This is a genomic window from Pseudomonas sp. S3_E10, assembly GCF_054667615.1.
This window is the reverse complement of sequence record NZ_CP162743.1, coordinates 4,855,334-4,970,384: the sequence shown is the minus strand read 5'-3', so window position 1 is coordinate 4,970,384 and position 115,051 is coordinate 4,855,334. Positions and strand designations below refer to the sequence as shown.

Genomic DNA, 115,051 nt, shown 5'->3' with positions numbered 1-115,051 from the left:
TCCTGAGGAAAACGGTCTGGCCGGTATTGTGCAACAGAACGTGGCCTTGGCGCGCGCATTCCTGTCGGTAAAACGTCACAGACCTACACGACGGCGCCTGCAGGAAAAAGCTGCGCGCACATATGATCGATAAACACGCGCAATTTGGCCGATGCATGGCGGCTGGATGGCCACAACATCCAGAAACTGCCCCGGTGTTCCAGGTAGTCGTCCAGCACACGCTGCAAACGCCCCTCCCGCACTGCCTGGTGGACCATATAGTCCGGCAGGCAGGCAATGCCCAAGCCTTCATGCACCACATGGTTAAGGGACTCGATGGTGGTGCTGACCAACGGCGTACGCAAGGTGGGCTCCACCTCGTCGAGTGCCCGCCGCAGCGGCCAGGGCTCCAGTTGACCGGTGGCGCAAAACTTGTGGCGCAGGCAGGCGTGACCGCTCAAATGCTGGGGCAGCAGCGGCGTGCCGTGCTGTTGAAAGTAGCCCGGCGTCGCCACCAGCACCAGTTGATAGTGCCCCAGATGACGGGCCATCAAGCGCGAATCTTCTGGCTTGCCGGTGCGAATCACCGCATCGAAACCTTCCTCGATCACGTCAACCATGCGGTCGGAAAAATCCACATCCAACTCAATGTCCGGGTAAGCGCGCATAAAGTCGCTGAGCACCGGCATCAACAAGCCACGCACTTGCGGCACACTGATGCGCAACTTGCCTCGAGGCGCCACGCGGGCGTCGGTCAATTCGCGCTCGGCGGCCTCGATCTCGAGCAGGATCCGCCGCGAACGCTCAAGGAACAGTGCGCCTTCGCCAGTCAGGGTGATGCTGCGCGTACTGCGATGAAACAACCGCACGCCCAGGCGCTCCTCCATGCGCGCAATGCTTTTGCCCACCGCCGATGACGATACGCCCAGCACACGCGCGGCAGCGGTGAAACTGCGGGTCTGCGCCACCTGCACGAATACCGCGAGGCTGCCCAAGCTATCCATGATTTTGCCTTTGCCGATTGCGGACACCCACGTCCGATAAGTTCGGAACCTTAGCCTGTTTTTCCGCAAGGCACAGCCCCCTACGCTGCGCCCTCGCCCCTTTTTTGCATGGACACACTATGAGCGCTAACCCCTTAGTGACTGAGATCGGCACCACCGCCCCACGGGAAACACTGCCCTTGGGTGGCCTTTTGGCCCTGGCCTGCGCTGGTTTTATCACCATTCTCACCGAAGCGATGCCCGCCGGGCTCTTGCCGCAAATGGGCCAAGGCCTGGGCGTGTCGCCGGCACTGGTCGGCCAGTTGGTCACCCTCTACGCCCTAGGGTCATTGCTGGCGGCCATCCCCCTCACGCTGCTGACCCGAGGCTGGCGCCGCCGACCGCTGCTGTTGATGGCCATCGGCGGCTTTGCCGTGGTCAACAGTGTGACGGCATTCTCCAGCCACTACGGGCTGACCCTGGTGGCACGCTTCTTTGCCGGCGTGTTCGCCGGGCTGCTTTGGGCATTGCTCGCCGGCTACGCCAGCCGCATGGTGGCACCGCACCTGCAAGGCCGGGCAATCGCGGTGGCGATGCTCGGCGCACCGTTGGCGTTGTGCCTGGGCCTGCCGGCCGGCACCTGGCTCGGCACCATCGTGGGCTGGCGCCTGAGTTTTGCGATCATGACCGGGCTCACACTGGTGTTGCTGATATGGGCACGCTGGCAGCTTCCGGACTTTGCCGGCCAAGCCGCTCAAAAGCGCCTGCGCCTGCACCAGGTATTGACCCTGCCCGGTATTCGCTCGGTGCTGTGGGTGACCTTTACCTACGTATTGGCCCACAACATCCTCTACACCTATGTGGCACCGCTGTTGGAGCCCGCCGGTATCGCTGCCGATATCGACCGAGTGCTGCTGGTGTTTGGTCTCGCCGCGCTGTTGAGCATCTGGCTGGCCGGCGTGCTGATTAATCGGTGGTTGCGCACACTGCTGCTTATCAGTTGCGCACTGTTCGGCATGATCGCCCTGGCGTTGGCGTTATGGATCGAGGTGCCGACCGTCATCTACCTCGCGGTGGTGTTTTGGGGCCTGGCGTTTGGCGGCCTGCCGGCTTTGTTGCAAACCGCCCTGGCCCAATCGGCGGGCGAATCGGCGGACGCCGCGCAATCGATGCTGGTGACCGTATGGAACCTGGGGATAGCCGGCGGCGGGTTGGCTGGCGGCGTGTTGCTTCAGGGCTGGGGCGTTGCGACGTTCCCCTGGGCGATCGTGTTATTGATGCTGTTGGCCCTGGCAGGTGCATCACAGGTCGGCGTCCAGCGCACATAAAAAAACCCCCGGTCTTTTCAGGCCGGGGGCTTCTTATTCAAACCGCCATCAATACTTCTTGATGTCAGCCTGGGTTTCCAACTGCTTGCGGTATGCCGCGAAGTCCTGCTGGCCAACACGGGAAGCGAGGAAGCGACGGTATTGCGCCTTTTCTTCTTCCGTTGGAGCGCTCGCTTCGTTCACGCCGTTCAAACGCACGATCACCAGGCTGCCGTCAGCGAGGGTCACGGTGGTGAAGGTCGGCTTGTCCTTGGCCGCAGGCTTGGGCATGCGGAACAGCGCTTGCAGCACGGCCGGGTCGACCGCGTCCGCGCTACGGGTAGCCGCTTCAGTGACTTTCCAGGCCTGGCCGTCGACCGGCTGGTTCAGCGGTGTCTTGCCATCACGCAGGCTGGCGATCAGCTCGTCGGCGTGAGTCTTGGCAGCGGCGCTGGCGCGCTCCTTGGCCATCTGGGTGCGGATCGCCGCGGCAACGCTTTCCAGCGGCAGTTGCGCAGGTTTGCGGTGCTCTTTGGCACGCAGCACGATGATGGTTTCCGGGTCCAGCTCGATGGCGGTGCTGTTGGCACCCTCATCCAGCACTTCCGGGCTGAACGCTGCGGTGACCACGGCACGGTTGGCCGCAACACCTTCACCACCTTCACGGCCGAATGGCGCGGAGGTGTGCACGGTCAGCTTCAGGTCAGATGCGGGTTGAGCCAGGTCGGACGCTTCGAATGCCGCATCTTCCAATTGCTTGGTGGCTTCGACAAAACGCTGCTCGACTTGCTGGGCCTTGAGCTCACGGGTCAGCTTGTCTTTCAGGCTGGCGAAGGTCGGCACCTGTGGTGCTTCAACGCCCAACAGCTTGATCAGATGCCAGCCGAAGGTACTGCGCACCGGCGCCGATACCTGGTCCTGTTTCAACGCGTACAAGGCGGTTTCAAAGTCCGGGTCGTAGACGCCAGGGCCGGCAAAGCCAAGGTCACCACCGTTATTGGCCGAGCCTGGGTCCTGGGAGAACTCCTTGGCCAGGGCTTCGAACTTCTCGCCTTTGGCCAGGCGCGCCTGGATCTCTTCGATCTTGGCCTTGGCTTGCGCCTCGGTGACCTTGTCGTTGACTTCAATCAGGATGTGCGCGGCACGACGCTGTTCGGCGAGGTTGGCGGTTTCTTTCTCGTAGGCCGCCTGCAGTTCATCATCCTTGACGCTGACCTGGTCGAAGAAGGACGACTTCTTCAATTCCAGATAGTCGATGACCACTTGGTCCGGCGTCATGAACTCTTTGGCGTGCTGGTCGTAGTAGGCCTTGACCTCGTCGTCGGTGAGCTTCACCGCTGCGGGGTTGGCCTTGATGTTGACCGTGGCGAAATCGCGAGTCTGTTTTTCCAGACGGGCGAAGGCCAGTACTTCGGCATCGGTGACGAAACCGCTGCCCGCGATACCTGCGCGAACCTGACCGATCAGCATTTCCTGGGTCAGCATCTGACGGAACTGCAGACGGCTGTAGCCCAGCTGACGGATCACCTGGTCAAAGCGTTCGGCGTTGAATTTGCCGTCCACCTGGAATTCCGGCGTTTGCAGGATCACCTGGTCCAGTGCCGCTTCAGAGAAGCCGAACTTGGAATCGGCGGCACCTTGCAGCAACAGCTTGCGGTCGATCAGGCCCTTGAGCGCCGCTTCGCGCAGCAGTTTTTCGTCCAGCAGCGAAGCATCGAAATCCTTGCCCAACTGTTGCATCAGTTGGCGACGTTGCATGTCGACAGCCTGGCTCAGTTCGGTCTGGGTGATGGCTTCACCGTTGACCTTGGCCACGTCCTGCTTGTTAGTACCCGAAGCCTGGAAAATGGCCTCGATACCGGTGAACGCCATCAATGCGACGATGATCCCGATAATGGTCTTGGCAATCCAGCCTTGTGAATTGTCCCTGATATTTTGCAGCATGCGTCCCCCAGAAACGGTTGAACTTCAAAAATAGGCAACCGTGGAGCGTGGGTAGAGTCCGGATAGAAGAAAGGCGCATCCGAGGATGCGCCTTCTCGTAACTGGCGGAGCGGACGGGGGTTTGACTTCTCACCCCCGGCGTGGCGACCCGATGGATACGTGGGTCGGCTACCGCTCCGCTGCCAGGCCGGACATGCGTCCGACCCGGGTAAGCAAGGCTTGATCGAAGCTTAGTTAACGGCTTCTTTCAGGGCTTTACCGGCTTTGAAACCTGGTTTCTTGGCAGCAGCGATTTGCAGTGCTTTGCCAGTCTGTGGGTTGCGGCCAGTGCGAGCTGGGCGGTCAGTCACAGAGAAAGTACCGAAGCCTACCAGTACCACGGAGTCGCCGGCCTTCAGAGCGCCAGTGACGGATTCGATTACTGCATCCAGCGCACGGCCAGCAGCAGCTTTCGGGATATCAGCGGATGCAGCGATAGCATCAATCAGTTCCGACTTGTTCACTCTAAGTCCCCTTATATATCTATTGAGTATGATTCTAAGTTTTTTTGGTAAACAGCAAAAACGAGTGCTGAATGGCCTACAGACACTTAAGAGCCGCTTTATAACAAGGGCTCTAAAATGCTGTCAAGGAAGCCCCCAGGCTTAATTGCATTAATGCGTGCTAATTCTTTCCTTGGAATCAGACTCTCGCTTTTCGTCCTTAGCGACTATCTCCGGAGCCACATCCGGCAAGGGCTCCGGCGCGTATTGCAGCGCAATTTGCAGGACCTCGTCAATCCATTTAACCGGTTTAATCTGAAGATCCTGCTTGATGTTGTCAGGAATTTCCTTCAAGTCGCGAACATTCTCTTCAGGAATGATCACGGTCTTGATACCCCCCCGGTGTGCGGCAAGCAATTTCTCTTTCAGACCACCGATGGCCAATACCTGACCCCGCAGGGTAATTTCCCCGGTCATGGCGACATCGGCGCGCACCGGGATGCCGGTCAATGCCGACACCAACGCAGTGCACATACCTACGCCAGCGCTGGGACCGTCTTTGGGCGTTGCCCCTTCCGGCATGTGGATATGGGTATCGTGCTTCTCGTGGAAGTCCAGAGGAATTCCCAGGCTACGGGCGCGACTGCGCACCACGGTCTGCGCTGCGGTGATGGATTCGACCATCACATCACCCAGGGAACCGGTCTTGATCAGTTGGCCCTTGCCCGGGATCACCGCGGCCTCGATGGTCAGCAACTCACCGCCCACCTGGGTCCATGCCAGGCCAGTCACCTGCCCTACCTGATCCTGCTGCTCAGCCAAGCCGTAGCGGAATTTCTTCACACCCAGGAAGTGCTCGAGAGAGTCGGCCGTGACCTTCACCGAGAAGCGTTTTTCCAGGGCATGTTCCTTGACCGCCTTGCGGCAGATCTTCGCGACCTGACGCTCAAGGCCACGCACACCGGCCTCGCGGGTGTAGTAACGCACGATGTCGCGGATTGCCTCGACGTCGAATTCAATCTCGCCCTTCTTCAGGCCATTGGCCGAAATCTGCTTGGGCGCGAGGTATTTGACGGCAATATTGATTTTCTCGTCTTCGGTATAACCCGGCAGACGAATCACCTCCATCCGGTCCAGCAAGGCTGGCGGAATATTCATGGAGTTGGAGGTGCACAGGAACATCACGTCGGACAGGTCGTAGTCGACTTCCAGGTAATGGTCGTTGAAGTTGTGGTTCTGCTCCGGATCGAGCACTTCAAGCAACGCCGACGCCGGATCGCCGCGCATGTCGCTGCCCATTTTGTCAATTTCATCAAGCAGGAACAGCGGGTTGCGCACGCCCACTTTGGTCATCTTTTGAATCAATCTTCCTGGCATGGAACCGATGTACGTACGGCGATGCCCACGGATTTCCGCTTCGTCACGCACGCCACCCAAGGCCATACGCACGAATTTACGGTTGGTGGCACTCGCAATCGACTCAGCCAGGGAGGTTTTACCTACACCCGGAGGACCGACCAGGCACAACACCGGACCACGGATTTTCTTCACGCGCTTTTGCACGGCGAGGTATTCGAGGATGCGTTCTTTGACTTCTTCGAGGCCATAGTGATCGGCATCAAGGATTTCTTCGGCGCGGGCCAGGTCCAGGCGCACCTTGGTCTGGGCCTTCCACGGCACTTGAACCAGCCAGTCAATGTACGAGCGCACCACGGTGGCTTCGGCCGACATCGGCGACATTTGCTTGAGCTTGTTCAGCTCGGCAGTGGCTTTGGTCAAAGCGTCTTTTGGCAGGCCGGCCGCATCAATACGCTTTTTCAGCTCCTCGAGCTCGTTGTGGCCTTCCTCGCTGTCACCAAGCTCTTTCTGAATGGCCTTCATCTGCTCATTCAGGTAGTACTCGCGCTGGCTGCGCTCCATTTGTTTCTTCACACGGCCCCGGATGCGCTTCTCGACCTGCAACAAGTCAATTTCGGCATCCAGCAGTGCCAACACGTGTTCGACACGGGTCGGCAGGTCGATGATTTCGAGGATGTCTTGCTTCTGCTCGATCTTCAGCGCCATGTGCGCGGCCATGGTGTCGACCAGGCGGCTTGGCTCATCGATGCTGTTGAGCGAAGACAGGACTTCAGCCGGGACTTTCTTGCCCAACTGCACATACTGCTCGAACTGCGAGAGCAGGCTGCGTACGAAAACTTCGGACTCGCGCTCAGGCGCTTCGACTTCGTCGATCAGCGCCACTTCGGCGCGCAGATGGCCGTCCACTTCCATGAAACGTTCGACCGCACCGCGCTGTTCGCCTTCCACCAGCACCTTGACGGTGCCATCCGGCAGCTTGAGCAATTGCAGCACGGTGGCAACGGTACCGACGCGATACAGGGCATCTTCGCCTGGATCATCATCGGCAGGATTTCTCTGGGCCAACAGCAGGATCTGCTTGTCGCCCGTCATCGCGGCCTCGAGGGCTTCGATAGACTTCTCGCGCCCCACGAACAGCGGGATAACCATGTGCGGATAGACGACGACATCACGCAACGGCAGGAGAGGCAATTCAATGGTTGTCTTCATGATTTCGCCTCTATGACAGTTGAAAAATATGCTTGAAGCCAAGATGGGGGCTGCATGCAAAAAAAACAAGCTTATTGCCCGCGGTTAAACGCAGTAAAACTCTTCGAAAAAACAAAGGGGCCCCTAGAGGCCCCTTGTTTGTACCGAAACTGCGAAACGCTTACGCGTCTGGCGCAGCCTTGGCAGCCGGCTCACTGTTTTCGTAGATATACAGTGGCTTGGACTTGCCTTCTATAACGCTTTCGTCGATCACCACTTTACTCACCTCGGACTGCGAGGGGATTTCGTACATGGTGTCGAGCAACACGCCTTCGAGGATGGAACGCAGGCCACGCGCACCGGTCTTGCGCTCCAGTGCCCGCTTGGCCACCGATTTGAGTGCATCGGTGCGGAACTCGAGGTCCACGCCTTCCATTTCGAACAGCTTGGCGTACTGCTTGGTCAGGGCGTTTTTCGGCTCGGTGAGGATCTGAATCAGAGCAGCCTCATCCAGTTCGTCCAGCGTAGCCAGAACCGGCAGACGGCCAACGAATTCCGGGATCAGACCGAACTTGACGAGATCGTCAGGCTCGACTTCACGCAGGGACTCGCCCACCTTCTTGCCTTCTTCCTTGCTGCGCACTTCCGCACTGAACCCAATGCCGCCACGGGTGGAGCGTTGCTGAATGACCTTTTCCAGACCCGAGAACGCACCACCACAGATAAACAGGATGTTACGCGTATCCACCTGAAGGAATTCCTGCTGCGGGTGCTTGCGGCCGCCTTGTGGCGGTACGGAAGCAACCGTGCCTTCGATCAGTTTCAACAGGGCCTGCTGCACGCCTTCACCGGAAACGTCCCGAGTGATCGACGGGTTGTCGGACTTGCGCGAAATCTTGTCGATTTCGTCGATGTAGACGATACCCATCTGGGCCTTCTCTACGTCGTAGTCGCACTTCTGCAGTAGCTTCTGAATGATGTTCTCGACGTCCTCGCCAACGTAGCCAGCCTCGGTGAGAGTGGTGGCGTCGGCGATGGTGAAGGGAACGTTGAGCAGACGAGCGAGGGTTTCTGCAAGCAGGGTCTTACCCGAGCCTGTAGGACCGATCAGCAAGATGTTGCTCTTGCCGAGTTCGACTTCGTCGCCTTTCTTGTCACGCTGGTTCAGACGCTTGTAGTGGTTGTACACCGCTACGGCCAGAACCTTCTTTGCACGCTCTTGACCGATGACGTATTGGTCAAGGATGCCGCTGATTTCTTTAGGCGAAGGCAATTTATGCGCGCTGCTTTCGGCCTGTGCTTCCTGCACCTCCTCGCGGATGATGTCATTGCACAAGTCGACGCACTCGTCGCAGATAAAGACCGAGGGGCCGGCAATCAATTTGCGTACTTCATGCTGGCTTTTGCCACAGAAGGAGCAATAGAGCAGCTTGCCGTTGTCCTCGCCGTTGCGGGTGTCAGTCATTCGTTCGATCCAAATCCGATAGGCTTGCAACACAAGATGAAGGCTTATGCGGGCTTTTTCAAGCCCGCCGATGATCGGAAAAGCCGACCAGCCTTATTTTGAGGTGCTTATATTAAGCGGGGCGCTTTTCGATCACTGCGTCGATCAACCCGTATTCACGTGCGGCTTCGGCGCTCATGAAGTTGTCGCGGTTGGTGTCGCGCTCGATTTCTTCCAGGGTGTGCCCGCTGTGCTTGGCCATCAGCGTGTTGAGGCGCTCGCGGATGAAAAGGATTTCCTTGGCGTGGATTTCTATGTCCGACGCCTGGCCCTGGAAACCGCCCAGTGGCTGGTGAATCATCACGCGTGAGTTCGGCAGGCAGTAACGCTTGCCCTCGGCACCGGCGGTCAGCAGGAAGGCGCCCATGCTGCAGGCCTGGCCAATACAGGTCGTCGATACGTTCGGCTTGATGAACTGCATGGTGTCGTAGATCGACATGCCCGCGGTCACCGAACCGCCCGGCGAGTTAATGTAGAGATGGATGTCCTTGTCCGGGTTTTCCGCTTCAAGGAACAGCAGTTGCGCACAGATCAGGTTGGCCATGTAGTCCTCTACCGGGCCCACCAGAAAGATCACTCGCTCCTTGAGCAGGCGCGAGTAGATGTCGTAGGCGCGTTCGCCACGAGCGGACTGCTCGACAACCATCGGGACCAGGCCGCCTGCGGCCTGGATATCAGAGTTCTGCTGAATATAGGAATTACGGAACATGCTCTGCAGTTACTCCCAAATAGTCATGTCTTGAAAACGCATAAGCCAGCGCGAGGCTGGCTTATGGTTGTATTTCCAACGAGTTGGACAATCAGTCGGCTTGTGCTGCTTCCGCCGGTTTGACTGCTTCTTCGTAAGAGACCGATTTATCGGTCACCTTAGCCTTCTGCAGAACAGTATCCACAACTTGTTCTTCCAGCACAACCGAACGTACTTCGTTCAGCTGTTGGTCGTTCTTGTAGTACCAAGCCACAACCTGCTCAGGCTCCTGGTAGGCCGAAGCCATTTCCTGGATCATTTCGCGAACGCGGTCTTCGTCAGGCTTGAGGTCGAACTGCTTGACCACTTCCGCCACGATCAGACCCAACACAACGCGACGCTTGGCTTGCTCTTCGAACAGCTCGGCCGGCAGTTGGTCAGGCTTGATGTTGCCACCGAACTGCTGAACCGCTTGAACGCGCAGGCGATCCACTTCATTGGACAGCAGAGCCTTAGGCACTTCGATCGGGTTGGTCGCCAGCAGACCGTCCATGACCTGGTTCTTGACCTTGGACTTGATGGCCTGACGCAGCTCGCGCTCCATGTTCTTGCGAACTTCGGTGCGGAAACCTTCGATACCGGTTTCCTTGATACCGAACTGGGCGAAGAACTCTTCGTTCAGCTCTGGCAGCTTAGGCTCGGAAACACTGTTGACAGTCACGGTGAACTCGGCGGCTTTGCCGGCCAGGTCCAGGTTCTGGTAGTCAGCAGGGAAAGTCAGGTTCAGAACGCGCTCTTCGCCAGCCTTGGCGCCAACCAGGCCGTCTTCGAAACCAGGGATCATGCGGTTGGAACCCAGCACCAGCTGAGTACCCTTGGCGGAGCCGCCAGCGAACACTTCGCCGTCAACCTTGCCCACGAAATCGATGTTCAACTGGTCTTCGCTCTGAGCGGCACGGTCGGCCACTTCGAAACGGGTGTTCTGCTTGCGCAGGATTTCCAGCATGTTGTCCAGGTCGGCATCAGCGACGTCGGCGCTCAGGCGCTCGACTTCGATACCGTCAAAGCCGGCAACCTCAAACTCTGGGAACACTTCGAATACGGCAACGTATTCCAGGTCCTTGCCAGCTTCCAGGGACTTCGGCTCAATCGAAGGCGAGCCAGCCGGGTTCAGCTTTTGCTCGACAACGGCTTCGTAGAAAGAAGCCTGGATGACGTCACCCACAGCTTCCTGGCGCGCATCGGCACCAAAACGGCGCTTGATTTCGCTCATCGGCACTTTGCCTGGACGGAAACCAGCGATCTTGGCCTTTTGGGCAGTCTGCTGCAGACGCTTGTTGACCGCAGTCTCAATACGTTCTGCCGGCACGGTGATGCTCAGGCGGCGCTCGAGAGCAGTAGTATTTTCAACAGAAACTTGCATGGATATTCCTCGTTGCACAGACGTTAGCCGGCCATTTCCGACCCCAATCAAGGGCATGCATTCTAGAGGGTCAAACTCAAGAAGTCACCCTACTGGAAATACGCCCGAAAACAGCCGGCAATTTATCGGTACGAAGGCACTGATGCACCTCGCCCCGGTGACAAATACAGCCCATCACGCCAGGGCTCTGCGCCGCCCCTTCTATATATAGAAGAAGTCGTCATCCACTTCCCTGACGGCCAACCCGCAAACGGGGCCGGCAGGCAGCGCGGCATCATCGAGCAACACAAATACGACGAAACGCCCTGCCGTTGCGACCCAGCACCTGCAGTCGCGAATATTTGAACCGCTAAAACCAAAAAAGGCGCCAGACTGTTAAATCTGGCGCCTTTCGAATATGGGGTGGACGAAGGGGATCGAACCCTCGACAACGGGAGTCACAATCCCGTGCTCTACCAACTGAGCTACGCCCACCATATTGCGTTAACAAAGAAACCAAACCACTTCTTTGTTGAGCCCTACCCTGCCTGTCGACTGGGCCAAGCTATATTGGTGCGGATGAAGAGACTCGAACTCTTACGCCTCGCGGCGCTGGAACCTAAATCCAGTGTGTCTACCAATTCCACCACATCCGCGCTTGCAGCTCTTAAAGCAAAGGCGCCAGACGATTAATCTGGCGCCTTTTCAAAATATGGGGTGGACGAAGGGGATCGAACCCTCGACAACGGGAGTCACAATCCCGTGCTCTACCAACTGAGCTACGCCCACCATATAGCGCTACTTGTGCCAAAGCTGCCTAATGGCGCACCCGGCAGGACTCGAACCTGCGACCATCCGCTTAGAAGGCGGATGCTCTATCCAGCTGAGCTACGGGCGCCTTATTAATCTGTACTCTTTGAGGATTACAAACTAAGTGCTTTCCAGCCTTGCAGAACAGCAATTCTGCTTGACCTTCTTAACCAGTGCTAGGCTGTGCCCGACAAGTGCGACGAATAGTATAGAGGGGCTGGAAACCCGTCAAATCTTTTTTAAAAAAATTCATTTTATTTAAGGGGTTAGGCCAATTTGCAGACCAAGCGCCTTTGCCCTCACGTCTTGGCGTGCGAGAATGCGCGCACTTTTCTTCCCCCTCTCGATGGTTAATCACGCGTAATGACTGCACAACTTATCGACGGCAAATCAATCGCCGCCAGCCTGCGCCAGCAGATCGCCAAACGAGTCACCGAGCGCAGCCAGCAAGGCCTGCGCACGCCGGGCCTCGCGGTGATCCTGGTCGGCAGCGATCCTGCCTCTCAGGTTTATGTCTCGCACAAGCGTAAAGACTGTGAAGAGGTCGGCTTTATTTCCAAGGCCTACGACTTGCCTTCCGAGACCACCCAGCAGGCCCTTACCGACCTGATCGACAGCCTCAATGACGACCCGGCGATGGACGGCATCCTGTTGCAACTGCCGCTGCCCGAGCACCTAGACGCATCCAAGCTGTTGGAGCGCATCCGCCCGGACAAAGACGTCGACGGTTTCCACCCCTATAACGTCGGCCGCCTGGCCCAGCGTATCCCGCTGCTGCGCCCGTGCACGCCCAAAGGCATCATGACCCTGCTGGAAAGCACCGGCATCGACCTGTACGGCCTTGATGCCGTGGTCGTCGGCGCGTCCAACATCGTCGGTCGCCCAATGGCCATGGAACTGCTGCTGGCCGGCTGCACCGTGACCGTCACGCACCGTTTCACCAAGGACCTCGCTGGCCACGTCGGTCGTGCCGACCTGGTAGTGGTTGCCGCCGGCAAGCCTGGCCTGGTCAAAGGGGAATGGATCAAGGAAGGCGCCATCGTCATCGACGTGGGCATCAACCGTCAGGAAGACGGCAAGTTGGTGGGCGACGTGGTGTACGAAACCGCACTGCCTCGCGCCGGCTGGATCACCCCTGTGCCGGGCGGCGTTGGCCCGATGACGCGTGCCTGCCTGCTGGAAAACACCCTGTACGCCGCAGAGACCCTGCACGCTTAATAACCAGGCGTACTGAAAAAGCCCTGCCTTATCGCAGGGCTTTTTATTGCCCGGAAGAAACCCTGTTTTTTCTTAGTTTTTAAGCACTTTCATCTGGATGTAGAAGAACATTCGACAGTTTCTGATCCATACTCCTAAAATGTAACGCCATTTTTCACAAAACCCGTTTTTTAACGGTATTTCTTACTTTTTAGCGAGTTCATCCGCGTGAAAATTCGTCTTTCTATCGTCAGCCTATTTTTTGCTTTCACAGGCACCTTTGCGCACGCCGCCGAATCCACCCTGGCGCCGCGCGATCCGTCCAAACTGCAGATTGCTTCCGGCAGCGCCATGCTGGTCGACCTGCAAACCAACAAAGTCATCTACGCCAGCAACCCGGACGTAGTCGTGCCCATCGCCTCGGTGAGCAAATTGATGACCGGCCTTATCGTGCTTGAAGCCAAGCAAAACATGGACGAATACATCGACATCAACATCACCGACACCCCGGAAATGAAAGGCGTGTTTTCGCGGGTGAAGATCGGCAGCCAAATGCCGCGCAAGGAAATGCTGCTGATCGCCCTGATGTCCTCCGAAAACCGCGCCGCAGCCAGCCTGGCCCACCACTACCCAGGCGGCTATGCAGCCTTTATTGCAGCGATGAACGCCAAAGCCAAGGCGCTGGGCATGACCAGCACTCATTATGTGGAACCCACCGGTCTGTCGATCCATAACGTGTCCACTGCCCGCGACCTGAGCAAACTGCTGGCCGCCGCCCGTCATTACCCTATGTTGAGCCAGTTGAGCACCACCAAGGAAAAGACCGTTTCGTTCCGCAAACCCAACTACACCCTCGGTTTCTCCAACACCGACCACCTGATCAACCGCGCCAATTGGGACATCAAGCTGACCAAGACCGGCTTCACCAACCAGGCCGGCCACTGCCTGGTGCTGGTGACCAGTATGGGTAATCGTCCGGTGTCGCTGGTGATTCTGGATGCGTTCGGCAAGTTCACTCACTTCGCTGATGCCAGCCGTATTCGCAGCTGGGTCGAGACCGGCAAGGGCGGTTCGGTGCCGGATGTGGCGCTGCGCTATAAAGCCGACAAGAACCTGAAGAGCCGCCCGAATGCCGCAGAAGTCCGTCGGTAACCGATAAATGAAAAAGGCGCCATGAGCGCCTTTTTTTATTTTCCTTGCGCCAGCACCTTGAGTGCCTGCGCGGCGGCCTGTTCCTGCCCGGCCTGAGCCGTCGCATGGGCGGCCTCGCGCCAGCGCTGCGCATCCACATTGGCCGGCAACTGGCTGGGGCGCTGAATGAGGATCGCCCAGTTCCCGGCACTTGCCCACTTCGATTCAAAGTCGCTGAAGCTCATCAACAAGCGCCGGTCCATGCCCGAGCGCAGCAGCACCGTGCTTTTCTGCTGGTTGAACCCCACCACGACCACATAGTGCGCGTCAGACCACAGCCCACCGCCCACCCGCGCCATCACCGGATAACCCGCCGCCACTTGCGCCAGCACCGCCGTCAGCCTGGCATCCAGTGGATACACCATCAGCCCGTATTCACGCGCCAACACCTGCATGTTGCGCTCAAGGTCCGCTTCGCCGCCCGGTAAACGCAGCGGCTTATCCAACAAGCCTGGTGTCATGACAATGCCTTGTTGCGACAGCATGCTGGCCAGAGCCGTAGGACCGCTCTGATACGCCTCGCTGCGAAAGGTCGGCACACCGTTGAGTTCAACGCGCTCAGGCAAGCCGGCGAGTTTCGACGGCTGCCCGGCACACGCCGCCAGCCCCAGGGCGCAGGCCAATAACAAGGAGGTTTTAACGTTCGACCGTAACCGCAATTTTTTACTCTCTTGATCAACTGCCGGTAAGGGCCCTGATCATAGGACGCTCTGCCACGCGGGTATAGCCCAAAGCCTGGGTTTACCGCTCGCATAGAGCAAACAAGTTGGACAGACACGACCATTGGTCAATAGCAGGCAACCGTCAGGTGGCTAGACTGTCCATTGAGAAGACTGTGTGTGCCCCCTGCGGGGCGAAAGGAGGCCCAAATGAGCCTTGCAACGACGATTATGCTGTTGATCTGCGGTTGGCTGGCGGTTGCCGGCGCCATGCTGTGGGGGGTATTGCGCATTACCCGTCGCCATCACCCCCACGTCAAAACCGCCAAGCCCCCTAAGGCTGCGGTACGCCACGCCTAGCCAGGCATACAGTTGAAGTCTTGCGTCGCCGCCACTTCCTTGCCGTGGTCATCCTTCAAGGATGCGCGCACGGTGGTGCCCAGGCTGGATTCCACCAGGATGTAGTGCTCACCCGCCTTGAAGTGCCTGTACTCGACGCGCCCCTGGCAGTCCTGCTGGTTGTCCTCGCCCGCCTCTTCCTCAAATAACGTCACATCCAGGCGATGATCGCCCTGTGTCACTTCAAAGAAGCGCCCGTCATCCACACGCTTGCCGTCCACGCGTTCGGCCATCAGGTCGTTCGGCGCTTCTTCTTGAAGACCAATCCAGGCCTCGCTCGGGTCTGCCTTGGGGATCGGGCCGGCGCACGCCGACAACAACAGGACGGCACCGAGTGCAGGGATCAACAACAAGGGTTTAAGTGACATGGCAGGGCTCCAATAAAGACAATGTGTCCGATGGGTTACAAGCTTGGCGAGCAGCCCTGTGTAGAACAAATGAATACCCATGAAACGATTTTCAGCCTCGACCTAAATGTTCCTTCACCTGGCTGAAAGGTGCGTGTTAGGTGGGTCGGGCAAGACTGCCGGGGTTTGCAACCCTGCTTTCTCCGGAGATCACGCATGCTCGGGCTGGTAAAGACCGCACTGCAAAAGCCTTACACGTTTATCGTGCTGGCCATATTCATCTGCATCATCGGGCCGATGGCGGCCCTGCGTACCCCCACTGACGTTTTCCCCGATATCGGCATCCCCGTGGTCGCCGTGGTGTGGCAGTACAACGGCCTGTCGCCGGACGCCATGGCCGGTCGGGTGATCTACACCTACGAACGCTCCCTGAGCACCACCGTCAACGACATCCAACACATCGAGTCGCAATCGCTGCCCGGCATGGGCATCGTCAAGATCTTCTTCCAGCCCGGCGTGGATATACGCACCGCCAACGCTCAAGTAACCGCCGTGTCACAAACCGTGCTCAAGCAGATGCCGCCGGGCATCACGCCGCCGCTGATCCTCAACTACAGCGCGTCCACGGTACCGATCCTGCAAATGGCGTTTTCCAGCCCCAGCCTGTCGGAAGCCAAAATCCGCGACCTGGTGCAGAACAACATCCGCCTGCCCCTGAGCGCCCTGCCCGGCCTGGCCATGCCCACCCCCATGGGCGGCAAGCAACGCCAGATCACCCTCGACCTCGACCCCCAGGCACTGGCTGCCAAAGGCCTGTCGGCACAGGACGTGGGCAACGCCCTGGCGCTGCAGAACCAGATCATCCCAGTGGGCACCGCCAAGCTCGGCCCCAACGAATACACGATCCTGCTCAATAACAGCCCCAAGGCCATCGATGAACTCAACGACCTGCCGATCAAGACCGTCGACGGCGCGTTGATCACCATCGGCCAGGTGGCCCATGTGCGCGACGGTTCGCCGCCACAAACCAACATCGTGCGCGTCGACGGCCACCGCGCGGTGCTGATGCCGGCGCTGAAAAACGGCAGCATCTCCACCCTGTCGATCATCGACGGCATCCGCCAGATGCTGCCGCGCATCAACGAAACCCTGCCGCCGTCGCTGAAGACCTCGCTGCTGGGCGACGCCTCGGTGTTCGTCAAGCAATCGGTGGGCAGCGTGGCTCAGGAAGGCATCATCGCCGCACTGTTGACCAGCGCGATGATCCTGCTGTTTCTGGGTAGCTGGCGCTCCACCCTGATCATCGCCGCGTCGATCCCGCTGGCGGTGCTGTCGGCCATTGCGCTGCTGGCGGCCACCGGGCAAACCCTCAACGTGATGACCCTCGGCGGGCTGGCGTTGGCCGTGGGGATCCTGGTGGATGACGCCACGGTGACCATCGAAAATATCAACTGGCACCTGGAACAAGGCAAGGCGGTGAAGACTGCGATCCTCGACGGCGCCGCGCAGATTGTCGGCCCGGCCTTTGTCTCGCTGCTGTGCATCTGCATCGTGTTTGTGCCGATGTTCCTGCTGCAAGGCATCGCCGGCTACCTGTTCCGGCCGATGGCGCTGGCGGTGATCTTTGCCATGGTCAGCTCGTTCGTCCTCTCGCGCACGCTGGTGCCGACACTGGCGATGTTCCTGCTCAAGCCGCATATACCCGAGCAGGGCGCAGGCCATCACCCGGAAGATGCATTCATCAACCACCATGAGGGTGAGCAGCACAACAAGCCGCGTAACCGCGCACTGCAAGCGGTGCTGAATTTTCAGCAGGGCTTCGAGCGCCATTTCTCGAATATCCGCGATACCTATCACGGCCTGCTCGCCCTTGCGCTGGGCCATCGCCGCCGCTTTATCATCGGTTTCCTGGCCTGCGTCCTCGCTTCCATGCTGTTGCTGCCCAGCCTGGGCCAGGACTTTTTCCCGGCCACCGACGCGGGAGCACTGGCCCTCCACGTTCGCCTGCCGCTGGGCACACGCATCGAAGAAAGCGCCGCCGCCTTCGACCGCATCGAAGCGCGGATTCGCGAGGTCATTCCCGCCGAGGAACTGGACACCATCGTCGACAACATCGGCATCCCGCTCAGCGGCATCGACATGGCCTACAGCAGCAGCGGCACCATCGGCCCGCAGGATGGCGACATCCAGGTCAGCCTGAAACCGCAGCATGCGCCCACCGCCGCTTACGTAAAAAAACTGCGCGAAGCCTTGCCGCAGAGTTTTCCCGGCAGCCACTTCGCGTTCCTGCCGGCGGATATCAGCAGCCAGATCCTCAACTTCGGCGCCCCGGCTCCGCTGGACGTAAAAATCTCCGGGCGCAACGACGCCGAAAACCGCGCCTACGCCATCGAACTTGAACGCCGCCTGCAACATGTACCGGGCATCGCCGACCTGCGGATCCAACAATCCACCGGCTACCCGTCACTGCAGGTCAATGTTGACCGCCTGCGCGCCAACGGCCTGGGCATTACTGAACGTGACGTGACCAACAGCATGGTCGCGTCGCTGGCCGGCAGTTCGCAAACCGCGCCGACCTTCTGGCTCAACCCGGCCAACGGCGTGTCGTATTCGATCGTCGCCGCCACCCCGCAATATCGCCTCGACAGCCTGCCGTCGCTGGAAGCCTTGCCGGTCACCGGTGCCGATGGCCAATCACAGATCCTCGGCGGCGTGGCCACGATCTCCCGGGTACAAAGCCCGGCGGTGGTCACCCACTACAACATCGAACCGACCCTGGACCTGTACGCCAACGTGCAGGGCCGCGACCTCGGTGGCGTGGCTCGCGACGTGCAAAAAGTGCTGGATGACACCGCGCACCTGCGCCCCAAAGGCGCGACGATCAGCCTGCATGGGCAAATCGATGCACTGCATGAAGCCTTCAGCGGCCTGAGCCTGGGCCTGCTCGGCGCGGTGGTGCTGATTTACCTGCTGATCGTGGTCAACTTCCAGTCCTGGGCCGACCCGTTCGTGATCATCACCGCGCTGCCGGCCGCGCTGGCCGGAATCGTGTGGATGCTGTTCCTCAGCAGCACCTCGCTGTCGGTGCCCGCCTTGACCGGGGCGATCCTGTGCATGGGCGTGGCCACCGCCAACTCGATCCTGGTGGTGAGCTTTTGCCGTGAACGCCTGGCCGAACATGGCGACGCGCTCAAGGCCGCGCTGGAAGCCGGCTATACGCGCTTTCGCCCGGTGTGCATGACCGCCCTGGCGATGATCATCGGCATGTTGCCGCTGGCCTTGTCCGAGGAGCAAAACGCGCCGCTGGGCCGCGCCGTCATCGGTGGCCTCATCTTTGCCACCGTCGCCACCCTATTGTTCGTTCCCGTGGTCTTCAGCCTGGTCCACGGGCGTCACCCCACTCGCGCAGCTGTTGGAGAAACCCCACATGTCGTCTGATCACACACCCTCGCGCAAGCGCCTGATGCTGCTGGGTATCGGTGGCCTGACCCTCGCCGCCCTGCTGGTCGCCAACGGCCTGCACGCGCGCACTTTGCACGCACAAACCGTCACTGCCTGGACCGAAACCGCCGCGGTCCCCCAAGTGATGGTGTTTCAACCCAAACAGAACGCCACCGGCGACACCCTGCGCTTGCCCGCGCACCTGGAAGCCTGGAGCAAGGCGCCGATTCACGCACGGGTCAGCGGTTACCTCAAGGACTGGAAAGTCGACATCGGCAGCCCGGTCAAAGCCGGGCAAATACTTGCACAAATCGACAGCCCGGACCTGGACCAACAGCTTGCACAAACCCAGGCAAGGCTGGTGCAGGAACAAGCCAATGCGCGGCTGGCGCAAACCACCGCCACGCGCTGGCAGAACCTGTTGGCCAGCCACTCGGTGTCGCGCCAGGAAGCCGATGAAAAAACCTCCAACGCCGCGGCCGCCAAAGCCAATGCCGAGGCGGCGGCTGCCGACGTCGCACGGCTGTCGGCGCTGGAAAGCTACAAGACCATTCGTGCGCCGTTCGCCGGCACCATCACCGCGCGCAATACCGATATCGGCCAGTTGATCAAGGCCGACACCGACAGCGATCCGGAGCTGTTCAACATTGCCGACACCCATCAACTGCGCCTGTACGTGCCGGTGCCGCAGAACTACGCGGCGGTGATCCACCCCGGCCTGGAGGCAGCGTTGACCGTGCCCGAACACCCCGGCAAGCATTTCACCGCACGCTTGATTGGCGACTCCACCGCCATCGACCGCCGCTCCGGTACCCTGCTCGCACAGTTCGTGGTCGACAACCCCAGCGGGCAGTTGCTGCCCGGCGACTACGCCGAAGCCACCCTACCGATTCCGGCGGATACCCATGGTGTGAGCATCCCGGCCAGCGCCTTGATTTTCCGCGCCCAGGGCACCCAGGTCGCGGTGCTGGATGCGCAGAATCATGTGCACCTGCAAGCGATCCATATCGGCCTGGACCTGGGCGAACGCCTGGTGATCGACCAAGGTTTGAAACCCGCCGACCGCATCGTCGACAACCCGCCCGATGCTCTGCGCGAAGGCGATGCCGTACAGCTGGCCGACGCCGGAGGTGCGCATGCACCCAAGGCTTAAACCGCTCGCGGCGGTGATGCTGCTGGCATTGCAAGGCTGCTCGATGGCGCCGACCTATAAGGTGCCGACGCTCGACCTGCCGGCCAACTACCGCGAACAAATCAGCGACGGCCCCTGGCACAGCGCGCAACCGTCCGACCTACTGGCCCCCGAATGGTGGCAGCTCTATCACGATTCGCGCCTGAATGACCTGCAACAGCAACTGCTCAAGGCCAACCCGGACCTGGCGGCGGCACTCGCGCACTTCGACGCCTCACAGGCGTACGCCAGCCAGCTGCAGGCGGGGTTGTTCCCGCAGATCACCGCCAGCGCGCAGCCCCTGCGCCAGCGCCAATCGGACTCGCGGCCGTTGCGGGGCACCACGCAGCCGTCGGTGTACGACAGCAACAGCGCCGGGTTTTCGTTGAGTTACGAGCTGGACCTGTGGGGCAGAATCCGCAACCAGGTCGCGGCCGGCGATGCCCAGGCACAAGCGTGCGGAGATGACTTGGCGGTGGCGCGCCTGAGCTTGCAGCGTCAATTGGCAACCTTGTACGTGCAGCTCAACGGGCTGGACGCCCAGAGCCGGATCCTCACTGGCTCGCTGGAGGATTTCAAGCAGGCACTGCAACTGACCCGCAGCCGTTACGAAGGCCAGATTGCCTCGGAGCTGGACCTGACCCGTGCGCAAAATCAACTGGCGCAGGCCAAGGCGCAATGGGATGAGGTGCGCGGGCAACGCAGCCTCACTGAGCATGCCATCGGTGAGTTGGTGGGCGTGGCAGCCGGCGACTTTAGCTTGCCGCCCGACAAGCACTTGATCGCCCTGCCGGTAGTTCCGTCGCAGTTGCCAAGTCAACTGCTGCAACGTCGCCCGGATATCGCGGCGGCAGAACGACGGGTGTTTGCGGCCAACGCGACTATCGGCGTGGCCAAGGCGGCGTGGTATCCGGATTTCAGTTTGACCGGGGTGGTCGGTGGGCAGACGCAGGGCGTGGGGAATTTGCTCTCGGCGGGTAATCGGTACTGGGCGCTGGGGCCGCTGATGAATCTGCCGATTTTCGACGGCGGGCGTTTAAGCGCCAATGAGCGCCAGGCCAAGGCCGAGTTTGAAGAAGCCAGCGCGCAGTACCGCAGCCAAGTGCTCAAAGCCGTACGCGAAGTGGAAGACAACCTGGCGCAACTGCGCGATTTGCAACAGCAGGCACAGGATGAACAAGCAGCGGCGGATGCAGCCCAGCATACCGAGGCCTTGGCAATGAACAGCTATCAGGCGGGCGCGGTCAGCTACCTGGACGTGGTAACCGCCCAAACGGCGGCATTGCAGGCGCAACGGACGTTGCAGGCGGTGCAGACGCGGCAGTTGCAAGCGAGTGTGGGGTTGCTGACGGCGTTGGGGGGTGGTTGGCAGCCTGGGGCATGAGGCGGTTTTTTCGATGGCACTGCTTCAGTTGATGCATGCAGTGCCCACCCCACCGTCATCGGGAGCAAGCCCCCTCCCACACTGGCTCTATGCCAGACACACAATGTATAAACACCACAGGCCCCATGTGGGAGCAAGCCCCCACATTGTTTAGCGCATTTCAGGCCGCAAGCTTACCGCTGGCAATCGCGGCCGAAGCAGCAACCATGGCGCGCAACAGCACCGCGCACCCCGCCGCCAGATCATCCGGCGCGGCATTCTCGATTTCGTTATGGCTGATGCCGCCTTCGCACGGCACGAAGATCATCCCCGCCGGGCCCAGTTCGGCGACGAAGATCGCGTCGTGCCCTGCCCCACTGACGATGTCCATGTTCGACAACCCCAAACCATTGGCGGCATCGCGCACGGCGTCCACGCAACCTTTATCGAAGTACAGCGGCGGGAAGTCGGCGGTGGGCTGCATCTCGAAGCTCAAGCCATGCTTGGCACAGGTGTCGTCGATCACCTTGCGCACCTGGGCAATCATCGCATCCAACCGCGCCGGTTCCAGGTGACGAAAGTCCAGGGTCATGCGCACTTCACCCGGAATGACATTGCGTGAACCCGGATATGCCTGCAGGCAACCGACCGTGCCGCACGCATGGGGCTGGTGCGCCAATGCTGCCGCGTTCACCGCCGCGACCACGGCCGCTGCACCCACCAGGGCGTCCTTGCGCAGGTGCATCGGCGTTGGCCCGGCATGCGCCTCGACGCCGCGCAACTTCAAGTCAAACCATTTTTGCCCGAGGGCACCAAGCACCACGCCGATGGTCTTTTTCTCATCCTCCAGAATCGGCCCCTGCTCGATATGCGCCTCAAAGTAAGCGCCGACCTTGTGCCCGCTGACCGGCCGCGTTCCCGCATAGCCAATGGCATTCAACGCCTCACCCACGCTGACCCCATCCGCATCCACCTTGGCCAGGGTGTCCGCCAGCGTGAACTTCTCGGCGAACACCCCGGAGCCCATCATGCACGGTGGAAAACGCGAGCCCTCTTCGTTGGTCCACACCACCACTTCCAATGGCGCCTCGGTTTGCAGGTTCAGGTCATTGAGGGTACGCAGCACTTCCACCCCCGCCAGCACACCGAAGCAACCGTCGAACTTACCGCCGGTAGGCTGGGTGTCGATATGGCTGCCGGTCATCACTGGCGGCAAATCGGGATTGCGCCCCGGACGGCGGGCGAAAATATTGCCGATGCCATCCACCGTCACGGTGCAGCCGGCCGCTTCGCACCACTGCACAAACAGGTCGCGGGCCTTGCGGTCGAGGTCGGTGAGGGCCAGCCGGCACACGCCGCCCTTGGGCGTGGCGCCGAGCGTGGCCAGGTCCATCAGCGACTGCCACAAGCGGTCGCGATTGATGTGCTGATCGGTCGATTGCAGAACGTCCAGGGCAGCGTTCATGGGGATCTCCTCAGGCTGAGTTTCTTATGATTGGAACAGGTGAAACGCGATTCAGTGTGGGAGGGGGCTTGCTCCCGATAGCAGCCCTTCAGCCAGTGCATGGGCGGCTGACCCACCGCAATCGGGAGCAAGTCCCCTCCCACATTTGGCAGTGTTTACAACGGGGATTTAGCCGCGACCGGAATCACGCCACGCCTGGCATTCAACCCGTAATACAACACCCCGCCCAACGCCGAGCCGGTAAACCAGCCATAGCTGTAGAACCAGCTGAACGCATCGCTGCCCAGCGACAGCAAGGTCAGTACCACCGGCACGCCAAAGGCGATAAAGCCGCTCCAGTTCCATGCCGGGTACACGTCGTCGCGGTAAAGGCCGGCCAGGTCCAATTGCTGTCTGCGGGTAATGAAATAGTCCACCACCATGATCCCGGCGATCGGCCCCAACAGGCTTGAATAGCCCAGCAACCAGTTGGAATAGACGGTCTCCAGGCTCACATCGGAGACGATCAGGCCGAGTTTTTTCAGCAGTTCATGGGCCATCAGCACCAGCCCGACCAGGCCCGTGAGGATCACCGCCGTGGTGCGGTTGATCAGCTTGGGCGCGATGTTCTGGAAGTCGTTGGTGGGCGAGACGATGTTGGCCGCCGTGTTGGTGGACAACGTGGCGACAATGATCAGCGCCATGGCCACGGCCACCCAGACAGGGCTGTGGATATGACCGATCAAGGTGACCGGGTCGGACACGCTCACGCCCACCAGTTTTACCGAGGCGGCGGTCATTACCACGCCAAGCGCGGCGAACAGGAACATGGTCAGCGGCAGGCCGAAAATCTGCCCGAGGATCTGGTCTTTCTGGCTCTTGGCGTAGCGGCTGAAGTCGGGAATGTTCAGCGACAAGGTGGCCCAGAACCCCACCATCGCGGTAAGCCCCGCCATGAAATAACCGGTGAGGCTCGCGCCTTCCGGACGCTTGGGCGGGATCGCCATCAGTTCGCTGAGCGACACATTGGGCATCGCCCACACCAGCAGGCCGATCCCCACCGCCACCAGCAGCGGCGCCGACAGGGTCTCCAGGCGCTTGATCGATTCGGCGCCACGCAGCACCACCCACAGGTTAAGCGTCCAGAACACCATGAAACCGATCACTTCACCGGTGCCGCCGAGGGACTTCCAGCCCTCGAAGATCGACCCCAGGAACAGGTGAATCGCCAGCCCGCCAAACATCGTCTGGATACCAAACCAGCCGCATGCCACCAGCGCCCGTATCAAACACGGCACGTTGGAGCCGAGAATGCCGAACGATGAACGCAACAACACTGGAAATGGAATGCCGTACTTGGTGCCCGGGAAGGCGTTGAGGGTCAACGGGATCAGCACCACGATATTGGCCAGCAAAATCGCCACCAGCGCCTCGCCCACCGACAACCCGAAATACGCCGTGAGCACCCCGCCCAGGGTGTAGGTGGGCACGCAGATCGACATGCCAACCCACAGCGCGGTGATGTGCCATGTGTTCCAGGTTCGTTCGTGCACCTTGGTCGGTGCCATGTCGTGGTTGTAGCGAGGGCTGTCGAGGACGTCGGGGCCGGCGTCGAGTTCGTACAGGCCGTTGCGTTCAATGACTTGCGATCTGTTCTGTTGCATGGCCGCTCCACGGTTTTTTCGAATTATTTTTGCTCACCTGCGTAGTGAATGCAGGTGGCCGGAGTACCTCGTAAACAACATGACATCACGGGCCCGGCCAGCCGTTACCGCACTCAATAACCGTGCCGAAAACCACCACCACGCCCGCACCGCTTATATAACTTGCTGATGTTAATCAGCTTTCCGATTAAACCTTACGCACTTGCCGCGTTACCCAGGCGCAATAACCTGCAAGTTGCCCGAACTGTCGGGGTTCAATCTGGTGCGACACAATTATTTTTATTTCCCGACGCCGTCAAGAGGCATATCTCAAGCACCTGATTTGCAATAGAAAATGTTGCTCAAATCTCGAACCTGTCAAGTGCGTCAAAATGGGGAGAGGCCGCTACATTTTGGTGATATTTGATTTTTTCCTTTAAAAATCAAGTATTTACTATCTCAATAAGCTTATAAAAAATCTGCTTGCCCAATCGAAAAACTCGGGCTAGTTTCTATTCCTGTCACCGATGACAAGAATAAACCAGCCATCGGCAAGCAGCATTACAACACTTAGAACTGGCACAAGCCGGTCAAGCCTGTGAGGAACTCGACATGTCGCTGTTGATCCGTGGCGCCACCGTTATTACCCATGATGAAAGTTACCGCGCCGATGTTTTATGTGTGGGCGGCTTGATTCGCGCCATTGGCACCGGTCTGGATATTCCGGCCGGTACTGAAGTACTCGATGGCAGTGGCCAATACTTGATGCCCGGCGGCATCGACCCCCATACCCATATGCAACTGCCCTTCATGGGCACCGTGGCCAGTGAAGACTTTTTCAGTGGCACGGCGGCGGGTTTGGCGGGCGGCACCACGTCGATCATCGACTTTGTGATTCCCAACCCGCAGCAGTCGCTGATGGAAGCTTTTCACCAGTGGCGCGGCTGGGCCGAAAAGTCCGCATCCGACTACGGTTTTCACGTGGCGATCACCTGGTGGAGCGAGCAAGTGCGCGCGGAAATGGCCGAGTTGGTCAGCCATCACGGCATCAACAGCTTCAAACACTTCATGGCCTACAAGAACGCAATCATGGCGGCGGACGATACCCTGGTCGCCAGCTTCGAGCGCTGCCTGGAACTGGGCGCGGTGCCCACCGTGCATGCGGAAAACGGCGAGCTGGTGTACCACCTGCAACGCAAGCTGATGGCCCAAGGCATCACCGGGCCGGAAGCGCATCCGCTGTCGCGCCCGTCCCAGGTTGAAGGCGAAGCGGCCAGCCGCGCTATCCGCATCGCCGAGACCCTCGGCACGCCGTTGTACCTGGTGCATGTGTCCACCAAGGAGGCGCTCGATGAAATCACCTATGCCCGCGCCAAGGGCCAGCCGGTGTACGGCGAAGTGCTCGCCGGCCACCTGTTGCTGGACGACAGCGTCTACCAGCACCCCGACTGGCAAACCGCCGCCGGCTACGTGATGAGCCCGCCGTTCCGCCCGCGTGGGCACCAGGAGGCGCTTTGGCACGGCCTGCAAGCGGGCAACCTGCACACCACCGCCACCGACCACTGTTGCTTCTGCGCCGAGCAAAAAGCCGCGGGGCGCGACGATTTCAGCAAGATCCCCAACGGTACCGCCGGTATCGAAGACCGCATGGCGCTGCTGTGGCATGAAGGCGTCAACAGTGGGCGCCTGTCCATGCAGGAGTTCGTCGCACTCACGTCCACCAACACCGCGAAGATCTTCAACCTCTACCCACGCAAAGGCGCGATCCGCGTGGGGGCCGATGCCGACCTGGTGCTATGGGACCCCGAAGGCACCCGGACCATCTCCGCCAAGACCCATCACCAGCAAGTCGACTTCAACATCTTCGAAGGCAAGACCGTGCGCGGCGTGCCGAGCCATACCATCAGCCAGGGCAAGCTGGTCTGGGCCGATGGCGACCTGCGCGCCGAGCGCGGGGCCGGGCGTTATGTGGAACGGCCGGCGTACCCGCCGGTGTTCGAGCAGTTGAGCAAGCGGGCCGAGCATTCCAGGCCCACGGCCGTGAAACGCTGAGACCGCTATCGGGAGCAAGTCGCCCCTCCCACACTGATCTCATTCCAATTGGAAAAACGCGGTCAAATGTGGGAGGGGGCTCGCCCCCGATGAGGCCAGCACAGGCAACAAAAATGCCCATTTAGAGGCAATCCAAAAAAAAAACCGTGAGGCCACCACCGTGATCCAGACCCTGACCCACCTCCCCCACCCCCGTGAAGACGGCACAACCCTCGCCGCCCATTTCACCGACCTGGCGCCCCCGCTCAACGCCCGCCAGGCCCAGCTGGAAGCCTCGCGCTGCCTGTATTGCTACGACGCGCCGTGCGTGAATGCATGCCCCAGCGAGATCGATATCCCGTCGTTCATCCGCAACATCCACACCGACAATGTGCAAGGTGCCGCGCAGAAAATCCTCTCGGCCAACATCCTCGGCGGCAGTTGCGCGCGGGTGTGCCCCACGGAGATCCTTTGCCAACAGGCGTGCGTGCGTAACCACGCCGAAGAGTGCGCACCGGTGCTGATCGGCCTGCTGCAACGCTACGCCATCGACAATGCGCACTTTGACGACCACCCCTTCCAACGCGCCGCGCCCACCGGTAAACGCATTGCCGTGGTCGGCGCCGGGCCCGCCGGCCTGGCCTGCGCCCATCGCGCTGCCTTGCATGGCCATGACGTGGTGATTTTCGAAGCGCGGGAAAAGGCCGGCGGCCTGAATGAATACGGGATCGCCAAGTACAAGCTGGTGGACGACTTCGCCCAGAAGGAGCTGGAGTTCCTGCTGCAAATCGGCGGGATCGAGATTCGACACGGCCAGCGCCTGGGCGACAACCTCACCCTGAGCGAACTGCACCAGCAATACGATTCGGTGTTCCTCGGCCTCGGCCTCGCCGCCAGCAAACAACTGGGTCTGCCCCATGAAGACGCCCCCGGCCTGCTCGCCGCCACCGACTACATCCGCGAACTGCGCCAGGCCGATGACCTGACCCAACTGCCGCTGGCCGACCGCTGCATCGTGCTCGGCGCCGGCAATACGGCCATCGACATGGCCGTGCAAATGGCCCGTCTCGGTGCCCGCGACGTCAACCTTGTCTACCGTCGCGGCCTGGCGGACATGGGCGCCACTCACCACGAACAGGACATCGCCAAGGCCAACCAGGTACGCCTGCTGACCTGGGCCCAACCCGAGGAAGTCTTGCTCGACGCTCAAGGCCATGTGCGCGGCATGCGCTTTGCCCGCACGCGCCTGGAAAACGGCCGCCTGAGCGCCACCGCAGACACCTTCGAACTGGCCGCCGATGCGATTTTCAAGGCCATCGGGCAAGGCTTCGACAACGCGGCATTGCACGATCCACTGGCCCAGCAACTGCATCGCGTGGGCGAGCGGATTTTCGTCGACGAGCACCTGCGCACCAGCATTCCAGGCATTTACGCCGGCGGCGATTGCGTGAGCCTCGGCCAGGACCTCACCGTGCAGGCGGTGCAACACGGCAAGCTGGCCGCCGAAGCCATGCACGCCCAACTCATGCTCAATGTGGAGGCTGCGTAATGGCCGATCTCTCGATTGTCTTCGCCGGTATCAAAGCCCCCAACCCGTTCTGGCTGGCCTCCGCGCCACCCACCGACAAGGCTTACAACGTGGTCCGCGCCTTTGAGGCCGGCTGGGGCGGCGTGGTGTGGAAAACCCTGGGTGAAGACCCGGCGGCGGTCAACGTGTCGTCGCGCTATTCGGCACATTACGGCGCCAACCGTGAAGTGCTGGGCATCAACAATATCGAGCTGATCACCGACCGTTCCCTGGAGATCAACCTGCGGGAAATCACCCAGGTGAAAAAGGACTGGCCCGACCGTGCGCTCATCGTGTCGCTGATGGTGCCCTGTGTTGAAGCGTCCTGGAAAAACATCCTGCCGCTGGTGCAAGCCACTGGCTGCGACGGCATCGAACTGAACTTCGGCTGCCCCCACGGCATGCCCGAACGCGGCATGGGCGCGGCGGTGGGCCAGGTGCCGGAATACGTGGAACAGGTGACGCGCTGGTGCAAGACCTATTGCTCACTGCCGGTGATCGTCAAGCTCACGCCGAACATCACCGATATCCGCGTGGCCGCGCGTGCCGCTTACAGAGGCGGTGCGGATGCGGTATCGCTGATCAACACCATCAACTCCATCACCAGCGTCGACCTCGAACACATGGTTGCCCTGCCCACCGTCGGTACGCAAAGCACCCACGGCGGTTATTGCGGCTCGGCAGTCAAGCCGATCGCCTTGAACATGGTCGCCGAAATCGCTCGCGACCCGCAGACCCAAGGCCTGCCGATCTGCGGCATCGGCGGCATCGGCAACTGGCGCGACGCCGCGGAATTCGTCGCCCTGGGTTGCGGCGCGGTGCAGGTGTGCACGGCGGCGATGCTGCATGGGTTCCGCATCGTTGAAGAGATGAAGGATGGGCTGTCGCGGTGGATGGACAGCCAGGGCTACACCAGCCTGCAAGCGTTTTCCGGGAAGGCGGTGGGCAATACCACGGATTGGAAGTACCTGGACATCAACTACCAGGTGATCGCCAAGATCGACCAAGAGGCCTGTATTGGCTGTGGCCGTTGCCATATTGCCTGTGAAGACACCTCGCACCAGGCCATCGCCAGCGTGAAACAGGCAGACGGTACGCACACCTACGAGGTCATCGATGATGAGTGCGTGGGCTGCAACCTGTGCCAGATCACCTGCCCGGTGGCCGACTGCATCGAGATGGTGCCGGTGGACACGGGCAAGCCGTTTTTGAACTGGACCCAGGACCCCCGCAATCCCTACCGGGAGGCTGTGTAGTCCTTTAGGCCGCTATCGGGAGCAAGCCCCCTCCCACATTTCGATGTGTGAACACATTCAAAATGTGGGAGGGGGCTTGCTCCCGATAGGGCCATCAGCCTCACCACAGACTCAAGGCTCCAACCCAATCCCCCGCAATATCACCGCCGTCACCGTCTGGATCGCCTTCTCGAACTGCCTATCCGACAGCGGCTGGTGATCATTCAAAATCTTCACCTGGTGGTCAAAGTCAGCGTAGTGCTGGGTCGAGGCCCAGATCATGTACAGCAGGCTCGACGGCTCCACCGGCAGGATGCGTTTGTCTTCCACCCACTGGCGAATTTTCGCCTCCTTCATCTTGGCCCAGTCGTACAGGCTTTCATCCAATGCCTCACCCAGAGTGGGCGCACCATGGATGATCTCGTTGGCCCAGACTTTGGAGCCATAGGGCCGCGTGCGCGAGCGTTGCATCTTGGCGCGGATGTAGCTGCTGAGCACCACCCGTGGGTCATCGAAAGTTTCGAAACTCAGGGCGTCCTGCTTCCACACATCGAGCAGGTCGAACAGCACCGCGCTGTACAACTCGCTCTTGGTGGTGAAGTAGTAATGCAGGTTGGAGCGCGGCAGTTGCGCTTGCTCGGCGATGTCGGCCATGGCAGTGCTGCCATAGCCTTTCTCGGCGAAGACTTTCTCCGCCGCCAGCAGGATTTTCTCGACGTTGACCCGACGAATTCCGATCTTGTGATTGCCCATAAGGGCTCCCTGACAACTACTTGGCCCAAAGACTACCATCCGCTCTAGATCGGGGCGACAGGGGCAACTGAAACTTCGTACACTGCCCGCTCCTGCCCATTGATTGGTATTGAACAATGTTGATCAAGAAATCCCTCACCGCCATCGCCCTGTTTGCTTCCCTGCTGGGTACCTCGGCGGCCTTTGCCCACGCCCATCTGAAAAGCTCGGAACCTGCCGCCGACAGCAGCGGCGCGGCGCCGAAGGAGCTGCGCCTGACGTTCAGCGAAGGCGTCGAGGCCACCTTCACCAAGGTATCCCTGAGCAAGGACGGCACCGAAGTTGCCATCAAGGGCGTAGAAACACCGGACGCCGACAAAAAAGTCCTGGTGGTCACCCCCGCTGCGCCATTGGCCGCCGGCAACTACAAAGTCGTGTGGAACGCCGTCTCGGTCGACACCCACAAGAGCAACGGTGAATACAGCTTCAAGGTTGGCCAATAACCGATGATGACGCTGCTGGTGCTGTGCCGCTTCCTGCATTTCAGCGTGGTGTTGCTGATGTTCGGGGCCTGCGTGTTCAGGCCCCGGCTTTTGGGCGCTGCACCGCAGCCGAGGCTGGACCGGCAACTGCTGCGCATCACCCGTGGCCTGGCCTGGGTGGCGCTGGTTTCCGGGGTGGCCTGGTTGTTGTTGATCACCGCAAGCATGGCCGGCAGTTGGAGCGCAGCGCTGCAACCGAGCACGGTGCGATTGGTGCTGGGCAAGACTTTTTTGGCCAGGTGTGGGGCTGGCACTTGCTGCTCAACCTGCTACTGCTGATCGCGCTGATCAAACCCTGGCCGGCCTTGCGCCTGGCGTTGCTGGCGCTATTGCTTGTAACCCTGGCGCCCGTCGGCCATGGCGCGATGCTCGACGGCCTTAGCGGGCAGTTGCTGATCCTTAATCAAATGGCGCACCTGGCCTGTGTCGGTGCATGGCTGGGTGGGTTGTTGTTGCTGGTCTTGATCCTCAGGCAACCGCCGGGGTATGCGTTGCAGACGGTCCTGCGGCGCTTCAGCGGTGTGGGCTACGGTTTGGTTGCCGGCTTGCTGGTCACCGGGCTGATCAACGTGCGCGTGCTCACCGGGCAACTGTGGCCCACGCCATTGTTCAGCGGGTTTGCGCTGATTCTGTTGATCAAGGCGATGCTCGTGCTGGGCATGGTAGCGCTGGCGTTGCTCAACCGGTTGCGCCTGGAGCAGTGCGAGCAGCGCCTGGCCGCCCTGAAAACCAGTGTGATGCTGGAATGGGCCCTGGGTGTGGGCGCGGTAGCGGCCGTGTCAGTGCTTGGCACCTTGCCTCCGATGGTCCTGGCTGGCTGAACCCCACCGCTCTCAAGTTTGAATGCAGCCCCCTCCCGCATTGACCGTGTCCGCTTTTTTAGATCACCTCCCGCTTAGTCATCGTATAACTTCTGCTTGACACTCCACGAAAACCCCGCAAATATCCCCTCAAATGTTGTACGACGACGTATAACAAATAATAAAAACAACAAAGAAGGGAGCACCGCTGTGAGTCAATTCGCCCGCAATTCCTCTTCACGCCTGGGCCTTATCGGCCTCGGCAGCCTGGCCTTCACCCTGCCTCTCGGTGCTCACGCCGAAGGTTTTGTCGATGACGCCAAGGCCACGCTCAACCTGCGCAACGCCTACTTCAACCGCAATTTCACCAACCCGGCCAATGCCCAGGGCAAGGCTGAAGAATGGACGCAGAGTTTCATTCTCGACGCCAAGTCCGGCTTCACCCAAGGCACCGTGGGCTTTGGCCTGGATGTGCTGGGCCTGTATTCGCAGAAGCTCGATGGCGGCAAAGGCACCGGGGGTACTCAGTTGCTGCCGATCCACGACGACGGCCGCCCCGCCGATAACTTCGGGCGCCTGGGCGTGGCGTTGAAAACCAAGCTATCGAAGACCGAGTTGAAGGTCGGCGAATGGATGCCGGTATTGCCGATCCTGCGTTCCGACGATGGCCGCTCCCTGCCCCAAACGTTCCGCGGCGGCCAGGTGACCTCCAATGAAATCGCCGGCCTGACCCTCTACGGCGGGCAGTTCCGGGGTAACAGCCCGCGCAACGACGCGAGCATGGAAGACATGTTCATGAACGGCAAAGCCGCGTTCACCTCCGACCGTTTCAACTTCGGCGGCGGCGAATACAGCTTCAACGAAAAACGCACCCAGGTCGGCCTGTGGTACGCCGAACTCACCGATATCTACCAGCAGCGCTACATAAACCTGACCCACAGCCAACCCGTGGGCGACTGGACCCTGGGCGCCAACCTCGGGTTTTTCAGCGGCAAGGAAGACGGCAGCGCCCTGGCCGGCGACCTCGACAACAAAACCACCTTCGCCCTGCTCTCGGCCAAATACGGTGGCAACACCTTCTACGTGGGCCTGCAAAAACTCACCGGCGACAGCGTGTGGATGCGCGTCAACGGCACCAGCGGCGGCACCCTGGCCAACGACAGCTACAACTCCAGTTATGACAACGCCAAGGAAAAATCCTGGCAGGTGCGCCACGACTTCAACTTCGCGGCACTCGGCGTGCCGGGGCTGACCTTGATGAACCGCTATATCAGCGGCAGCAACGTGCACACCGGGACGATCACCGATGGCAAGGAATGGGGCCGTGAATCGGAGCTGGCCTACACCGTGCAGAGCGGCGCGCTGAAGAACCTCAACGTGAAATGGCGCAACGCGTCAATTCGTCGGGACTTCAGCACCAACGAGTTTGACGAGAACCGGATTTTTGTCAGCTATCCGATTTCCCTGCTGTAGAACTTAGTCGTCCTCCTACAGCGAATCCCCTGTGGGAGGGCGGTGCGACGATTCGACTTGCTCCCGATATAGGTCAGTCAGTAACAGATACATTTACTGGCACTCCCTCATCGGGAGCCCCCTCCCACATTTTGACTCTCACTCGTCGGCAAGAGCGTTGACAACCTGGGGCTGCATCACAATACTTCGACACAGTCATACGACAACCTACAACAAAAATTTGGAATCCCCATGACCACGACCACCCAAGCGCCCTTCAACCGCCTGCTCCTCACCGGCGCCGCCGGCGGCCTCGGCAAAGTCCTGCGCGAGCGCCTGCGCCCCTACGCCCACGTCCTGCGCCTGTCCGATATCGCCGCCATGGCCCCGGCTGCCGATGTTTCGGAAGAAGTCCAGCCCTGCGACCTCGCCGACAAACAAGCTGTGCATCACTTGGTCGAAGGCGTCGACGCCATCCTGCATTTCGGCGGTGTCTCGGTAGAGCGCCCATTTGAAGAAATCCTCGGCGCCAATATCAGCGGCACCTTCCACATCTACGAAGCCGCCCGCCGCCATGGCGTCAAACGCGTGATCTTCGCCAGTTCCAACCATGTGATCGGCTTCTACAAGCAAACCGAAACCATCGACGCCCACTCCCCTCGCCGCCCGGACAGCTACTACGGCCTGTCCAAGTCCTATGGCGAAGACATGGCCAGTTTCTACTTCGACCGCTACGGCATCGAGACCGTGAGCATCCGCATCGGCTCCTCGTTCCCGCAGCCGCAGAACCGCCGCATGATGCATACCTGGCTGAGCTTCGATGACCTCACCCAACTGCTCGAACGTGCGCTGTACACGCCAAATGTGTGCCACACCGTGGTCTACGGCGTGTCGGACAACCTCGCTACCTGGTGGGACAACCGCTACGCCGCGCACCTGGGTTTTGTACCCAAGGACAGCTCCGAAGTGTTCCGCGCCCAGGTCGAAGCCCAACCGCCGGTGCCCGCCGATGACCCGGCCGCGGTGTATCAGGGCGGTGCGTTCTGCGCAGCCGGGCCGTTTGGTGACTGAGTTCACATCAACCCAAGGGAATGCGTTGCCATGACTGCTGAATTGATCGTCGATGCCCGCAACGCCGTGGGCGAATGCCCGGTGTGGGTGCCAGAGGAAAACGCGTTGTACTGGGTGGACATCCCCAATGGTCGCCTGCAACGCTGGAGCGCCGACAGCGGCCACCTCGCCGCGTGGAAAGCCCCGCAGATGCTGGCCTGCATCGCCCGCACCGAGGCGGGTAAGTGGGTCGCCGGCATGCAAACCGGTTTTTTCCAACTCACCCCGCACAACGACGGCAGCCTCGACACCGTGGCTTTGGCCAGCGTCGAGCACCCGCGTGAAGACATGCGCCTGAACGACGGCCGCTGCGATCGCCAGGGCCGCTTCTGGGCCGGCAGCATGGTCTTGAACATGGGCAAAAATGCCGCCGAGGGCATCCTCTACCGCTATGCGTCAGGCTCAGCACCCCACGCCCAACTGGATGGCTTCATCACCCTCAACGGCCTGTCCTTCAGCCCCGATGGCCGCACGATGTACGCCTCGGATTCGCACCCGCTGGTGCAACAGATCTGGGCTTTTGACTACGACATCGACACCGGCACGCCGTCCAATCGCCGCGTGTTCGTGGACATGCATAACCACCCTGGCCGCCCCGACGGCGCCGCGGTGGACGCCGACGGCTGCTATTGGATCTGCGCCAACGACGCCGGGTTGATCCACCGTTTCACCCCTGACGGCCGGCTGGATCGCTCCCTCAGCGTGCCGGTGAAAAAACCCACCATGTGTGCCTTTGGCGGCAGTCGCCTGGACACCCTGTTCGTCACCTCGATCCGTGACGACCAAAGTGAAGAGTCATTGTCCGGCGGCGTGTTCGCCCTCAACCCCGGCGTCACCGGATTGCCGGAGCCCACCTTCACCCTCTAGCTGCATCGCTGTGCCTTGAATAAAAAAATAACAACACAGGAGACACACCCATGGACTTCAAACGCACCTTGCTCGCCGCCGCAGTCTTCACCCTCAGCAGCGCCGCCCACGCGCTGGAAATCAAATTTGCCGATATCCACCCCGCCGGCTACCCCACCGTGGTTGCCGAAGAGAACATGGGCAAGGCACTGACGAAGGAAACCAACGGCGAACTGACCTTCAAGTACTTCCCTGGTGGTGTGCTCGGTTCCGAAAAAGAGGTGGTCGAACAGGCCCAGGTCGGCGCCGTGCAAATGACCCGCGTCAGCCTCGGCATTGTCGGGCCGGTGGTGCCCGATGTGAATGTGTTCAACCTGCCGTTCGTATTCCGTGACCAGGCGCACATGCGCAAGATCATCGACGGCGAGATCGGTGACGAAATCCTCGCCAAAATCACCAACTCCGAATTCGGCCTGGTGGCCCTGGCCTGGATGGACGGCGGCACGCGCAACCTCTACACCAAGAAACCGGTGCGCAAAATCGAAGACCTCAAGGGCATGAAGATTCGCGTGCAGGGCAACCCGATCTTCATCGAAGCCTTCAACGCGATGGGCGCCAATGGCATCGCCATGGACACCGGCGAGATCTTCAGCGCCTTGCAGACCGGGGTCATCGACGGCGCGGAGAACAACCCGCCGACCATGCTCGAGCACAACCACTACCAGAACGCCAAGTACTACACCCTCACCGAACACCTGATCCTGCCCGAACCCATCGTGATGTCTAAAATCACCTGGAACAAACTCACCCCCGCCCAGCAAGACATGGTGAAAAAAGCCGCCAAGGCCGCCCAGGCCGATGAGCGCACGCTGTGGGACGCCAAGTCCGCCAGCAGTGAGAAAAAACTCAAGGATGCCGGCGTCGAGTTCATCAGCGTCGACAAAAAACCCTTCTACGACGCCACCGCAGCGGTGCGGGCCAAGTACGGCGCGCCTTACGCCGACCTGATCAAGCGTATCGACGCCGTGCAGTAACGCCCTCCTCTCTGACAAGGCCCGGCGCGGTGGGTACTGACGCGCCCGGTCACGGTGAACGCCATGAAGAATTTACTGCTGCGCATCAACGACCGTATCTATATGACCTGTATCTGGGTCGCCGGCCTTTCGGTTCTCGGCGTCGCCCTGATCATCCCCTGGGGCATCTTCGCCCGCTACGTCCTGGGTACCGGCGCAAGCTGGCCGGAACCCACCGCTATCCTGCTGATGCTGGTGTTCACCTTTATCGGTGCCGCCGCCAGTTATCGCGCCGGCGCGCATATGTCGGTGGCCATGGTCGTTGACCGCCTGCCGCCCGCACAACGCCGCCTCGTCGGCATTTTCTCGCAACTGCTGATGGCGACCATCTGTCTGTTCATGGCCATTTGGGGCACCAAGCTGTGCCTGTCCACCTGGAACCAATTCATGAGTGCCATCCCCACCCTGCGCGTGGGCATCACCTACATGCCGATCCCTATCGGCGGTGTGTTGACGCTGATTTTTGTGGTGGAAAAACTCCTGCTCGGTGACCAGAGCAACCGTCGTGTGGTGCGCTTCGACCTCGTCGAAGAAAGTGAAGGGGCTGCGTGAAATGGATGCTTTAGTTCTGTTGGGCAGCTTTATCGCCTTGATCCTGATCGGCATGCCGGTGGCCTACGCCCTGGGCTTGTCAGCGCTGATTGGCGCATGGTGGATCGACATCCCCTTCCAGGCCCTGATGATTCAGGTGGCCGGCGGCGTGAACAAGTTTTCGCTGATGGCGATCCCGTTCTTTGTGCTGGCCGGGGCGATCATGGCCGAGGGCGGCATGTCGCGGCGCCTGGTGGCGTTTGCCGGGGTGCTGGTGGGCTTCGTGCGCGGTGGCCTGTCCCTGGTGAATATCGTGGCCTCGACCTTTTTTGGCGCCATCTCGGGCTCGTCGGTGGCGGATACCGCCTCGGTCGGCTCGGTGCTGATCCCGGAAATGGAACGGCGTGGCTACCCGCGTGAGTTCGCGACCGCCGTGACCGTCAGCGGCTCGGTGCAGGCGCTGTTGACGCCGCCCAGCCACAACTCGGTGCTCTACTCCCTGGCGGCCGGCGGCACGGTGTCCATCGCCTCGCTGTTCATGGCCGGCGTGGTCCCGGGCCTGTTGATGAGCGCGTGCCTGATGGTGCTGTGCCTGATCTTCGCGAAGAAACGCGACTACCCCAAAGGCGAAGTCATCCCCCTCAAGCAGGCGCTGAAAATTGCCGCCGATGCACTCTGGGGCCTGATGGCCATGGTGATCATTCTGGGCGGTATCCTCTCAGGGATCTTCACCGCCACTGAATCGGCCGCGATTGCCGTGTTGTGGGCGTTCTTCGTGACCATGTTTATCTACCGCGACTATAAGTGGAACGAACTGCCCAAGCTGATGCACCGCACGGTGCGCACCATTTCCATCGTGATGATCCTGATCGCCTTCGCCGCCAGCTTCGGCTACATCATGACCCTGATGCAGATCCCGGCGAAGATCACCACGCTGTTCCTGACCCTGTCGGACAACCGCTACGTGATCCTGATGTGCATCAACGTCATGCTGCTGTTGCTCGGCACGGTGATGGACATGGCGCCGCTGATCCTGATCCTCACGCCGATCCTGTTGCCGGTGGTGCTGGGTATCGGCGTCGACCCGGTGCACTTCGGCATGATCATGCTGGTGAACCTCGGCATCGGCCTGATCACCCCGCCGGTGGGCGCGGTGCTGTTCGTCGGCGCGGCAGTGGGCAAAACCACGATCGAGAAAACCGTGAAGGCGCTGCTGCCGTTTTACGCGGTGCTGTTCCTGATCCTGATAGCGGTGACCTACATCCCGGCCTTGTCGCTGTGGCTGCCGAGTGTGGTGCTGTAAACCCGCTCTCAAGCACAAAGCAGATCAAATGTGGGAGGGGGCTTGCTCCCTCCCACAATTTGCCCCTGCCACCGTCCCCCTTCATCCGGCGAAAGACCATGCCTTCAAACCTCATCGAAATCAGCGATCAACTCACACACCTCACCCTCGCCCCCGCCATCGGCGGCAGCCTCGTCAACTGGACCGCACGCGCCACGGGCCAGCCGCTGTTGCGGCATAACGACCAGCAGGCATTGAACATCGGCCTGCCCGGCAAGCTGGGCTGTTACCCCTTGGCGCCCTGGTCCAACCGCATTGCAAAAGAAGGGTTCGACAATCCCGACGGCTGGCTGGTGCTGACGCCCAACAGCGCCACCGATCCGTTTCCGATTCACGGCTCGGCCTGGCAGCAGGCGTGGCAGGTGGTCAGCCAAACGGCGAATGAAGTGGTGCTTGAGGTGCGGTGCGAGACACCGTTTACCTATCGCGCCGAGCAACGGATTGGGTTGAACAATGGGGAGCTGAGTATCGAATTGCGCGTCACCCACCTGGCGGAAAAAGCCGCGTGGCACGGGCTGGGGTTGCATCCCTACTTCCCGCGCCGGCCGGACACACGATTGCAGGCCTCGGCGGCACAGGTGTGGTTGAGTGATACCACGAAGTTGCCGACAGGCTTGGCGCCAGTGCCGCCCGAATGGGATTTTCAGCTATTGAAGGCGCTGCCCGAAGGTCTCGTGGACAACGGCTTTTGCCAGTGGGACGGGCATTGCCGCATTGAACAGCCCGAGCTGGGTTACGCCCTGGAATGCCAGGCCAGCGGCGCCGATTACTTCCTGCTGTACTGCCCGCCGGGGCTGGGGTTCTTTTGCATCGAGCCGGTGAGTCATCCGGTGAATGCTCATCACCTGCCGGGCAAACCGGGCCTGAAACTGCTGGAGCAAGGCCAATCAACCCACCTCGATTTCACCTTGAAATACATTCCAACTGTGGGAGGTGGCTTGCTCCCTCCCACATTTTGATTTGTGTTGTGTCAGGGATGTCAGGGCGGGCTGTTTTTCAGGCGCCCCGCCGTATCAATGCTCACCACCACCGACAACCCCGGCCGCAGCCGCTCACTCTCAACCTGGTCGGGATCCACCATAATCCGCACCGGCACGCGCTGAGCGATCTTCACAAAGTTGCCGGTGGCATTGTCCGCCTGCAACAGGCTGAACTCGGACCCGGTGGCCGGGGAAATATGCTGCACCGTGCCGTGGAATTTGCGGTGGTTCAGCGCATCCACGGTGAAGGTCACCGGTTGGCCGACCTGCACGTTGTCCATCTGGGTTTCTTTCATGTTCGCGATCACCCACAACTGCTTGGGCACCAGCGCCATCAACTGCGCGCCGGAATTGACGTAGGCCCCCAGGCGCACACCGATCTGCCCCAATTGACCGTCACGCGGCGCGGTAATGCGCGTGTTGGACAGGTCGATCCGCGCCAACTCCACCGCCGCATCGGCACTCGCGACCGCCGCTTCCAGGGAGCCGCGATTGACGATCACCGTTTGCAGGTCCTGCCGGGCAATTTCCAGGCTGGCCTGGGCTTGCGTCACGGCGGCGAGGGTTTGCGCATGGGCGGCACGGGTCACGTCCAGCTCGCGCCGGGACACCGACCCGTCGCTGATCAGCTCTTCGTTGCGGCGCAGGTCGGCGGTGCTTTTGCGCGCCTGGGCCTGGCTGTCCGCCAATGCCGCCTGGCGCAGCTTGATGGTCGCTTCGGCGCTGTTACGTTGCTGCACCACATTGGCCAAGGCGGCCTTCTGCACCGCCAACTGTGCCAGGGCCTGGTCCAGGCGCTGCTTGTAGATACGGTCGTCCAGGCGCACCAGCAAATCGCCGGCCTTGACGTACTGAAAGTCCTGCACCGGCACTTCAAATACATAGCCACTGAGCTGCGGACCAATGATCGTCACCTGCCCGCGCACCAGCGCGTTTTCGGTGGTTTCCACGGCGCTGCTGAACGGCGGCAACTGCCAGGCGTAAAGCACAATCAACACCCCCACCACGGCAATCGCGGCAAAGCCCAGGGACGAGAGTATGCGCACCCGCAACGAACGCGGCTCGGTAACGGTGGCGCCCGGCGGCGTAGTGCCTTCCGGGGTGGAGGCGATGGCATTGGTGGTCGTGGTCGTGGGTTCGGTCATGAAGTCGCGCCGCTGGGTTGAACGGGAGTGGCCGTTTTGGTGGTGCTCATCAACCACAGACTGCGGATAAAGATCCAGGTCATGGTCAGCATCGCGATAATCGCGATCAGCATAAAGACATCGTTGTAAGCCATGACGTTTGCCTCACGGGTAGCCGCCGTGGCCAGGCTGCGAATGCCCATGAGGTTGCGCAGTTCCGGGTCGGCGACAAGACCGCCATAAGCCGAACCGCCGCTCTGCACCCGTGCGGCCACACGCGGGTCAATCAGGCTCAGGTGTTCGACGATCATGCTGGAATGGTACTTCTCGCGCACCACCTGGAAGGTGCCGAGCAACGCTGCGCCAATCAGCCCGCCGAGGTTCTGGCAAATGCCGAACATCACCGAAAAGCTCACCAGATTGCGCGGGTTGGCCAATACGTTTTTGGTGCCCAGCACCATGGTCGGCCCCAGGAAGAACGTGCCGCCAAAGCCCAGCAGGAACTGGCTGACGTACAGATTCTCGGGGCGGGTCAGGTTGCTGGAAAAGCTGTCCATTACCGAGCCGGTTGCCATCAGCGCCAGGGAAATCACCAGCGGCATCAACAAGTGGGCCGGGTTGATGGTTAACGCGCTGACCACCAACCCGCTGATCGCCCCGGCCAGCATCACCACGTACAGGGTGTGCATCTGCTGGTAACTCATGTTCAGCATCTGCATGAAGCCCACCGCACCGGTGGACTGCTCGGACAGCACCATGCGAATCAGGATCACTGCCAGCGCCAGGCGAATCATGGTGCCGCTGCCCAGCCAGCGGGTCATCAACATCGGGTTGGCGCGGTTATGTTCGATGGCCAGGCCGGCCATGATCAACACCAGCGAACAGGCCGAGGCGACGCCGATCCACGGCGCTTCCAGCCACCAGTCGATACGCCCCAGGGACAGCACCGCGCAGAGCAGCGCGACGCCGCTGGCGAGAATGGCGAAGGTGAGAAAGTCGAGTTTTTCAAAGGTCTTGAAACGATCGCCAGGCGGCAGCTTGAGCAGGAACACGCAGCCGAGGCAGATCAGCGCCAGGCCCAGCTCGAACAGGTACAGGCCCCGCCATTCGGCGATTTGCAGCAGGTCTTCGGAGAACAGCCGCGCCAGCGGCAACGCCAGTTGCGCCGTGCCCAGGCCCAGCACCAGCGACTTCAAGCGCCACTTCGCCGGGAACGCCTGGATCATGTAGTACAAACCCAACGAACTCAGCGCCGCCCCCACCATCCCATGCGCCGCACGCACCGCGATGGCTGAACTGAGGTCGTTGACGAACAAATGGCCGAAGGTCACCAGCGCATACAACACCAGGAACACCTCGGTAAACGCGCGCAGGCCGAACTGTTGGCGAAACTTCACCAGCAGCAGGTTCATGCAAACGTTGGTCATCACATAAGCGGCGGGCAGCCAGGCCATTTCCGCCGTGGTCGCGCCGAGGGCGCCTTGCAGGTATTGCAGGTTGGCGATGACCAGGGCGTTACCCAGGCCACCGGTGATGGCGACCAGCACGCCCACCAGTGCGAACAGCCAACGCTTGTGCGTGGGGTGCAACGGTGTCGACGGCGAACCCGGCAGGCTCGGGCGCTCGTGGGGTTCCCAGGTGTGGGGGGTGTATTTGTCCATTCAATGACCTGGATGAGCCGGCGGTTGGGATCGCAGGGGGCGTTATTCAGGGAGTAGTAAACCTGAATGGAGTTCATCTTGTCATGTTGGCGGGGAATTAACGGCTGAAGCGGGCACGGTCAAAAATGTGGGAGGGGGGCTTGCTCCCGACGGCAGTGGGTCAGCAACAGATGCATCCACTGACACTTCCTCATTGGGAGCAAGCCCCACATTCAGATCTCTTGTGCATTCAGAAGAGCAATCAGATCCAACCGAGCCAACTCCAGTAGGTCGCGGCAAACACCAGCATCAGCCCGTACCCGATCAGCGTCACCAGGATGCCCACCTTGGCAAACTGGCGCGCCGTGAACGTGCCGGTGCCCAAGCACACCATGTTCTGCGGCGCATTGATCGGCAGGATAAACCCGTAGCTCATCACAAACCCCAACAGCATGGTCATCCCCAACCGGCTGAAATCCCCCGGCAAGGTCTGCAGTACCGCAATCAATATCGGCAGCAACGCCGAGGTCAACGCCGTGGCGCTGGCAAACCCCAGGTGAATCACGATCAAAAACGCCCCCAGAATCGCAAACACCCCCAACGGCCCCACCTGATCCAGCCCCGTGTGGGCCACGACGGCAGAACCCAGCCACTGCCCGGCCTGGGTGCTCAGCAACGCCGTACCGAGGCTGATCCCCACGCCGAACACAATCACCGTGCCCCACGGAATCCGCGACTGCACATCCTTCCAGGTCATCACGCCGATACCCGGCAGCAACAGGCACACCAACCCGGCGTAGGTGGTCGAGGTGGTGTCGAACGCGTGCAGGCGCCCTTCCGTGGCCCAGGCCAGCAGCAGCAACAGCGACACGCTCAGCAGGCGTTTCTGTGGGCCGGTCATGGGGCCGATATCGACCAGGGACTGCGCCACCGCCTCCTTGCCACCGGGGATGCTGTCGGTTTCGGGAGGCAGCAACTTGAGCACCAGAAACAGCAACACCGCCGACATGATCAGCGCCCACGGCGCACCGGCGATCAGCCAGTCGATCCACGACACGCGCTGGCCGAGCATTTTGTCCATGAAGCCCACGGTCAGCAGGTTCTGCGCGGCGGCGGTCTGGATGCCGACGTTCCAGAGGCTGGTGCCCTGGGCCACCACGATCATGATCCCGGCGGCGATGTTCGAGCGTTTATCGACGCCGAACGCGGCGATCACGCCCATCATGATCGGCACCACACAGGCGCTGCGTGCGGTGGCGCTGGGCACCACCAGGCTGAGCAGAATAGTCACCGCAATCGCCCCCAGCAGAATGCGCCGGGTGCTGGTGCCGACGCGGCTCAAGGTAACCAGGGCGATGCGCCGGTCCAGGCCGGTGTGGGTCATCGCGGCGGCGATAAACAACGCGCCCGCCACCAGCGCCAGCGCCGGGTTGGAAAACCCGGTGAGGGCCATGCTGATCGCCGGGCTGCTGCCGATCAGGTGCGCGGGGTCTTGCAGCGACGGCGCGGTACCGAGCAAAAACGCCATGAGCGAGGTGATCATGATCGCGCTGGCCTCATAGGACACCGCTTCGGTAATCCACACCACCACCGCAAACGCGAGGATCGCCAGCATCCGCTGCCCCGCTACCGGCAAGTCGGCGGGCAGCGGCAACAGCAGCACACCGGTCATCACCAGTACGGCGACCACCAGGCCCAACGGTAATTTGAAAGATGCCGCGCTCACGGGGTGCTCCAGGGCTCTAAATCAAGCCTTGAGCATGAGGCAAAGCGCCGCGCCGCGTGTTGACAGGTGTCAATGGGCTAGCCCAATAACTGACTCAACACCGCCCGCAACTTTCCAGGTTTGACCGGCTTGTTCAACAGCGGCGCATCCAACCGCCGCAGCGCACGGCGGCACTGGTCGGTGCGGTCCGCGGTGATGATCACCGCCGGGATCTTCTGCGCGAAATGCTCGCGCAACTGCCGCACCACCTGGCAGCCCAGTACGCCGTGGTCCAGGTGATAGTCCGCCAGGATCAGCTCCGGCGCCCTGCCCTGCAACGCCAGCAACGCGCCGGCCTGGTCGGTGGCGATGACGACCTCGCAGCCCCACTGGCCGAGCAACGCACGCATGCTCTCCAGGATGCTGGTTTCGTTATCGATCACCAGCAAGCGCCGGCCCGGCAGCGGGTTGCCCGTGGTCGGTTGCACCGGCAACTGGCTGATCGCCGCTGGCATCTGGGCGCTCAGCGGCACTTCGATGCTGAACAGCGAGCCCCGCCCCGGCCACGAACGCACGGCGATGCTATAACCGAGCACCTCGGCGATACGCTCGACAATCGCCAGGCCCAGCCCCACCCCTTTGCGGTCGGCGGCGCGGCCCACGTCCAGTTGGTTGAACTCAAGGAAGATCGCCTCCAGCCGGTCGGCCGCAATGCCGCGCCCGGTGTCCCACACCTCCAGGCGCAGGTAATCACCACGGCGGCGTGCGCCGAGCAGGATGCAGCCTTCATCGGTGTAGCGGCAGGCATTGCTGAGGAAATTACGCAGGATCCGCGTGAGCAGGCGCAGGTCGGTATGCACCGCGTAGTGCCCCATGCGCACCCGCAGGTTGAGGCCGGCGGCCTGGGCCACCGATTGAAACTCCGAGACCAGCGGCGCAAACACTTCATCCAGCCGATACAGGGCCACGTCCGGCTTGACCGCCGCTTGGTCCAGCCGCGAAATGTCGAGCAAGTCGGTGAGCAGATCTTCCGCGCCTTCCAGGGCCTGGTGGGTGCGTTCCACCAGCACCTGCTCGACGCTGGGCAGGTTACGTTCACGCAACGTGGCAATCAGCAGCCGCGCGGCATTGAGCGGTTGCAGCAGGTCATGGCTGGCGGCGGCGAGGTATTTGTCCTTGCTGCGGTTGGCCGCCTGGGCGGCATCGCGGGCGTCGCGCAGGGCTTGCTCGACCTGTTCGCGCTGGGCGATCTGCTGTTGCAGGTTGTGGTTGGCTTCCAGCAGCTCGTCGGTGCGCGCGGCCACGCGCTGCTCCAGCTCGTCGTTCAGGCGGATGTAGCGCCTGCGCTCGTCCTCCAACTCATCCAGGCGCGCCGTCAGCTCCGGGTAGTGGCTCTTGCGCGCCGACTGGTCGCCCAGCCCCAGCAGCCCGGCGAGGGCGCGTTGCTGCTCGTCAGAGCGCTTCGCCATACACGACCTCGACGTCACGCTGGCTCGACTCACGTGGGTTGGTAAGGATGCACGGGTCGTCCATCGCATGCTCGGACAAGAACGGAATATCCGCCACGCGCACCCCATGCAGGCCGAGGGTTTCGTGGAAGCCGATCGCGTGCTTCAACGCGATCAGGTGCTCCACCAGCCGCGCGCAGATCTGCCGATGGTTAAGGCCCCGGCAGTCGATGCCGAAGGTCTCGGCGATCACCTTGAAGCGCTCTGGCGCCGAGTTGTAGTTGAACGCCACCACATGTTCCACCAGCACCGCGTTACACAACCCGTGAGGCAGGTCGAGAAAGCCGCCGAGGCTGTGGGACATGGCGTGTACCGCGCCGAGAATCGCATTGGAAAACGCCAGGCCCGCCTGCATGCTGCCGAGCATGATTTTTTCACGCAGGGCAATGTCACTGGGGTTGGCGATCATCTGCACCAGGTTGCCGTTGATCAGGCGCATCGCTTCCAGCGCATGGGGGTCGGTCAATGGGCCATGGCCGGTGGACACGAACGCTTCGATGGCATGCACCAGCGCATCGATACCGGTACAGGCCGACAGGAACGGGTCCATGCTGGCCGTGGTTTCCGGGTCGATCAGCGACACATCCGGCACCACCGCCTTGCTGACGATGGAGAACTTCATGCGCTCCTGCTGGTTGGAAATGATCACGAACTGCGACACATCCGCCGACGTACCGGCGGTGGTGGGGATGAGAATCAGCGGCGGGCTGGGCACGCGAATGGTGTCCACCCCTTCGAATTCGAGGATGCTGCGCCCGTGAGCGACCACAATGCCGATGGCCTTGGCGCAGTCCATGGGGCTGCCGCCGCCGATGGCCACGATCACGTCGCAATGGTGTTCGCGGTACACCTCGGCGCCCTGCATCACTTCTTCGACGCGGGGGTTGGGCGACACGGCGCTGTACAGGCAGTAGTCGATGCCGATGGCTTGCAGGCTGGCTTCCACGTCCGCCACCCAGCCGGCGGCGATCACGCCGGGGTCGCTGACCACCAGCACCTTGCGCGCGCCGAAGGTCTTGGCGTAATTGCCCACGTTATGCCGGCAGCCGGCGCCAAAGATGATTTCAGGCGAGACGAATTTACGCAGGAGGCTCAAGTTGGGGCTCATTGGAAAGCCTGTTTTTATTATTTTGGAAGATGCGCTCCACACTAACCGATCCGGCCGCGAATGCAATCAGACCAAAGAGGCATCCTCCGTGCGGCGCCCGCGATCAGCGGCTGGCGAAGTACATGGTCACTTCAAAGCCGATACGCAGGTCGGTGTAGGTCGGTTTAGTCCACATGGGGTAGTCCTCTTGTTATGCCGGAAGATTCCGGTAGAGGCATTAATGCATGGGGGGATGGGTGTGCGAATGCTACTTTCGAAGGAGTGAATGCACTGCAATAGTCGCGAATGTACCCAGGACAAAATGTGGGAGGGGGCTTGCTCCCGATGGCGGTGGGTCAGTCAACATTCATGTCACTGACCCACTGCTATCGGGAGCAAGCCCCCTCCCACAGGGGACCGCGTTGCAATCAGGGGGTCAGAAGAACCCCAGCGGATTGATGTCGTAGCTCACCAGCAGGTTCTTGGTCTGCTGGTAGTGATCGAGCATCATCTTGTGGTTCTCACGCCCCACGCCCGATTTCTTGTACCCGCCAAATGCCGCGTGCGCCGGGTACAGGTGGTAGCAGTTGGTCCACACACGCCCGGCCTTGATCGCCCGGCCCATGCGATAGGCGCGGTTGATGTCGCGGGTCCACAAACCGGCGCCCAGGCCGAACTCGCTGTCGTTGGCAATCGCCAGGGCCTCGGCTTCGTCCTTGAAGGTGGTCACACCCACCACTGGGCCGAAGATTTCCTCCTGGAACACGCGCATCTTGTTGTGGCCCTTGAGCAGCGTCGGCTGGATGTAATACCCGCTGGCCAGGTCGCCATCCAAACGCTCGGCCGCGCCGCCGGTGAGCAGCACCGCGCCCTCTTCCTGGGCGATCTTGAGGTACGAGAGGATCTTGTCGTATTGCTGCTCGGACGCCTGGGCGCCGACCATGGTCTCGGTGTCCAGCGGGTTGCCGCGCTTGATCTTGACGATCTTCTTCATCACTTCGGCCATGAACGGCTCGTAGATCGACTCCTGCACCAGCGCCCGCGACGGGCAGGTGCACACTTCGCCCTGGTTGAAAAATGCCAGCACCAGGCCTTCGGCGGCTTTTTCAATGAACGCAGGCTCGGCGTTCATGATGTCTTCAAAGAAGATGTTCGGCGATTTGCCGCCCAGCTCCACCGTGGACGGAATAATGTTTTCGGCCGCGCAATGCATGATGTGCGCGCCCACCGGGGTGGAGCCGGTAAAGGCGATCTTGGCGATGCGCTTGCTGGTGGCTAACGCCTCTCCCGCCTCGCGGCCAAAGCCCTGCACGATGTTCAGCACGCCCGGTGGCAGCAGATCGGCGATCAGCTCGGCAAACACCATGATCGACAGCGGCGTCTGCTCGGCCGGCTTGAGCACGATGCAGTTACCGGCGGCCAGGGCCGGGGCGAGTTTCCAGGCGGCCATCAGCAGCGGGAAGTTCCACGGAATGATCTGCCCGACCACGCCCAGCGGCTCGTGGAAATGATAGGCCGTGGTCAGTTCGTTGATCTCGGCGGCGCCGCCTTCCTGGGCGCGGATGCAACCGGCGAAGTAGCGGAAGTGGTCGGCAGCCAGGGGTACGTCGGCGTTGAGGGTTTCGCGCACGGCCTTGCCGTTGTCCCAGGTCTCGCTCACGGCCAGCACTTCGAGGTGTTGCTCGATGCGGTCGGCGATTTTCAGCAGCACCAGGGAACGGTCCTGGGCCGAGGTCTTGCCCCAGGCGTCGGCGGCGGCGTGCGCGGCATCCAGGGCCTTGTCGATGTCGGCGGCGTTGGAACGCGGGAACTCGGCGATGACTTCACCGGTGACCGGCGAGGAATTGGTGAAGTACTCACCACTGAGCGGCGCAACGAACTCGCCGCCGATGAAATTGCCGTAGCGCGATTTGAAGCTGACGATAGCGCCAGGGGTACCAGGTTGTGCGTAGATCATGTTGAAGCCTCTGTCTGGGTCCGGGCCTGTCGGTCAACAGGCGATGACCCGATAGTAAAGAGCCCCCGCCGCCGGGCGAATGCGCCGTTGGCAGGGGGGGCTCTTGTTATTTGGTCGTAGATTTAGTGCTTGGCGACCAGCTCTTTAGGCAATTTGAACGTCCAGAGCATGCCGCCCTGGTTGAAGTCCTTGACCCGCTTGGCCACCTCGCCGCCCCACAACGGCACCGCGCCGCCCCAGCCGGAGAGCACCGACACGTACTGTTCGCCGTCCATTTCCCAGGTCACAGGCGAGCCGAGCACGCCGGAACCGGTCTGGAATTCCCAGACCTTCTCACCGGTCTTGGCGTTGAACGCCTGCAGGAACCCTTCCGGCGTGCCGGTGAACACCAGGTTGCCCTTGGTGGTGAGCACCCCGCCCCACAGCGGCGCGAAGTTCTTGTGGCGCCAGACTTCCTTGCCGGTTTTAGGGTCGATGGCGCGCAGCACGCCGATATAGTCTTCGTTCAGCGGCTTGATGGTGAAACCCGCGCCAAGGAACGCCGCGCCTTTCTTGTAGGCAATGCCTTCATTCCAGATATCCATGCCCCATTCGTTGGACGGCACATAGAACAGCCCGGTGTCGCGGTTGTAGGCCATCGGCATCCAGTTCTTCGCGCCGAGGAACGCCGGCGCGACAAACACCGAGGTGCCCTTGGTTTCACTGCCCGGCGCGCCGGGGCGGCTGGCTTCGTTGTAGATCGGCCGGCCGTTCTTATCCAGGCCGGTGGCCCAGGTGATCTTGTCGACAAACGGGAAGCCACGGATGAACTTGCCGTTGGTGCGGTCGAGCACATAGAAGAAGCCGTTACGGTCAGCGGTCGCCGCCGCTTTGATTTCCTTGCCGCCGTCGGTGTAGTTGAAGGAGATCAGCTCGTTGACGCCGTCATAGTCCCAACCGTCGTGGGGCGTGCTCTGAAAGTGCCACTTGATGGTGCCGTCGTCCGGGTTCAGCGCCAGGCGCGACGACGAATAGAGGTTGTCGCCAGGGCGCAGGTGCGAGTTCCACGGCGCCGGGTTGCCGGTGCCGAACAACAGCAGGTTGGTTTCCGGGTCGTAGTAGCCGCCCAGCCACGGTGCTGCGCCGCCGGTCTTCCACAGGTCGCCGGGCCAGGTCTTGCCCGCCTCGCCACCGGAGATACCGTTTTCCACGGCCTTGCCGTCCTTGTAGACGTAACCCATATGGCCTTCGACGGTCGGACGGCTCCACAACAGGTCGCCGTTTTTCGGGTCGTAGGCCTCGATCTTGCCCACCACACCGAACTCGCCCCCGGCCACGCCGGTGATCAGTTTGCCGTTGATCACCAGCGGCGCGGCGCTGATCGAGTAGCCTTCCTTGTGGTCGGCGACTTTCTTGCTCCACACCACTTTGCCGGTGTCTTTGTTCAGGGCCACCAGCTTGGCGTCGAGGGTGCCGAAGAACACCAGGTCGCCATACAGCGCCACGCCACGGTTGATCACGTCACAGCAGGGGCGGATGTCATCGGGCAGGCGCGCATCGTATTGCCAGAGCTTCTTGCCGGTGCGCGCGTCCACCGCGAACACCCGCGAGTAGGAACCGGTGAGGTACATGACCCCGTCCTTGACCATCGGCTGCGCCTGCTGCCCGCGCTGTTTCTCGCCACCAAACGAAAATGCCCAGACCGGGCGCAGCTCCTTGACGTTGTCCACGTTGAGCGTATCGAGCGGGCTATAACGCTGGCCCTGCACGCCAAGGCCGTTGGTGACGATCTGCCCGGGGGTTTTCGGGTCCTGGAGGATGTCCTGGTCGGTCACGGCCGCCATGGTTTGGCCGGATAACAGGATGGCACCGAGCAACACACTCAAGGCGAAGGGTTGGCGACGTGCGGGTTGGGTCATGACGGCTACCTCTGCGGTTTTTTGTTATATCCGGGAAATTTTCCCGGTCTGGTGCAGATTCTTGGGCGCAGGGGCGATTGTCACAATTGACCGCAGTATCGAGATCGCTAGTTCCTTAGTAGCGGGTATCCACCCGTTGCATCTGCGCGCGCTCGTAGCGCGGGTACAGGTGGCTGACGCTGCGGATCAGTTCATAGCGGCCCAGGCTGATCGCGGCGAACCGCTCGGGGATGGGGCTGCGGATCATCTCGGCCATGTCGCTGCCCTGGGCGGCGCCGTCGCGCAGCAGTTGATCGAGCCAGGTGAGGTAGTCGCGCATCTGCGCGAAGGGCTGCGCATCGCTGGCCACCGGGCCATGGCCGGGCACGATCAGGCTCCAGGGCAAGGCTTGCAGGGTGTCGAGGTCGGCCAGCCACACCGCCAGCCCAGGGCTGTTGGGGGTGGTAAGGGCGCGCTGATAAAACACCAGGTCACCGGCAAACAGCACGCCGGTACTCTGGTCGAGAATCGCCAGGTCAGCGCCGGTGTGCCCGGTGAGTGCCAGCAGGCGCAGGTCGTGGCCGTCCACGCTGAGCACACCGGGCTCCAGCACCTGGGTGGGCAACACCACTTCGGTGCCGCGCATCCAGTCGCCGACCATGCGGTAGAGGTTCTGCGCCATGCTGTCGCCCTGCTCGTGCAGTAACTGCGTGGTGTCGGCCAGCGCGCCGATGGGGACGTCCTTGAACGCCTGGTTGCCCAGCGCATGGTCGGGGTGATGATGGGTAATCAGCACCCGGACCACCGGTTTGGCGGTGACCTTGGCAATGGCCTGGCGCAGGGCTTCGCCGTAGCGCCGCGACGGGCCAGTGTCGATCACCACCACGCCGGCCTCGGTGACGATGAACGCCGTGTTGACGATATTGCCGCCATTGGCCTTGGCAAAGTTGTCGGTGCTGCCTTCGAGCAGCCAGGTGTCGTCGGCGATCAGTCGGGGTTTGAGGGCGTAGTCGAGGTCTGCCAGGGCGGGCAGGCTCAGGCCCAGGCACAACAAGAGAATCCAGCGCATGCCGCGCTCCTTCTGGTCAGGGGATGGCCGCGTCGAATTCGTTGCCGCTGTTGTCACGCAGCACCAGGCGGGTGGGCCCTGGCGCGTCGATATCGAACGCCAGGTTGGGGTTTTCGCTGACCGCCGGGAACAGCTCCAGTTCGGCCAGCACCTGATCATCCCGGCCACGCAATTGCGCATGGTTGAGAAAAAATTCCGGGATGCCGCTGACCATGCCGTTGTCCATCGGGTGCGCCACCTGCACGCGCACCCGGCTGAATTCGCCACGTGGGTAACGCCCGCCGAGCACCTCGCCGATATGCTCCTCCCACCCCGGTTGGCTACGCACCACGCTGGGTGCGGTGCAGCCACCACCGGCGGCGTCGATCAGGGTCGAGCCGACGTGCCACAGCCCGTCTGTGGTGAGTACCGCCGCGCGCAACGGCGTGGCCTGTTCGATGCGAATACGGATCGCCAGCCACGGCAACACCCCGGCCTTGGGTTCAAACTCAACAATCTTCGGCAGCGGGTTCAGCTCGGCCCAGGCCAGGATCTTCACCACCTCGCCGTTGAACGCACGGGCGTCGATTTCCAGCGGCACCTGGCGCGCATCCTCGGCGAACGGCGGCGCCAGCAGCTTGACCCGCTCGTCGAACACAAACGGCGCATCCGCCAGGAACTGCTTGTGGTAGAAGGCCCACATCACCGACGGCACCGGGTCGACCTCCACGGCGTGCGCCGCCAACGGCAGCCAGCAGGCCAATATGCAGCTCAGTCGCCAGTTCATCGCCTGCTCCTATTGGTACATGTCGGGCACTTCGTACTGCAGGCCGTAGTGGCTATAGATGCGCTGCACCGAGCCATCGCGGATCAGCGCTTCCAGCGCCTCTTCCACGGCATAGGCCAACTGGCGATTGCTCTCGTGCACCGCCATGCCGATCTCCCAGCGCTGCTTGCCCATGTTGGGGTAAGCGTTTTGCGCCAGGGCCAGTTGCGGGTCGTGGGCCTCGTGCACCTGCCAGTCGATTTCACCGCGCATGGCCATCACCGCGTCGACCTCGCCGGCCTTCATCGCCGCGAACGCCTGGGGCACGCCGGGGTAGTGACGGGTCTTGCCGGCGAGCATGCCGTTGAATACCGAGGTGAGGTAGAACGACGGCACGCTGTCGACTTCGACGCCAATCGGGTGCTGCTCGAACACCGCCACACTGGCGACCTTGTCCAGGCGTCGGCGGTCATACGCCACCTGCCATTGTTCGTTCTGGTAGGGCCCGAACATCACCACGTGGCCGTTTTCCAACTCGCCCTGGTCGTTGCGCTTTTGTGCGTAGGCAGGGTCGTAGGGCGCGCGCATCATCAGGTCGGCCAGTTGCTGGTGGTGCAACGGGCTGCCGCGCCAGATGTAGTCGCGCAGGTCGTCGTCGAGTTTCTCGCCGGCCGGCGCCCAGATCAGCGCCAACCGCACCCCCAGCGCCTTGGCCAGGGCCTGGGCCAGTTCCACGTCCACCCCCCGTGGCGTGCTGCCGTCCAGGAAGCTGTAGGGGGCGAAGTCTTTGTACACCGCCACTTTGATCTCGCCGGCGGCGATCATCTGGTCATAGCTGCGCACCTGTGCCTGTGCCGTCTGGCAACACAGCAGGGCCAGGCCAAGCACATACGCGAACAGGCGCATGGGTTACTCCTCGACGTGCACGGAGTCCAGGTAGGTACGCACCGCCCACAAGGCCTCCTGGCTCAGGTAATCGGCCATTTTCGGCATATACACCCGACCGTCGCGCACCGCGCCGTGGCGCACGCGCTCCACAAACCACTCATCACCGGCCTCGCCCGCATCCAGCATGCGCAAGTCGGGGGCGATACCACCGGACTTGGCTTCCAGGCCGTGGCAGGCAGCGCAGTTCTGGTTGTAGGCCGACGAGCCGATTTCCACGGCCTTGTCATGTTCCGGCGAGGTGCGATACGGATTCACCGCCGCCCAGCCGTCGGCATCGACCGGCACACCGGCGTCTTTGATCGAGGTCAGGCCCTTGGTTTCCACCGCTTGCGGAACCACGTTGCCATGCGCCCAGGCGGAGCCGGCACCGATCACACCCACCAACAGGCCAGCCACGAGCCAGGCATTGTGTTTTGTTGTCATTATTTTGCCCTCAGAATTGCACGCAAAACCTCATTACAGAGGCTATGGCAACCATCTTAGAAAGCCCTGGGCATGGGCCGTATGCTGCTTTGGTGGTCGGCCTCTCCTCCCTTGGTAGTAGGGCTTGAGGGGCACGCCTAAAACAGCGGCGGTCCGGGAAGTCTTCCCGGCCACAGCGGGACTTTTTCCGTATCCGCCCAATGCCCCGGCGCTCCACCCTGTGCAGGCCAAAACCTCCACTGGGAACTGCAACCATGACAATAAGATCGCTACCCGCCCGTTCACCGTTGAGCCTTGCCGTGCAGGCCTTGCTGCTGGTCGGCAGCCTGTCGTTGAGTGCCACCGGCTTTGCCGCCGCCGAGCCTGCCCCTTCTACCCAAAAACCGACGCGCAACGTCACCTGGGAAGACATCGCCAACGACCACCTGACCACCCAGGACGTGCTGCAATACGGCATGGGCACCAACGCCCAGCGCTGGAGCCCGCTGGCGCAGGTCAACGACAAGAACGTGTTCAAGCTCACCCCGGCCTGGTCCTATTCGTTCGGCGATGAGAAGCAGCGCGGCCAGGAGTCCCAGGCCATCGTCAACGACGGCGTGGTCTACGTCACCGGGTCCTATTCCCGCGTATTTGCCCTCGACGCCAAGACCGGCAAGCGCCTGTGGACGTACAACCACCGCCTGCCCGACAACATTCGCCCGTGCTGTGACGTGGTCAACCGCGGTGCGGCGATTTTCGGCGACAAGATCTACTTCGGCACCCTCGACGCGCGCCTGATCGCCCTCGACAAAAACACCGGCAAAGTGGTGTGGAACAAAAAATTCGGCGACCACGCCGCCGGCTACACCATGACCGGCGCCCCGGTGCTGATCAAAGACAAAGTCAGCGGCAAAGTACTGCTGATCCACGGCAGCTCCGGCGATGAATTCGGCGTGGTCGGCCAGCTGTATGCGCGCGACCCGGACACCGGCGAAGAAGTCTGGATGCGCCCGTTCGTGGAGGGCCACATGGGTCGCCTGAACGGCAAGGACAGCACGCCCACCGGCGACGTGAAAGCACCGTCGTGGCCGAACGACCCGACCACCGAAACCGGCAAGGTCGAAGCCTGGAGCCACGGGGGCGGCGCACCTTGGCAGAGCGCGAGTTTCGATGCCGAGACCAATACCATCATCGTCGGCGCCGGCAACCCCGGCCCGTGGAACACCTGGGCGCGGACGGCCAAGGACGGCAACCCCCACGACTTCGACAGCCTCTACACCTCCGGCCAGGTCGGCGTCGACCCCAGCACCGGTGAAGTGAAGTGGTTCTACCAGCACACCCCCAACGACGCGTGGGATTTCTCCGGCAACAACGAGCTGGTGCTGTTCGACTACAAGGGCAAGGACGGCAAAGTGGTCAAGGCCACCGGCCACGCCGACCGCAACGGTTTCTTCTACGTGGTCGACCGCAACAACGGCAAGCTGCAGAACGCCTTCCCGTTCGTGGACAACATCACCTGGGCCAGCCACATCGACCTGAAGACCGGCCGCCCGGTCGAGAACGAAGGCCAGCGCCCGGCCAAGCCATTGCCCGGCGAAACCAAAGGCAAACCGGTGGAAGTCTCGCCGCCGTTCCTGGGGGGCAAGAACTGGAACCCCATGGCCTACAGCCAGGACACCGGGCTGTTCTACATCCCGGGCAACCAGTGGAAAGAGGAATATTGGACCGAAGAGGTCAACTACAAGAAGGGCTCGGCGTACCTGGGCATGGGGTTTCGCATCAAGCGCATGTATGACGACCACGTCGGCACCCTGCGGGCGATGAACCCCACCACCGGCAAGGTGGTGTGGGAGCACAAGGAACACCTGCCATTGTGGGCCGGCGTGCTGGCGACCAAGGGCAACCTGGTGTTCACCGGCACCGGCGACGGTTTCTTCAAGGCCTTCGACGCGAAAACCGGCAAGGAGCTGTGGAAGTTCCAGACCGGCAGCGGCATCGTCTCGCCGCCGATCACCTGGGAGCAGGATGGCGAGCAGTACATCGGCGTGACTGTCGGTTATGGCGGCGCGGTGCCGTTGTGGGGCGGCGACATGGCTGAGCTGACCAAGCCGGTGGCACAGGGTGGGTCGTTCTGGGTGTTCAAGATCCCGAGTTGGGATAACAAGACCGCCCAGAAATAACCCATCAGCCAATGCCGGGCCGCGCTTTTTTGTGGTGAACGGGCTTGCCCCGCTCACCCCACAAGCTCGCTCGCTACAGGATCCCCAGAGGTCTCGTGATGAACTACATACCCTTGTTACTCCTGCTCGCCCTGCCCCTGGCCCACGCCGATGATGGCGACGACGCCCCGCTGATCATCAACGGCTGCACCATCGCCGAACACAGCCAATGCCCCGGCGCCAACCTGCAGGGTGCCAACCTGCGCAACCAGAACCTCGGCAACATGAACCTGGCCGGCGCCGACCTGCGCGGTGCGGACCTGCGCCACGCCACGCTCGACCTGGCCAACCTGGAAAAAGCCCAACTGCAAGGCGCCAACCTCACCCGCGCCAGCCTGCAGCAAAGCAACCTGCGCCTGGCCGACTTTACCGGCGCCACGCTGATGGCGATCCAGGGTTGGGGCCTGTTTGCCCAGGGCGCGCAGTTTGAAAACGCCAACCTCAGCGCGGCCTACCTGCAATTCGCACGGCTGTCGGGAGCGAAGATGCACAAGGCCAACCTGCGTGCAGCGGATCTGGAAATGACCTGGTTGAGCAAGGCGGACCTGCAAGGGGCAGACCTGCGTGACGCGAACTTGCAGGAAGCCAAGTTTGGCGAGAGCAACCTGGAAAAAGCGACACTCACCGGCAGTCGCCAGCACTACGCGAACTTCCAGGACGCCAACCTGGAGGGCTGCACGGACTGCCCCACCACCTGGGACCGTTAGCACACCGCCATTCAAATGTGAGAGGGGGCTTGCTCCCGATAGCCGTACATCAGTTGCAGATACGTCAACTGACCCACCGCTATCGGGAGCAAGCCCCCTCCCACAGTTTTATCTCCATCGATCAAATAGAGCTCAGCCAGCCTCAGCTCTGGCTTTTGCTTTTGCTGTTGCCCGAGCTTTTGATCTCAGGCTCCCGTCAAACACGCTGGCCCGCTTATCCAGCCACCCGCACCACCCCCATGTCGATTCCCAAATGCACCAGTTCAGCATGGGAACTGACCTGCAATTTGCTCTTGAGCAGGGTCAGGTGGTTGGACACGGTCTTGCTGCTGATATTGAGCCGGTCGGCTATCGCACGGGTGGGGGTGCCCTTGGCCAGCATCAGGAAGATTTCCAGCTCGCGTGGGGTCATGCCCTGCAGGCGTTGATCGCTGGGGGTATAGGCCAGTTCGGTGGCCAGGGCCTGTTCGATGTAGGCGTGGCCGTCGAGGATGCGCCGCACCGCTTCGATCAACACTTCGGGCGCCGAGCTTTTGGTCAGGTAGCCCCAGGCCCCGGCCTCCAGGGCCTGGCGCACCAGTGGCAATTCGTCGTGCATGCTGAAAAACAGCACGCGCAGCTGCGGCAGGCGCTGGCGCAGGCGGCGGGTGGTTTCCAGGCCGCTGATGCCCGGCAGGCCGAAGTCCATGATCACTAGGTGCGGCACCGCTTCCTGCACCCGGCTCAACGCTTCTTCGCCACTGGCGGCCTCGCGTACCTCGACCGCCGGCAGCACGGCGCGCAACAGGCTGGCGTAACCCTGGCGCACCACGGCGTGGTCATCCACCAACAGAATATTCATCCGGCCTCCAATGGCATGTTCAACGCCAGCGCCCAACCGGCGCCGGGGTGGCTGAGGATCTTCAGTTCGCCGCCCAGGCAGCGCGCGCGTTCGGCCATCGAATGCAGGCCCACGCCGGGCCGCTGGGGGGTGTCTGCGCCGCGTCCGTTATCGCGCACCCACAGGCGCAGGCGTGAACCGCGATGCTGCAGGCGCACGCGCACCTGGCTGGCGTCGGCATGCCGCAGGATGTTGGTCAGGGCTTCCTGGAGAAGGCGATACAGGTGGGTCTTGCTGGCGCCGGATAGCGCCGGCAGATCGGCACTGACCTGCAACCGGCACGGGATGCCATGGCTGGCCTGCCACTGCGTCACCAGCATGGCGAACGCCTCAGCCATCGGCAGATGTTGCAGGGCCACCGGGTACAGGTCGTGAACCAGCGCGCGAAAACCTTGCTGCAAATGCTCGCAATGCGCCTCCAGCAACCCCACGGTGCGCGTGAGCATTTGCGGCTGATCGGCCACCAGGCGCAACAGGCACGCCTGGGCGCGGATACCGGCCAGGTATTGGCCAAGGTCGTCGTGCAGGGTCTGGGCCAGGTGGGTGCGTTCCTGCTCCTGCACCGCCAGCAAGGTTTGGGTGAGTTGGGTGTTGTCGGTGCGGGCCTGTTCCAGGGCGTGGGTCATGCGATTGAAGTGCAGCGCCAATTGCCGCGCTTCCGGCGCGCCTTCGCTGCGCAGGCGCACATTGAGCCGGCCGGCACACACCTGTTGCAGGGCGCGCAGCAGCTCATCGAGCACGCCCATGCCACGGCGCACCGCCCAGCGGATGGTCAACAGGCTCAGCGCCAGCGCCAGGGCGCACAGGCCCAACAGTTGTTGCAGGGAGTCCCAGACTTCGTCGATTTCATCCCGTGGGTCTACCGCGATGGACACGCGTCGACCGTCCGGTAAGTCCAGCACTTGGGCCGTGCGCCGTGCCTCGACGAACAACAGGCGCCCGAGCCAGGCATCCGGGCCCTGCGCCGTGGGCGCCTGCGCGGTCTCGCCAGGCTTGAGCCAGTGCACGCGCACATGGCGCAGGCTGGCGGTGAGCCTGGGTTGCAGGCTGGCGGGGTCGCGTTCGGCGGTCTCGCTCAGGTAGTGCACCACCGCTTCGGCCGATTGCAGCTCGCGTTCCACATCCGCCAGGGCCTGGTGCAGCAACAACGCAGTGCAGGCACAGGTGACCAGCACGAAGAAGCCGCACACCCACAGGTTGATCCGCCACAAGGCCGACAAGACGCGCATGCTGGTGTCACTCCTGTGAATAGGCCCGTGGTGCTCCATGCTAAAACCGCGCAGCGCGCGGGGGGCTACTACCTTGGTACTGGCTCGGCGGTACTTTCTGCATATTTGCAGCGACCGTAAGCCTTCCTATGCTGGCGCTACCTGTCATGGAGTGCCTTATGCGCCAGCTCGCCCCTTATGCCGTGGTCTGCCTGATGGCGATCGCCTGGGCCACCACCGGCCAGGCTGCCCAGACGCCGTTGCAGGTGCAGCTCGGCTACCTGGGCTATCGACCTGACCCTGGGCCGCTGCTGTCGAATGTGATTACCGAACCCGCCGATGCCGGGCAACGCGGCGCCGAACTGGCGATCATCGACAGCAACAGCACCGGCGCCTTTCTCAATCAACGCTACAGCCTGGCCAGCGCCACGGTGGACACGGCCGAGGCGCTGCTTGCCGCCGCCAAGGTGCAACATGACCAGGGCCTGCGCCTGTTCGTGGTGAACGCGCCCACCGCCAGCCTGCGTCAACTCAGCGCCGCCCTGCCCGACAGCCTGTTGTTCAACGCCGGCAGCCCCGATGACAGCCTGCGCAGCACCGACTGCCTGGGCAACGTGCTGCATACCCTGCCCAGCCGCGCGATGCTCGCCGACGCGCTGGCGCAGTTTTTGGTGCTGCGCAAATGGCAAAAGGCGCTGCTGATCGTCGGCCCCACCGAAGACGACCAGGCCTACGCCGCCGCCCTGCGCCGCGCCGCCAAGCGTTTTGGCGTGCAACTGGTGGCGGAAAAAGCCTGGCGTTTCGATAACGACCAACGCCGCAGCGCCCAGGCGGATATGCCGCTGTTCACCCAGACCGCCGAATACGAGGTGGTGCTGGTGGCCGATGAGCGCGGCGACTTCGGCGAGTACGTCCCCTATCAAACCTGGTACCCCCGCCCCGTCGCCGGTACGCAGGGCCTCACGCCGACCGGCTGGCACAAAACCGTCGAGACCTACGGCGCGGCCCAATTGCAAAAACGCTTTGAGGCCCTGACCGGGCGCTGGATGAACGACCGCGACTTCGCCGCCTGGATGGCCGTGCGCAGCGTTGCCAGTGCGGTGAGCCGGTTACGCCAGGCCGACCCCATGGCGATCCGCCAACTGGCGATCAGCGAACAGCTGCCGCTGGACGGTTTCAAGGGTCGCAAGCTCAGCTATCGCCCCTGGAACGGCCAGTTGCGCCAGCCGATTCCTATCGTGCAACCGCGCGCCCTGGTGAGCACCTCACCCCAGGACGGCTTCCTGCACCCCACCAATGAAATGGACAGCCTGGGCTATGACAAGCCCGAGGTGACGTGCCGCTATCCCTGATCGCCACCCCACAATAATAAGGAATCCGCCATGCGCCGCACCCTGCTCTCATGCGCCCTGCTGCTTGCCGCCGGGCACGCCGTGGCCAGTACCGCCTGGGTCTCCAATGAAAAAGACAACAGCCTGAGCCTGATCGACCTGCAGACCCTGCAAGTCACCGACACGCTCAAGGTCGGCCAGCGCCCGCGGGGCCTGCTGCTGTCCCATGACAACAAGCTGCTGTACATCTGCGCCAGCGACTCGGACCGGGTGCAGGTGATGGACGTGGCCACGCGCAAGATCATCAAGGAGCTGCCCTCCGGCAAAGACCCCGAGCAGTTCGCCCTGCACCCCAATAACCGCTGGTTGTATGTGTCCAACGAAGACGATGCGCTGGTCACGGTGATCGACACCGAGACGTCCAAGGTGCTCGGCCAGATCAACGTCGGCGTCGAGCCCGAGGGCATGGCGGTGAGCCCGGACGGCAAATGGGCGGTGAACACCAGCGAAACCACGAACATGCTGCACTGGATCGACACCAGCACCCAGACCCTGGCCGACAGCACCCTGGTGGATCAGCGCCCACGGTTTGTCGAATTCAACAACGATGGCTCGCAGCTGTGGGCCTCGGCGGAAATCGGCGGCACCGTGACCATTCTCGACGTGGCCAGCCGCGCGGTTCTCAAGACCCTGACGTTCAAGATCAAGGGCGTCCACCCGGACAAGGTGCAACCGGTGGGCATCAAACTCAGCGCCGACGGCAAATACGGCTTTGTCGCCCTCGGCCCGGCCAACCATGTGGCGGTGATCGACGCCAAGACCTTCGAGATCCTCGACTACCTGCTGGTGGGCCGCCGCGTGTGGCAGATGGCCTTTACCCCGGACCAGAAACAACTGCTGGCCACCAACGGCGTGAGCGGTGATGTGTCGGTGATCGATGTGGACAGCCTCAAGGTGATCAAGTCGGTAAAAGTCGGGCGCTACCCCTGGGGCGTGGTGGTAACGCCATGAGCGCCCTGGAGGTCAGCGCGCTGAGTTTCGCCTATGGCTCGCGCCAGGCCTTGAACGAGGTGGGTTTCAGCCTCGCAGCCGGGCAATTTGCGGCGTTGCTGGGCGCCAATGGCGCCGGCAAATCGACCTTGATCGCCCTGCTGACCCGGCTGTATGACCTGCAGTCGGGCGACATTCGCGTGAGCGGGCATTCCCTGCGCGAGGCACCGCGCGCCGCCCTCACCCAGTTGGGCGTGGTGTTCCAGCAAAGCACCCTGGACCTGGACTTGAGCGTGGAGCAGAACCTGCGTTACCACGCCGCGCTGCATGGCTTGTCGCGACGCCAGGCCAACACGCGGGTCGAAGCCGAACTGACGCGCCAGGCCCTCACTGAGCGACGCCGCGAAAAGGTTCGCGAACTCAACGGCGGGCACCGCCGCCGTGTGGAAATTGCCCGCGCGTTGCTGCACGCGCCGCGCGTGCTGCTGCTCGACGAAGCCAGCGTCGGCCTCGACCCCGCCAGCCGCCTGGCCCTGAACCGGCACGTGCGCAGCCTGTGCGCCGAACACGGCATCAGCGTGCTGTGGACCACCCACTTGCTGGATGAGGTGCAGGCCAGCGACGCACTGATGGTTCTGCATCAGGGCCGCTTGGTGGCCAGCGGGCAAGTCGATGTGCTCACTCAACAACAGGGCGATGACCTGGGCAGCCTGTTCGCCCGGCTGACGCGCCCCGCCATTGCGGGGGCCACGGCATGAACGCTTATTGGCAGTGCCTGCGCGGCATCGTGCTGCGCGAATGGCTGCGCTTTGTGTTGCAGCGCACGCGGTTTCTCAGCGCGCTGGTGCGCCCGCTGTTGTGGCTGGTGGTGTTTGCCGCCGGGTTCCGCGCGGCCCTGGGCATCTCGGTGATCGAGCCCTACGACACCTACATCCCCTATGAGGTCTACATCATCCCCGGCCTGGCCTGCATGATCCTGCTGTTCAACGGCATGCAGGGCTCGCTGTCGATGGTCTACGACCGCGAGATGGGCAGCATGCGCGTGCTGTTGACCAGCCCGCTGCCGCGCACGTTTTTGCTGTGCAGCAAACTATTGGCCACTGCGTTGATCTCGCTGTTGCAGGTGTATGCGTTCCTCGCCATTGCCTGGGTTTACGGCGTGCGCCCGCCGGCCATGGGGCTGTTGATCGCCCTGCCCGCGTTGCTGCTGGTGGCGTTGATGCTCAGCGCCCTGGGCTTGTTGCTGTCGAATGCGATTCGCCAATTGGAGAACTTTGCCGGCGTGATGAACTTCGTGATCTTCCCGCTGTTTTTCCTGTCGTCGGCGCTGTACCCGCTGTGGAAGATGCGCGACTCCAGCGAAGGGTTGTACTGGTTGTGCGCGATCAACCCGTTTACCCACGCCGTGGAACTGGTGCGCTTTGCCCTGTATGAGCGCTTCGCCGGGCTGGCACTGGCGGTGTGCCTGGGGCTGACCGTGCTGTTCACGCTGTTGGCGGTGCTGACCTTCAACCCCCAGCACGCGGCGCTGCGCAAAAAAGGCTGAGGGCGGCAAAACTACTACTTTAGTACTGGTTTTGCTGTCTATCGTCGCATTCCCAAGGCAGCGCGACTCACGTGTAATGGCGACATAACGATAAGGATTGACCCGCCATGCTGCCTGCCCGACTGCCTCTGTTGGCGTTACTGTGCCTGCTCTGTGTCAACGCCCAGGCCGACTCCCCGCTGTTTTCCGCCGACGGCTATCGCATCAGCCTGTACCGCAGCCCCACGCCCGATCAACTGCCGGGGGCGGCCGTTGTCGACACCCCGGCCCTGCAAACCCTGCTCGAGCAAACGCCGGCGCCGGTGCTGATTGACGTGTATCGCCGCCCATGGCTGCAAGGTCGCTTCATCGAAGACCAGCCCCACGCCAACCTGCCCGGCAGCCACTGGCTGGCCAACACCGGCGACGGCGACCTCACGCCCGAGTGGCAGGGGTACTTCGCGCGCCACCTGTATAAGTTCACCGACGGCAACCTCGCACGCCCGCTGGTGTTCTATTGCCGCGCCGATTGCTGGCTGAGTTGGAACGCGGTAAAACGTGCCGCCAACCTGGGCTATACCTCTGTGTATTGGTATCGCGACGGGTTGGATGCCTGGGAAGCGGCACAACTGCCAGTGACGGCTGCGACACCCGAACCCTTTCAATAAAAAACCACAACAAGAAGGTGAACGGCCATGTACAAGATCTTGATTGCCGACGATCACCCGCTGTTTCGCGAGGCGATCCACAACGTCATCAGCGACGGCTTCCCCGGCAGCGAGGTGATGGAAACCGCCGACCTGGACAGCGCGCTTGCCCTGACCCAGGAACACGATGACCTCGATTTGATCCTGCTGGACCTGAACATGCCCGGCATGCACGGCCTCAACGGTTTGATCAACCTGCGCAACGAGGCACCGACCATCCCGGTGGTGATCGTCTCGGCCGAGCAGGACAAGCAGATCGTGCTGCAAGCCATCACCTATGGCGCGGTGGGCTTTATCACCAAGTCCTCGCCCCGCCTGCAAATGACCGAGGCGATCCAGCAGATTCTCAACGGCAATGTGTACTTGCCGCCCGACATCATCCGCACCCAGAAAACCGGCACCCACAGGCGCCTCAACGAAAACCCGGGCTTCGCCCCCGAGCTATTGCAGGCCCTCACGCGCAAGCAGTTGCTGGTGCTCGAACGCATGACCAAGGGCGAGTCGAACAAACAGATCGCGTACACCCTGGAAATTGCCGAAACCACGGTAAAGGCCCATGTATCGGCGATCTTGCGCAAGCTGAATGTGCATAACCGCGTGCAGGCGATATTGAGTGCCGGAGATATCGATTTCGGCTCCTACCTGCGCCGCTGAGCCCACAGCAACCACACAGCCCCCTCCCACACTGGTTTTGTGTTTGTCAGGGACGGCCGAGCAGGTGGCTCATGGCGGTTTTGAGCTTCATCGGCCGCACCGGCTTGTGCATCAAGGTGTGCCCCAACTCGCGGATCTGCTGTTTGAGCTCGTTGCTGTAGTTGGCGGTGATCATCATCGCCGGGATCGCGCTGGCGCGCCGGGCGTTGATGCGGGCCACGGCGTCGACGCCGTTCTGGTCGTCATCGAGGTGGTAATCGGCAATCAGCAAATCCGCCTCGGCATGGTAGTTGTCCACCTGTCGCGCCAGGTCTTCTTCGGATAACGCCGTCACGACCTGGCAGCCCCAACCTTCGAGCAAGGTGCGCATGCCTGCGCAGATCGCCGCGTCGTTATCCAGCACCCACACCCGGGCGCCCTGCAAGCGCTCCAGCAACGCCTCGCTCATGCACGGCAGGGGCAATGACTTGGGCGCGGTGGCGCTCAACGGCACCTCCACTGCAAACATCGAGCCCTTGCCCGGCCAGGATTTGACTGTGATGCGGTGCCCCAGAATGCCGGCAATTTTTTCCACAATCGCCAGCCCCAGGCCCAAGCCGCGATCCTGGTCCGGGCGCTGCACATCGCCGCGCTTGAACTCCTGGAAAATCTCCTCCAGCCGCTCCTCGGCAATGCCCATGCCGCTGTCCCACACCTGGATCGACAAGCGCTGATGCTGGCGCCGACACCCCAGCACAATGCGCCCTTGATAGGTGTAGCGAATCGCGTTGCTCAGCAGGTTGCGCAGGATCCGCGCCAATAGCTGGATGTCGCTGCGCACCAGCGCGGAACAGCCGATGAAGTGCAGCTCCAGCCCTTCGCTGCGGGCCAATTCGGTGTACTCGACGGCCAGGTTATCGAGCAATTCGCTCAAGGCGAACGGCGCGATATCGGCCTTGATCACCCCGGCGTCCAGCTTGGAAATATCCACCAGGGTGCCCAGCAGGTTTTCCACGTCTTCCAGGGAATTGCTCACGTTGCGCACCAGTTTTTCACTCGGGCGCTCCAACAAGGCGCTGGTGAACAGCCGTGCGGCGTTGAGCGGTTGCAGCAGGTCGTGGCTGACGGCCGCGAGGAACTTGGTTTTTGACAGGTTGGCCTGTTCAGCCTCCAGCTTGGCCTCGCGCAGGCGGCTTTCCATACGCCGGCGCTCGTCGATTTCCTTGAGCAATTGGTCATTGAGCGCCGTGAGTTCCGAGGTGCGCTGGGCGACGCGCTGTTCCAGGTGCTGATAGGCCTGATGCAGCGCTTCAGCGGTGCGGCGGCGTTCGGTGATGTCGCGGATCAACACAAAGATCCCCACCACTTCGCCACTGGCCAGCATGTTCGGCACGTAGGAGCGCAGCATGTAGCGTTCCTGGTTATTGATATTGGTCTCGGCGAATTCGAAGGTCACGCTCTCCCCGGCCAGGGCGCGGGCGACGTAGGCGTCCAGGCGCTGGCAGTGCTGTTCGCTGTGCACTTCGCGCAGGCTCTGGCCGAGCATCATGCCGCGCGGCCAGCAGTACCATTCTTCGTAGACTTTATTGGTGAACTCATAGACCAGGTCGGCATTCAGGTAGCCGATCAGCGCCGGTACGTTATCGGTGATCAGGCGAATCCAGCGCTCGCTTTCCTGGGCTTTCTGCGCCGCCACTTGTTCGCCGCGCAGGGTTTCGGCGCGCAGCCGGGCGTTGATCAGCAGGTGGTTGCTGGCCTTGAGTTCGGCCATCGCCTGGTTCAGCGCATCGGTACGTTCGCGCACTTGCTCGGCCAGCACCACCGAATGCTGGAAGGTGGTGTACGGGTTATTGCCCTGGCTCATGCCGGACTCGATGCGTTCGATCAGCGCGGCGTTGATCCGGGCCAGCTTGTGGTTGTCCTGTTGCAGCTGGGCAACCTGGGCGAGCAGTTCAGCGCCGGCCTCTGGCAATGGCGACCCCGGTGAAGGTCTGGTTGATATGCATGCCATTGAACTGTTCTCCGTAGGTGTTGAAGCCCATCACCCGTTTGGCTTGCAGGAAACTGCCGATCTGTTCCAGGTTGCCGGCGTCTTCCAATTCCAGGCGGCGCAGGAAGCAGTCGCAGCCGATGGTCAGCAAGAGTTCGCCGAGGCGCGACTGCAGGCCGTCGAACAGGCTGTCCAGGTTGGGCAGGATCGGGCCGGGCTTCATCACGGTCAGCACGATGCCGTTTTCCACGGCGCAGTAGAAACTCAAGCTGAGGTCTTCATGCACCTGTTGGATGGCGCGCACGTAGTACTGGTCATGGATGCGCACCGCCAGCGGGTGAGCGGCAAAGACCCGATGGTCGAGGTCGGCCACCGCCACGCCGATATGCCGCGCGTATTCTTCGGCGGCGGGTTCGGCGTTGAGCTCGTAGACCCGGCGCGAGGGGCTGTCGGCACCGGTCACCACCAGTTTTTCGGCACGCGGCAGGATGTGGTGGGTGGTGAACACTTCGAAATCCAGCCAGGTATTGACCAGCACCACCACCGCCGCGCCGCTGTGAAAGGCGCCGTTGAAGTAGACGTGGGTGTGGGTGAGGAAGTTGTCGTCGCCGGCCGAGCCGCCAAAGTGCGGGATATCGCCAAGGGCGGCGCTGAGGGCGGCGAGCACCATCTCTTCGCGGCTGGACAGGCCATCGAGCAGGGTCAGGGCAAACGTGTTGCCTTTGATGGGGGCCAGGGTATTGCTGCGGCAGCCGCCGACCAGCCGTTCGACCATGTGCTGGGCGTCGATCAGGCTGAAGTGCTCGACCTGGTCGATCAGCTCGGTGGCGATGGAAAAATGCGCGTGGTTGAAACCCATCGCGGTAATGCAATTGCGGCCGTAGCCTTGGGGCGTGATCTCGCCGGCGCTGGTGCAACCCACCACGCGCACATTGCCGAAACACTGCTGCAAGGCCTGGCCCAACGCCTGCAAATCGTAGGAAGCCGAACAGAAAAACAGCACAAACCCCAGGTAGGGGTGCAGCAGTTGGCGGGCCAACTCCTCAGCCGCCTGCCCCGCGTCGGTGGCCTGGGACATGGCGCTGACTACGCCTTCACTGTTATGCATCGTTGGTTCCCCCTCTGAGGCATGAGTGTACAAAGGGCCGGGGGGCGGGACCTATGCTACTTGTGTACTGGGTAGGGGGATGCGATGGGATGACTCTCTCAAGACTGATGGAGATCAAAATGTGGGAGGGGCAAGTCGAATCGTCGCACCGCCCCTCCCACAGTTAACCGCATTACCAAGTCAAGACAGCACCAACGGCGAAGGTATCGGTGTCTTCATTCTGGGCGCTGGTGTCATGCCCCTTGATCTGGAACTGGTTGTACTCGGCCACCAGCTTGAGGTTGTCATTCACGTCATGAAACAGCGCAACCCCGTGCGTCTCATAATCCGCGCCACTGCCCACCACGCCGTTGCCGTCATCCTTTGTTTTACCGTAGGACAGCGCCAGGCGGTTCTTGCCCAGTTTGTACGAGCCCTGCACCAGGTAGCCGTTGCTGTCCACATTACGCAGGGTGGCTTCCCCGGCATTGTTGGTGAAGAACGGGTTGATGCCCTTGGCCTGGAAGCCGGAACCGGTCAGCGACAAGCCGCCCATTTTGGCTTGCACGCCATAACCCAGGCCCTTGGAGGTGACCGAGGCCACGGAGGAGTCGGTGTTATCGGAGGTCTGGTAGCTGCCGTTGAGCCAACTGTAGATCTTCGCCCCGCCCAGGTCGAACTGGTAGGTGACCTCGCTTTCGGTGCGCGGGTTCTCCTGGTAGGCCTTGCCCACGGCGCTGCTGTCGTTGGTGTCGACCGGGTCCATGATGCCGACGGCCACGCGCAGGCCGTCCATCACCGGAGTGCGATAGGTGATCTGCGAGGTGGGGAACGGGTACGGGTAACCGCTGCCGATATTGCCGAACGACACTCCGCCGCCGTCCACCAGGCCGAGGCTGTCGCTGACCTGGCCGTAACCGGCGAGCAGTTCATCGAGCAGGATGTTGGAGCGGGCGAACAGGCCGAAGTCCTTGCCGATCAGCACTTCGCCCCACTCGGGGTTGGCCACGGTGCCGTAGAACTGGCGCACGTCGATGGCGGTGTCGGTGCCGTTGGTTTCGCTGTCGTTGATGGTGACCCAGAACGAGGCGCGGGCGCCGAGCTTGAGGTCGTCGACCTGCTTGCTCATGTTGAAGCCCAGGTAGTTGGGCAGAAAGCCCATCTTCACGCGGGACTGACGGCGGTCGTACTGGTCGCCGGCGCGGTCCACATCGCTGTTGACGTAGAAAGCGTTGATGTAGCCGTCGGTGGAAAAGGTGGTTTCGTCCTTGTCGTACAGCATGATTTCGGCGCCAGCCAACGGGCTGAGGCTCAGGCCGACGATAAACGCAGGTAACAGACGCAGGGGGACATTCTTATTGTTATGCATAACGCGCTCCGCAACGGGGACTTGATGTCGGAGGCGATTATCGAAAGGCGCCAGGCCACGGCCTACGCTGCCTTGGCCGTGGTTTGAAGGTGCTTTGGGCGGGCAGCGGGTGCCCGGCAATTCTGGCGTAAGACGGGCCCGCTCGCAGGCCCGGCACTTAATGCGTAAGACCGGCCTTGGCCAACATGCCCACGGCAACCAGTACACAGAGGCCGGCAAACCCCACCTGCAAGGCACGCGCGGGGATCACCGAACACAGGCGTCGGCCGACCAGCATGCCGACGATGCTGGCGCCGATGAACATCCACCCGACCGGTTCGATGCGCACGCCGGCATGCAACGCCCCCGCCACGCCGATCAGCGAAATCAGGCTGATGACCATCAGCGACGTGGCAACGATGCCGCGCATCTGTACATCGGTGAGCTGCTTGAACGCTGGCACGATCAGAAAACCGCCGCCCACGCCAAGCAAACCGGACACCGCGCCGGTCACGGCGCCGAGCGCAGCCAGGGTGGCGCTGCATTTGGCGGTCCAGGCCAGGCGCCCGGTCTGCTGGTTGAGCATGCAGTTCTTCTGGCCCCAGGACGCGGCGCCATGGTCGCTCGGCCCGGCGTCGACTTTTTCCCGCTGCAACATGCGCCAGGCCACCAGCACCATCAGCGCACTGAACAGGCCCATCAGCAACGGCTCCGGCAGTTGATGGGCGACAAACACTCCCAACGGCGAAAACAGTGCGCCGAGCAAGGCGATCAGCAGCGCGGCGCGGTAACGCACCAGGCCGTGGCGCAAGCCATCAATCGCACCGACGGCCGCCGCCGCGCCCACCGCCAGCAACGACACCGGCGCGGCCTGGGTCATGCTCAAGCCCAGGCCCAGCACCAACGCCGGCACGCCGAGGATGCCGCCACCCGCGCCGGTAAGGCCCATGACCAGGCCCATCAACAACCCCAACACACTGGCCAGCAGCATTCAGTCCACCTTGCTCAAGCGGGTCAGCCACTCGCGCCCCTTGAGCATGCCGTTCCAGTAGAACCACGGCAGCAGCGTGGCCTTGAGGAACCACATCGAACGCCGCGCCTTGGTAGCGTCGAGGGGGAACGTCGGCAGCAGTTTGCCGCCGTAGCCGAACTCGGCCAGTACCACCTTGCCCTTCTCTACCGTCAGCGGGCAGGAACCGTAGCCGTCGTACTTGAGCGGCAGCGGCGCCTGCTTGCGCAGGGCCAGCAGGTTTTCGGCAACCACTACGATCTGTTTGCGCACGGCGGCGGCGGTCTTGGCATTGGTGGTGCCGCACACATCGCCCAGGCCGAAAATGTGCGGGTAGCGCAGGTGTTGCAAGCTGTGGGGGTTCACTTCGCACCAGCCGGCAGCATCGGCCAGTGGGCTGTGGCGGATAAAGTCCGGGGAGACCTGCGGGGGAACAACGTGCAACAGGTCGAAGGATTTTTCCTCGACGGTGACATTGCCCTCGGCGTCCTTCACTTCAAACCAGGCCTTGCGTGCCGGGCCGTCGACCTTTACCAGGTTGGCATTGAAGGCCAGGCGCGCGTTGTATTTTGCTACGTAGTTCATCAGCGGCGGCACAAAGGTCGCCACGCCGAACAACGCCGCGCCAGCCAGGTTGAATTCCACGTCGATGTGCTTGAGGTTGCCCTGCTTGAGCCAATGGTCGCAAGACAGGTACATGGCCTTTTGCGGCGCACCGGCGCATTTGATCGGCATCGCCGGCTGGGTAAAGATCGCCTTGCCGCCCTTGAGCTGCCGCACCAATTGCCAGGTGTAGGCCGCGTGTTCGTAGCGGTAGTTGGAGGTGACGCCGTGCTGGCCCAGGGTGTTTTCCAGGCCTTCGATTTTTTCCCAGGCCAGGCGCAGGCCGGGGCAGACGATCAGGTTGTTCCAGGTGACGCGCTGGCCGCTGTCGAGTACCAGGGTGTGTTCGTCCGGCAGCAGCTCAGTGACGGCCGCCTGCACCCAGGTGACACCGTTGGGCAGCACGTCCGCCAGGGGGCGACGGGTCTTTTTAATGTCGTAGACGCCACCGCCGACCAGGGTCCAGGCCGGTTGGTAACAGTGGTGATCGCTGGGTTCGACAAGGGTGATATTCAGGTGCGGGTCGCGCTTGAGCAGGCTGGCCAGCAGGCCGATGCCTGCCGAACCGCCGCCGATGACGACGATATCGCCACTGATGGTTGGGCCCCAGTGTTGGTCGGTCATGGTCTATTGCCTTTTATCGTCAATGCACACAAGGGTCGCTGCCGTATGGCGTCACGCCCAACTTTTTATCACCGCGCCGCAGTACAGGCCGGACAGGGTCTTCATCACTTGAATCACTTCGTGGCTGGCCAACCCGTAGAAGATGTATTTGCCTTCCCGACGGGTGGCGACCAACCCTTCATCACGCAAGATGCCCAACTGCTGTGACAGCGTGGGCTGGCGCACGCCGGTCATGGTTTCCAACTCACCGACGTTGCGCTCGCCCTGGGTGAGTTGGCACAGGATCAACAAGCGATCCTCATTGGCCAGGGCCTTGAGCAAGGCACAGGCCTTGGACGCCGATGCGCGCAACTGGGCAACTTCGCCTTCACTCAGAGTAGATTCCATTTGCCTCGGGTCCTTTGCGTCACTTAAGCTCGAAACATTATGTGTAAATGTAAAGTGATTGTAATCACTTTTTTCAGCAGCAGGGGTAGCCGTCATGTCAGCGTTGATTCATTCCTTTTTGGACGAGGCGTCGTCGACCTACACCTACGTCGTCTATGCAGCGGACGGCGGCCCCTGCGCCATTGTCGACTCGGTGCTCAACTACGACCCGGCATCCGGGCGCACCGACACGCGCCAGGCCGACAAGGTCATCGCCTTTGTCCGCGAGCACGGTTTGCAGGTGCAGTGGCTGCTGGAGACCCACGCCCATGCTGACCATCTGTCGGCCGCGCCGTATCTGCGCCGCACGCTGGGCGGCAAGATCGCCATTGGCCAGTGCATCAGCCAGGTACAGGACGTGTTCAAGCACCTGTTCAACCTGGAGCCTGAATTTCGCGCCGATGGCTCGCAGTTCGATCATTTGTTCGCGCCGGATGAAATCTTTCATATCGGCGCGATAAAAGCCCAGGCGCTGCATGTACCGGGGCATACCCCGGCAGACATGGCCTACCTGATCGACGACCGCTTGATCCTGGTGGGTGACACGCTGTTCATGCCCGACGTGGGCACCGCCCGCTGCGACTTCCCCGGCGGCGATGCGCGGCAGTTGTATGCGTCGATGCGCAGGTTGCTGGCCTTCCCACCGCACACCCAACTGTACGTATGCCATGACTACCCGCCTGAAGGTCGCGAAGCCAAATGCCTGACCACCGTGGCCGAGCAGCGCGCGGGGAATATCCATGTGCATGACGGCGTGGATGAGGCGGCGTTCGTGGCGATGCGCACCCAGCGCGATGCCGGGTTGGGCATGCCGACATTACTGCTGCCGGCGATCCAGGTGAATGTGCGGGCGGGGAATATGCCGCCGGCGGAAGAGAACGGCGTGACCTACCTGAAGATCCCACTCAACCAACTATGAAATGCGATTAAACAATGTGGGGGGACCCCCTCCCACATTCTGTCTTGTGTTAATTCAAGAACCGAGGCTGATGCCATTCGCCGGCAGCGGCAACGCGGTTTTGTAGCGTACTTGCTTGAGTGCAAAGCTCGAGCGGATGTTGGCGACACCCGGCACCTTGGTCAAAAAATCCATCATGAAGCGCTCCAGCGACTGGATCGTCGGCACCAGCACCCGGATCAGGTAATCCGGGTCGCCGGCCATCAGGTAGCACTCCATCACCTCGGGTCGGTCCGAGATCGCCCCTTCGAACTGCTGCAGTGCCAGCTCGTTCTGCTTTTCCAGGCTCACGTGGATAAACACGTTGACGTGCAGCCCCAGCAGGTCGGCGTCGAGCAAGGTTACCTGCTCGCGAATCAAGCCGAGTTCTTCCATTGCCTTCACCCGGTTAAAGCACGGCGTGGGCGACAGGTTGACCGAGCGGGCCAGGTCGGCGTTGGTGATGCGGGCATTCTCCTGCAGGGCGTTAAGAATGCCGATGTCGGTACGGTCCAGTTTGCGCATGAGACAAAATCACCTGTTTATTATGTTTATGCAGTTTTTTTATCCGCAAATGAGCCCCAGCGCAACGAAACACAGATAAATATTCTTCTGCGCCCCGCCTATGATTGTTGTAGGACAAGATTTCTTCTACCCGAAGACTGACTGTCAGCTAGCGCGCCCACTACAAGAAATTCACAAGATCGAGCGTAGAAGCCATGAACCAGCCGTATGCACCATTGCGCCTGCACGTTCCCGAACCCTCGGGCCGACCAGGCTGCAAGACCGACTTTACCTACCTGCGCCTGACCGACGCGGGCCTGGTGCGCAAACCCGCCATCGACGTAGAACCCGCCGACACCGCCGACCTGGCCAAGGGCCTGATCCGTGTACTCGACGACCAGGGCCAGGCCCTGGGCCCGTGGGCCGAAGGCGTTCCCGCCGACATCCTGCGCAAGGGCATGCGCGCCATGCTCAAGACGCGCATCTTCGACAACCGCATGGTGGTCGCCCAGCGTCAGAAAAAAATGTCGTTTTACATGCAAAGCCTTGGCGAAGAAGCCATCGGCAGCGCCCAGGCCCTGGCCTTGAACATCGACGACATGTGCTTCCCCACCTACCGCCAGCAAAGCATCCTGATGGCCCGAGAAGTGCCGCTGGTGGACCTGATCTGCCAGTTGCTGTCCAACGAGCGCGACCCGCTCAAGGGCCGCCAGTTGCCGATCATGTATTCGGTGAAGGACGCGGGGTTTTTCACCATTTCCGGCAACCTCGCCACTCAATTCGTACAGGGCGTGGGCTGGGGCATGGCCTCGGCGATCAAGGGCGACACCAAGATCGCCTCGGCCTGGATCGGCGACGGCGCCACCGCCGAATCCGACTTCCACACCGCCCTCACCTTTGCCCACGTGTACCGGGCGCCGGTGATTCTCAACGTGGTCAACAACCAATGGGCGATCTCCACCTTCCAGGCCATCGCCGGCGGTGAAGCCACCACCTTCGCCGGACGCGGCGTCGGTTGCGGCATCGCCTCGCTGCGCGTGGACGGCAACGACTTTATCGCCGTATACGCCGCCTCCGCCTGGGCCGCCGAACGTGCGCGCCGCAACCTCGGCCCCACCCTGATCGAATGGGTCACCTACCGCGCCGGCCCGCATTCCACGTCCGATGACCCGTCCAAATATCGCCCCGCCGACGACTGGAGCCACTTCCCGCTGGGCGACCCGATTGCGCGCCTCAAGCAGCACTTGATCAAGATTGGCCAGTGGTCCGAAGAGGAACACGCGGCGGTCAGTGCCGAACTGGAAGCCGAAGTGATCGCCGCGCAAAAACAAGCCGAACAATACGGCACTCTCGCCGGCGGCCAGATTCCAAGCGCCGCGACCATGTTCGAGGACGTTTACAAAGAGATGCCGGAGCACTTGAAGCGCCAGCGTCAAGAGTTGGGGGTCTGACATGAACGATCACAACAACAGCATTGAAGTGGAAACCGCCATGACCACTACCACCATGACCATGATCCAGGCGCTGCGCTCGGCCATGGACGTGATGCTCGAACGCGACGACAACGTGGTGGTGTTCGGCCAGGACGTCGGTTATTTCGGCGGCGTATTCCGCTGCACCGAAGGCTTGCAGACCAAGTACGGCAGCTCGCGGGTATTCGACGCACCGATTTCCGAGAGCGGCATCATCGGCGTGGCCGTGGGCATGGGCGCCTACGGCCTGCGACCGGTCGCGGAAATCCAGTTTGCCGACTACGTCTACCCCGCCACCGACCAGATCATCTCCGAAGCCGCGCGCCTGCGTTATCGCTCGGCCGGCCAGTTCACCGCGCCGCTGACCATGCGCATGCCCTGCGGCGGCGGCATCTATGGCGGGCAGACCCACAGCCAGAGTATCGAAGCGGTGTTTACCCAGGTCTGCGGCCTGCGCACGGTGATGCCGTCCAACCCTTATGACGCCAAGGGTTTGCTGATCGCATCCATCGAAAACGATGACCCGGTGATCTTCCTGGAGCCCAAGCGCCTGTACAACGGCCCGTTCGACGGCCATCACGACCGCCCGGTAACGCCGTGGTCGAAACACCCCCAAGCGCAAGTGCCGGACGGTTACTACACCGTGCCGCTGGACGTGGCCGCCATCGTGCGTCCGGGTTCGGCCGTGACGGTGCTGACCTACGGCACCACGGTGTATGTGTCGCAAGTCGCCGCCGAGGAAACCGGCATCGACGCCGAAGTCATCGACCTGCGCAGCCTGTGGCCGCTGGACCTGGAGACCATCGTCAAGTCAGTCAAAAAGACCGGCCGCTGCGTGGTGGTGCACGAAGCTACCCGCACCTGCGGCTTTGGCGCCGAGCTGGTGTCGCTGGTGCAGGAGCATTGCTTCCACCACCTGGAAGCCCCGATCGAACGCGTCACCGGCTGGGACACGCCCTACCCGCACGCGCAGGAATGGGCGTATTTCCCAGGGCCGTCCCGAGTGGGCGCGGCGTTGAAACGGGTCATGGAGGTCTGAATGGGCACGCACGTTATCAAGATGCCGGACATCGGCGAAGGCATCGCGGAAGTTGAATTGTCGCAGTGGCATGTGAAGGTCGGCGACCTGGTCGTCGAAGACCAGGTGCTGGCGGATGTAATGACCGACAAGGCGATGGTGGACATCCCCTCGCCGGTGCACGGCAAGGTGATTTCCCTCGGCGGCGAGCCGGGCGAGGTCATGGCCGTGGGCAGTATTTTGATCAGCATTGAAGTGGAAGGCGCTGGTAACGCCAAGGACGCGCCGACAGTGGCTGAGCCGCCGAAGGCAGCGCCTGTGCCTGAAGCCAGGCCGGCACCGGTCGAAAGCAAACCAGCGCCGGTCGCGGTGACCGCTCAGGCGCCAGCGGCCCGTGCAGCCGATGAACGTCCGCTGGCCTCTCCGGCGGTGCGCAAACATGCGCTGGACGCGGGCATTCAACTGCGCCTGGTGCAAGGCACCGGCCCGGCGGGCCGGGTTCTGCATGAAGACCTCGAGGCGTACCTGCAACAAGGCTCGTCCAGGCCATCAACAGCGGCCAACCCCTACGCCGAACGCAACGACGAACAACAGATCCCGGTGATCGGCATGCGCCGCAAGATCGCCCAGCGCATGCAGGACGCCACCCGGCGGGCCGCGCATTTCAGCTATGTGGAAGAGATCGACGTCACCGCGCTGGACGAGCTGCGTGTACACCTCAACGAAAAACACGGCACTACGCGCGGCAAGCTGACCCTGCTGCCGTTCATCGTGCGCGCCATGGTCGTGGCGTTGCGCGACTTCCCGCAGATCAACGCGCGTTACGACGACGAAGCCCAGATCATCACCCGCCTCGGCGCGGTGCATGTGGGCGTCGCCACCCAGAGCGATGTGGGCCTGATGGTACCGGTGGTGCGTCACGCCGAGGCGCGCAGCCTGTGGGGCAATGCCGAGGAAATCGCACGCCTGGCCACGGCCGCGCGCAACGGCAAGGCCAGTCGTGACGAGCTGTCGGGTTCGAGCATTACCCTGACGAGCCTCGGCGCCCTGGGCGGTATCGTCAGCACGCCGGTGCTGAACCTGCCGGAAGTGGCGATTGTCGGGGTTAACCGCATCGTTGAGCGGCCCATGGTGATCAAGGGCCAGATCGTGGTGCGCAAGATGATGAACCTCTCCAGCTCGTTCGATCACCGCGTGGTCGACGGCATGGACGCGGCGCAATTCATCCAGGCCATTCGCGGCCTGCTCGAACAACCCGCCAGCCTGTTCCTGGAGTAAGGGCATGACCCAGACATTGCAAACAACGCTGCTGATTATCGGCGGCGGCCCCGGCGGTTATGTGGCGGCGATCCGCGCAGGCCAGCTGGGCATCCCGACCGTTCTGGTGGAAGGCCAGGCGCTGGGCGGCACCTGCCTGAACATCGGCTGCATTCCGTCCAAGGCCTTGATCCACGTGGCCGAGCAGTTCCAGCAGAGCGTGCACCACAGCCAGGGCTCGCCGCTGGGTATCGAAGTGGATGTACCGACCCTGGACATCCGCAAGAGCGTGGAATGGAAGGACGGCATCGTCGACCGCCTGACCACCGGCGTCGCCGCGCTGCTCAAGAAGCACAAAGTGCAGGTGATCCACGGCTGGGCCAAGGTGGTCGACGGCAAGACCGTCGATGTCGGCGACCAGCGTATCCAGTGCGAACACCTGCTGCTGGCCACCGGCTCGACCAGCGTCAACCTGCCGATGCTGCCGATTGGCGGGCCGATCATCTCGTCCACCGAAGCCCTGGCGCCGACTCGCGTGCCCAAGCGCCTGATCGTGGTGGGCGGCGGGTATATCGGCCTGGAGCTGGGGATTGCCTACCGCAAACTCGGCGCCGAGGTCAGTGTGGTCGAGGCGCAGGATCGCATCCTGCCGGCCTACGACGCCGAACTGACGCAGCCGGTCGGCGAATCCCTCAAGCAACTGGGCGTCAAGCTGTACCTCAAGCACAGCGTCATCGGCTTTGCCGACCACTGCCTGCAAGTGCGTGACCCGAATGGCGACACCTTGTCGCTGGAAACGGATCAAGTGCTGGTGGCCGTTGGTCGCAAACCCAACACCCAGGGCTGGAACCTCGAAGCGCTGAACCTGGACATGCACGGCGCGGCGATCAAGATCGACAGCCGTTGCCAGACCAGCATGCGCAATGTGTATGCCATTGGCGACCTGAGCGGCGAGCCGATGCTGGCGCACCGGGCCATGGCCCAGGGTGAAATGGTGGCCGAACTGATCAGCGGTCAACACCGCGAATTCAACCCGGCGGCCATCCCGGCGGTGTGCTTTACCGACCCGGAACTGGTGGTGGTCGGCAAGACCCCGGACGAGGCCAAGGCGGCCGGCCTGGACTGCATCGTGTCGAGCTTTCCGTTCGCCGCCAATGGCCGGGCCATGACCCTGGAGTCGAAAACCGGCTTCGTGCGGGTAGTGGCGCGACGTGACAACCACCTGATCGTCGGCTGGCAAGCGGTGGGCGTGGGCGTGTCGGAACTGTCCACCGCGTTTGGCCTGAGCCTGGAAATGGGTTCGCGCCTGGAAGACGTGGCCGGCACCATCCATGCCCATCCAACCTTGGGTGAGGCGGTACAGGAAGCTGCGCTGCGGGCATTGGGGCACGCGTTGCACCTTTGAAGGGGGTGCTAAGGCACCGGCTAATGCAGTATTGTTGCGCCCATTCAGAAAAAATCCGACTTGACCAGAGATAGAGGGTGTCATGGGTAACGAAAGCATCAATTGGGACAAGCTGGGTTTTGACTACATCAAGACCGACAAGCGGTTTCTCCAGACCTGGAAAAACGGCGAATGGCAAGCTGGCACCCTGACCGACGACAACGTGCTGCACATCAGCGAGGGCTCCACCGCCCTGCACTATGGCCAGCAGTGCTTCGAAGGCCTCAAGGCCTACCGCTGCAAGGACGGCTCGATCAACCTGTTCCGTCCGGACCAGAACGCCGCGCGCATGCAGCGCAGCTGCGCCCGCCTGCTGATGCCGCACGTGCCCACCGAGGACTTCATCGAAGCCTGCAAACAAGTGGTCAAGGCCAACGAGCGATTCATCCCGCCGTACGGCAGCGGCGGCGCGCTGTACCTGCGCCCGTTCGTGATCGGCACCGGTGACAACATTGGCGTGCGTACCGCGCCGGAGTTCATCTTCTCGGTGTTCTGCATCCCGGTTGGCGCCTACTTCAAGGGCGGCCTGGTGCCACACAACTTCCAGATCTCCACGTTCGACCGCGCCGCGCCGCAAGGCACCGGTGCCGCGAAAGTCGGCGGCAACTACGCCGCCAGCCTGATGCCGGGCTCGGAAGCGAAAAAATCCGGGTTCGCCGACGCGATCTACCTGGACCCGATGACCCACTCGAAGATCGAAGAAGTCGGCTCGGCCAACTTCTTCGGGATCACCCACGACAATAAGTTCATCACGCCGAAGTCGCCTTCGGTGCTGCCAGGCATCACCCGCCTGTCGCTGATCGAACTGGCCCAGACCCGCCTGGGCCTGGAAGTGGTCGAGGGCGAAGTGTTCATTGACAAGCTGTCCGACTTCAAAGAAGCGGGCGCCTGCGGCACCGCTGCGGTGATCTCGCCGATCGGCGGCATCCAGTACAACGGCCAGCTGCACGTGTTCCACAGCGAAACCGAAGTGGGCCCGCTCACCCAGAAGCTCTACAAAGAGCTGACCGGCGTGCAGACCGGCGATGTTGAAGCGCCAGCGGGTTGGATCGTAAAAGTCTAATCCAGCCACCCTGCAATACCCTGTGGGAGGGGGCTACACCCCTCCCACATGGGGCCCGCCTTGGGTTCAGGGAATATTCGCCGCAATCTTCTTGCCCATACTGATCCTCGGCTCCACCGCATACCCCAGCGCCTCATAGAACCCTGCCACTGCGTCATTGCCGCCGGTGATCTGCAGGTTGATCTTCATGCAGCCCAGTGCCGCCAACGCCTGTTCCGCATGCCGCACCAACGACGAACCCAGGCCATGGCGCTGATAGTCAGCGTGCACCGCCACCGAATACAGCCAGCCTCGATGGCCGTCATAGCCGGCGAGAATTGTGCCGATCACCGTTTTTTTATCCGTCGCGACGAAGAACAACCCATCATTGACCGCCAGCTTCTTATCGATCGCCAGGCTCGGCAGGTTGTGCGCGGTGTCATAGCCAAATGCTTGCTGCCATAGCGCGACCACCTGTGTGCGGTGTTGACGGTCGCGATACGGCCCGATGGGGTGGCGCGACAGCAGCGTCTTTTCCATCACCAGCGTGCGCTCGTTGCCGTGGTAGACGTCGCGCACGGTGTGAAACCCCAGCTTGGTATAGAACGGCTCGGCGGTCAGCGAGGCCGGCACGCTCAGCACCGTTACCCCGGCTTCACGGGCGCGCACCTCAATCTCGAGCATCAGCAGGCGACCAATGCCCTGCCCTTGCAGCGCCGGGTTGACGAACACCGAGCGCACCACGTTCGCCTCGAGGGCCGCCGTGGCGACAATCAATTGAGCCTGGACCGCCACCAGCACGACGCGGCGCTTGAGTAGTTCCAGCACAGCGTCGGCGGTGAAGTTGCTCGCCACTCGAGCGATCACATCCGCCGGGTAATCCCGCGCATTGCTGCTGTGCAGGGCCGCTAATATGACCTGGCTGATGCCTTCGGCATCGGTGGGCTGAGCGAGACGAACGGCGGTAGACATGATTCCTCCTGCCTGACACGACTATGACAAACACCACAATACCAATGTGGGAGGGAGCAAGCCCCCTCCCACAGTGTGACCCTATTTCAATCCTGCAGCCGATTCGGCTGCCGCACCCACCTTTTCAGCTTTCCCGGCTGAACCGCTGCGTTGTTTCAGCCGGGATTCACCCCGTACAGCGCCCAAAATAGCGGCACAAGATCCCCCATGGACCCGTGCCCCCATGCAAACCACCAACACCGTCCTGATGATTCGCCCGGCGCGCTTTGCCTTCAACCCGGACACCGCGATCAACAACCGTTTCCAGCGCCAGCCCCTGGACCCGCTCAACGCACAGCACAAAGCGCTGAAAGAGTTCGACGGGTATGTCGCGACCCTGCGCCAGCACGGCGTGGAAGTGCTGGTGGTGCAAGACACCCCGGCGCCCCACACGCCCGACTCGATCTTCCCCAACAACTGGTGGAGCAGCCACGCCGACGGCAGCCTGGTGCTGTACCCGATGGAAGGCCAGAACCGACGATTGGAGCGCAACAAAGGTGTGCTGCAAGTGTTGGAGCAACGTTTTACGGTCAAGCACACCATTGACCTCAGCCATCTGGAACAGCAGAACATCTTCCTCGAGGGCACCGGCAGCATGGTGCTCGACCGCCAGCACCGCATCAGCTACGCCTGCCACTCCGGGCGCACTCATCAGGACGCCCTGCGCCAATTCGCCGAACGCCTCGACTACCAACTGTGTGTATTCCACGCGGTCGACCGTCACCGCACGCCGATCTACCACAGCAACGTGATGATGAGCGTGGGCCGCGACCTCTCGGTGGTGTGCCTGCAAGCCCTGCCCGAGGAAGGTGAACGCCAGGCCCTGGAACGCTCCCTGCGCGACACCGGCAAGGACATCGTCGCGCTGGACTTCGACCAGTTGGAAGCCTTCGCCGGCAACATGCTCGAAGTGCATGACCGCGACGGCCAGCCGCTGCTGGTGATGTCCGCGAGTGCCTGGGGCGCGTTGCAACCGGCCCAGCGTCAACACGTGGAACGCCATACGCGACCGGTGGTGGTGAACATCGACAACATCGAACGCATCGGCGGCGGCAGTGCCCGCTGCATGCTGGCGGAAGTCCATCTGCCCGCCCGCGCCTCATTTCAATAAGGAGTCTTGCCATGACCCGCTATATCGACGTAAACGACCTCAGCTACCTGGTCTCGCAAAAAGGCTTGCAAACCTGCATCAGCGAGATGGCCGAATACATCCACGCCGACTACCTGCGCTGGCAGGATTTCGAAAAATGCGCACGTCTGGCCAACCACTCGCCGGAGGGCGTGATCGAGCTGATGCCGGTGTCCGACGCGTCGCTGTACGCGTTCAAATACGTTAACGGTCACCCGAAAAACACCCTGGCCGGCATGCTCACCGTCATGGCCTTTGGCGCCCTGGGCGATGTCGACACCGGTAAACCCGTACTGCTGGCGGAAATGACCCTGACCACCGCCATCCGCACCGCCGCCACCTCGGCGCTGGTGGCGCGCTACCTGGCCCGCGACAACAGCCGCAGCATGGCGTTGATCGGCAACGGCTCCCAAAGCGAATTCCAGGCCCTGGCCTTCCACGCCATGCTCGGCATCAATGAAATTCGCCTGTTCGATATCGACGCCAAGGCCACCGCCAAGCTGGCGGCCAACCTCAAGGCGTTCCCGGCGATCAAGGTGATCCTGGCCGCCAGCGTGGCCGAAGCGGTCAAAGGCGCGGACATCGTCACCACCGTGACCGCCGACAAGGCCTACGCCACCATCCTCACCAACGAGATGATCGAGCCGGGCATGCACCTCAACGCCGTGGGCGGCGACTGCCCGGGCAAGACCGAGCTGGACCGCCGCATCGTCGAGCGCGCCCGGGTGATCGTCGAGTACGAACCGCAAAGCCGCATCGAAGGTGAGATCCAACACATGCCGCCAGACTCACCGGTGACCGAACTGTGGCAAGTGATCAACGGCCAGCAACCCGGCCGCGAAAACGCACGCCAGGTCACGCTGTTCGACTCGGTGGGCTTTGCCATCGAAGACTACTCGGCCCTGCGTTACGTGTTGGACGTGGCCCAGGCCCTGGATGTAGGCCGCGAGCTGGAGCTGGTGCCTGACCTCGCCGACCCCAAGGACCTGTTCGCACGCCTGGCCCAACAGCCCGGCGTACAGCACAAAAAGCGCGCCTGAGACCGCTCTGGCCTGCCGCTTTGCGCCCAGGCCAGGTCAGATTTCGACGAGTAAAAAGCCGATTTAGCGCGTGCGGCAGCCGATTCCGCTGCATTGCGCTTTTTAACAGCGCAATTTGCCTTTTGCGCACGGGGTAAACGACACAAAAAACGCACCATCATGAAGCATTCTGAGCCCGACCAAAGCGTCCCCCAATGCATGCAAGCCGCACCTTTTTCTACTGCCCTGACATCAATTACAAAATATAGGGACTACACCATGACCCCATTGCGATCACTCATCGCTGCGTTGCTGTTGCCACTGTGCGCCACCGCCGCCCACGCCCAGGAATGGAAAGAAATCCGCTTCGGCGTGTTCCCCGAATACCCTCCCTTCGAATCCGTCGCCGCCGACGGCAGCCTGCAAGGCTTCGATATCGAATTAGGCAATGCGATCTGCGCCAAGCTCGAAGTGAAATGCACCTGGGTGCACAACGAATTCGACGGCATGATCCCGGCACTGCGCGCGCGTAAGTTCGACGCCATCATGTCGTCGATGGCCGTGACCCCGGCCCGCGAAAAACAGATCGACTTCACCGACCGCCTGTTCCTCAGCCCGACTTCGGTGATCATCCGCAAAAATGCCGACTTCGGCGACACCCCGCAATCGCTCAAGGGCAAGCAGGTCGGCGTGCTGCAAGGCTCGCTGCAGGAAGCCTATGCCCGCGCGCAGTTGACCAGGCTCGGTGCCCAGGTCAAGGCGTACCAGTCCCAGGACCAGAACTACGCCGACCTGCAGAACGGGCGCCTCGACGCCACCCTGACCGACAAGCTCGAAGCGCAGCTCAACTTCCTGTCCAAGCCTGAAGGCGCCGACTTCAAGACCGGCCCGGCCTTCAAGGACCCGACCCTGCCCCTGGACATCGCCATGGGCCTGCGCAAGAACGATCAGGAACTGCGTGCGCTGATCAACAAGGGCATCGCTGCCGTGCAGGCCGATGGCACTTATGCGCAGATCCAGCAAAAGTACTTCGGCGACCAAGACATCTACCACGAGTAAGCCATCACAATCCCCTGTGTGAGATGGCTTATGTGGGAGGGGGCTTGCTCCCGATGAGGGCGCGCCAGTCGGCACATGTATTGACTGACCCACCGCTATCGGGAGCAAGCCCCCTCCCCCAAAAGCCTCTCCCACAAGGGTATGTCTGCGCCCTTCAGAGATTCTTCCGATGAACGACTTTCTCAACCTGCACGGCTACGGCCCGATGCTGGCCCAGGGTGCCTGGATGACGCTCAAGCTGGCGTTCCTCGCACTGGCCCTGAGCCTCGCCCTGGGCCTGATTGCCGCCGGCGCGAAGCTGTCCAGCGCCAAATGGCTGCGCATACCCGCCACGCTGTACACCACGCTGATCCGCAGCGTGCCGGACCTGGTGCTGATCCTGCTGATTTTCTACAGCCTGCAACTGTGGCTGAACGACCTGACCGAAACCTTCGGCTGGGACTACTTCGAAATCGACCCCTTCACCGCTGGGGTGATCACCCTGGGCTTTATCTACGGGGCATATTTCACCGAGAACTTCCGTGGCGCGATCCTCAGCGTGCCGGCCGGCCAACTGGAAGCCGCCACCGCCTACGGCCTGAGCCGCTGGCAGCGTTTCCATCTGGTGCTATTCCCGCAATTGATGCGCTTTGCGCTGCCGGGTCTGGGCAATAACTGGCTGGTGCTGCTCAAGTCCACGGCGCTGGTTTCGATCATCGGCCTGTCGGACCTGGTAAAGGCCGCGCAAAACGCCGGCAAGACCACCAGCGAGCCGCTGTACTTCCTGATCCTCGCGGGCCTGGTGTACCTGGTGATCACCACCCTCTCCAACCGCATCTTCAAGCGCCTCGAACGGCGCTACAACCTCGGCATCAAGGGGATGGCGCGATGATCGAACTGTTCCAGCAATACGGCCTGGCCTACGTGTTCAGCGATGGCGCGGGGTTATCCGGCGTGGCCATGACGCTATGGCTGTTCATTGTCTCGGTGGTACTCGGCTTTTTTCTGTCGATCCCGTTGGCACTGGCCCGGGTCTCGGCGCATTTCTGGCTGCGCTGGCCGGTCGAGATGTACACCTACCTGTTCCGTGGCACGCCGTTGTATATCCAACTGCTGATTTGCTACACCGGGCTGTACAGCCTGGACGTGGTGCAGGACAACGCCCTGCTCAATCAATTTTTCCGCAATGCATTGAACTGCACCCTGCTGGCCTTTGTGCTCAACACCTGCGCCTACACCGTGGAAATCTTCGCCGGCGCTATCCGCAATATTCCCCACGGCGAGATCGAAGCCGCGCGCGCCTATGGCCTGCACGGCTGGCGGCTGAATCTGTTTGTGGTGGTTCCGGCGGCCTTGCGCCGTGCGTTGCCGGCCTACAGCAACGAAATGATCCTGATGCTGCACGCCACGTCGCTGGCGTTCACCGCCACGGTCGCCGACATTCTCAAAGTGGCCCGCGACGCCAATGCCGAAACCTTCCTGACCTTCCAGGCCTTCGGTATCGCGGCCCTGCTGTACATGCTGCTGTCCTTTGCACTGGTGGGCCTGTTTCGACTGGCCGAACGTCGCTGGATGCGTTTTCTTGTTCCTACCCGAGGCTAACCCATGAATCAGTCCGCGCAGGCCCTGGCCACCTATCCTGTCGATATTCCCGCGGCCAAAACCGCAACCGCTGCCGTCAAGCTCCAGGTCGAAGGCATCCATAAACGCTACGGCGAACACGAGGTGCTCAAGGGCGTGTCCCTCAACGCCCGCCACGGCGATGTGATCAGCCTGATCGGCGCCAGCGGCTCGGGCAAAAGCACCCTGCTGCGCTGCATCAACTTTCTGGAACAGCCGGACGCCGGGGTCATCACCCTGGACGGCATCAGCATTCAAATGCAACAAGGCCGCGCAGGTACTCGCGCACCGCATCAGGCGCAATTGCAGAACCTGCGCACGCGCCTGGCCATGGTGTTCCAGCACTTCAACCTGTGGAGCCACATGACCGTGCTGGAGAACATCACCATGGCCCCGCGCCGAGTGCTGGGGGTGAGCGCGGCCGAGGCGGAACAACGTGCGCGCCTGTACCTGGACAAAGTCGGCCTGCCCGGCCGCGTGGCGGATCAATACCCGGCATTTCTGTCCGGCGGCCAGCAACAGCGCGTGGCCATCGCACGCGCCCTGGCGATGGAACCGGAAATTATCCTGTTCGACGAACCCACCTCCGCACTGGACCCAGAACTTGTAGGAGAAGTCCTCAAAGTCATACAGACGTTGGCCGAGGAAGGCCGTACCATGCTGATGGTCACCCACGAGATGGGCTTTGCCCGCCAGGTGTCCAGCCAAGTGCTGTTCCTGCATCAGGGTAGGGTCGAGGAACAAGGCGGTGCCGAGATCCTCGACCACCCCAACAGCGAACGCTTGCAGCAATTTCTTTCCAACCGTTTGAAGTGAAACCCATGGATACCAAGGCCAACGGACCCCATACCTCCCCCGCGCTGGACCGCATCGATGAGGCAATCATCGAAGTACTGCGCCATCAGGGGCGTATCACCTACGAAAAGCTCTCGTCGCTGGTGCATCTCACCCCCAGGCCCTGCCTGGAACGGGTGCGCAAGCTGGAGCGACGCGGGGTGATCCGTGGGTACGGGGCGATCATCGATGTGCAGATGGTCTCACCGGGGCTGTCGCTGCTGGTGCTGGTGGCCTTGTCCAACCAAAGCGGGCGCTCGGCACAAAGGGCGTTCGAGGCCTGCGTGAAAGCGTGCCCCCAGGTGTTCGAATGCCAGTTGATCAGCGGGCCGTTTGACTACAGCCTGAGGATGCGCTGCCGGGACATGGAGCATTACCGGGTGCTGACGGAGACCTGGTTGAACAATGATGAGCTGCATATCGACAAGCTCGTGGCGCATCCCGAACTCGCGGTCGTCAAGAACACCGCCACTGAACTGACCTGATCGTCTGCCCCACAACACTGGAGATTTAATGTGGGCGGGGGGCATCAGTTAGATAGTCACCCGCCCGCTCGCCACAGGTTACTTTTTGCCCACCCTTAACTGACTGGCATCGGGTCAAGCCTCCCAGATTTTTAACCCTGCCCGCTTGAAATACGTTTGCCGGGTCTAGCGCCAACCAGCTTCGCCTGCCCATCCTTTTGCTTGCCGGTACGCGCCTCGCTGATCAACCCCGGTATCAGCTTGCCCTCCGGCAGGTTCTTCCAGAACCGACTTGGCAGGTGCCCCTCCATCACCTTGGGGTTCAGCCGCGCCGGATTGAAAATATGGCTGTAGTACGTCAACCACATGGCGCTGTGCGGGTCTTCAACAGTTTGCGCCAGCTGGCGCCAGGCTTCGGGACATTGGCGCTCGTGAATCAATTGCTCGCCGTCGTAATACACCGCGTCCAATGGCGTGGCGATCATCCAGCGATGACGCCCCATGCGCCCGACAAAATGCTGGCTGGCGGGTTTAAGGATGTCATGAGCCGGTTCGTGCCAGGCTACGTACTCCGGCAAATGCGGCCCCGCCTCGGCTGGCAGCGCAATGAACCGCACAAACGCGTGCAGGTGATGGGCTTCACGGCTGACCTGCTTGATGCGCCGCTGCAACTCGCTGCCCAATTTGTCACCTGCCAGCATCGCCGTGCGATCCCCATGGCTGACCCGCCATAGCACTTCGTACAACAGGCTCCAGCGTTGATCGCCGTGGTAGCAGGCGGCTGATTCAAGCAGCTCGATCAACGCTTTGGGGATCCGCGCCTGAAACGGCCCAAGCCCGGTGGGTATCGGCTCATCGGTGGCAAACAGGTCCGCCACCTCGGCCTCGCCCCAACAGACCTGGCTGGGGTCGACCTGATGGCTGAGCAACCAGCGCGCCTGTTCGCGCCAGGTGCTGAACAGGTTGTCGCATTCCAGGCTGATCATCCCCACAACCCCATCTGCTGCGGCTGCGGGCGGTCACGCAGTTGTTCGCGCAGCAGCACGCTGGTGCTTTCAGCCTGTTGCGGGTGGTAGTCGCTGGTGATGAAAAACGGCTTGGCCTTGGCCAGCACGCAACGCATGCGGGTCAGGTCTTCGAAGCGGATCTTGCGCTCGCGGCGCAGGTCCACCAGCCGCTGGGTGGTGCGCAGGCCAATGCCTGGGATACGCGCGATCAGGGTGGGTTCGGCGCGGTTCAGGTCCAGCGGGAACACCTCGCGATGCTCCAGGGCCCAGGCCAGCTTGGGATCGATGTCCAACGCCAAATGGCCAGGGCCCTGGAACAGTTCGCCCGCGTTGAAGCCATAGCTGCGCAGCAGAAAATCCGCCTGATACAAACGGTGCTCGCGCATCAGCGGCGGCGCCGCCAGGGGCACGCTCTTGGGGCTGTTGGGAATGGGGCTGAACGCCGAGTAATACACGCGGCGCAACTTGAAGTTGCCGTACAACGCCTCGGCACCGTGGAGGATGGTGCTGTCGTCGGTGTCGTCGGCGCCGACGATCATCTGCGTGCTCTGCCCAGCCGGTGCAAACCGTGGCGCGCGGGGTTCGTTGAAGACGGTCTGCTCGCCGGTATAGATGGTCTGCATGGCCTGCTTGATCGAGCCGATCTGCTTCTCCGGCGCCAACGTCCGCAGGCTGGCGTCAGTGGGCAGCTCGATGTTCACACTGAGGCGATCGGCATAGCGCCCGGCCTCGGCAATCAGCGCCGGGTCGGCTTCAGGGATGGTCTTGAGGTGGATATAACCGCGAAAGTCATGCTCTTGGCGCAACAGCTTGGCCACGCGCACCAACTGCTCCATGGTGTAGTCGGCCGAACGGATGATGCCGGAGCTGAGAAACAACCCGCTGACGCAATTGCGCCGGTAGAAATCCAGGGTCAGGGACACCACCTCCTCCGGGCTGAAACGTGCACGGGGCACATCGCTGGAGCGGCGGTTGACGCAGTATTGGCAGTCGTAGAGACAGAAGTTGGTGAGCAACACCTTGAGCAGCGATACGCAGCGCCCATCGGGTGTGTAGCTATGGCAGATGCCCATGCCATCGGTGGAACCCAGCCCCGCCTTGCCCTCGGAGCTGCGCTTGGGCGCGCCGCTGCTGGCGCACGAAGCGTCGTACTTGGCGGCGTCGGCGAGAATGCTGAGTTTTTCGATCAACTGCATGGAGGGCTGCCTGATACTGGTTTTTTGTACAGTATCAGCCAACCCTTCGGCTCACAAGCGCAGCCCGTCAGCTGGCGGAGGCCAGCAACAGGTCCTGCACCGAGCGGCCCTTGCCGCGGTTACGGTCGTTTTCGTACAACGACGCAGCAATTTCATCGGCGCGAATCGGCAGGATCGACAACAGCGTGTCGCTCAACCCGTGGCTGGCCTGGCTGAACCCCTGGATGTAGATGCCGGCCTTGCAGCGCTCATCGGTCACGATGCGGTAGTCACGGGCCACTTCGAAGTCACCCATGTAGGCTTCCAGCGGCGCCAGCAGTTCGCGGTGCATCTGGCGCTCGTAACCGGTGGCCAACACCACGGCATCGTAGTGATTGACGGTGACCTCGCCGGTGGCATTGTTGCGCAGGGTCAACTCCACACCCAGCGGGCCCGCCACAGCCTTTTCGACCACGGTCATGGTGCGGAACGCATGGCGGGCAATACCGGAGACTTTCTGGCGGTAGAAAATCCCGTAGATACGTTCGATCAGGTCCAGGTCCACCACCGAATAGTTGGTGTTCTGGTACTCGGCGACCAGCCGCTCACGCTCGGCGCCGACCTGCTGGAACACCAGGTCGGTAAAGGCCGGCGAGAACACCTCATTGACGAACGGGCTATCATCGGCCGGCTTGAGCGCCGAGCCGCGCAGGATCATGTCGACCTGCACCGACGGGTAGCTGTCATTGAGGTCGATAAAGGCCTCGGCAGCGCTCTGGCCACCGCCGATGATCGCGATACGCATCGCCTTGCCCTCGACACACGGCTGCTGCGCCATGCGCGCCAGGTATTGCGAGTGGTGGAACACGCGGCCGTCGTCCCTGAGCGCCTTGAATGCCTCGGGTACCCGAGGGTGCCGCCGGCGCTGACCACCACCGAACGGGTGGTGCGCACATGCTGCTCGCCCAGGGCATCGCGGGAAATCACACGCAGCGCCTCGACCTGCTGCTGATGCAGGATCGGTTCGATCGCCAGCACTTCTTCGCCATATCGGCCCTGGCCCTGGAATTGCGCCGCGACCCAGCGCAGGTAGTCGTTGTATTCCATGCGGCACGGATAAAAGGTGCCCAGGTTAATGAAGTCGACCAGGCGATCGTGGGCTTTCAGATAATTGACAAAGGAGTACGGGCTGGTGGGGTTGCGCAGGGTCACCAGGTCCTTGAGGAACGAAATCTGCAGTTCGCTCTGGGTCACCAGGGTATTGCCGTGCCAGCGGTAGTCGGCCTGCTTGTCGAGAAACAACGCATCCAGTTTGCCCTGGGTTTTCTCGCGTTCCTGCAGGGCGATGGCCAGCGCCAGGTTCGATGGGCCGAAACCGATACCGATAAGGTCGTGAACCGCGGGCGAAGCAATTGCCTGTGTCATTCCAGTGTCCTCTGGATAAGCCCCTGGCGATGGGGCGGGGAATACCTTCAAGACCTGCACAACAGGTCGTGTGTTGATAGGAAACGAGGACAGTGAAATAAAATTTAACTGATCGGCGATCAGTGCGCGTCCCACTCGCGCATCCGCACGCGGCAATGTTTCATGGCATTGACGATGTGTTTTTCCACCAGTGCGCGGGAAATATTCAGGCGCTCGGCGATTTGCAGATGAGTCAAACCATCGAGCTTGCGCAGCAGGAAGCTGTTGCGACAGGCCGCCGGCAACTCGGCCAGGGCGCGCTCAAGCAGCTCCAGGCGCTGGCTCTGGTCGTGACTGGCATGGGGGGAAGTGGCAGAAAAGCGCTCTTCGCTGTCGAGGGTTTCCAGCGGTTCGTGCTGACGCAGGGCATTGCGCCGATGGCCATCGATCACCAGGTTGAGCGCGGTGCGGTATAGAAACGCGCGCGGCTGATCGATGGGGGTGTCGCTGGAACGCTCGAGTACCCGCACATAAGCGTCATGCACCACATCTTCGGCCACCTGACGGTTGCCCAGCTTGGCGTTGAGGAAACACACCAGCTCGCGATAGTAGTTTTCCAACATGACTCCCGTCCGCCGAAAGGGGCGGTATCCGTTCCTTGAGCACCTGAAAATGACAGCCGATTGGGTAATGGCAGTTTGACCAAGTGCAATTTATAGTAATTCTCATCTACTTTTAAAGAAGTCTTACGCCAGCGGTCGATTTTTTTGCGTATTCCACCTGTTACACGGTGTGTAACGGCCTAAATCCTCGGGCATTTTTCTCGTTTAACTGTCAGCTCCGCGCAACCGCGCTCCGAACTTTCCCGGCTGGAACCTAAGCATGAAACGCCCTCGACCTGCCCGACGCGCCCTGCTTGTTGTAGCGTGCCTGATCCCCGTGCTTGCCGTCGCCGCCTGGCAGGTACTGCCGCCGGGTCGCGATACGCTGACCACCGTCGCCGTCACGCGCGGCACTATCGAAAACAGCGTGACCGCCCTGGGCACTCTGCAACCACGGCGTTACGTGGATGTCGGCGCCCAGGCCTCCGGGCAGATTCGCAAGATCCACGTCGAGGCCGGCGATCAGGTCCAGGAAGGCCAATTGCTGGTGGAGATCGACCCGTCCACGCAAAAAGCCAAGCTCGACGCCAGCCGCTATGCCATCGAAAACCTCAAGGCCCAGTTTCGGGAGCAACAGGCCCAGCACGCACTGGCCCGCCAGAAGTACCAACGCCAGCAGCGCCTGGTGGCCGGCAACGCCACCCGCGAAGAGGATGTGCAAACCGCCAAGGCGCAATTGAACGCCACCCAGGCCCGGGTCGACATGTTCCAGGCGCAGATTCTCCAGGCCCAGGCCAGCCTGCGCAGCGATGAAGCCGAGCTGGGCTATACACGCATCTATGCGCCGATGAGCGGCACAGTGGTTGCGGTGGACGCGCGGGTCGGCCAGACCCTCAACGCCCAGCAGCAAACGCCGCTGATCCTGCGTATCGCCAAGTTGTCGCCGATGACCGTGTGGGCTGAAGTGTCGGAGGCCGATATCGGCCACGTCAAACCCGGCATGACCGCGTATTTCACCACGCTGAGCGGCGGCAACCGGCGTTGGGCCAGCACTGTGCGGCAGATCCTGCCGATCCCGCCCAAGCCCTTGAGCGAGACCCAGGGCAGCGGCAGCCCCAACGGTTTCGGCAAAAGCGGCACCGGCCGCGTGGTGCTGTACACCGTGCTGCTGGATGTGGACAACAGCGACAATGCCTTGATGGCGGAAATGACCACCCAGGTGTTTTTTGTCGCCGGCCAAGCCAAGGACACACTCACCGCGCCGGTTGCCGCGCTGCTCGGCAACGGCAGCACCGACAAGCAGATCGCCCGGGTGGTCCTGCCGAACGGGCGCATCGAAGAGCGCGAAGTGCAACTGGGCCTCAGCGACCGCCTGCGGGTGCAGGTACTCGGCGGCCTGAGCGAAGGCGATCACCTGGTGATCGGCCCAGCCGACGGCACCGGGGGTTGAATTGACCACACCGCTGATTGAACTCAAGCACATCCGCAAATCCTACGGCGGCGGCGACAGCCCGCAGGTCGACGTCTTGCGTGGCATCGACCTGTCGATCCACGCCGGCGAGTTTGTCGCCATCGTCGGCGCTTCCGGTTCCGGCAAGTCCACCTTGATGAACATCCTCGGTTGCCTCGACCGCCCGAGTGCGGGCGACTACCTGTTCGCCGGGGAAAACGTCGCCCATCTGGACAGCGACGAGCTGGCCTGGCTGCGTCGCGAGGCGTTTGGCTTCGTCTTCCAGGGCTACCACCTGATCCCCTCGGGCTCGGCCCAGGAAAACGTCGAAATGCCGGCGATCTATGCCGGTACCAGTACCGCCGAGCGCCAGGCCCGGGCCACCGCCCTGCTCACCCGCCTGGGCCTGGCGGAGCGCACCGGCAACCGTCCTCATCAACTGTCCGGCGGGCAGCAGCAACGGGTCTCGATTGCCCGCGCCCTGATGAACGGCGGCCATATCATCCTCGCCGATGAACCCACCGGCGCCCTCGACAGCCACAGCGGCGCCGAGGTGATGACCCTGCTGGACGAACTGGCCGGCCAGGGCCATGTGGTCATCCTGATTACCCACGACCGCGAGGTGGCGGCGCGGGCCAACCGCATCATCGAGATTCGTGACGGCCTGATCATCAGCGATTCGGCCGAGCACCGCCCGCTCGCCCCTACCGCCCACAGCGGCGCCCTGCAAGCCGTGGACCTGCGCCGGCGGCTGAGCGACGGCGTCGAACACAATGGCGCCTGGAAGGCCGAAGTGGTGGATGCCGTGCAAGCGGCCTGGCGCGTCATGTGGATCAACCGTTTTCGCACGGCGCTGACCCTGCTGGGGATCATCATCGGCGTGGCCTCGGTGGTGGTAATGCTGGCGGTCGGCGAAGGCAGCAAACGCCAGGTCATGGCGCAAATGGGCGCGTTCGGCTCCAACATCCTCTACCTGAGCGGCGCATCGCCCAACCCGCGCACGCCGCCGGGGGTGATTACGCTCAGTGACGTCGCGGCGCTGGCGGCGTTGCCTCAGGTCAAGCGCATCATGCCGGTCAACGGCAGCGCAGCCGGCGTGCGCTATGGCAACCTCGACTACATGGCCTATGTGGGCGGCAACGACACCAACTTCCCGGACATCTTCAACTGGCCAGTGGTCGAGGGCAGCTATTTCACCGCCGCCGACGAACGCACCGGCGCCACGGTCGCCGTGATCGGCCATCGTATCCGCCAGCGGCTGTTCAAGGCCCCGGTCAACCCGATCGGCCAGTACATCCTGATTGAAAACGTGCCCTTCCAAGTGATCGGCGTGCTCGCGGAAAAAGGCGCCGCCTCCGGCGACAAGGACAGCGACGACCGCATCGCCATCCCCTACACCGCCGCCAGCGTGCGCCTGTTCGGCAGCTACAACCCCGAATACGTGGTGATTGCCGCCGCTGATGCGCGTCGGGTTCACGAAACCGAAGTGGCGATCGACCAGTTGATGCAAAAGCTGCACAACGGTAAACGCGACTACGAGTTGACCAACAACGCCGCGATGATCCAGGCCGAAGCGCGTACCCAGAACACCCTGTCGCTGATGCTCGGTTCGATTGCCGCGATTTCGCTGCTGGTGGGAGGGATCGGTGTCATGAACATCATGCTGATGACCGTGCGCGAGCGCACCCGTGAGATCGGCATCCGCATGGCCACCGGCGCCCGCCAGCGCGACATCCTGCGCCAGTTCCTCACCGAAGCGGTGATGCTCTCGGTGGTCGGCGGCCTGTGCGGTATCGCCCTGGCGCTGCTGGTGGGTGGCGTGTTGGTGCTGGCCAAGGTGGCGGTGCAGTTTTCCTTGGTGGCGGTACTCGGCGCATTTGGTTGTGCGCTGGTCACCGGCGTCGTATTCGGCTTTATGCCGGCCCGTAAAGCTGCCCGGCTCGATCCGGTTAAGGCGTTGACCAGTGAATAAACGACCCATCCCCGCTCACCCGTGCGTGCTCAGCCTGTGCCTGTTGCTCGGCGCCTGCGCCGGCAACCCTGCGGCCGTCGACAGCGAAATCACGCCGCCGGCGGCCTGGCAATACGTCGGGGGCGAAGCCGCCCAGACCGCCCACCCACAATGGTGGGCGCAGTTCGGCAGCCCGCAACTCAACCGCCTGGTCGTTCAGGCCCGGCATGACAGCGTTGACGTGGCCGCGGCCATGGCTCGCGTGCGCCAGGCCCAGGCCACGGCGGTGATCGCCGGGGCGCCGCTGTTGCCCGAGGTGAAGTTCGACCTGAGCACCAGCCACCAGAAACTGATGCGCGGGCCCGGCGGCCCGAACCTGGATGCCTCGCCCAGCGAACGCACGGTCGACGGCTTCGGCGTCAACCTTGCCGCCAGTTACGAAGTGGACTTCTGGGGCGGCCGCGCCGCCGCCCGCGACAGCGCCCTGCACAGCCTGCGCGCCAGCGAATTCGACCGCGCCACCGTGGAGCTGACCCTGGTCAGCAACGTGGCCGACCGCTACGCACAAACCCTGGCCACCCGCCAGCGCCAGCAGATCGCCGAGTTGAACCTGGCCAATGCGCGCAATGTGCTCAAGCTGGTGCAAACCCGCTATGACGCAGGTTCCGCCACCGCCCTGGAATTGGCCCAGCAGAAAAGCCTGGTGGCCAGCCAACAGCGCCAGTTGCCATTGCTTGCCCAACTGGCCGAAGAATCCCGGATCACCCTCGCCGCCCTCCTCGGCCAACCGGTGCAAGCCCTGGACCTGGGCACCGAACCTTTCCAGGCCCTGACCTGGCCGACCATCGGCGCCGGCCTGCCCAGCCAACTGCTCAGCCGCCGACCGGATATCGCCAAGGCCGAAGCGGAACTCTCGGCGGCGCAAGCCAACGTCACAGTGGCCCGCGCCGCCATGCTGCCGGCCGTGACCCTCGGCGCGACCTTTGGCTCCGACGCCTACAAAGCCCTGGACATCCTGCGCAGCCCTTACTACACCCTGACCGCCGGCCTGGTGGGGCCGATCTTCAACAACGGTCGTTTAAGCGCCGAGCGCGACAAGGCCCGTGCGCGCCAGGATGAACTGTTGCAAACCTATCGCGGCGCAATCATCAATGGGTTTGCCGATGTGGAAAAATCCCTCAGCAGCATCACGCGCCTGAACCAGCAGCGCGAATGGCAGGCAGAAGAACTGCAACAGGCGCAGACCGCCTTCCAGATCGCCGAAAGCCGCTACCAGGCGGGTGCCGAAGACCTGCTGACGGTACTGGAAACCCAACGCACCCTGTACGCCGCCCAGGACGCCCATGTGCAATTGCGTCTGTCGCGCCTGCAAGCCAGCATCGGGTTGTACAAGGCATTGGGGGGTGGCTGGCAAAGCGAACACTGATAAAAAATCCAAAATCCTACACAAGCTGTCTTCTCACCCTACATTCTTTAGACCGGGGTCCTTGGTAAAAAAGCCGCCCTAACACGGCTGCCCAGGACCTCCCGATGACTGTCGCAAAGCACCTCGCCTGGGGCTGTCTCTGGCTGGCCGCAGGCCTTGGCCATGCCGAGCCGCTGATCAGGCCCACCGCGATCGACTGGCTGCTGGACTGCCCCCTCCCCACCGCGCAGCGTCTGGACCCCGAGGTACTGGCGCGCACCCAGTGCGGCATCGTGAGCGTACCGCGTAACCATGCCGCTCCCAGGCAAGGCCACCTGAACCTCTACCTGACCCGGGTCGGTGCCCGCGAGCCGTTGAACCGCGAGGGTGTGGTATTCGCCCAGTCCGGCGACCCGCCACACCCCAACAGCGGCGGCACCTTCGCCATTCAACTGGCCAGCCAGTGGGGGGCTTCCGCGGCCAGCGCCTATCGCACATTGCTCAACCGCTACGACGTGATTGAGCTGGGCACGCGCGACCTGGGCCGCGATGAGGATGTCGAACAAGCCGCACGCGACTTGGAATTCGTACGCACCCAACTGGGCGACGCACAACTGCACTACCTGGGTAACGCCGCCGCCACGCGCCTGGGCAACCGCTACGCGGCGCTGTTTCCCGAACGCGTCGCGCGCATGGTGCTGGTCAACGGCGAACGCGGCATGACGGACGCGCCTCAAGTGCAACAACTGCACCTCAAGGAACCCGCCAAACCCGGCGCCAACCGTTGCGTGACCCAATGGGTCGGGGCCTTTCTGGCGTATGGCAAACAGCCGCCACCGTCGACCCGCTGTGTGGGTTCAGATGACGGGGGACAGCACGCCGTTTACGACCTCCTTGCCCCGAAAACGACGCGCTGCGTTGACGCTCCGTGCCAATCGTTATTAAGTGCTATTTATCCGCATTAATACGATAAATCGAACCCATGCTAAGCCGACCGCTGCGACGCAAACGCCAGAAGCTCTCCGATGTGATTGTCGAGTCGGTCAAGCGCTCCATCGTCACCGATGCCTTGAAACCCGGCGACCGCCTGCCCACCGAGCGCGAGCTGATGGAAAGTTTCCAGTGCTCCAAAGGCTCGGCCCGCGAGGCGCTCAAGGCCCTGGAAGTGGAAGGTTTGGTGAGTACACGCACTGGCCCCAGCGGCGGCGCGTACCTGAACCAGGCCGGCACCGAACCCGCCAGCCGCGCCTTGCGCAACTACCTGCACTTCCAGCATCTGGACGGCGAGCAGGTGTACCAACTGCGCAAGGTGATCGAGGTGGAGCTGGCGGTCTCCGTGCTCGGGCGTTTGAGTGAAAACGACTTTCAGGCCTTGCAGGACAACGTGGATTTTTGCAGCGACCCGGAAGACAGCGAGGCCGGCCAGCGCGAACAGCGCCTGGCGGAACTGGAGTTTCACAACCTGCTGGCCAAGGCCTGCCCCAACCCGTTGCTGAGCTTTATGGCGCAGTTTCTCAATGACCTGTTGCGCGACCTCGTGGTGCTGAAAAAAGCCTACAAACCCAAGCGCAAACAGTTCGACGCGGCCAACCTGGACTATCACAAACAGCTGCTGATCGCCTTTCGCGCCGGGGATGAAAGCGCGGTGCGCAGCCTGATGCATGAACACATGTGCGATGCCGAACACCATATGACCGCGCTGGAAGGCCAGGTCAGCCCGCACTTTCTGCTGGAGTTCGATCACAACCACTGAATACACCGCGTTACCCCAATAAAAAACGCCTGCCCACAGGCCCCAGCTTCACCGTATCGCCCTTGCCGCTCCTGCCAATAACTAAACCAGGGAGTCACCCCATGCAGCGTCGTACGTTATTGAAAGCCAGTCTTACCGCCGCAGCCGCCCTCAGCCTCCCGCTGAGCGTGCGTTCGGCATTCGCCGCCGAGCCCTTTACCTTTTACGGCCTCAAGTCCATGTCCGGCGCTTTTGCCAGCTATGGCAAGTTTGCCGACATGGGGTCGCGCCTGGCGGTGGAACAGCATCCCGAGATTCTCGGGCGCCCGCTCAACTACAAAGTCATCGACACCGAAGGCAATGCCGGCAAGGCCGTGCGTAAGGTGCAAGAGGCCATCCAGCAGGATGGCGCGCGGTTCTTCCAGGGCTGCACCCTGTCGTCATCAGCCCTTGCGGTGGCCAAGGAAGTCGACAAGGTGGGTGGCGTGTTCATGACCCCGGTGGGCGCCGATGAAGTCACCGGCAAGGACTGCAACAAGGCGACGTTCCGCTGGTCGGTGCCCACCTACGGCGCGATCCGCCAAACCATGGTGCCGCTGATCAAACTGCTGCCCGAGGCCAAGCGCTGGTACACCATCACCCCGCAATATGTGTTCGGCGAAGCGCTGCTCGAAGGCGCAAAGACAGTGCTCAAAGAGCACGGCCTGGAGCACGTCGGCAACAGCTACCACTCATTGCAGGAACAGGAATTTTCCGGCTACCTGACCAACGCCATCTCAACCAGGCCCGACGTGCTGGTGCTGCTCAACTTTGGCAGCCAGTCGTCCAACACCCTGCGCCAGGCGGTGAATTTCGGCATCAAGGAGCGCATGAAAGTGCTGCTGGTGTGGTCCGCCGGGCTTGACCAATTCCAGGAACTGGGCAGCGATGTGCTCGAAGGCGTGTACCTCGGCGCGCAGTACTGGCACCAGGTCGACACCCCGCTCAACCGCGAGCTGGTCAAGCTGACGAACGCCAAATACGGCATCAACCCCACCTACCCGCTGGCCGCCGACTACATCAGCACCAAGGTCATGCTGGACAGCATCATCGCCACCGGCAGCTTCGACGGGCCGACCGTGGCCAAGGCCATGCAGGGCCTGAGCTTCGAGGGCCCGACCGGCAAGGAGTCGATCCGCGCAGGCGACCACCAGGTGATCAAGGACTACTACCTGCTGATCGGCAAAGCCACGGCTGATATGGCCGACAAGGACGACCTGGCCAAGGTGCTCAGCGCCGGCCAATCGTTCCCACCGGTAGACGCCACGGGCTGCACGCTCGCCTGATCCTGAACGGTTAAACACGACAAGGCGGCCCCAAGCCGCCTGTTCGAGGGTTTCTGCATGCTTAATCTTTACCTGTTCCAGATACTCAACGGCCTGGGGTTGGGGATGATCTACTTCCTGATCGCAGTCGGGCTGACGATCATTTTCGGCCTGCTCAACTTCGTCAACTTCGCCCACGGCGCGTTCTTTCTGTTGGGCGCCTACATCTGCTACACCGCCGTGAGCCTCACCGGCAACTTTTGGCTGGCGCTGCTGATCGCGCCGCTGGTGGTGGCCGCCCTGGCCTGGGTGATTGAACGCTTGCTGATCCAGCGCATTTACCACTTGCCGCACATGTTCCAGATCCTGGTGACCTTGGGCATTGCGCTGATCATCCAGGAAGCCAGCGTGATGATCTGGGGCCCGGTGGGCAAAAGCGTGGCGGTGCCGGAACTGCTGCGCGGCGTACTGGTGGTGGGCGATTTCGTCTACCCCTACTACCGCCTGTTCCTCATTGTGTTTTCCGGGCTGGTGGGCCTGGGCCTGTGGCTGTTGCTGGAACGCACGCGCTTCGGCGCCCTGGTGCGTGCCGGCAGTGAGAGCACCGAAACCGTGTCGCTGCTGGGCACCAATATCTTGCGTCTGTTCTCCATGACCTTCGCCCTCGGCGTGGCCCTGGCCGGGGTAGCCGGGGTGCTGTTCGCGCCCTTGCGCGGCGCGCAGCCATTCGTGGGCCCGGAAATTCTCGGCATCGCCTTCGTGGTGGTGGTGATCGGCGGCATGGGCTCGTTCAGCGGTGCGCTGGTCGGCGGTTTGCTGGTCGGCGTGGTGCAGAGCCTGATGACCACACTCTGGCCCCAGGGCGCGAGCCTGATGATCTACGGCGCGATGGCCGTGGTGATTCTGGTACGCCCTTATGGCCTGTTCGGGAGAGCCTGACATGAGCGAGAAAAACCCCCTGCCGTTTGCCAAGACCCAGTCCAAAGCCATGTTGCTGTGGGTACTGGCGGTGCTGATCGGCCTGCCGTTGATCCTGCCTTCGGCAACCCTGGCCAGCGAGATCCTGATCTTCGCCATGGCGGCCCTGGCCTGCAACCTGCTGCTGGGCTACACCGGGCTGTTGTCGTTCGGCCAAGGCATTTTCTTTGGCGCCGGTGCGTATTGCGCGGCGCTGCTGATGATCCACCTGCAATGGGGCCTGTTCACCGCGTTGCTCGGTGCCGCTGTCGCCGGTGGTTTCCTGGCGTTGCTGGTGGGTGCGTTGGCGATCCGACGTACCGGCATTTACTTTGTGATGCTCACCTTGGCGTTCAGCCAGATGGCTTACTTCGTCGCCTACACCTTGAGCGACTGGACCGGCGGCGACAACGGTCTGCTCAGCGTGCCGCGCCCGCAGGTCCGCATCGGTGACACCGTGCTGCTGTCGCTGGCCGACGCCCGTGCCTTCTATGGTTTTGTCGCGGTGCTGTTCCTGCTGATCTTCATCGGCGCGCGCCGCGTCATCGCCTCGCCGTTCGGCAGCACGCTGATGGCAATCCGCGAAAACGAAACCCGCGCCTCGGCCATCGGCTACGACACGCGCCACTTCAAGATCCTGGTGTTTGTGTTGTCGGGCGCCGTCACCGGTATCGCCGGTGCGTTGTACGCCATGCTGCTGCACTTCGTGCCGTTGTCGAACATCGACCTGGCGATGTCCGAGAACATTTTGATCATGACCATCGTCGGCGGCACCGGTTCGTTGTTCGGCTCGTTGCTGGGCGCCGGCTCCATCGTATTGCTGGGGGATTTCCTCTCCGACCTGTGGCCGCGCTGGCTGATGCTGCTGGGGGTGATTTTGATCCTGGTGGTGATCTTCATGCGCGGCGGTTTGTGGGGCGGCCTGGCCTCACTGTTCGACAAGGTGCGCCGCAGCCGCAAGGCTAGTGTGGTGAACAAGGAGCACGTGCTATGAGCATCCTTTTGGAAACCAGAAACCTGGAACTGGCCTACGGCGCGTTCCATGCGGTGAACGGCGTCAACCTCAAGGTCGAGGCCGGCACCATCCACACCATCATCGGCCCTAACGGCGCCGGCAAGACCAGCCTGTTCCATTGCCTGACCGGCGAACGCCAGGCCACCGCCGGGGCGATTCATTTCGACGGCAACAACCTGATGCGCAAGCCGGCCCACGCCCGTGTCGGCCTGGGCATGGCGCGTTCGTTCCAGCTCACCAGCCTGTTCCAGAACCTCAGCGTGCGCGAAAACCTGCGCCTGGCCGCCCAGGGCCGCGACGGCGCCCGCGCCCTGAACTTCTGGCGCCGGGTCGATAGCAAACGCGAACACCTGGAGATGGCCGATCAGGTCCTCGAACGCCTGCAACTCAGCACCCGCGCCGACACCCTGGCCGGCGAGTTGTCCCACGGCCAGCAACGGGTGCTGGAGGTGGGCATGTCGATCTGCTCCAAGCCCAAACTGCTGATGCTCGACGAGCCCACCTCGGGCATGGGCATCGATGACATCCCCATCATGACCCAGTTGATCAGCGACCTCGGCCGCGACCACACGGTGCTGTTGATCGAACACAACATGAGCATCGTCATGTCCATCAGCCAACGCATCACCGTGATGAGCCACGGCCAGATCCTGGTCGAAGGCACCCCGCAATTCGTGCGCGCCGATGAGCGCGTACGCACGGCGTATCTGGGGGAGGCTGCCTGATGCTGATCGTCGAGAATATCCATTCCTACTACGACAAGAGCCATGTGCTCGAAGGCGTGTCGCTGACGGTCAACCCCGGCGAACTGGTGACCCTGCTGGGGCGCAACGGTGCCGGCAAGACCACCACCCTGCGCAGCATCCTCGGCATCATTTGCCCGCGCCAGGGCCAGATTCACTTCAACGGCCAGGCGCTGGTCGGGCGGAAGATCTTTGAAATCGCCCGCCAAGGGTTGGCACTGGTGCCGGAGAACCGTGGGATTTTCCGCCTGCTCACGGTAGAGGAAAACCTGCGCATCGCCGCACGCAAAACCAGCCGCTGGCAGTTGGAGGACGTGTACGCCATGTTCCCGCGCCTCAAGGAGCGCCGCAAAAACGCCGGCCACGCCCTCTCCGGCGGCGAGCAGCAGATGCTCGCCATCGCCCGCGCCCTGCTCAACGATCCCAAGCTGCTGATCCTCGATGAACCCACCGAAGGCCTGGCCCCGGTGATCGTCGACGAACTGGTGAAGATCCTGCGCAAGGTCAAGGACGACGGCCTGCCGGTGCTGCTGGTGGAACAGAACCTGATGGTCTGCGACAAACTCGCCGACCGCCATTACGTACTCGAACAGGGCCGCGTGGTGTACGAAGGCAGCGCCGAAGCCTTCCGCGCCGACCCGACCATCAAGAACCGCTACCTGGCCCTGAGTGCCTGATCGGAGATTGCAGATGAATAGTTTTGCGCAACCGCTCAAGAGCAATGCCCCGCTGATCAACCGCGACCGCCTGTGGCAATCGCTGATGGACCTGGCGCAACTGGGCGCCACGGTCAAAGGCGGCGTGTGTCGCCTGGCCCTCACCGACCTGGACCGCCAGGCCCGTGACCTGTTTGTGCAGTGGTGCGAGGCCGCCGGGTGCAGCGTCACCGTCGATGCCATCGGCAATATCTTCGCCCGCCGCGCGGGACGTAACCCGGCCCTGCCGCCGGTGATGACCGGCAGCCATATCGACACCCAACCCACCGGCGGCAAGTTCGACGGTTGCTACGGCGTGATGGCCGGGCTGGAGGTGATCCGCACCCTGAATGACTTGAAGATCGAAACCGATGCGCCGATTGAAGTGGTGGTGTGGACCAACGAAGAAGGCTCGCGCTTCCCGCCGTGCATGATGGGCTCCGGGGTGTTTGCCGGGAAGTTCGACTTGCAGGACACCCTCGACAAGCGGGATGAACAAGGCCTGTCGGTGGGCGCCGAATTACAGCGCATCGGTTATGCCGGTTCACGTGCGGTGCTGGGCCACCCGGTCGGTGCGTACTTCGAGGCACACATCGAGCAGGGCCCGGTGCTGGAAGACCAGGCCACCACCATCGGCGTGGTCATGGGGTGCCTGGGCCAGAAGTGGTTCGACCTGACCCTCACCGGTGTCGAAGCCCACGCCGGCCCAACACCGATGCACCTGCGCAAGGATGCCCTGGTCGGCGCCGCCGAGGTGGTCAGCGCGGTCAACCGCATCGCCCATCAACAACAACCTCACGCCTGCGGCACGGTTGGTTGCCTGGCCCTGCACCCCGGCTCGCGCAATGTGATTCCCGGCCAGGTGCACATGACCCTCGACTTGCGCCACCTGCACGCCGACAAACTGCAAGCGATGGTCGATGAAGTGCGCGGCGTGATCGACGCCACCGCCCAGCGTCACGGCCTGAGCGTTGAGCTGACCCCTACCGCCGACTTCCCACCGCTGGATTTCAACCCGGCTTGCGTGAAAGCCGTGCGTGACGGCGCCCAGGCGTTGGGCTTGAGCCATATGGATATCGTCAGCGGCGCCGGGCATGACGCGATTTTCGTCGCTGAGTTGGGGCCGGCCGGGATGATCTTTGTGCCCTGCGAAGGCGGCATCAGCCATAACGAAATCGAGAATGCCGCGCCGGATGACCTGGCGGCCGGTTGCGCGGTGCTGCTGCGCGCCATGGTCAATGCGGCGCAGGGGGACCTGGCATGAGCGAGATAGGCCAACTGACAGCGGTGCAACTGCTGGAGCATTTTCGCAACAAGACCTTATCGCCGGTGGAGGTCACCGAAGATGCGTTGCTGCGTATCAAGCGCTACAACCCGGTGGTCAACGCTTATTGCCACGTGGACCCGCAAGGCGCGCTGAACGCCGCACGCGCCTCGGAGCAGCGCTGGTTCAAGGGCGAGCCGTGCGGTGCGCTGGACGGTGTGCCGGCTTCGATCAAAGACCTGACGCTGACTGTCGGCATGCCCACCCGCAAGGGCTCGCGCACCACCTGCGCTGCAGGCCCGTGGGACATCGATGCACCCTTCACAGCCTTTATGCGCAAGGCCGGCGCGGTGCTGCTGGGCAAAACCACCACCCCGGAATTCGGCTGGAAAGGCGTTACCGACAACCCCTTGTACGGCATCACCCGCAACCCGTGGAACACGCGTACCACCGCCGGCGGATCATCCGGCGGTGCCGGCGCGGCGGCGGCGCTGAACCTGGGCGTGCTGCACCAGGGCAGCGATGCCGGCGGCTCGATCCGGATCCCGTGCGCGTTTACCGGCACGTTCGGCATCAAGCCGAGCTTCGGCTATGTGCCGCAATGGCCGGCCAGCTCCATGACGATCCTGTCGCACTTGGGCCCGATGACGCGCACGGTAGAAGACAGTGTGTTGATGCTGCAAACCGTGGCGCGGCCGGATGCGCGGGATGGTTTGATCGGAGCGCCACGCAGCACGCCGTGGTTATCGCACGCGACGGACTTGAAGGGTGTGCGTATCGCCTACAGCCCCAACTTCGGTTACATCGACGTTGACCCGCAGGTGGCCGAAGTCGTCGCCCGGGCGGTGGAGGGCCTGGCGCAGCTGGGCGCTCATGTCGAGCAGATCGACCCCGGTTTCAGCGACCCACAGCAGGTATTCAGCACCCTCTGGGCCGCCGGCGCCGCACGCCTGACCCGCACGATGAGCGACGCCCAAAAACAGCTGTTGGACCCCGGCCTGCGGCGCATTGCGGAGCGTGGCGAGCGGTTGAGCCTGGATGATTTCAACACGGCCCTCGAAGCTCGCGCCGCGTTGGTGGCAAAGATGGCGGCGTTCCACCAGCACTACGATGTGCTGGTGTCGCCGATGATGCCGATCACCGCGTTCGAGGCCGGGCATAACGTACCGCCCGGCTCGGGCCTGCAGGAATGGACCGAGTGGACGCGGTTCACCTACCCCTTCAACCTCACCCAGCAACCGGCGGCGTCGGTGCCGTGCGGCTTGGCGGCGAATGGCTTGCCGGTGGGGCTGCATGTGGTGGCGGCGCGGTTTGCCGATGAGCAGGTGTTGAGGGTGTGCCAGGTGTATGCGCGCGCTTTTCCAACCCGACATTTGCAGGCACCGGTCTGACGGATAACCGCCGTGCCTTCGGCATGCGCTGACGCCTGGCTCAGTGCTATTCTCGCGCCCCCAACGTTTTCAGGAGTTTTATGCAATGCCAAGAACACTCACACGGATAGGTCTTTTCTTGGCGCTGGCCTGCTTGCAAGGCTGCGCGCATACCGACCCACTGCTGGGGCAGCCCTACTTCACCGCGCCGGCCCAAACCGCCAACGACAAGGCAACCGTTTACTTCGTGCGCGAGTATCGCCTCATGAGCCCGCAGTTCACCACCGAAGTCCATGTGGACGGCAAGAGCCTTGGGGAACTGCCTACCGGAGGCTACTTCAAGGTTGACTTGCCCGCCGGCGTGCACCGCATCAGCTCCAACAAAACCTCAATCCTCACCGACGAAGCCACGCGTCAGTTTGACTTGCCCGTCAAGGCCGGCCAGAGCTACTTCGTGGTGGACCAGGATTTGTGGGCAGAACCCAAGGACGGTTTCACCCTGGGGGAGATGAACAACAATCGCTATCGAGGCGCCATGCACTATTTTCGCTGGGCGCTGCTGCCTACCGATACTGCGCAGACATTCATGCCCAAGTACCGGCTGGCCAAGTCTGAATAGAACCGTCCCTGTTAGCCCGATAACCGCCCCTCCCACATTTTTGACTGCATTCCAGTTCCTAGCCTTTACACTGTCGCCCATTCTTCCCAGGGGGCTTCATGGACATCGAACTGGCACGCACTTTCCTTGAAATCAGCCGTTGCGGCAGCCTGGCCGCGGCGGCCGAGAAACTGCACGTCACCCAGACCGCCATTACCGCACGCGTCAAAAACCTGGAAAACCAATTGGGCTGTACGCTGTTCGTGCGCAACCGCGCCGGCGCCCGGCTGACGGCCGACGGCGAGGCGTTTGTGGTATACGCCAACCAATTGCTGCAAACCTGGGAAGCCGCGCGCCGCGACCTGCCGTTGCCCGATGGCTATCGCAATGTGCTGCATATCGGCGGCGAGGTGAGCCTGTGCAACCCGTTGATGCTCGGCTGGGCCCAGGCCCTGCGCGAACACATCCCCGGGCACGCCCTGCGCACGGAAATCCGCGAAGGCGAATACCTGCTGCGCCAACTGGAACTGGGTGTGCTCGATGCCGCACTGGTGTTCCAGCCGCAATACTGGCCGGGGTTGCAGGTGGAGCAAGTGCTGGAAGAAAAACTGATCCTGGTGCAGTTGGTGAGCAAGCCGGAGCCCTACGTGTACATCGATTGGGGCCAGGGCTTTCGCCAGCAGCATGACGCCGCCCTGCCCGACAAGGCCCGCGCCGCCGTGAGCTTCAACCTGGGGCCACTGGCGTTGCAGTACATCCTCGAACATGGCGGCGCGGGCTATTTCCGCACACGCGTGGTGCAAAGCTACCTGGACAGCGGCGTGATGCGGCGCGTGCCCAAGGCGCCGGAGTTCAGTTTCCCGACGTACCTGGTGTACTCGCGGGCACGGGATTCGGCGGTATTGCAGCAGGCGCTGGAATTGCTGCGCGGGGTGGTCAAGGCCGAAAGTGACTGGTCACAGCGCTGGGACCCACTGATTTGAATCACTGTCAGTCGCCGCGCATGCTAGCCTGCGCGGGTGTCCTCTGGCAGCCTTACCGATGAACAAGAAAAAGTCCGTCACCATCAGCGACATCGCCAAACGCGTCGGCATGACCACCATCACCGTGTCCCGGGCGTTGAGCAAACCTGACCTGGTCAAACCCGCCACACTGGCACGCATCCTGGAAGTGGCGCGCGAACTCGACTACGTGCCGAACGCCTTTGCACGCGGGCTCAAACGCAGTGAAAGCCTGATCATCGGCGTGATTACCGCGTCAGTCGACAACCCGTTCTACAGCGAGATGATCAAGGCGATTTCCCGCGAGGCCAAACAACACGGCTACACCATCATGCTGGTGGACACCGATGAGTTGGAGGAACTGGAAAGCAAAGCGGTCGATACGTTATTGGGCTACCGCGTGGCGGGGATCATCCTGTCACCGGTCTCCGACGAGCCGAGCTACCAACCCGACTACCTGGAGCGCCTGCGCAACGGCAAGACCCCGGTGGTGCTGCTCGATCGCACCCTCCATGACAGCCCGTTCAGTCGCGTGGTGCTCGACAACTACCACAGCGGCATCCAGGCTGCGCAGTACCTGTTGCGCCAAACCCCCGCCCTCAAGCACCTGCTGGTGCTCACCGGCCCCGCGCATTCGCGCATCACCGTCGAACGCCTCAAAGGCCTGCGCGAAGTGCTGGCCGAACATCCACAGGTACAGGTGCACGTGCAAGCCGGCGACTACACGCTGATGCCCTCCTACCTGCACACCCTCGACTACCTGGCCGAACATCCGGCGCCGGACGCGATCATGGGCTTCAACCAGTTGATCACCCTGGGCGCCCTGCGCGCCCTGCGCATGCACAACATTCCCCATGACAGCCTGACCATCTGCGGCGTCGACCGCCTGCCGTTCGCCGATATCTTCGGCGTGCCGATCGCCTGCGTGGCCCACGATGCGTCCCTGGCGGGCAGCAGCGCGGTACGCCTGCTGCTCGATCGCCTGCAAGATCCGTACAAACCACGGGACAAAGTGGTGATCGCCGGCAAGCTGGAGAACGGCTAGCGGCTGGTGTAACCACCGTCGATCGGCAGGCTCACGCCGCTGATCATGCTGGCGGCATCGCTGAGCAGAAACAACACCGGCAGCGCCACTTCCACGGTCTCGGCAAAGCGCCCCAGTGGGATCGCCGCCAGCGCCGGATCGCGCTTGGCCGGGTCGGACCAGGCCATGGTGGCCATGGGCGTGAGGGTGACGGTGGGGTTGACGCTGTTCACGCGGATGCCAAAGCGGCCCCATTCGGCGCACTGCACACGGGTGATCGCATCCAGCGCGGCCTTGGAGGCGCAGTAGCCGAGGTGCTCGTCCAGCGCCACCAATGACGCCTGGCTGGAGACGTTGACGATGCTGCCGGCGATATGCGCCTGGATCATGTTGGCCGCCACACGGCTGGCCACCTGCGCGGCGGCGCGGGCGTTGACCTGCATAACCTGGTCAAAGGCCTCGGCACTGATGGCGGCGGCAGGCTCCAGGCGCGAGATACCAGCGCAGTTGACCAGGCCGTGCAAGGGCGGCAAGCCTTGCAGGGCCTTGTCGAGGGCGGTGCTGTCGGCGATGTCCAGGCACAGGGTGTGACAGCCCAGTTGCGACAGGGCCTCGGCGTCGCGGCCAAGCGCAAAGACTTCGGCGCCGCTGGCGATCAGTTGCCGGGCAATTTCGCGGCCGATGCCACTGCTGGCGCCGGTGACGAGAATGCGCTGGTGGGTGAAGTCGAAGGTTGCGTTCATGATCACTTTTCCATAGGCGATAAAGTTACCCACATTTTTGGACCGTGTTGATTTAGGTAGTTTGCAGGTTGTGCATGATCGGCCTCAGGGCTGGATACAACTTCACATACTCGGCGAAGACCCGGTCATACACCTCGGCGTTCTGCGCCTTGGGTTCGGCGCGCAACGCCAGGTGCACCCAGCCTTTGTCCATCGCCTCATCACTCACCCACCCCACCGCGTGCGCCGCCAGCAGCGCCGCGCCCAAGGCCGCCTCGACTTCCTGAACAATGGTGTACACCGGTAACCGCGTGACATCCGCGATGATCTGCATCCACAAATCCGAGCGGCTCGCGCCCCCCACCACGATCAAGCGTGGGTCCAGTGAGTGCGCGCCGCGAGTACCCGCCTCGATGTTATGGCGCAGGGCAAAACTCACCCCCTCCAATACCGCGCGGTACAGGTGGATACGGCTGTGATACAGGTTCAGGCCAACAAAACTGCCACTGGCGCGGTCGTCCCACACCGGGCTGCGCTCGCCCATCAGGTAGGGCAGGAACACCACCCCTTCGCTGCCCGCCGGAATATTCATCGCGCTCTGTTCCAGCAGTACCAGGCTGTCCAGGCCGCGGGCCTTGGCCTGTTGTTCCTCGGCCTGGCAGAACTGTTCGCGAAACCAGCTCACCGACGCCCCTGCGGTAATCGCGCCGCCGAAGATGTACAGGTCCCGATGACCGTTGTAGACGTGGGGCATGCTGACCAAGCCGTGACGCGCATCCACCTGCTGGTTCAGGTAGCCCCAGCACATACTGGTGCCGATCATCGCCACGTGGTTGCCCGGCTGCGTGACGCCGGCGGCCAGCGTTGCCATGGCTGCATCCACGCCCCCGGCAAGCACCGGGGTGCCCGCCTGCAAGCCCAGGCGGGTGGCCCAGCCGTCAAGCAAACCACCGACGACGTCGGCGCCATACAGCAGGCGCTGCGGCATCATCGCCAACGGTATGCCCAGCTCGGCCAGCAGTGCTTCGGACCAACCCCGCGCCGCCACATCGTAGACCCCACCGATATTGCCGGCACTGCTATGGTCCACCGCCAGCTCACCCGTGAGGCACCAGTTGATGTAACTGTTGGGCGGCAGCAAGTAGCGGGTGTTCGCCCAGACCTCGGGCTGGTGCTGCTTGAGCCAGAGCATCTTGGTGAAGCCGTAATAACTGTCCACCGAGTTGCCGGTGATCCTGAACAAGCGCTCCAGGTCCACATGCTCGCGTACCCACGCCACCTGCTCGCCGGCACGCCGGTCCATCCAGATCAGGCACGGGTGCAGCGGCGTCATCTGCGCATCCACCGGGATGCCCGAGCCGCCATACAGGCTGCTGATGCACAGCGCCTTGACCTGCCCCGCCGCCACCTCGGCCTTGGCCATGCACTGCGCCACGCAGGCCTCGACGGCATCCAGCCAGACCTGCGGCCATTGCTCGGCCCAGCGCACCTTGGGGGTATCCACGCGATACCCCTGGCTATGCTGGGCGATGATCGTGCCTTGAGCATCCACCAGCAGCGCCTTGGTACTTTGGGTTCCTATGTCCACACCCATCACGTAATGCATGATCAGCGCACCGGCTTGAGCAGCACCTTGATCGACTTGGTCGAATTGGCCAGTTCGAAAGCCTCGGCAAAGTCATCCAACGGGAAATCATGGGTGACAATGCCCTTGGACGTCACCAGCCCGCGTTCGAACAGGTCGATGGCGATCGGGTAGCAATACGGCCCGAGGTGAGCGCCGCGTACGTCCAGTTCCTTGCGGTCGCCGATGATCGACCAGTCCACGCTGGTCTCGGCGCCAAACACACTGAACTCGACAAAACGCCCAAGCTTGCGGATCAGCTCCAGACCCTGGGTAACGCCGGCCGGCACGCCGGTGGTCTCGATGTAAACGTCGCAGCCATAGTTGTCGGTCAGGCCATTGATGATCTCGCGGGCATTCTCGCGGGCCGGGTTGATCACCACGTCGGCGCCGAATTTTTTCGCCAGTTCCAGGCGCTCGTCGACCATGTCGATCACCACCAGTTTCTTCGGGGTTTTCAGCGCCGCGACCTGCACCATGCACAGCCCGAGGGTGCCCGCACCGGCGATCACCACCACATCGTCAAGCTGGATATCACCACGGTTGACGGTGTGGATCGAGCAGGCCATCGGCTCCACCAGCGCCGAGTCTTCCAGCGACACCGCCGCCGGAATCTTGTGCACGATGGCGGTCTTGGGAATGCGCATGTACTGCGCCATGCCGCCTTCGGCCACTTCACGCTGGAAGCCGAAGATGTTGTGCACTTCACACATCCAATACTGACCCGACTTGCAGAAACGACACTTGGCGCACGGCACGATCTGCTCGGCGATGACCTTGTCGCCCACCTGCACCTCGAAGTGTTCCTCGGCGCCCTCGCCCACTTGCTCCACATAGCCGAAAAACTCATGGCCCGGTACCACCGGCGCCTTGACCCATGGGTTGTCGCCGCCCCAGAACATCGCCGCGCCCGAGTGGCACTTGCAGTCACTGGCGCAGATGCCGCACGCGGCGATGCGGATCACCAGTTCATTGGGGCGCGCCTGCGGTTTGCCGATGCGTTCCAGGCGGTAGTCTTTAGGGCCGTGGCAGACGACGGCTTGCATTTGGGTGTGCTTGTCCATGATGGTTGACCTATATGAGAGGAGTTTATTTATGGCGCTGACGGCTGATAAAAATCGCCAGCAAAATGATCCCGCCCTTGATCACGCTCTGGACGTAGGGCGACACGCCGAGCATGTTCAATCCGTTGTTCAAGACGCCGAGCAGCATGGCGCCGAGCAAGGTGCCGACGATCACCCCGCGGCCCCCGGCAATCGACGCACCGCCGAGTACCACGGCGGCAATCGCATCCAGCTCGAACGACACACCGGCATTGGGCTGGCCACTCATCAAGCGCGAGGTGAGCACCAGCCCGGCAATCGCGGCGGTCAGGCCGCTGATGCCGTACACCAGCAACTTGAAGCGCGCCGCGCGCACGCCGGACAAACGCACGGCTTCCTCATTGCCGCCGATGGCGTAGATGTAGCGGCCGACGCGGGTGTGTTGCAGCAGCACGTAGGCGGCCAGGTAAGTGATCAGCATGATCAGGATCGGCACCTGGATGCCGAACACGCTTTCGCGACCGAAGAAGGCAAACCAGTCCGGCAGGCCGGAAATCGGGTAGCCGTCGGTGTACATCAGGCCCAGGCCCCGGGCGATGCCCATGGTCGCCAGGGTGACGATGATCGGCGGCATGTGCAGGTAGGCCACGAATAAACCGTTGCCGATGCCGAAGGCCACGCCGATCAGCATGCCGGCTCCAATCGCCAGCCCCGGTGGCAGCCCCGCGACCATCAGCCCGGCCGTCAGCGTGCCGGACAACGCCATCACCGGCCCTACCGATAAATCGATGCCACCGGTGAGAATCACGCAGGTCATGCCCACCGCAATAATCGCGTTTATCGACACCTGCCGGGCGATGTTCGACAGGTTGCTGGCGGTCAGGAACGTGTCGCTGGCGAGGATCATCACCAGGGTCACCACCACCAGCCCCACGAACGGATAGAACGCCGGCGAACGCACCAGCCGCGCCAGGTTCAGGCGCAGCCGAGCGGTGTCGGCGCGGTTAATGGACGTATTCACTTGAGCCCCCTGTTGCATGGCGCATGACCTCTTGAGGATTGACGGCGGACGCTTCCAGGACCTTGACGATCGCGCCTTTGTGGAACACGGCGACGCGGTCGCACATGCCGATGACTTCGGGCAGTTCGGAGGAAATCATGATGATCGCGTAGCCCTGTTCGGTGAGGCTGCGCATCAGCGCGTAGATCTGTGCCTTGGCGCCCACGTCGATGCCGCGCGTGGGTTCGTCGAACACCAGCACGTCGCAGTGGTGGTTGACCCAACGCGCGATCACCACCTTTTGCTGGTTGCCGCCACTGAGGTTGAACACCCGGCTTTCGCCGCTCGGGGCCTTGATCGACAGCTGCTTCATCAATGCCTCGACGCTGGCGCATTCCTTGGCCTTGTCGATCAGGCCACCGGCGTTCTGGTACTTGGGCAGGTTGTTCAGGGAGATGTTTTCGCGAATGCTGAAATCGGTGATCAGCCCTTCGCTCTTGCGGCTTTCCGGCAGCAGGCCGATGCCATGGGCCAGTGCCTGGGCCGGGTCGTCGAGGCGGATTTTTTCACCGCGCAGCCACACCTCCTTGCTCACCGACGGCAGCGCGCCGAGCATGCCCAGGGCCAGCTCAGTGCGGCCGGAGCCGACCAGGCCGGCAAACCCGAGGATCTCGCCCTGGTGCAGTTGGAAGCTGTTATGCGGGCCGTTGCGCACCAACTGGATGTCCCTGACCTCCAGCAATAACGGACCGCGCCCGGTGCCGGGCTTGGGCGGGAAACTGCATTCCAGGCGGCGGCCTACCATCATTTCCACCAGGCGGTCGATATCGCTGTCGGCCACATCGGTGACGCCCACGTTAGCGCCGTCGCGCAGCACGCTGATGCGGTCGCAGACCTGGAAAATCTCTTCCAAATGATGGGAGATAAAAATCACCGCCACGCCCTGGCGCTTGAGTTCACGCATGATCTCGAACAGCAGCTCGGCCTCGCTGGGCGTCAGGGTCGCGGTGGGTTCATCTAGCACCAGCAAACGCGCATCCAGCGCCAGGGCCTTGGCGATTTCGACGAACTGCTGCTCGGCCACGCTCAAATGCTCGACCGCGCAATGCAGGTCGATGCTCACGCCCAGGCGCTGGAACAATGCCTCGGCGGCCGCGACCATCTCACGCTTGCGCAACAGGCCGAAGCGGTTGCTCAGCTCGTGGCCGAGGAAGATATTTTCCACTGCCGTGAGATAGGGAATCAGGCTGAATTCCTGGAACACGATGCCGATTCCGGCGGCAATGGCGTCGCGGTAAGTGGCGAAACGCTGTGCCTGGCCATCGATGAGGATCCGCCCTTCGTCCTGGTGCTCGACGCCGCCGAGGATCTTCATCAGGGTCGATTTGCCCGCGCCATTTTCGCCGAGCAAGGCATGGATCTCGCCGCGCTCGACTTGCAGGTTGATGGACTTGAGGGCCTGCACCCCTGGGTAACGCTTACAGATATTTTCCAGCTTCAGAAGACTGCTCATGCCGCCGACCTCTCGCTCAGAAGGAGCCCCAGGCCCCACGCCTTCCGTGGGGCCATGGGCGGTTTACCAGCTGAAGTCCTTGGCCTTGGCCTGGTCGATCAGAGTGATGTCCACCGGAATAGTGGCGGGCACTTGCGCGCCCCACTTCTTGGCCAGGGCAACGCCCAGGGCCAGGCGGATCTGGTCGCGGGGGTACTGGGCCGAGGTGGCGATGAATTTGCTGCCGGGTTTCTGGATCGCCTTGATCGCTTCCGGCGCGCCATCGACACTGACCAGTTTCACGTCCAGGCCACTGGCTTCGATGGCCGACAGGGCACCGAGGGAGCCGTTGTCGTTGACGCTGAAAATGCCCTTGAGGCCGGGTTGGGCCTGCAACATGTTTTCGGTGACGGTCAGCGCCTGGTCACGCTCCTGCTTGCCGTTCTGGATGCTCACGACCTTGATGCCAGGGTGCTTGGCCACGGCCTCTTTGCAACCGCGCACACGCTCCAGGATCGGCACCACGGCAATGCCGTCGAGGATCGCGATGTTGCCTTTGTCGCCAATGTTTTTAGCCAGGTATTCACAGGCCTGGAAACCGGCATCGAAGTTCTTCGAACCGACGAATGAATCCAGAGGGCCTTCGGCCTGGGCGTCCACCGCCACCACCACGACACCGGCGGCGTGAGCGGATTTGACGGCCGATTGCACGCCGACCGAATCGGTGGGGTTGATCAGCAGGATATCGATGCCTTTTTGCAGCATGTCTTCCACGTCGCTGACCTGCTTGGACACGTCGTGGCGGGCGTCGGTGATGATGAGTTTCGCACCGATGCTCGCGCCGGCTTCTTCCAGGGCGTTTTTCATGGTGACGAAATAGGGGTTGTTGATTTCCTGGAATGACGCGCCGATGCGGATCGGCTTGGCGGCGTCGGCAAATGCCGGTGCAACGGTGCCGAGGGTGATGCTTACAGCCAATAAACACAGGGTTTTCGGGAGCATTTTCATGGCGTGGGTCTCTGTTTTGTTTTTATTTTTAGAGCAAATGTTATCGTTAACATTTTGCGAGAAGCTAGCAAGGAAATCCCGGGCGTGCAAGCCCCCGTTGGTCGTACCGCCTGCAAACAGCCTCTTGGAGAGGTGCGCATAACAGGCGCAAAAAAAGGGGGCAGCCCTATGGACTGCCCCCCGCCTCACTTGCATGAATCAGTTAGCGCACGATGGTCTGGCTGCAAATATGACCCAGGCTAACGTATTGCACGATATTGCCACCTACCCCGACACCCACGCCTGGGAATTCCTTGAGTTCAATCCGCCAGCCGCCGTCGTTGAACCAGGTTCTCCAGTTGTAGGTCTGGCCGGACGAACTGTCCGGGTAGATCGCGTTGTGGTCACCCGAGCAGGTACCCAGCGCGACATTGCCCGAAGCTGCCCCAGTGATGCCGGTGGTGGCCTCGTAATTGACAAAGTTATAGGCGCCGCTGAACTGCTTATCGACCCGCAATACCGGGGTGACGCCGCGCAGGGGTTCGCCGGTACTGTCAGACCATTGCGTGCTCCAGCTCAGGTTGCGGGCCGCCTGGGTGGCCAGTTGGAAAATCGAACTGGGGATGCGCACCACATTGTCGCCAATCACGTCGTACTGGTTCAGGCGGGGTGCCGAACCCAGCGTCAACTTGTAGTGCGCCTGGGGGTTCAATGCCACCGCTGGGTTGGCGCGCACGCGAACCTTCACGGTATAGCCCACGGGCACGCTCGGGTAGGTCGAGGTATTTTCCGGCTGGACCACTATCCAGTTATTCCCATCAAACCGTTCGAACACCCACTGGTTGCGCGCGCCTGTGCTTTCTTCATCCAGGTACACGGCCACGCCTTGACCGCGCAGCGAAGTGAAGTCGAAGTAATCGACATCGTTGACGGAGTCGATGTTGCCCGTCACCTGGTTCAGCGCATCCGGCAAGGCAAACGCGGTTTGTGCGGTGTCGTTGGGCTCGAAGGCATCGATGTTGCTGTCCACCGCCACACCAAAGCTGAACTGTGCGTTGCTCGCGGTGTTCGCCACCATGTACCAGTAGTAGTCACCGGCCGGCATCACACCGTTGAGGTACTCATCGGCATTGCCGGCGGCGTCGGAAGTGCCCAGGGGCGTCAAATTACCCTGGCCGTCATCGTGGAACAGCGTCAACGACATGTCCGTGCCGGCGCTCTGGTTCAGCAGTTGCACCTGAATGCGCGCGTTTTTCGGCAGGTTGAAGTGATAGGCGATTTGCGCACCGGTTTCCACACCGCTGACGGTGTACAGCGTATTGATATCCAGGGTCGGGAACAGCGGCGTGAACGCAGCAATCGCCGAGCCTTTCAGTTGCGCCGGGTCAGCTGTGTTCAATGCATCGACCTGCACGTCAACCGGCGCGCCACTGACTGCGGCCTTGCTCTGCGCTGGCTTCGAATTGCCGGCCATCGCCGCCTTGAGCTTTTGCTTGAGCGCGGTTGAAACTTGGGTTGTTTCCAGCTTGCCGCCGGATTTTAGCGCTTTGTCCACGGCCAGCCTGACCGCTTCGGCGCTGAGCTTCTGAGGGTATTGCTCGGCCAGGGCAAAGGCCGACACGAAGCAGGAGGCCGCCATGGCCGCGCCCAACATAAAGGCTTTTTTCGATTTCATTTTTTATCCATCCATAGTTAAAAACTGAAGGTCAGGTGACATCCGGTCACCTGGGATGGAATCTAGCCAACAACTGTATGCATGTCCAGTATTTTTGTAGGAAATTTTACCTATTCAATACCCGGTCATTTCCAGATACCCCACCCCGCCGTCAAACCGCACCGGCCCTTCCCAATAGGGAATGCTCAGGTTCATCCAGGCGTTCGGGTTGACGGCCTCAGGGCTGATGTCCAGCTGTTTGCCCGGAATTTTAAGCGACCAGCGCGTGGGCATGTTGCGCCCCTCGATGGCCGTGGTTGCCAGCGGCGCAAGTTGAATATTGGCGTTGTGCAACGTCTCGGCGTGGCCTTGCGGGTCGATCCAGGTGCCGGTGAGGTAACCGGCGCCGTCCTGCTGGCGCACACGGAACAACATCAGTTGCGCCCCGCTGTCCAGGTGCAGGGAGAACCAGTCCCAACCGGTTTGGCTGGCGCTCAAGGGTTGGCTGCTCCATTCGCGATCCAGCCAGGCAGGGCCCGTGACTTGGTACACCTTGCCATCAATGCTCAGGCTGCCGCTGGCGTTGAAAAACGGCTGGCTGTAGTAGTACGACGCCTGGCCCAGATCGGATTTTCGGCTGTAGCCGTTGGCGCCTTGCAGCACCAGCGGGCGGCTGGAGGTCAGGTGCAGATCGTAGGCGAATTGCGCACCGCCGGCCTTGAGTTGCATATCCGCCAACGCACTGGCGGCGCCGGGGCGGCTGGCAAAATTCCAATCGTCGATCCAGGCGTTGAAGGGCACCGCCTGGGCACCGGCCTGGCCGACGCCGCCACGGGCCAAACGTTCAGCGGCGTAGTGGCGAGTGGCGCTGGTGACGGCGGCGTGGCCGAGCCACACGGTGGAGTCATGCCAGCCCGCTTGCGTCGGCCCGGGCTTGAGGGCATTGCGGAAC

At 62.2% G+C, this 115,051-nt stretch carries 99 protein-coding genes, 4 tRNA genes and 2 pseudogenes (1 of these 105 only partly in view); 55 read left to right on the top strand and 50 right to left on the bottom strand.

The annotated features are described in order from the left end of the window. Positions 1–83: 83 nt before the first annotated feature. Positions 84–983 carry a LysR family transcriptional regulator gene (locus AB4N98_RS22840; protein WP_017527093.1) on the bottom strand — a complete coding sequence of 300 codons (900 nt, stop codon included), beginning with the start codon at positions 981–983 and terminating at the stop codon, positions 84–86. A gap of 119 nt (positions 984–1,102) precedes the next feature. Here AB4N98_RS22840 and AB4N98_RS22835 point away from each other — a divergent pair, with 119 nt between their 5' ends. Continuing rightward, positions 1,103–2,290 (top strand): MFS transporter, encoded by a 1,188-nt coding sequence (locus AB4N98_RS22835; RefSeq protein WP_065877501.1) that lies wholly within the window; start codon positions 1,103–1,105, stop codon positions 2,288–2,290. A 48-nt stretch (positions 2,291–2,338) separates the two neighbouring features. On the opposite strand, the gene AB4N98_RS22830 is transcribed toward AB4N98_RS22835, so the two are convergent. The 10 genes from AB4N98_RS22830 to AB4N98_RS22785 form a co-directional block, all read right to left on the bottom strand. Further along, positions 2,339–4,213, bottom strand: a complete 1,875-nt coding sequence (locus tag AB4N98_RS22830; protein WP_017527091.1) for a SurA N-terminal domain-containing protein — start codon at positions 4,211–4,213, stop codon at positions 2,339–2,341. A gap of 230 nt (positions 4,214–4,443) precedes the next feature. Beyond that, a complete protein-coding gene (locus AB4N98_RS22825; protein WP_003174819.1) occupies positions 4,444–4,716 on the bottom strand; it encodes an HU family DNA-binding protein in 273 nt (90 codons plus the stop codon). Between the two features lie 150 nt (positions 4,717–4,866). Continuing rightward, the gene (gene lon / locus AB4N98_RS22820) at positions 4,867–7,263 is read right to left on the bottom strand and encodes an endopeptidase La (RefSeq protein WP_068935149.1); all 2,397 of its coding nucleotides are present in this window, start codon (positions 7,261–7,263) and stop codon (positions 4,867–4,869) included. Between the two features lie 160 nt (positions 7,264–7,423). After that, positions 7,424–8,707 carry an ATP-dependent Clp protease ATP-binding subunit ClpX gene (gene clpX, locus AB4N98_RS22815; RefSeq protein WP_010209414.1) on the bottom strand — a complete coding sequence of 428 codons (1,284 nt, stop codon included), beginning with the start codon at positions 8,705–8,707 and terminating at the stop codon, positions 7,424–7,426. A 112-nt stretch (positions 8,708–8,819) separates the two neighbouring features. Beyond that, positions 8,820–9,455, bottom strand: a complete 636-nt coding sequence (clpP, locus tag AB4N98_RS22810) for an ATP-dependent Clp endopeptidase proteolytic subunit ClpP (RefSeq protein WP_003174822.1) — start codon at positions 9,453–9,455, stop codon at positions 8,820–8,822. A 91-nt stretch (positions 9,456–9,546) separates the two neighbouring features. Then, entirely contained in the window at positions 9,547–10,857 is a 1,311-nt protein-coding gene (tig, locus tag AB4N98_RS22805; protein ID WP_068933552.1) for a trigger factor, read from the bottom strand. 398 nt (positions 10,858–11,255) lie between these two features. Beyond that, a tRNA-His gene (locus AB4N98_RS22800) sits at positions 11,256–11,331 on the bottom strand. A 76-nt stretch (positions 11,332–11,407) separates the two neighbouring features. Beyond that, positions 11,408–11,492: transfer RNA gene (locus AB4N98_RS22795), tRNA-Leu, on the bottom strand. 57 nt (positions 11,493–11,549) lie between these two features. Continuing rightward, a tRNA-His gene (locus AB4N98_RS22790) sits at positions 11,550–11,625 on the bottom strand. Positions 11,626–11,657: 32 nt separating this feature from the next. Further along, positions 11,658–11,734, bottom strand: a tRNA-Arg gene (locus tag AB4N98_RS22785). Between the two features lie 275 nt (positions 11,735–12,009). Here AB4N98_RS22785 and folD point away from each other — a divergent pair. Together folD and pbpG are read left to right on the top strand one after the other, a co-directional pair. Further along, complete coding sequence (folD, locus tag AB4N98_RS22780; protein WP_065877503.1) at positions 12,010–12,864, top strand: bifunctional methylenetetrahydrofolate dehydrogenase/methenyltetrahydrofolate cyclohydrolase FolD; 855 nt, start codon at positions 12,010–12,012, stop codon at positions 12,862–12,864. Positions 12,865–13,071: 207 nt separating this feature from the next. Next, on the top strand, positions 13,072–13,995 hold the full coding sequence (gene pbpG, locus AB4N98_RS22775; protein WP_017527087.1) for a D-alanyl-D-alanine endopeptidase: 924 nt from the start codon (positions 13,072–13,074) through the stop codon (positions 13,993–13,995). Between the two features lie 35 nt (positions 13,996–14,030). Here pbpG and AB4N98_RS22770 read toward each other — a convergent pair whose 3' ends face one another. Then, positions 14,031–14,693, bottom strand: a complete 663-nt coding sequence (locus tag AB4N98_RS22770; RefSeq protein WP_026067213.1) for a C39 family peptidase — start codon at positions 14,691–14,693, stop codon at positions 14,031–14,033. 210 nt (positions 14,694–14,903) lie between these two features. Between AB4N98_RS22770 and AB4N98_RS22765 the strand changes: the two genes are divergently transcribed. Continuing rightward, positions 14,904–15,053, top strand: a complete 150-nt coding sequence (locus AB4N98_RS22765) for a hypothetical protein (RefSeq protein WP_017527085.1) — start codon at positions 14,904–14,906, stop codon at positions 15,051–15,053. Here AB4N98_RS22765 and AB4N98_RS22760 read toward each other — a convergent pair. Next, on the bottom strand, positions 15,050–15,460 hold the full coding sequence (locus AB4N98_RS22760) for a PA0061/PA0062 family lipoprotein (protein ID WP_460148933.1): 411 nt from the start codon (positions 15,458–15,460) through the stop codon (positions 15,050–15,052). The genes AB4N98_RS22765 and AB4N98_RS22760 overlap by 4 nt on opposite strands. Positions 15,461–15,655: 195 nt before the next feature. On the opposite strand from AB4N98_RS22760, the gene AB4N98_RS22755 reads away from it, so the two are divergent. From AB4N98_RS22755 to AB4N98_RS22745, 3 genes are read left to right on the top strand one after another with little or no spacing between them, the layout of a single operon-like run. Continuing rightward, positions 15,656–18,877 (top strand): efflux RND transporter permease subunit, encoded by a 3,222-nt coding sequence (locus AB4N98_RS22755; RefSeq protein ID WP_116077799.1) that lies wholly within the window; start codon positions 15,656–15,658, stop codon positions 18,875–18,877. After that, positions 18,867–20,033: an efflux RND transporter periplasmic adaptor subunit gene (locus AB4N98_RS22750; protein WP_068933548.1), complete on the top strand. Its 1,167-nt coding sequence runs from the start codon at positions 18,867–18,869 to the stop codon at positions 20,031–20,033. The genes AB4N98_RS22755 and AB4N98_RS22750 overlap by 11 nt, the downstream gene beginning before the upstream one ends. Next, positions 20,017–21,435, top strand: a complete 1,419-nt coding sequence (locus tag AB4N98_RS22745) for an efflux transporter outer membrane subunit (RefSeq protein ID WP_135196769.1) — start codon at positions 20,017–20,019, stop codon at positions 21,433–21,435. The genes AB4N98_RS22750 and AB4N98_RS22745 overlap by 17 nt, the downstream gene beginning before the upstream one ends. Positions 21,436–21,595: 160 nt before the next feature. Here the strand turns inward: AB4N98_RS22745 and AB4N98_RS22740 are convergent, their stop codons facing one another. Both AB4N98_RS22740 and AB4N98_RS22735 read right to left on the bottom strand, forming a co-directional pair. After that, on the bottom strand, positions 21,596–22,879 hold the full coding sequence (locus AB4N98_RS22740) for a Zn-dependent hydrolase (RefSeq protein WP_017527080.1): 1,284 nt from the start codon (positions 22,877–22,879) through the stop codon (positions 21,596–21,598). A gap of 155 nt (positions 22,880–23,034) precedes the next feature. Then, a complete protein-coding gene (locus AB4N98_RS22735; protein WP_017527079.1) occupies positions 23,035–24,522 on the bottom strand; it encodes an NCS1 family nucleobase:cation symporter-1 in 1,488 nt (495 codons plus the stop codon). Positions 24,523–25,113: 591 nt separating this feature from the next. Between AB4N98_RS22735 and hydA the strand changes: the two genes are divergently transcribed. From hydA to preA, 3 genes are all read left to right on the top strand, one after another. Then, the gene (gene hydA, locus AB4N98_RS22730; protein ID WP_368949747.1) at positions 25,114–26,553 is read left to right on the top strand and encodes a dihydropyrimidinase; all 1,440 of its coding nucleotides are present in this window, start codon (positions 25,114–25,116) and stop codon (positions 26,551–26,553) included. A gap of 160 nt (positions 26,554–26,713) precedes the next feature. Beyond that, complete coding sequence (locus AB4N98_RS22725) at positions 26,714–28,081, top strand: NAD(P)-dependent oxidoreductase (protein WP_065877513.1); 1,368 nt, start codon at positions 26,714–26,716, stop codon at positions 28,079–28,081. Next, positions 28,081–29,355, top strand: a complete 1,275-nt coding sequence (gene preA, locus AB4N98_RS22720) for an NAD-dependent dihydropyrimidine dehydrogenase subunit PreA (protein ID WP_017527076.1) — start codon at positions 28,081–28,083, stop codon at positions 29,353–29,355. The genes AB4N98_RS22725 and preA overlap by 1 nt, the downstream gene beginning before the upstream one ends. A gap of 111 nt (positions 29,356–29,466) precedes the next feature. On the opposite strand, the gene AB4N98_RS22715 is transcribed toward preA, so the two are convergent. After that, positions 29,467–30,087, bottom strand: a complete 621-nt coding sequence (locus AB4N98_RS22715) for a TetR/AcrR family transcriptional regulator (RefSeq protein ID WP_017527075.1) — start codon at positions 30,085–30,087, stop codon at positions 29,467–29,469. Positions 30,088–30,203: 116 nt separating this feature from the next. Here AB4N98_RS22715 and copC point away from each other — a divergent pair, with 116 nt between their 5' ends. The 9 genes and pseudogenes from copC (at position 30,204) to AB4N98_RS22670 (ending at position 38,721) form a co-directional block, all read left to right on the top strand. Continuing rightward, positions 30,204–30,569 carry a copper homeostasis periplasmic binding protein CopC gene (gene copC / locus AB4N98_RS22710; protein ID WP_460148932.1) on the top strand — a complete coding sequence of 122 codons (366 nt, stop codon included), beginning with the start codon at positions 30,204–30,206 and terminating at the stop codon, positions 30,567–30,569. Positions 30,570–30,572: 3 nt separating this feature from the next. Then, positions 30,573–31,429: pseudogene (gene copD / locus AB4N98_RS22705) on the top strand (copper homeostasis membrane protein CopD). A 189-nt stretch (positions 31,430–31,618) separates the two neighbouring features. After that, positions 31,619–32,881 carry an OprD family porin gene (locus tag AB4N98_RS22700; RefSeq protein WP_065877523.1) on the top strand — a complete coding sequence of 421 codons (1,263 nt, stop codon included), beginning with the start codon at positions 31,619–31,621 and terminating at the stop codon, positions 32,879–32,881. Positions 32,882–33,112: 231 nt separating this feature from the next. Continuing rightward, positions 33,113–33,931 (top strand): NAD-dependent epimerase/dehydratase family protein, encoded by an 819-nt coding sequence (locus AB4N98_RS22695; RefSeq protein ID WP_460148931.1) that lies wholly within the window; start codon positions 33,113–33,115, stop codon positions 33,929–33,931. Positions 33,932–33,961: 30 nt separating this feature from the next. Further along, positions 33,962–34,837: an SMP-30/gluconolactonase/LRE family protein gene (locus tag AB4N98_RS22690; RefSeq protein WP_460148930.1), complete on the top strand. Its 876-nt coding sequence runs from the start codon at positions 33,962–33,964 to the stop codon at positions 34,835–34,837. Positions 34,838–34,887: 50 nt separating this feature from the next. Beyond that, positions 34,888–35,850 carry a TRAP transporter substrate-binding protein gene (locus AB4N98_RS22685; protein ID WP_017527069.1) on the top strand — a complete coding sequence of 321 codons (963 nt, stop codon included), beginning with the start codon at positions 34,888–34,890 and terminating at the stop codon, positions 35,848–35,850. Positions 35,851–35,913: 63 nt separating this feature from the next. Then, the gene (locus AB4N98_RS22680) at positions 35,914–36,441 is read left to right on the top strand and encodes a TRAP transporter small permease (protein ID WP_017527068.1); all 528 of its coding nucleotides are present in this window, start codon (positions 35,914–35,916) and stop codon (positions 36,439–36,441) included. 1 nt (position 36,442) lies between these two features. Beyond that, positions 36,443–37,723, top strand: coding sequence for a TRAP transporter large permease (locus AB4N98_RS22675; protein WP_017527067.1), 1,281 nt, complete (start codon positions 36,443–36,445; stop codon positions 37,721–37,723). A gap of 98 nt (positions 37,724–37,821) precedes the next feature. Then, a complete protein-coding gene (locus tag AB4N98_RS22670; protein ID WP_068937425.1) occupies positions 37,822–38,721 on the top strand; it encodes an aldose 1-epimerase in 900 nt (299 codons plus the stop codon). 20 nt (positions 38,722–38,741) lie between these two features. Here the strand turns inward: AB4N98_RS22670 and AB4N98_RS22665 are convergent, their stop codons facing one another. From AB4N98_RS22665 to pedF, 12 genes are all read right to left on the bottom strand, one after another. Continuing rightward, the gene (locus tag AB4N98_RS22665) at positions 38,742–39,887 is read right to left on the bottom strand and encodes an HlyD family secretion protein (protein WP_065877529.1); all 1,146 of its coding nucleotides are present in this window, start codon (positions 39,885–39,887) and stop codon (positions 38,742–38,744) included. Beyond that, a complete protein-coding gene (locus tag AB4N98_RS22660) occupies positions 39,884–41,527 on the bottom strand; it encodes an MFS transporter (RefSeq protein WP_017527064.1) in 1,644 nt (547 codons plus the stop codon). Before AB4N98_RS22660 ends, AB4N98_RS22665 begins: the two co-directional genes overlap by 4 nt. 241 nt (positions 41,528–41,768) lie before the next feature. Beyond that, complete coding sequence (locus tag AB4N98_RS22655) at positions 41,769–43,232, bottom strand: DASS family sodium-coupled anion symporter (protein WP_065877531.1); 1,464 nt, start codon at positions 43,230–43,232, stop codon at positions 41,769–41,771. A 77-nt stretch (positions 43,233–43,309) separates the two neighbouring features. Continuing rightward, positions 43,310–44,680, bottom strand: coding sequence for an ATP-binding response regulator (locus AB4N98_RS22650; RefSeq protein ID WP_065877533.1), 1,371 nt, complete (start codon positions 44,678–44,680; stop codon positions 43,310–43,312). Further along, positions 44,664–45,827 (bottom strand): alcohol dehydrogenase-like regulatory protein ErcA, encoded by a 1,164-nt coding sequence (gene ercA, locus AB4N98_RS22645; RefSeq protein ID WP_017527061.1) that lies wholly within the window; start codon positions 45,825–45,827, stop codon positions 44,664–44,666. Before ercA ends, AB4N98_RS22650 begins: the two co-directional genes overlap by 17 nt. 103 nt (positions 45,828–45,930) lie before the next feature. Further along, positions 45,931–46,002, bottom strand: coding sequence for a pyrroloquinoline quinone precursor peptide PqqA (pqqA, locus tag AB4N98_RS22640; RefSeq protein ID WP_074750225.1), 72 nt, complete (start codon positions 46,000–46,002; stop codon positions 45,931–45,933). Between the two features lie 240 nt (positions 46,003–46,242). Continuing rightward, positions 46,243–47,763, bottom strand: a complete 1,521-nt coding sequence (gene exaC / locus AB4N98_RS22635) for an acetaldehyde dehydrogenase ExaC (protein ID WP_017527060.1) — start codon at positions 47,761–47,763, stop codon at positions 46,243–46,245. 122 nt (positions 47,764–47,885) lie between these two features. Continuing rightward, on the bottom strand, positions 47,886–49,661 hold the full coding sequence (locus AB4N98_RS22630) for a PQQ-dependent methanol/ethanol family dehydrogenase (protein ID WP_017527059.1): 1,776 nt from the start codon (positions 49,659–49,661) through the stop codon (positions 47,886–47,888). A 115-nt stretch (positions 49,662–49,776) separates the two neighbouring features. Next, positions 49,777–50,709: a quinoprotein relay system zinc metallohydrolase 1 gene (locus AB4N98_RS22625; protein WP_065877535.1), complete on the bottom strand. Its 933-nt coding sequence runs from the start codon at positions 50,707–50,709 to the stop codon at positions 49,777–49,779. Between the two features lie 16 nt (positions 50,710–50,725). Then, on the bottom strand, positions 50,726–51,475 hold the full coding sequence (locus AB4N98_RS22620) for a quinoprotein dehydrogenase-associated SoxYZ-like carrier (protein ID WP_017527057.1): 750 nt from the start codon (positions 51,473–51,475) through the stop codon (positions 50,726–50,728). 9 nt (positions 51,476–51,484) lie between these two features. Next, positions 51,485–52,360, bottom strand: coding sequence for a substrate-binding periplasmic protein (locus AB4N98_RS22615; RefSeq protein ID WP_065877537.1), 876 nt, complete (start codon positions 52,358–52,360; stop codon positions 51,485–51,487). 3 nt (positions 52,361–52,363) lie between these two features. Continuing rightward, positions 52,364–52,825, bottom strand: a complete 462-nt coding sequence (pedF, locus tag AB4N98_RS22610; protein WP_017527055.1) for a cytochrome c-550 PedF — start codon at positions 52,823–52,825, stop codon at positions 52,364–52,366. Positions 52,826–53,079: 254 nt separating this feature from the next. Between pedF and exaA the strand changes: the two genes are divergently transcribed. Continuing rightward, entirely contained in the window at positions 53,080–54,984 is a 1,905-nt protein-coding gene (exaA, locus tag AB4N98_RS22605) for a quinoprotein ethanol dehydrogenase (protein ID WP_083221592.1), read from the top strand. 98 nt (positions 54,985–55,082) lie between these two features. After that, entirely contained in the window at positions 55,083–55,730 is a 648-nt protein-coding gene (locus AB4N98_RS22600) for a pentapeptide repeat-containing protein (RefSeq protein ID WP_065877542.1), read from the top strand. A gap of 214 nt (positions 55,731–55,944) precedes the next feature. Here the strand turns inward: AB4N98_RS22600 and AB4N98_RS22595 are convergent, their stop codons facing one another. Beyond that, positions 55,945–56,571 (bottom strand): response regulator transcription factor, encoded by a 627-nt coding sequence (locus tag AB4N98_RS22595; protein ID WP_017527052.1) that lies wholly within the window; start codon positions 56,569–56,571, stop codon positions 55,945–55,947. Further along, complete coding sequence (locus AB4N98_RS22590) at positions 56,568–57,830, bottom strand: sensor histidine kinase (protein ID WP_065877771.1); 1,263 nt, start codon at positions 57,828–57,830, stop codon at positions 56,568–56,570. The genes AB4N98_RS22595 and AB4N98_RS22590 overlap by 4 nt, the downstream gene beginning before the upstream one ends. A gap of 167 nt (positions 57,831–57,997) precedes the next feature. Between AB4N98_RS22590 and AB4N98_RS22585 the strand changes: the two genes are divergently transcribed. The 6 genes from AB4N98_RS22585 to AB4N98_RS22560 all read left to right on the top strand — a co-directional run bounded on the left by AB4N98_RS22585 (position 57,998) and on the right by AB4N98_RS22560 (position 63,025). Beyond that, positions 57,998–59,170 carry an ABC transporter substrate-binding protein gene (locus AB4N98_RS22585; RefSeq protein ID WP_017527050.1) on the top strand — a complete coding sequence of 391 codons (1,173 nt, stop codon included), beginning with the start codon at positions 57,998–58,000 and terminating at the stop codon, positions 59,168–59,170. 30 nt (positions 59,171–59,200) lie between these two features. After that, positions 59,201–60,160: a YVTN family beta-propeller repeat protein gene (locus AB4N98_RS22580; protein ID WP_460148929.1), complete on the top strand. Its 960-nt coding sequence runs from the start codon at positions 59,201–59,203 to the stop codon at positions 60,158–60,160. After that, positions 60,157–60,897, top strand: a complete 741-nt coding sequence (locus AB4N98_RS22575) for an ABC transporter ATP-binding protein (RefSeq protein ID WP_460148928.1) — start codon at positions 60,157–60,159, stop codon at positions 60,895–60,897. Before AB4N98_RS22580 ends, AB4N98_RS22575 begins: the two co-directional genes overlap by 4 nt. Next, entirely contained in the window at positions 60,894–61,685 is a 792-nt protein-coding gene (locus tag AB4N98_RS22570; protein ID WP_460148927.1) for an ABC transporter permease, read from the top strand. The genes AB4N98_RS22575 and AB4N98_RS22570 overlap by 4 nt, the downstream gene beginning before the upstream one ends. 107 nt (positions 61,686–61,792) lie before the next feature. Continuing rightward, positions 61,793–62,332 carry a PQQ-dependent catabolism-associated CXXCW motif protein gene (locus tag AB4N98_RS22565; RefSeq protein ID WP_460148926.1) on the top strand — a complete coding sequence of 180 codons (540 nt, stop codon included), beginning with the start codon at positions 61,793–61,795 and terminating at the stop codon, positions 62,330–62,332. A 27-nt stretch (positions 62,333–62,359) separates the two neighbouring features. Further along, on the top strand, positions 62,360–63,025 hold the full coding sequence (locus AB4N98_RS22560; protein ID WP_017527045.1) for a response regulator transcription factor: 666 nt from the start codon (positions 62,360–62,362) through the stop codon (positions 63,023–63,025). Between the two features lie 46 nt (positions 63,026–63,071). On the opposite strand, the gene AB4N98_RS22555 is transcribed toward AB4N98_RS22560, so the two are convergent. From AB4N98_RS22555 to AB4N98_RS22530, 6 genes are all read right to left on the bottom strand, one after another. After that, positions 63,072–65,015, bottom strand: a complete 1,944-nt coding sequence (locus AB4N98_RS22555; RefSeq protein ID WP_017527044.1) for a PAS domain-containing hybrid sensor histidine kinase/response regulator — start codon at positions 65,013–65,015, stop codon at positions 63,072–63,074. After that, positions 64,957–66,102: a nitric oxide-sensing protein NosP gene (gene nosP / locus AB4N98_RS22550; protein ID WP_116077787.1), complete on the bottom strand. Its 1,146-nt coding sequence runs from the start codon at positions 66,100–66,102 to the stop codon at positions 64,957–64,959. Before nosP ends, AB4N98_RS22555 begins: the two co-directional genes overlap by 59 nt. A 172-nt stretch (positions 66,103–66,274) precedes the next feature. Next, the gene (locus AB4N98_RS22545; protein WP_460148925.1) at positions 66,275–67,450 is read right to left on the bottom strand and encodes a porin; all 1,176 of its coding nucleotides are present in this window, start codon (positions 67,448–67,450) and stop codon (positions 66,275–66,277) included. A gap of 157 nt (positions 67,451–67,607) precedes the next feature. After that, on the bottom strand, positions 67,608–68,420 hold the full coding sequence (locus tag AB4N98_RS22540; protein WP_017527040.1) for a sulfite exporter TauE/SafE family protein: 813 nt from the start codon (positions 68,418–68,420) through the stop codon (positions 67,608–67,610). Further along, positions 68,421–69,665, bottom strand: a complete 1,245-nt coding sequence (locus tag AB4N98_RS22535) for an NAD(P)/FAD-dependent oxidoreductase (RefSeq protein ID WP_065877556.1) — start codon at positions 69,663–69,665, stop codon at positions 68,421–68,423. A 51-nt stretch (positions 69,666–69,716) separates the two neighbouring features. After that, a complete protein-coding gene (locus tag AB4N98_RS22530; protein WP_017527038.1) occupies positions 69,717–70,052 on the bottom strand; it encodes an ArsR/SmtB family transcription factor in 336 nt (111 codons plus the stop codon). A 94-nt stretch (positions 70,053–70,146) separates the two neighbouring features. Between AB4N98_RS22530 and AB4N98_RS22525 the strand changes: the two genes are divergently transcribed. Continuing rightward, the gene (locus tag AB4N98_RS22525; RefSeq protein ID WP_017527037.1) at positions 70,147–71,010 is read left to right on the top strand and encodes an MBL fold metallo-hydrolase; all 864 of its coding nucleotides are present in this window, start codon (positions 70,147–70,149) and stop codon (positions 71,008–71,010) included. A gap of 54 nt (positions 71,011–71,064) precedes the next feature. Here the strand turns inward: AB4N98_RS22525 and bkdR are convergent, their stop codons facing one another. Beyond that, entirely contained in the window at positions 71,065–71,553 is a 489-nt protein-coding gene (gene bkdR / locus AB4N98_RS22520) for a Bkd operon transcriptional regulator BkdR (RefSeq protein WP_003174877.1), read from the bottom strand. A 194-nt stretch (positions 71,554–71,747) separates the two neighbouring features. Between bkdR and AB4N98_RS22515 the strand changes: the two genes are divergently transcribed. The 5 genes from AB4N98_RS22515 to AB4N98_RS22495 all read left to right on the top strand — a co-directional run bounded on the left by AB4N98_RS22515 (position 71,748) and on the right by AB4N98_RS22495 (position 77,786). After that, complete coding sequence (locus AB4N98_RS22515) at positions 71,748–72,983, top strand: 3-methyl-2-oxobutanoate dehydrogenase (2-methylpropanoyl-transferring) subunit alpha (RefSeq protein WP_017527036.1); 1,236 nt, start codon at positions 71,748–71,750, stop codon at positions 72,981–72,983. A gap of 1 nt (position 72,984) precedes the next feature. Beyond that, positions 72,985–74,043: an alpha-ketoacid dehydrogenase subunit beta gene (locus AB4N98_RS22510; RefSeq protein WP_016978112.1), complete on the top strand. Its 1,059-nt coding sequence runs from the start codon at positions 72,985–72,987 to the stop codon at positions 74,041–74,043. After that, on the top strand, positions 74,044–75,300 hold the full coding sequence (locus AB4N98_RS22505; RefSeq protein ID WP_065877558.1) for a dihydrolipoamide acetyltransferase family protein: 1,257 nt from the start codon (positions 74,044–74,046) through the stop codon (positions 75,298–75,300). Positions 75,301–75,304: 4 nt separating this feature from the next. Next, positions 75,305–76,684 (top strand): dihydrolipoyl dehydrogenase, encoded by a 1,380-nt coding sequence (gene lpdA / locus AB4N98_RS22500; RefSeq protein ID WP_068937417.1) that lies wholly within the window; start codon positions 75,305–75,307, stop codon positions 76,682–76,684. 82 nt (positions 76,685–76,766) lie between these two features. Next, a complete protein-coding gene (locus AB4N98_RS22495; protein WP_017527033.1) occupies positions 76,767–77,786 on the top strand; it encodes a branched-chain amino acid aminotransferase in 1,020 nt (339 codons plus the stop codon). A gap of 66 nt (positions 77,787–77,852) precedes the next feature. Here the strand turns inward: AB4N98_RS22495 and AB4N98_RS22490 are convergent, their stop codons facing one another. After that, the gene (locus AB4N98_RS22490) at positions 77,853–78,737 is read right to left on the bottom strand and encodes a GNAT family acetyltransferase (protein ID WP_083221593.1); all 885 of its coding nucleotides are present in this window, start codon (positions 78,735–78,737) and stop codon (positions 77,853–77,855) included. 223 nt (positions 78,738–78,960) lie between these two features. Between AB4N98_RS22490 and ctlX the strand changes: the two genes are divergently transcribed. The 7 genes from ctlX to AB4N98_RS22455 all read left to right on the top strand — a co-directional run bounded on the left by ctlX (position 78,961) and on the right by AB4N98_RS22455 (position 84,901). Continuing rightward, on the top strand, positions 78,961–79,887 hold the full coding sequence (ctlX, locus tag AB4N98_RS22485; RefSeq protein ID WP_460148924.1) for a citrulline utilization hydrolase CtlX: 927 nt from the start codon (positions 78,961–78,963) through the stop codon (positions 79,885–79,887). Between the two features lie 11 nt (positions 79,888–79,898). After that, positions 79,899–80,945: an ornithine cyclodeaminase gene (locus AB4N98_RS22480; RefSeq protein WP_065877564.1), complete on the top strand. Its 1,047-nt coding sequence runs from the start codon at positions 79,899–79,901 to the stop codon at positions 80,943–80,945. A 258-nt stretch (positions 80,946–81,203) separates the two neighbouring features. Next, positions 81,204–81,983: an ABC transporter substrate-binding protein gene (locus AB4N98_RS22475; RefSeq protein ID WP_460148923.1), complete on the top strand. Its 780-nt coding sequence runs from the start codon at positions 81,204–81,206 to the stop codon at positions 81,981–81,983. 169 nt (positions 81,984–82,152) lie between these two features. Next, a complete protein-coding gene (locus AB4N98_RS22470; RefSeq protein ID WP_017527029.1) occupies positions 82,153–82,854 on the top strand; it encodes an ABC transporter permease in 702 nt (233 codons plus the stop codon). Next, positions 82,851–83,564, top strand: coding sequence for an ABC transporter permease (locus AB4N98_RS22465; protein WP_017527028.1), 714 nt, complete (start codon positions 82,851–82,853; stop codon positions 83,562–83,564). Before AB4N98_RS22470 ends, AB4N98_RS22465 begins: the two co-directional genes overlap by 4 nt. Before the next feature lie 3 nt (positions 83,565–83,567). Then, positions 83,568–84,398, top strand: a complete 831-nt coding sequence (locus AB4N98_RS22460) for an ABC transporter ATP-binding protein (protein ID WP_065877567.1) — start codon at positions 83,568–83,570, stop codon at positions 84,396–84,398. Positions 84,399–84,403: 5 nt separating this feature from the next. Beyond that, positions 84,404–84,901 (top strand): Lrp/AsnC family transcriptional regulator, encoded by a 498-nt coding sequence (locus tag AB4N98_RS22455; RefSeq protein ID WP_017527026.1) that lies wholly within the window; start codon positions 84,404–84,406, stop codon positions 84,899–84,901. Between the two features lie 131 nt (positions 84,902–85,032). On the opposite strand, the gene AB4N98_RS22450 is transcribed toward AB4N98_RS22455, so the two are convergent. The 4 genes and pseudogenes from AB4N98_RS22450 to AB4N98_RS22435 all read right to left on the bottom strand — a co-directional run bounded on the left by AB4N98_RS22450 (position 85,033) and on the right by AB4N98_RS22435 (position 89,089). Continuing rightward, positions 85,033–85,866 (bottom strand): TIGR03915 family putative DNA repair protein, encoded by an 834-nt coding sequence (locus AB4N98_RS22450; RefSeq protein ID WP_068937415.1) that lies wholly within the window; start codon positions 85,864–85,866, stop codon positions 85,033–85,035. Next, on the bottom strand, positions 85,863–87,083 hold the full coding sequence (locus AB4N98_RS22445) for a putative DNA modification/repair radical SAM protein (protein ID WP_065877569.1): 1,221 nt from the start codon (positions 87,081–87,083) through the stop codon (positions 85,863–85,865). Before AB4N98_RS22445 ends, AB4N98_RS22450 begins: the two co-directional genes overlap by 4 nt. 67 nt (positions 87,084–87,150) lie before the next feature. After that, a pseudogene (locus AB4N98_RS22440) lies at positions 87,151–88,487 on the bottom strand (lysine N(6)-hydroxylase/L-ornithine N(5)-oxygenase family protein). A 119-nt stretch (positions 88,488–88,606) separates the two neighbouring features. After that, a complete protein-coding gene (locus tag AB4N98_RS22435) occupies positions 88,607–89,089 on the bottom strand; it encodes a sigma-70 family RNA polymerase sigma factor (RefSeq protein ID WP_017527022.1) in 483 nt (160 codons plus the stop codon). Between the two features lie 259 nt (positions 89,090–89,348). On the opposite strand from AB4N98_RS22435, the gene AB4N98_RS22430 reads away from it, so the two are divergent. From AB4N98_RS22430 to AB4N98_RS22360, 15 genes are all read left to right on the top strand, one after another. Continuing rightward, on the top strand, positions 89,349–90,518 hold the full coding sequence (locus AB4N98_RS22430; protein WP_017527021.1) for an efflux RND transporter periplasmic adaptor subunit: 1,170 nt from the start codon (positions 89,349–89,351) through the stop codon (positions 90,516–90,518). Between the two features lies 1 nt (position 90,519). Continuing rightward, positions 90,520–92,490 (top strand): MacB family efflux pump subunit, encoded by a 1,971-nt coding sequence (locus AB4N98_RS22425; protein WP_065877571.1) that lies wholly within the window; start codon positions 90,520–90,522, stop codon positions 92,488–92,490. Beyond that, positions 92,483–93,895: an efflux transporter outer membrane subunit gene (locus tag AB4N98_RS22420; protein ID WP_225913295.1), complete on the top strand. Its 1,413-nt coding sequence runs from the start codon at positions 92,483–92,485 to the stop codon at positions 93,893–93,895. Before AB4N98_RS22425 ends, AB4N98_RS22420 begins: the two co-directional genes overlap by 8 nt. A gap of 104 nt (positions 93,896–93,999) precedes the next feature. After that, positions 94,000–94,839 (top strand): alpha/beta fold hydrolase, encoded by an 840-nt coding sequence (locus AB4N98_RS22415; protein WP_267864508.1) that lies wholly within the window; start codon positions 94,000–94,002, stop codon positions 94,837–94,839. Positions 94,840–94,856: 17 nt separating this feature from the next. Beyond that, positions 94,857–95,627 carry a FadR/GntR family transcriptional regulator gene (locus tag AB4N98_RS22410; protein ID WP_116077771.1) on the top strand — a complete coding sequence of 257 codons (771 nt, stop codon included), beginning with the start codon at positions 94,857–94,859 and terminating at the stop codon, positions 95,625–95,627. Positions 95,628–95,728: 101 nt separating this feature from the next. Then, positions 95,729–96,931, top strand: a complete 1,203-nt coding sequence (locus AB4N98_RS22405) for an ABC transporter substrate-binding protein (protein WP_460148922.1) — start codon at positions 95,729–95,731, stop codon at positions 96,929–96,931. A gap of 57 nt (positions 96,932–96,988) precedes the next feature. Beyond that, entirely contained in the window at positions 96,989–97,849 is an 861-nt protein-coding gene (locus AB4N98_RS22400) for a branched-chain amino acid ABC transporter permease (protein ID WP_017527015.1), read from the top strand. Position 97,850: 1 nt separating this feature from the next. After that, on the top strand, positions 97,851–98,861 hold the full coding sequence (locus tag AB4N98_RS22395) for a branched-chain amino acid ABC transporter permease (RefSeq protein ID WP_017527014.1): 1,011 nt from the start codon (positions 97,851–97,853) through the stop codon (positions 98,859–98,861). Beyond that, positions 98,858–99,607 (top strand): ABC transporter ATP-binding protein, encoded by a 750-nt coding sequence (locus AB4N98_RS22390; protein ID WP_068937413.1) that lies wholly within the window; start codon positions 98,858–98,860, stop codon positions 99,605–99,607. Before AB4N98_RS22395 ends, AB4N98_RS22390 begins: the two co-directional genes overlap by 4 nt. Continuing rightward, positions 99,607–100,302 carry an ABC transporter ATP-binding protein gene (locus AB4N98_RS22385; RefSeq protein ID WP_017527012.1) on the top strand — a complete coding sequence of 232 codons (696 nt, stop codon included), beginning with the start codon at positions 99,607–99,609 and terminating at the stop codon, positions 100,300–100,302. Before AB4N98_RS22390 ends, AB4N98_RS22385 begins: the two co-directional genes overlap by 1 nt. A gap of 13 nt (positions 100,303–100,315) precedes the next feature. Next, entirely contained in the window at positions 100,316–101,584 is a 1,269-nt protein-coding gene (locus AB4N98_RS22380; protein ID WP_017527011.1) for a Zn-dependent hydrolase, read from the top strand. Then, positions 101,581–102,975 (top strand): amidase, encoded by a 1,395-nt coding sequence (locus AB4N98_RS22375; RefSeq protein WP_068937412.1) that lies wholly within the window; start codon positions 101,581–101,583, stop codon positions 102,973–102,975. Before AB4N98_RS22380 ends, AB4N98_RS22375 begins: the two co-directional genes overlap by 4 nt. An 85-nt stretch (positions 102,976–103,060) precedes the next feature. Beyond that, positions 103,061–103,573, top strand: coding sequence for a DUF2846 domain-containing protein (locus AB4N98_RS22370; protein ID WP_068937411.1), 513 nt, complete (start codon positions 103,061–103,063; stop codon positions 103,571–103,573). A 98-nt stretch (positions 103,574–103,671) separates the two neighbouring features. Beyond that, entirely contained in the window at positions 103,672–104,535 is an 864-nt protein-coding gene (locus AB4N98_RS22365; RefSeq protein ID WP_017527008.1) for a LysR family transcriptional regulator, read from the top strand. Positions 104,536–104,593: 58 nt separating this feature from the next. Continuing rightward, on the top strand, positions 104,594–105,598 hold the full coding sequence (locus tag AB4N98_RS22360) for a LacI family DNA-binding transcriptional regulator (protein ID WP_460148921.1): 1,005 nt from the start codon (positions 104,594–104,596) through the stop codon (positions 105,596–105,598). Here AB4N98_RS22360 and AB4N98_RS22355 read toward each other — a convergent pair. From AB4N98_RS22355 to AB4N98_RS22320, 8 genes are all read right to left on the bottom strand, one after another. Then, positions 105,595–106,320, bottom strand: a complete 726-nt coding sequence (locus AB4N98_RS22355; protein ID WP_065877585.1) for an SDR family oxidoreductase — start codon at positions 106,318–106,320, stop codon at positions 105,595–105,597. The genes AB4N98_RS22360 and AB4N98_RS22355 overlap by 4 nt on opposite strands. Positions 106,321–106,372: 52 nt before the next feature. After that, the gene (locus AB4N98_RS22350) at positions 106,373–107,905 is read right to left on the bottom strand and encodes an FGGY-family carbohydrate kinase (RefSeq protein ID WP_017527005.1); all 1,533 of its coding nucleotides are present in this window, start codon (positions 107,903–107,905) and stop codon (positions 106,373–106,375) included. 2 nt (positions 107,906–107,907) lie between these two features. Then, positions 107,908–108,987: an alcohol dehydrogenase catalytic domain-containing protein gene (locus AB4N98_RS22345; protein WP_065877588.1), complete on the bottom strand. Its 1,080-nt coding sequence runs from the start codon at positions 108,985–108,987 to the stop codon at positions 107,908–107,910. Positions 108,988–109,012: 25 nt separating this feature from the next. Further along, a complete protein-coding gene (locus AB4N98_RS22340) occupies positions 109,013–110,005 on the bottom strand; it encodes an ABC transporter permease (protein ID WP_017527391.1) in 993 nt (330 codons plus the stop codon). Beyond that, on the bottom strand, positions 109,971–111,479 hold the full coding sequence (locus AB4N98_RS22335; protein ID WP_068937409.1) for a sugar ABC transporter ATP-binding protein: 1,509 nt from the start codon (positions 111,477–111,479) through the stop codon (positions 109,971–109,973). Before AB4N98_RS22335 ends, AB4N98_RS22340 begins: the two co-directional genes overlap by 35 nt. Positions 111,480–111,542: 63 nt before the next feature. Beyond that, the gene (locus AB4N98_RS22330) at positions 111,543–112,466 is read right to left on the bottom strand and encodes a substrate-binding domain-containing protein (protein ID WP_065877592.1); all 924 of its coding nucleotides are present in this window, start codon (positions 112,464–112,466) and stop codon (positions 111,543–111,545) included. A 202-nt stretch (positions 112,467–112,668) separates the two neighbouring features. After that, positions 112,669–114,120 (bottom strand): hypothetical protein, encoded by a 1,452-nt coding sequence (locus AB4N98_RS22325; RefSeq protein WP_065877595.1) that lies wholly within the window; start codon positions 114,118–114,120, stop codon positions 112,669–112,671. A gap of 114 nt (positions 114,121–114,234) precedes the next feature. Next, positions 114,235–115,051, bottom strand: partial view of a lipocalin-like domain-containing protein gene (locus tag AB4N98_RS22320; protein ID WP_065877597.1) — the 3' portion only. It continues 245 nt past the right edge of the window; the window shows 817 of its 1,062 coding nt (coding positions 246–1,062); the start codon falls outside the window, past its right edge — the gene reads right to left on this strand; it ends in the stop codon at positions 114,235–114,237.

What these genes read in the sequence shown, in the direction of transcription:
- AB4N98_RS22840 (WP_017527093.1), bottom strand. Translation starts at nt 983, where the DNA reads ATGGATAGCTTGGGCAGCCTCGCGGTATTCGTGCAGGTGGCGCAGACC.
- AB4N98_RS22835 (WP_065877501.1), top strand. Translation starts at nt 1,103, where the DNA reads ATGAGCGCTAACCCCTTAGTGACTGAGATCGGCACCACCGCCCCACGG.
- AB4N98_RS22830 (WP_017527091.1), bottom strand. Translation starts at nt 4,213, where the DNA reads ATGCTGCAAAATATCAGGGACAATTCACAAGGCTGGATTGCCAAGACC.
- lon (WP_068935149.1), bottom strand. Translation starts at nt 7,263, where the DNA reads ATGAAGACAACCATTGAATTGCCTCTCCTGCCGTTGCGTGATGTCGTC.
- clpX (WP_010209414.1), bottom strand. Translation starts at nt 8,707, where the DNA reads ATGACTGACACCCGCAACGGCGAGGACAACGGCAAGCTGCTCTATTGC.
- clpP (WP_003174822.1), bottom strand. Translation starts at nt 9,455, where the DNA reads ATGTTCCGTAATTCCTATATTCAGCAGAACTCTGATATCCAGGCCGCA.
- tig (WP_068933552.1), bottom strand. Translation starts at nt 10,857, where the DNA reads ATGCAAGTTTCTGTTGAAAATACTACTGCTCTCGAGCGCCGCCTGAGC.
- folD (WP_065877503.1), top strand. Translation starts at nt 12,010, where the DNA reads ATGACTGCACAACTTATCGACGGCAAATCAATCGCCGCCAGCCTGCGC.
- AB4N98_RS22765 (WP_017527085.1), top strand. Translation starts at nt 14,904, where the DNA reads ATGAGCCTTGCAACGACGATTATGCTGTTGATCTGCGGTTGGCTGGCG.
- AB4N98_RS22760 (WP_460148933.1), bottom strand. Translation starts at nt 15,460, where the DNA reads ATGTCACTTAAACCCTTGTTGTTGATCCCTGCACTCGGTGCCGTCCTG.
- AB4N98_RS22755 (WP_116077799.1), top strand. Translation starts at nt 15,656, where the DNA reads ATGCTCGGGCTGGTAAAGACCGCACTGCAAAAGCCTTACACGTTTATC.
- AB4N98_RS22750 (WP_068933548.1), top strand. Translation starts at nt 18,867, where the DNA reads ATGTCGTCTGATCACACACCCTCGCGCAAGCGCCTGATGCTGCTGGGT.
- AB4N98_RS22745 (WP_135196769.1), top strand. Translation starts at nt 20,017, where the DNA reads ATGCACCCAAGGCTTAAACCGCTCGCGGCGGTGATGCTGCTGGCATTG.
- AB4N98_RS22740 (WP_017527080.1), bottom strand. Translation starts at nt 22,879, where the DNA reads ATGAACGCTGCCCTGGACGTTCTGCAATCGACCGATCAGCACATCAAT.
- AB4N98_RS22735 (WP_017527079.1), bottom strand. Translation starts at nt 24,522, where the DNA reads ATGCAACAGAACAGATCGCAAGTCATTGAACGCAACGGCCTGTACGAA.
- hydA (WP_368949747.1), top strand. Translation starts at nt 25,114, where the DNA reads ATGTCGCTGTTGATCCGTGGCGCCACCGTTATTACCCATGATGAAAGT.
- preA (WP_017527076.1), top strand. Translation starts at nt 28,081, where the DNA reads ATGGCCGATCTCTCGATTGTCTTCGCCGGTATCAAAGCCCCCAACCCG.
- AB4N98_RS22715 (WP_017527075.1), bottom strand. Translation starts at nt 30,087, where the DNA reads ATGGGCAATCACAAGATCGGAATTCGTCGGGTCAACGTCGAGAAAATC.
- copC (WP_460148932.1), top strand. Translation starts at nt 30,204, where the DNA reads ATGTTGATCAAGAAATCCCTCACCGCCATCGCCCTGTTTGCTTCCCTG.
- AB4N98_RS22695 (WP_460148931.1), top strand. Translation starts at nt 33,113, where the DNA reads ATGACCACGACCACCCAAGCGCCCTTCAACCGCCTGCTCCTCACCGGC.
- AB4N98_RS22690 (WP_460148930.1), top strand. Translation starts at nt 33,962, where the DNA reads ATGACTGCTGAATTGATCGTCGATGCCCGCAACGCCGTGGGCGAATGC.
- AB4N98_RS22685 (WP_017527069.1), top strand. Translation starts at nt 34,888, where the DNA reads ATGGACTTCAAACGCACCTTGCTCGCCGCCGCAGTCTTCACCCTCAGC.
- AB4N98_RS22680 (WP_017527068.1), top strand. Translation starts at nt 35,914, where the DNA reads ATGAAGAATTTACTGCTGCGCATCAACGACCGTATCTATATGACCTGT.
- AB4N98_RS22675 (WP_017527067.1), top strand. Translation starts at nt 36,443, where the DNA reads ATGGATGCTTTAGTTCTGTTGGGCAGCTTTATCGCCTTGATCCTGATC.
- AB4N98_RS22670 (WP_068937425.1), top strand. Translation starts at nt 37,822, where the DNA reads ATGCCTTCAAACCTCATCGAAATCAGCGATCAACTCACACACCTCACC.
- AB4N98_RS22665 (WP_065877529.1), bottom strand. Translation starts at nt 39,887, where the DNA reads ATGACCGAACCCACGACCACGACCACCAATGCCATCGCCTCCACCCCG.
- AB4N98_RS22660 (WP_017527064.1), bottom strand. Translation starts at nt 41,527, where the DNA reads ATGGACAAATACACCCCCCACACCTGGGAACCCCACGAGCGCCCGAGC.
- AB4N98_RS22650 (WP_065877533.1), bottom strand. Translation starts at nt 44,680, where the DNA reads ATGGCGAAGCGCTCTGACGAGCAGCAACGCGCCCTCGCCGGGCTGCTG.
- ercA (WP_017527061.1), bottom strand. Translation starts at nt 45,827, where the DNA reads ATGAGCCCCAACTTGAGCCTCCTGCGTAAATTCGTCTCGCCTGAAATC.
- exaC (WP_017527060.1), bottom strand. Translation starts at nt 47,763, where the DNA reads ATGATCTACGCACAACCTGGTACCCCTGGCGCTATCGTCAGCTTCAAA.
- AB4N98_RS22630 (WP_017527059.1), bottom strand. Translation starts at nt 49,661, where the DNA reads ATGACCCAACCCGCACGTCGCCAACCCTTCGCCTTGAGTGTGTTGCTC.
- AB4N98_RS22625 (WP_065877535.1), bottom strand. Translation starts at nt 50,709, where the DNA reads ATGCGCTGGATTCTCTTGTTGTGCCTGGGCCTGAGCCTGCCCGCCCTG.
- AB4N98_RS22620 (WP_017527057.1), bottom strand. Translation starts at nt 51,475, where the DNA reads ATGAACTGGCGACTGAGCTGCATATTGGCCTGCTGGCTGCCGTTGGCG.
- AB4N98_RS22615 (WP_065877537.1), bottom strand. Translation starts at nt 52,360, where the DNA reads ATGCGCCTGTTCGCGTATGTGCTTGGCCTGGCCCTGCTGTGTTGCCAG.
- pedF (WP_017527055.1), bottom strand. Translation starts at nt 52,825, where the DNA reads ATGACAACAAAACACAATGCCTGGCTCGTGGCTGGCCTGTTGGTGGGT.
- exaA (WP_083221592.1), top strand. Translation starts at nt 53,080, where the DNA reads ATGACAATAAGATCGCTACCCGCCCGTTCACCGTTGAGCCTTGCCGTG.
- AB4N98_RS22600 (WP_065877542.1), top strand. Translation starts at nt 55,083, where the DNA reads ATGAACTACATACCCTTGTTACTCCTGCTCGCCCTGCCCCTGGCCCAC.
- AB4N98_RS22595 (WP_017527052.1), bottom strand. Translation starts at nt 56,571, where the DNA reads ATGAATATTCTGTTGGTGGATGACCACGCCGTGGTGCGCCAGGGTTAC.
- AB4N98_RS22585 (WP_017527050.1), top strand. Translation starts at nt 57,998, where the DNA reads ATGCGCCAGCTCGCCCCTTATGCCGTGGTCTGCCTGATGGCGATCGCC.
- AB4N98_RS22580 (WP_460148929.1), top strand. Translation starts at nt 59,201, where the DNA reads ATGCGCCGCACCCTGCTCTCATGCGCCCTGCTGCTTGCCGCCGGGCAC.
- AB4N98_RS22575 (WP_460148928.1), top strand. Translation starts at nt 60,157, where the DNA reads ATGAGCGCCCTGGAGGTCAGCGCGCTGAGTTTCGCCTATGGCTCGCGC.
- AB4N98_RS22570 (WP_460148927.1), top strand. Translation starts at nt 60,894, where the DNA reads ATGAACGCTTATTGGCAGTGCCTGCGCGGCATCGTGCTGCGCGAATGG.
- AB4N98_RS22565 (WP_460148926.1), top strand. Translation starts at nt 61,793, where the DNA reads ATGCTGCCTGCCCGACTGCCTCTGTTGGCGTTACTGTGCCTGCTCTGT.
- AB4N98_RS22560 (WP_017527045.1), top strand. Translation starts at nt 62,360, where the DNA reads ATGTACAAGATCTTGATTGCCGACGATCACCCGCTGTTTCGCGAGGCG.
- AB4N98_RS22555 (WP_017527044.1), bottom strand. Translation starts at nt 65,015, where the DNA reads ATGGCATGCATATCAACCAGACCTTCACCGGGGTCGCCATTGCCAGAG.
- nosP (WP_116077787.1), bottom strand. Translation starts at nt 66,102, where the DNA reads ATGCATAACAGTGAAGGCGTAGTCAGCGCCATGTCCCAGGCCACCGAC.
- AB4N98_RS22545 (WP_460148925.1), bottom strand. Translation starts at nt 67,450, where the DNA reads ATGCATAACAATAAGAATGTCCCCCTGCGTCTGTTACCTGCGTTTATC.
- AB4N98_RS22540 (WP_017527040.1), bottom strand. Translation starts at nt 68,420, where the DNA reads ATGCTGCTGGCCAGTGTGTTGGGGTTGTTGATGGGCCTGGTCATGGGC.
- AB4N98_RS22535 (WP_065877556.1), bottom strand. Translation starts at nt 69,665, where the DNA reads ATGACCGACCAACACTGGGGCCCAACCATCAGTGGCGATATCGTCGTC.
- AB4N98_RS22530 (WP_017527038.1), bottom strand. Translation starts at nt 70,052, where the DNA reads ATGGAATCTACTCTGAGTGAAGGCGAAGTTGCCCAGTTGCGCGCATCG.
- AB4N98_RS22525 (WP_017527037.1), top strand. Translation starts at nt 70,147, where the DNA reads ATGTCAGCGTTGATTCATTCCTTTTTGGACGAGGCGTCGTCGACCTAC.
- bkdR (WP_003174877.1), bottom strand. Translation starts at nt 71,553, where the DNA reads ATGCGCAAACTGGACCGTACCGACATCGGCATTCTTAACGCCCTGCAG.
- AB4N98_RS22515 (WP_017527036.1), top strand. Translation starts at nt 71,748, where the DNA reads ATGAACCAGCCGTATGCACCATTGCGCCTGCACGTTCCCGAACCCTCG.
- AB4N98_RS22510 (WP_016978112.1), top strand. Translation starts at nt 72,985, where the DNA reads ATGAACGATCACAACAACAGCATTGAAGTGGAAACCGCCATGACCACT.
- AB4N98_RS22505 (WP_065877558.1), top strand. Translation starts at nt 74,044, where the DNA reads ATGGGCACGCACGTTATCAAGATGCCGGACATCGGCGAAGGCATCGCG.
- lpdA (WP_068937417.1), top strand. Translation starts at nt 75,305, where the DNA reads ATGACCCAGACATTGCAAACAACGCTGCTGATTATCGGCGGCGGCCCC.
- AB4N98_RS22495 (WP_017527033.1), top strand. Translation starts at nt 76,767, where the DNA reads ATGGGTAACGAAAGCATCAATTGGGACAAGCTGGGTTTTGACTACATC.
- AB4N98_RS22490 (WP_083221593.1), bottom strand. Translation starts at nt 78,737, where the DNA reads ATGTCTACCGCCGTTCGTCTCGCTCAGCCCACCGATGCCGAAGGCATC.
- ctlX (WP_460148924.1), top strand. Translation starts at nt 78,961, where the DNA reads ATGCAAACCACCAACACCGTCCTGATGATTCGCCCGGCGCGCTTTGCC.
- AB4N98_RS22480 (WP_065877564.1), top strand. Translation starts at nt 79,899, where the DNA reads ATGACCCGCTATATCGACGTAAACGACCTCAGCTACCTGGTCTCGCAA.
- AB4N98_RS22475 (WP_460148923.1), top strand. Translation starts at nt 81,204, where the DNA reads ATGACCCCATTGCGATCACTCATCGCTGCGTTGCTGTTGCCACTGTGC.
- AB4N98_RS22470 (WP_017527029.1), top strand. Translation starts at nt 82,153, where the DNA reads ATGAACGACTTTCTCAACCTGCACGGCTACGGCCCGATGCTGGCCCAG.
- AB4N98_RS22465 (WP_017527028.1), top strand. Translation starts at nt 82,851, where the DNA reads ATGATCGAACTGTTCCAGCAATACGGCCTGGCCTACGTGTTCAGCGAT.
- AB4N98_RS22460 (WP_065877567.1), top strand. Translation starts at nt 83,568, where the DNA reads ATGAATCAGTCCGCGCAGGCCCTGGCCACCTATCCTGTCGATATTCCC.
- AB4N98_RS22455 (WP_017527026.1), top strand. Translation starts at nt 84,404, where the DNA reads ATGGATACCAAGGCCAACGGACCCCATACCTCCCCCGCGCTGGACCGC.
- AB4N98_RS22450 (WP_068937415.1), bottom strand. Translation starts at nt 85,866, where the DNA reads ATGATCAGCCTGGAATGCGACAACCTGTTCAGCACCTGGCGCGAACAG.
- AB4N98_RS22445 (WP_065877569.1), bottom strand. Translation starts at nt 87,083, where the DNA reads ATGCAGTTGATCGAAAAACTCAGCATTCTCGCCGACGCCGCCAAGTAC.
- AB4N98_RS22435 (WP_017527022.1), bottom strand. Translation starts at nt 89,089, where the DNA reads ATGTTGGAAAACTACTATCGCGAGCTGGTGTGTTTCCTCAACGCCAAG.
- AB4N98_RS22430 (WP_017527021.1), top strand. Translation starts at nt 89,349, where the DNA reads ATGAAACGCCCTCGACCTGCCCGACGCGCCCTGCTTGTTGTAGCGTGC.
- AB4N98_RS22415 (WP_267864508.1), top strand. Translation starts at nt 94,000, where the DNA reads ATGACTGTCGCAAAGCACCTCGCCTGGGGCTGTCTCTGGCTGGCCGCA.
- AB4N98_RS22410 (WP_116077771.1), top strand. Translation starts at nt 94,857, where the DNA reads ATGCTAAGCCGACCGCTGCGACGCAAACGCCAGAAGCTCTCCGATGTG.
- AB4N98_RS22405 (WP_460148922.1), top strand. Translation starts at nt 95,729, where the DNA reads ATGCAGCGTCGTACGTTATTGAAAGCCAGTCTTACCGCCGCAGCCGCC.
- AB4N98_RS22400 (WP_017527015.1), top strand. Translation starts at nt 96,989, where the DNA reads ATGCTTAATCTTTACCTGTTCCAGATACTCAACGGCCTGGGGTTGGGG.
- AB4N98_RS22395 (WP_017527014.1), top strand. Translation starts at nt 97,851, where the DNA reads ATGAGCGAGAAAAACCCCCTGCCGTTTGCCAAGACCCAGTCCAAAGCC.
- AB4N98_RS22390 (WP_068937413.1), top strand. Translation starts at nt 98,858, where the DNA reads ATGAGCATCCTTTTGGAAACCAGAAACCTGGAACTGGCCTACGGCGCG.
- AB4N98_RS22385 (WP_017527012.1), top strand. Translation starts at nt 99,607, where the DNA reads ATGCTGATCGTCGAGAATATCCATTCCTACTACGACAAGAGCCATGTG.
- AB4N98_RS22380 (WP_017527011.1), top strand. Translation starts at nt 100,316, where the DNA reads ATGAATAGTTTTGCGCAACCGCTCAAGAGCAATGCCCCGCTGATCAAC.
- AB4N98_RS22375 (WP_068937412.1), top strand. Translation starts at nt 101,581, where the DNA reads ATGAGCGAGATAGGCCAACTGACAGCGGTGCAACTGCTGGAGCATTTT.
- AB4N98_RS22370 (WP_068937411.1), top strand. Translation starts at nt 103,061, where the DNA reads ATGCCAAGAACACTCACACGGATAGGTCTTTTCTTGGCGCTGGCCTGC.
- AB4N98_RS22365 (WP_017527008.1), top strand. Translation starts at nt 103,672, where the DNA reads ATGGACATCGAACTGGCACGCACTTTCCTTGAAATCAGCCGTTGCGGC.
- AB4N98_RS22360 (WP_460148921.1), top strand. Translation starts at nt 104,594, where the DNA reads ATGAACAAGAAAAAGTCCGTCACCATCAGCGACATCGCCAAACGCGTC.
- AB4N98_RS22355 (WP_065877585.1), bottom strand. Translation starts at nt 106,320, where the DNA reads ATGAACGCAACCTTCGACTTCACCCACCAGCGCATTCTCGTCACCGGC.
- AB4N98_RS22350 (WP_017527005.1), bottom strand. Translation starts at nt 107,905, where the DNA reads ATGCATTACGTGATGGGTGTGGACATAGGAACCCAAAGTACCAAGGCG.
- AB4N98_RS22345 (WP_065877588.1), bottom strand. Translation starts at nt 108,987, where the DNA reads ATGGACAAGCACACCCAAATGCAAGCCGTCGTCTGCCACGGCCCTAAA.
- AB4N98_RS22340 (WP_017527391.1), bottom strand. Translation starts at nt 110,005, where the DNA reads ATGCAACAGGGGGCTCAAGTGAATACGTCCATTAACCGCGCCGACACC.
- AB4N98_RS22335 (WP_068937409.1), bottom strand. Translation starts at nt 111,479, where the DNA reads ATGAGCAGTCTTCTGAAGCTGGAAAATATCTGTAAGCGTTACCCAGGG.
- AB4N98_RS22330 (WP_065877592.1), bottom strand. Translation starts at nt 112,466, where the DNA reads ATGAAAATGCTCCCGAAAACCCTGTGTTTATTGGCTGTAAGCATCACC.
- AB4N98_RS22325 (WP_065877595.1), bottom strand. Translation starts at nt 114,120, where the DNA reads ATGAAATCGAAAAAAGCCTTTATGTTGGGCGCGGCCATGGCGGCCTCC.